Origin of the sequence: Ruegeria sp. HKCCD4315, assembly GCF_013112245.1 — a bacterium.
GTDB lineage: Bacteria > Pseudomonadota > Alphaproteobacteria > Rhodobacterales > Rhodobacteraceae > Ruegeria.
Genome location: NZ_WVRN01000001.1, coordinates 1,808,036 through 1,923,001, shown reverse-complemented (window position 1 = coordinate 1,923,001; position 114,966 = coordinate 1,808,036). Strand labels below are relative to the sequence as shown.

Sequence of the window (114,966 nt, the reverse complement as noted above, 5' to 3'; positions counted from 1 at the left end):
CGTTTGGCCAGTTTTTCATGCGCGCGCGTATGGCCTTGCGGTCGACGATTTGTTCATGGCTGCCAAGGAAGGTCAGGCCAGGTGTGTCAGGTGCGGGCTGCTCCATCAGCCAGACACATTCGTCCAGCGATTCGCGCAACCAAAGATTCGAGGGTGCCCCAAGCGCCAATTCAGGATGGGCTTTCAATTGATCCTGCATCATCCGAAACATCGCCGGATCGCGGGTCAGCATATTGCCCTCGAAGGGTTGCGACAGAACATAGCTTTCCAGCGTTGTGGTTGGTGGCGTTTTTTCGCCAAGACCAAGCGCTGTGCCCCAATAGGCCGTTACGCGGCTGAGGGGTTTCATAACCGGGTTAAAGAAAATGCCCCACATCGGACCGGTGAAGGCGCAGGCTGCAAAGCACTTCTGCTCAATCACGGCGCGCAACCCAATGGCACCCCCCATCGAGTGTCCGATTACGAACCAGGGCTTCGGCAGATCAAGCGTTCGGGCAAGGTCAAGCGTGGCCTGAACGTCGCGCTGATAGTCTGTAAACTGATCGACATGTCCGACACGAGGGTCGTCCAGCAAGCGATCTGCCAGTCCCTGACCACGCCAATCAACAGCAAGCATGGCAAAACCGCATTGGATGAACTCGGCAGCGGTGCTTCCGTATTTTTCGATGTATTCGGTTCGACCGGGAAACATCAGCACGGTGCCCTGTGCTTCGCCTTCAGGCAGCCAATGGCCAACGCGGATTCGAATCTGGTCCGAGGTCATCACCCAATGGGCATTCCCACCGGCGGGACCGCCGGCCACGTCTTCAAAGAAAGGGGCCGGCGTCAATTCCATCAGGCCAACACCGACGCAAGCTTCATCGCAACGCCCATGTCGCCGTCAATGGTCAATTTACCGGACATGAACGCACCGGTGGGGTTCAGTTCACCGCTGAGGATTTGTTCGAACGTGTCGGCGTCGGCGCTCATGGTGACATCAGCGTCATCGTCGCTGACACGGGCACCGTCAGAATCCAGAACGATTGCGCCCAGATCGGCGATTGCAAACTTGGCCGAAGCATCAAACGCGCCGCCTTCCAGTTTTTCATTCAGCGCGGCTGCTGCCTTTTCAAGAATCTCGCTCATGCTTTTCCTCATTTTGTTAGTGCGCCGTGAATGGACATCCCCGGTCGCAACGCTACACTGACTATTGTTATGAGCATTGCAATCCACAATCTCAAAGGTACCGTTGCGGCACTTGCCTTTCTAGTCACGTTTTCCACCAGTTGCTTCGCGCAGCAGGCGGATTTGCGCGATGAAGACGCGCTGTTGCAGCAACTTGCCCAATCGACACCCGAACAAGCAATGGCCCTGGACCGGCAGCTGCAAGCCTTGTGGGCGCAATCCGGCTCGGCCTCCGCGGATCTACTGCTGGAGCGCGGTCGAGAAGCGCTTGAAGACGGGGACATAGATGCCGCGCTGGATCACCTGACGGCATTGACAGATCATGCGCCCGAGTTCGCCGAAGGCTGGCATGTACGCGCTTCGGCGTTTTTCGGGATCGAACGGTTTGGCATGGCAGCCGCCGATCTTGAACATGTACTGACCCTCAACCCCAACCACTACGAAGCGATTTATGGGCTTGGTTTGATCTTTGAAATCGTAGGAGAGCCTGAGAAAGCGTATGATGCTTATTCGCGGGCCTTGGCTATACATCCCCACCACGAAGAAGTAACCAATGCGGTGAATCGACTGAAGCCTCAAGTTGAAGGCGCAGCGCTGTAAGGTCCGGGGCAGGGGGCAATGGTGAACGGGTCATCCCGAGTAGTGGCCGTATTGGGCCCGACAAACACAGGCAAAACCCATTACGCAATCGAACGGATGCTGGGGTACCGAACCGGCGTGATTGGCCTGCCGCTGCGGCTGTTGGCACGCGAGGTCTATGACAAGATTGTCGCTATTCGCGGACCGTCGGTTGTGGCTTTGGTCACGGGCGAAGAGCGCATCGTGCCGCCGCGCACGCAATATTGGGTCTGCACAGTCGAAGCCATGCCCGAAGGCATGGGAGCAGATTTTGTAGCAATCGACGAAATCCAGCTTTGTGCCGATCCCGAACGTGGTCATGTTTTTACCGATCGTCTGCTGCGGTCCCGTGGCACGAACGAGACGCTTTTCCTGGGTTCGGATACCATGCGCGGCCCCATCGCGGCGCTGGTTCCCGAAGTGCAGTTCGTCCGACGTGAACGGATGTCGCAGCTTGTCTATACAGGGTCCAAAAAGATCAGCCGGATGCCCGCGCGCAGCGCCATCGTCGGATTTTCGGTCGACAATGTTTATGCCATCGCGGAATTGCTGCGCCGTCAAAAAGGGGGGGCGGCGGTTGTCATGGGCGCGCTCAGCCCGCGAACGCGCAACGCTCAGGTTGACCTCTATCAGAATGGCGAGGTCGACTATCTGGTTGCCACCGACGCCATCGGGATGGGGCTGAACCTGGATGTGAACCACGTCGCGTTTTCATCCCTCACCAAATTTGACGGCCGCCGGATGCGCCCGCTGGCCCCGAACGAACTGGCGCAGATTGCGGGCCGGGCTGGTCGTGGGATGTCTGATGGCACCTTTGGCGTGACGGGCGAGGCTCCGCCGTTAGATGAAGGCGTGGCGCAGGCCATCATGGACAGCCGCTTTACGCCGATGAAAAAGCTGAACTGGCGGAATGCCGCCTTGCGGTTTGGCTCCATCGACGCGCTGATCACTTCGCTTGAGGCCAACCCAAATGACGAGCATCTGATCAAAGCACGCCCTGCGGACGACCTGAATGCGCTGAAATCCCTATCACAAGTGACCGAGATCGTTGCCCGCGCCAGCGACCCGCAATCGATCCGTTTATTGTGGGACGTGTGCCGAATCCCCGATTTTCGCGGCATCAGCCACGCAGAACACGCCAGCTTGCTTGAAGTGATCTATGGTCACCTGCACGAGCGCGGATCGATCCCGGATGATTTTATGGCGCGGCAGATTCGTCGTATCGACCAGACCCAGGGTGACATAGATGCGCTGTCCAAAAGGTTGGCATATATTCGCACTTGGACATATGTTGCGCAACGAAACGGCTGGGTCCGTGACGAATCGCATTGGCGTGACGAAACGCGCACTGTAGAAGACAGACTGTCAGACGCCTTACATGAGCGTTTGACTCAGAGATTTGTGGACCGGCGTACATCTGTTTTGCTGCGCCGGCTCAAACAGAAGGAGGCCCTTTTGGCCGAAGTAAATGACAAGGGTGAAGTGACCGTCGAAGGCGAATTCGTCGGTCGTCTGGAAGGGTTCCGGTTTACACCGGACAAAAGCGCGCAAGGGACCGAGGCGAAAGCTTTGAAATCGGCTTCTTTGCAAGCACTCGCGCCGCAATTCCATCTGCGCGCCGATCGCTTCTATAATGCGCCCGATACCGAAATTGATTTCACGGATCAGGGTGGCCTGATGTGGGGCGAATATGCCGTCGGCAAACTGGTTGCCGGGGCGGAACCTCTCAAGCCAATGGTCGAAGTTTTTGTGGACGAGGCCGCAGGGCCGGATGTCGAACAGAAAGTGCAGCGCCGGTTGCAGCATTTCATCGACCGTAAGGTGGCGGCTCTGTTTGAACCGCTCTTGAACCTGTCTCGCGATGAAGAACTGACCGGTCTGGCAAAAGGGTTCGCGTTCCGCATGGTCGAAGCGCTGGGCGTTCTGCCGCGTGCGCAGGTCGCGCAAGAGGTCAAGGATCTGGATCAGGATGCCCGTGGCGCGCTGCGCAAGCATGGCATCCGCTTTGGCCAGTTCACGATCTTCATGCCTCTGCTGCTGAAACCCGCACCCACGCGCTTGCGTCTGGTGCTGTGGGCGTTGTCCAGCGGTTTGCAGGAATTCCCCGAAGCGCCACCTCCGGGTCTGGTCACTGTACCAGTCGCCAAGGATGCGCCGCAGGGCTATGACACCATGTGTGGCTACCGTGATGCGGGCGAGCGTTCGATCCGGATCGATATGCTGGAACGTCTGGCCGATATGCTGCGCGCCGAAGACAGCCGGGGCGGGTTCGAAGCCAAGCCGGACATGCTGTCGATCACCGGCATGACGTTGGAACAATTCGCAGACCTGATGCAGGGCCTGGGCTACAAGGCCGAGCGTGGCGAGCGTGAAAAGGTGAAAGCGGTCGCCGCTGAGCAACCTGCGGCGGAAGCGGCGGAACAGCCTGCCGCCGAAGATTCTGCGGCACCTGAGGCTACGTCGGAAGAGGCCGCCGCAACCGCCGAGGCGTCAGCCGAGGCCACGACAAGCACCGAGGCGGCAGCCGAGGCACCAGCACCTGACGCCGCACCGGATGAGCCTGAGGCCGAGGTTTTCTATACCTTCACCTGGGGCCGTCAACGCCAGCAAAACCGTGGCCCGCGCCGCGAGCAGGGGCAGGGCAAAGGCAAACCGCGTGGTAAACCGCAGGACGGTCGTGGCAAGCCGCATGGTAAGAAGGGCGGCAAACCACAGGGCGCGAAATCGTTCTCGGCACGGCCTCCGAAGAAGGAAAAAGCCATTGATCCCGATAACCCGTTCGCTGCGGCGCTGATGGGTTTGAAGGACGGCAACTGATCCGTCATGGATCAGGCCAAACTGCGGATCGACAAATGGTTGTGGCAGGCGCGGTTCTTCAAGACCCGCAGCCTGGCCGCCAAACAGGTCAGCAGCGGCCATGTCAGATTGAACGGAATCCGGGTGTTGAAACCGGCACAGGCTGTAGGTCCGGGTGACGTTCTGACCTTTCCGCAAGGGCGAATAGTGCGTGTTGTGCGTATCGAAAAACTCGGGGACCGCCGTGGTCCGGCCCCCGAGGCGCAAACGCTGTATTTCGATATGACCGAAAAGCAGGACGTACCGCCTAAGAATCCGGGTTTTGAGGGAAAAGGTCGTCCAACCAAGAAGGATCGGCGCGCTCTTGATCTTTCTCGCACAGAAGATCGCTGATCCCATCTTGAAGAGCGGGCCAGACTGAATTAGCTAGTCGAACAAACCGCAAACGGGAATCCGCTCATGACCTATGTTGTCACCGAAAACTGTATCGCCTGCAAATACACCGACTGTGTCGAAGTGTGCCCGGTGGACTGTTTCTATGAAGGTGAGAATACATTGGTTATTCACCCGGATGAATGCATCGATTGTGGCGTTTGTGAACCTGAATGCCCGGCAGACGCAATCCGCCCGGATACTGAGCCGGGAATGGAGCAATGGGTCGAGTTCAATCGCAAGTTCTCGGAACAGTGGCCGGTGATTGTGACTAAGAAAGATCCGCTTCCCGACGCTGAAGAGCGCGACGGTGAAGAGGGCAAAATGGAGAAGTATTTCTCTGAAGCGCCCGGCGAAGGCGGCTAAGCGATTCGCGGCTGCAGCCTGACGTCTAGCACGAAGTTCACGAAGTAACTTGTTGAAGGTGCGTGTAATTCGAAAAATTCCCGTAGGGTAAACTTTCGGGTGTCACATTTTTGTGGTATACTCCTGACCTGTATGATGACCGAGATTGGGATGCACTCCGAAAGTATGCTCACTTTGGAGTTCTGAATTTGTGACAGAAACGCCGCCTGACGGGGCTGAGACAGTCCCCGCATGTGGTGCTTTTGTTGTCTGTGTCCCGGTCCGCAAGCAAGGAAAAAACTGAATGACAAAGTCGAAAAAGCTTGAGTTCCGCCCCAACGACTATGTTGTCTACCCCGCCCATGGCGTGGGGCAGATCATCTCGATCGAGGAGCAGGAAGTTGCGGGCTTTTCGCTCGAACTGTTTGTCATCTCATTTGAGAAAGACAAAATGACATTGCGCGTGCCGACCAACAAAGCAACCGAATCCGGCTTGCGGTCGCTAAGCTCGCCCGATGTTATCAGTCAGGCGATGAAGACACTGAAGGGCAAGGCTAAGGTCAAACGCGCTATGTGGTCCCGCCGTGCCCAGGAATATGAACAGAAAATCAACTCGGGCGATCTGATCTCGATTGCTGAAGTTGTCCGCGATTTGCATCGCACCGACGATCAGCGCGAGCAGAGCTATTCCGAGCGTCAGCTTTATGAAGCCGCGCTAGAGCGTCTGACCCGAGAGGTCGCAGCCGTGTCCGGTGCTGGCGAAGTTTCGGCCGCGAAGCAGGTGGACGAAGTCCTGACCTCGCGCGCAGCTTGATCGTGCCAAAGAACTGCCTGAGGCCGCTCCTAACGGGGCGGCCTTTATCGTGGCTTGGTGATTTGTGCAACTGCCGTTAATTTCACTTTAGATGCAGCACGATACAGGGCGGATATGAAGCAAACGGTGAAATACCTGTATATCGGGCATGACCCGATTTCGGTCTGGTTTCGCTACGGCCTAATCCTGTTCGACATTGTGTCGATCATCTTCTTCGTCGCCACCGCTCATTTTCCTCACGGGCCGGGCGTCACGGTCGCAAGCCTGCTGATTGGTTTTCTGATTTTGCTGGATTTCTCAGCGCGGCTTTGGATCGCCAAGGACCGTTGGAAGTTGTTGCGCCAGATTTACACGCTGGCGGATATCGTTGTTATCGTATCCCTGGTGCTTGATCCGTTCCTGACTGGCAATCTTGCGTTTTTACGGATCTTGCGCGCCTTGCGGTTGATCCATTCCTACCACTTGCTGCGGGACTTACGACGCGACAGCAATTTCTTCCGCACCCACGAAGACGCGGTGATCGCCGCCATTAACCTCATGGTTTTTGTCTTTGCAACTTCGACCGCCGTTCTGGTGTTCTTTATTCCCGCAGATTCGAAAACGCCGTATATCGACGCGCTCTATTTCACCATGGCGACCCTGACGACCACCGGGTTTGGCGATATCACCTTGCCCACTCCAGGCGGCAAACTGTTTTCGGTCTTCATCATGGTGGTCGGCGTAGCTCTCTTTGTCCGGCTGGCGCAGGCTATCTTCATGCCTCAGAAAGTCCGTCACAAATGCCCAAGCTGCGGTTTGTTCCGGCATGATCCTGATGCCGTGCATTGCAAACACTGCGGTGCCACTTTGCGGATCGAAACCGGAGGTGCGTCTTAAATCAAAGCGACGCAGGTCAGCAGAAAGGTAATTTCGGAGACCAATTGAGTGGCCCCCAGAATGTCACCGGTCTGACCACCAATTTTTGCCTTGGCGATAAGGGCAATGACTGCTGTACTGGCTGCTGCAAATACCACAGCAATGACAGCGCCTGCGCCCAGAAAGAGAAGGGCGAGTGCTGCGGCCAACCCCAGTGCTGCTATAACGGAGGCCACTTGGGGCGTACCGACAGAACGGCTCAGGCCCGACGTACGCGCTAGTGGTAATCCGGTCATCACTACAGGCATCAAGCCCCTTGAAACGATGCATGCGGACAGGATCGCCCCCACCGCTCCGGCGGTCAGCAAAGCAGAGATGGCCGAGATCCGAACCAGTTGAGACAGGATCAGGGCAAGTACGCCGTAAGTCCCGATATGGCTGTCCTTCATGATCTCCAAGCGCCGTTCGCGGGTAAATCCACCCCAGAGGCCATCGAACATGTCGGCAAGGCCGTCCTCGTGCATAGCGCCGGTTGTGGCGATCAGTGCGGCCATGAGCAGACCGGCAGACGCCATGACAGGCAGCCCCAATGCAAGCGCGCTCCACCCCACAAGGCAGGCAAGCCCTCCGACGATCAGACCCACAAAGGGAAAAGCCCAGACCGACTGAGCTTGCCGTGAGAAAACCGGATCAGGCAAACGCGGCACGGGCAGGCGGGTGAGAAGCACCAGCGCCAGCGGAATATCCATCAGAGAAAAGAGTTTCGTGTCGTTTTTATGCACGCCCGTGCCTTTCGGGGTCTTGTTGGATTCAGTGCTTCGGTTAAACACACAGGACCACTCTGATGCAATGAGGCTTTCATGCTGCCTGAACTGAATGATTTGAATGCGTTCCGCGCTGCACTGTCGGCGGCTCCGGGCCCGGATGCCGCTGCGGTGCAAGGCGCGAGCGAGCGTAACGGACAACTGACCAAACCCCCCGGTGCACTTGGCCGGCTTGAGGACTTGGCGATCTGGTATGCGGGATGGCGCGGGGATGCGCGTCCGCAGATCTCAGCCCCTCAGGTCATCGTCTTTGCCGGAAACCACGGTGTCACCGCGCAGGGCGTATCGGCCTTCCCGCCGGAAGTCACCGTGCAGATGGTTATGAACTTTGAACATGGCGGTGCGGCGATCAATCAGTTGGCCAAGGCGGCGGGCGCAACAATGAATGTGCACGGGTTGGATCTGGACAAGCCGACAGCGGATTTCACGCAGGCTCCGGCCATGAGTGAAGATGAATTGCTGAGCGCCTTGCGCACCGGCTGGCAGGCCGTTGATCCGCAGGCCGATCTGCTGGTTGTGGGTGAGATGGGTATCGGCAACACAACCCCGGCTGCGGCCATCGCCTGCGCGCTGTTTGGCGGGGATGCAGAGGATTGGACCGGTCGCGGGACCGGCGTGGATGACGCGGGTCTTGCCAACAAAACCCGCGTTGTGGCTGAGGGTGTGGCGAAACATTCCTCAGAGGACGGCCTTGAGGTTCTGCGCTGCCTGGGAGGGCGCGAGATCGCCGCGATGGCCGGGGCGATTGCCGCCGCGCGCGTGCTGCGCATTCCGGTTATTCTGGACGGTTTCATTTGTACTGCCGCCGCAGCTTGCCTTTGGAAACTGTCAGACAGCGCGCTGGATCATGCGATTGCAGGGCACCAAAGCGCGGAAGCGGCGCATGGGGCCGTATTGTCAAAGCTTGGCAAGGACCCGTTGCTGAGCCTTGGTCTGCGTCTGGGCGAAGGCTCTGGCGGGGCGCTGGCGATCAACATTCTCAAAAGCGCAGTGGCGTGCCATTCTGGTATGGCAACATTCGCCGAAGCGGGCGTATCTGACGGCTAAGGTTTTGCCTGACCCAGGGTTTGATCTGGGTCAGGCAGATTTCTTTGCGTGTTCTTCCGCCAATTCAAGCAATGCGGTTTCCAGATCCTTTTCCAGCTTCTGAGCGCGCTCGATGTATTTCTTGTTCTCGGCTGTTGGCATTCCGGGAACCCAGAGCTCGGCCAGATCACGGACTGACGTCCGGTCGTGGTGATAAAAGGTCTGTTCGGCCTGCGCGGCCTCGTATTCACTCAGTCCAATGTTCTCCAGAACATAACGCCCTGCGCGAAGCGAGCTGTCGAACAGTTCGCGGACAATGTCGTTGGCCCCCGCCTGATACAGCTCGTACACGTGGGTCCGGTCGCGGGCTCGGGCGATAATGTGCAGGTCGGGGCGCTGCCGTCTGGCATACCCAACCAGCCGCGTCACCTGCTTGTGGTCGTCCATTGCCGCCACAAGAACCGACGCTTTTTCCAACCCTGCAGCGCGTAGCAATTCGGGGCGCGTTGGGTCGCCCAAAAAGCCTTTAACCCCAAACCTGCGCATCAATTGAACGGTTTCAATGTCGTGGTCCAGAACCACTGTTTTGAAGCCGCTGGCGCGTACCAGCCGGTTCACGATCTGACCAAACCGTCCGATGCCAGCAATGATCACAGGGCCTTTTTCGTCAATCTCGTCGGGTTCGGGATCTTTGGCGGTGTCGCCTATTTTCCGAGACAGAAGATCATAGATGATGAACAGAAGGGGGGTGATCAGCATGGTCAGGGCAATGATCATCAGCAGTTTCTGTGACAGATCAGGTGGGATAACGTTCTGCTGCGTGGAAAAGGCCAGCAGCACAAATCCAAATTCACCGGCCTGCGCCAACCCAAGCGTGAATAGCCAATGGTCGCGCCCGCGTAGTTTAAAGGCTTTGCCGACTAGAAACAGGATGATCCCTTTTGCAAGGATCACAAGCAGTGCCAAGCCGATCAGGTCCAGCGGGTCATCGAAGAAATAGGCAACGTCGATCCCGGCCCCAACCGTGATAAAGAACAGCCCAAGAAACAGCCCTTTGAACGGTTCAAGGTCGCTTTCCATTTCATGGCGAAATTCTGAACTGGCCAGCACGACGCCCGCCAGAAACGCGCCCAATGCGGGCGACAGTCCAACAAGCGTCATCAGGAAAGAAATACCGACCACAATCATAAGCGCCAAAGCGGTATACATCTCGCGCAGGCGCGTCGCGTGGATAAACCGAAAGAGAGGGCGGGTAAGATAGACGCCCGCCAGAATAACAAAAGCAATTGCGCCAAGCGTGACCAGAGTGACGGCCCAACCCGGCAAACCTTCGACCAGCGAAAGGCTGTGATGGCCCGCTGCGTGCAGATCACCAGCCCCCCGATCAATCGATCCATCTGCTTCGATATGAGGCATCGCGGGTAAAGCCAGCAGCGGCAATAGCGCCAGGATCGGAATAACTGCAATGTCTTGTGTCAGAAGTACCGAAAACGTGGCTCGCCCACCATTTGTCTGCATAAGACCCTTTTCTGACAGGGTCTGCAGGACGATTGCAGTCGATGACAGTGACAGGGTCAATCCGACCGCCAACGCGACAGACCATGGGTGGTTTGCGTACATGGCTACTGCAGCAATCGCGGCAGTCGACAGCACAACCTGAAGGCCGCCCAGGCCCAATAACCGATCTCGCATGTCCCAAAGGGCACGAGGTTCAAGCTCCAGCCCGATCAGGAACAGCATCATCACAACACCGAATTCGGCGACATGTTGAAGGTTTTCCGTTTCGGCCCCAACCAGCCCCAACACTGGCCCGATGATGATCCCGGCGGCCAAATAGCCCAGTACCGACCCCAGCCCCAGCCTTGCGGACAGAGGCACCGCGATCACAGCCGCAGCCAGATAGATCGAAGCCTGATATAGAAAATCGTCCATTTGTCTCCTCGTGAGCCCGGTCAGGTGGGCAGGGGGGCGTCGCGTTTCAGTTGGTCCATGACTATCTGGCTTTGGACTCGGGCAACAGCAGGATGCGGCAGGATGACCTGATGGAGCAAGCTGTTGAGCGCGGAAAGATCGTCGCAATAGACATGTAACAGGTAATCTGCCTCTCCTGTCATCGTCCAGGCGCTGGTAATTTCGGGGCGGGTATCGACCATGCGGGCAAAGCTTTGGGATTGTTCGGGGCCATGTGTACCCAAATGAACCTGAACAAATCCTTGCACCTGCAAACCAAGCTTCAGCGGATCGAGCCGGGCGGCATAGCCCGTGATGTAGCCTTCGGCCTCAAGCCGTTGTCGGCGTCGACCTGCCTGGCTGGGGGAGAGGTTCAGCATCTCACCCAGTTGATGCGCGGTCAGATGCGCGTCCTTTTGCAGGGCAGATAGAAGACGTTTGTCAGTAGCATCCAACACGTGCGGAAGAATCCCGGTTTCTTTGAAATTCATGCGCGTTTTGCGCGTATACTATGAGTTTACACGAAAACAATGCGCAGAAACAGCGTCTGGAAAGTCATATTTTTGAATCAGCAATAAATTTCCTGTCTTCAAAGGAGACGCGCCATGGGTCCTTTCCCGCATAACGCCCCGAAATCTGTGATCAGTGAAGAAAACCCCGCCGGGACCGACGGGTTTGAGTTTGTTGAGTTTGCTCATCCCGAACCGCAGGAACTGCGCGATCTGTTCGCCAAGATGGGCTTCGATCGGGTGGCCCGTCACAAGGACAAGCCGCTGGTCGAACTTTGGCAGCAAGGGGATGTCACCTATATCCTGAATGCCGATCCGGACAGCTTCGCGGATAAATTTGTGGCCGAGCACGGTCCATGTGCCCCGTCGATGGGGTGGCGTGTTGTCGACGCACAGAAGGCGTATGATCACGCTGTATCGAAGGGCGCCGAACCTTATGATGCAGCAGACAAAACGCTGGATGTTCCAGCGATCAAGGGTATCGGCGGGTCGCTGATCTATTTCATCGATCAGTATTACGATACGTCGCCCTACAATCAGGAATTCGAGTGGATCAAGGAATCCAAGCCGCGTGGTGAGGGATTCTATTACCTCGATCACCTGACCCACAATGTCTACAAGGGCAACATGGACAAATGGTTCAAGTTCTACGGTGACTTGTTCAACTTCCGCGAAATTCGTTTTTTCGACATTCAGGGCAAGTTCACAGGGCTGTTCAGCCGCGCCTTGACGTCACCTTGTGGCCGTATCCGAATTCCGATCAACGAAGACCGCGGCGAGACCGGGCAGATTGTGTCGTACCTCAAGAAGTACAAGGGTGAAGGGATTCAACACATCGCTGTGGGCAGCGAAGACATCTATGCCTCAACCGACGCGATTGCCGAGAATGGTTTGAAGTTCATGCCCGGCCCGAACCGCGCCTATTACGAGATGTCGAAAGATCGCGTAACGGATCATGACGAGCCGTTGGATCACATGATGAAGCACGGCATCCTGATCGACGGTGAGGGTGTCGTGGATGGCGGCGAAACCCGCATTCTGCTTCAGATCTTCTCAAAGACCGTGATCGGCCCGATCTTCTTTGAGTTTATCCAGCGCAAAGGGGATGACGGTTTTGGCGAGGGCAATTTCCAGGCCCTGTTCGAATCCATCGAACGTGAGCAGATCGAAAGCGGCGAAATCTCTGCCGCCTGACATTTTCGCGAAACGCCGGGGTAATCTCCGGCGTTTTTCTCCCTACTAGCGATCAGCTGCGGGGCATCGAAAGCGTCACGTTGCGGCCCTTTTTCTGATAGCGCAGTTCGCTGTCACTGATGGCGATGACCTTGCCGCCGTCAATGCGATCCCCGACTTTCAATTTCTTGTAACGACCGCTGGGCAAGCGCACCAAGGCGCGACGATTGGCAGGCGTGCCATAGACCCCGATCAGGTTCAGCTTGCGCAGGTTGATGGCGTTGTCGATTGTCGCCTGTCGGGCCACTGACGCGGTTGACGGGATCTTGGGCGCAACGGCTTTGGGCTGAAATGATCCCGCGTCGTCAGAGTTTTCTACCAATGCCGCAGTTGATGCCAAAGTGGACGGCTTCGCAACGGTCGGTCTGGCAGCAACCAGTCCTGCCGGTCGCGCCTTGGGGCGGGGGACGCGCATAATGTCCAGCTCGGCGACAGGTACTTCGACCTCTTCTGGGGCTTCCAGGCCCGCAGGGCGCGCTTTGGGTCGTTTTCCAGCAAGTTCCTCCAGCGACTGGCCGCCAAGCTGCTGACGTTCAAACGTCTCTTCAAGGTTTTCTGGGCGCGGTCTAGGGCGTAGCCCCGCCAGCCTTTCGTCGACCTCTTCAACAACAGGTTCTTCCTCGAACCGCAGCGGAGCTTGCGGTGGCACCTTGGATGGACGACCCAAATAGACTGTGATGCCTTCCGGGTTCAAAGCACCTTCAGGCGTGGCGACAACAAGCCCCCGATCATCCAGATCGAACCGCGTGCCTGCAGCACTGGGCAATCCCTCTTGGCTGAACGGCGCGTCCGTGTCGAAGCTTGATGCAGGCGGCAATGCCACAGCATCATTGGACAGATCAGATTTGTCGATTGACGTCAGATAAAGGTCTTCCGGCTCAACGGCTTCAGGCTCTTGCAGGGGTGCGGGAGGCGTTACGTCAACTCCTGTTTCCGCAAGGACCTCCTTTGGAGCTTCCGGGTCTTGAGCAATCGGCTCGACCGGTGTTGGCGCGACTTTGAGCGCCTCAAGGATCGCTGCATCCGTAGGAGATAGCTCGGGCTGCTCGCGGGCCTCGTCAACTTGTGGCTCCGGGGACGCGCTTTGCTGGGGATCGACGGCTGCTATTTCGGGCGTCGAATCAACGACGGGCTCCGGCTCCGATACAGCCGACTCAAATGGGTTTGGCTGAGCTTGTTCGGTCTGTTCCTCGGCCTGTTCTAAAGCCGGTTCGGCGAGGGGGCTCTGCTCGGGCTCGACTGTCGCAACCTCGGGCAACGGATCAGCGGGGGCCTCGGGCTGCGGCTCTGATACGTCCGGAGCAATCGGGGTCAGCGCGGCTTGCTCTGGCGGCTCAGAGGGGCCCGAGGCCAGCCACGCGCCAAATACGCCGCCAAGCAAAACCACGGCGGCAAAGGCGGGAATGGCAAAGCGCCTTGAGGCAGGTTGAGCTGTGGCACGTGCGGCCGGGGATACGTCCGGCGCGCGGAACGTATCCGGTGCCGCTTTGCCCGCAATGGGATGAGCTGGCAGATCGGAAGCGTCATCTTCTTGTGGCGGATCCGTTTCTATAGTTTCCGAGCGCTGCGTCTTAAGGGACGGCTCAGGTTGATCGGGCTGCTCTGTAAACACAGGCTCTCGCGGGAAAGTGCTTGCACTTTCTTCCGTGGTAAACACTGTCGGCACAAAACCATGACCCACGGCGAAGGTCCGCGCTTCGGCCAATGTCTCTTTGGCTACGGCGGCGACATGGGTTGTGCCGCCGGTGGTCTGGCCGTCATAGCTGAGGTCGGACAGAGCGTAAGGGGTCGCATCGGCCAGCGCCGCTTCAATCCGAGCCGTCCGGTCCGCGTCAGGCAAATCATCTGTTTCGACGTCCAGAAAGCGCACCTGATCAGGTGGCAATACGATCTTGCAGCTCAGGTCATTTTCCAGCGCAAATGCTTTTTCCCGCAACGCCTGCATTTGCTCGGGCAAATCCTGCGCGTCCAATGGAATCGAGCCAATGACGTACCAATCCCCCTCCGATTGGTGGTGCAGAAAGATTCCGGTTGTTGAAAAAGACAGCGCAAAGGCAGGTTTCATAATCCGGAGGAACCATAATTATCAGCGTCAATGCAAACGACTTTGTGTTCGCAGACCGACAATAAAGCAGGAACCCGCCGAGGGAAAGAAAAAGGCTGGGTCTGCTCTTGCATGACAATGGGGCGGCAACCCATTTTGAGACGGAGTAAATTGGAGTGATAACCTTGAAGACATTCGCTTTTCTGGCTGCGATGATGGCAGCAACAGCCGCAGGCGCAGCCCATGCGGAAGAACGTCGCATCACCGTGGATGCCACCGGAACGGTGCAAGCTGCGCCCGACATGGCGACGATCACGCTGGGTGTGACCAACGAAAACGCTGAGGCCAGAGCGGCCATGCAGGCAACGTCGGATGCGGTTGCTAAAGTCCTGGCGCGGTTGGCCGATATGGGCATCGAAGACCGCGATGTTCAGACCCGTGATTTGTCATTGTCACCGGTTTGGTCGGGGCGGCATGGGCAGAATGGGGAAAAGCCCGAGATCACAGGGTTTACCGCGTCGAACCGAGTGTTTGTGCGGGTTCGCGATCTGACACAGTTGGGAACGATCATGGATGCAGTCATTCAGGATGGTGCCAATGATTTCGGCGGGCTGAGCTTTGGTGTGCAGGATCCCAAACCGCTTGAGGCGCAGGCCCGTGCGCAAGCTGTTGGAGAAGCCACTGCGAAGGCCGAGCAGTTGGCGCAGGCGGCGGGTGTCACGCTTGGCCCGGTCCAGACAATCTCGGAACGTGTGGCCGGTGTCCGCCCGATGGCCGAGATGCGCGCCATGAGCATGGCGGATGCAGGCGGGGTTCCTGTTGCAGGCGGAGAGGTCTCAGTCTCGGTCAGTGTCTCGATGGAATTCGAGATTTCGGACTAAGATCAAGCTTTTACACGGGCCATCAGCGGTTTGCGTTGTTGGCCCGCAGCGTCGAAATTGTCCGGTGAAAGCCAGGCTTCGAACGCATCCCGAATGCGCGGCCATTCGCTGTCGATGATTGAATACCACGCAGTATCCCGGTTGCGCCCTTTGTAATGGGTCGCTTGCCTGAAAATCCCCTCAAAGGTAAAGCCCAGCCGCTCTGCCGCGCTGCACGATGGCGCATTCAGAGAATCACATTTCCATTCATAGCGGCGATAGCCCAACTCATCGAACACGCGTCTCATCATCAAATACATGACTTCGGTCGATTGCGGTTTGCGCTGCAACAGGGGCGAGAAGTGGATATGCCCCACCTCTATTGCGCCTGCAGCGGGCTCGATCCTCAGGTATGAGGCCATACCTATCGGTACGTCATTGCCGTCCAGTACGGTGTGAAACATCGGGTCCGCATCCATGCAGGTGGCGCGGGCCCAATCTTCGAACGCAGGCTCGTTGTCGAAAGGGCCGTAGGGCAGATACGTCCAGTTGCGACCATCCCTGTCATTGGCAAACGCCCGGAAAAGTCCGGGCGCGTGCCTGTTCACGTCCAAAGGCACGACAGAACAGTACCGTCCTTCCATCGGAGTATACGGCGGGCTCGGGCGTGGAAACTCGCCCGAAACCGGCAGGCCGATGGGCTGGCCAAGGTCGTTAGTGTCGTGCTCGGCCATCGTCAGGCGCTGGCCTTGGCCAGAGCTTGATCCAGATCGGCGATCAGGTCGTTCACATCCTCGATCCCGATGGACATGCGCACAACACCCGGACCTGCACCTGCAGCTTCTTGTTGTTCCGGCGTCAGCTGACGGTGGGTGGTCGAGGCCGAGTGGATAATCAACGAGCGCGCATCGCCCAGGTTGGCCACATGGCTGAAGATTTCCAGCGCGTTGACCAGCTTGATGCAAGCGTCATAGCCACCTTTAACGGCAAAGGTGAACAGCGCACCGGCACCGCGTTTGTATTGCGACTTGACCCGGTCGTGATAGGGCGACGAGGGCAGACCCGCATAGGTGACGTATTCCACGCGATCATCCGCTTCCAGCCAGGCCGCGATCTTCTGGGCGTTCTCAACGTGGCGTTCCATCCGCAGTGAAAGGGTTTCGATCCCCATCAGCGTATAATGCGCGGCTTGCGGGTTCATGGTCATACCCAGATCACGCAGACCGATGGCGACGCCGTGGAAGGTGAAGGCCAGCGGGCCAAATGTTTCGTGGAACTTCAGGCCGTGATAGGCGGGCTCGGGTTCGCTGAGCGAGGGGAACTTGTGATTTGCTGACCAGTCAAACTTGCCCGAATCCACGATGCAGCCGCCGGTCACGGTACCGTTGCCGGTCAGATATTTGGTGGTCGAGTGCACAACCAGCGTCGCACCGTGTTCAATGGGTCGGCACAGATAGGGAGTGGCCGAGGTGTTGTCGACGATCAGCGGAATGCCCGCCGCATCAGCAACGTCCGCTAAGGCGCGGATATCAGTGACATACCCCCCGGGGTTGGCGATGGATTCACAGAACACAGCACGGGTGTTTTCGTCGATGGCGTCCTTCACCGCGTCCAGATCGTCGGTGTCGACAAACTTGGCCGACCAGCCAAAGCGTTTGATCGTCTGGCTGAATTGCGTGACCGTTCCACCGTACAGTCGGGTCGAGGCAACAACGTTGCAGCCCGGTCCCATCAAAGGGAACAGCGCCATGATCTGCGCTGCGTGACCGGACGAGCAGCACACGGCCCCAACGCCGCCTTCAAGCGTCGCCACACGTTCCTGCAAAACGGCGACGGTTGGGTTGGTCAGGCGGGAATAGATGAAGCCCACTTCTTGCAGGTTGAACAGGGCCGCCGCGTGATCGGCATCGCGAAACACATAAGCTGTGGTCTGATAGATAGGTGTCTGGCGCGCTCCGGTCGCCGGGTCGGGGCGGGCGCCCGCGTGAATCTGCAGCGTGTCGAAACCGTAGGTGGGGCCGTCAGACATCTTGAAAATCTCCTGTTGGAATTTGTGCTGCTGAATCTTTAGGTGAATGCGCGCTTGCGCACAACGATCCTGTCAGCGCAGCCAAAGCCCTTTGCTTTTGATCGTGTTGCGAATGGCCTGTTCGCGCCGCGGCAGGTTGTCCTGATCAAACAGGGCGCGAATTTTCGCGCCTTTCCCCTGCAGGACCAGCTTTTTCAGCGGATCATATTGCTTGAGCACCTTCTTGACCTTGTTCGGTGCCACAACGGTTTCCAAAACGTCGATCACATGATCGCTTTCACGGGCGTAGAGCAGGGGGAACAGGCGGTAGTGACAACTGACAGAGCCGTCGAGCAAACCGTCGGGCAGCGCATCCCGACCTCCTCCCAACGAATGTACCACAAGGGGCAGAGCGGCCTGATCCAGCCATGGATCCAGGTTCTGGCCCGTCAGTTCGGGAATGTGCGCGTCTCGGATCGTTCTAGCATAGTCCAGATATCGTTCGCCAAAAACCCTGGGGCAATTGAAAAAGAAATAGCCCGCGTTGAAATACAGATATCGCCGCCAGTAATCATGCGGTTGGCTAGTATCCAATGAGCTTTCGAAATCCAGCCCGAACCGCTGGTACAGCGCGCGCCAGATGCCATCGAAGCCAGGGCCGTAGAGTGTTGGCTTTGGCCATGTTCCTTCAACCTTCAGCGACGCGCCGGGGCGGTCGAAATCAAAAGGTACGCGTGCGATGTCTCCGGTGATCAATGTATCGGTGTCAAAGAACACAAACGGCTCGCCCTCTGGCAAGGCCAACAGAGCCTCGATCTTGTTGCCGTAAGGATAGCTTTCACCAAAGACATGCGAGTCGAATGGCAGAACTTCGGCGTCCAACTGTTTCAGCGCCTTTAGAACTTCTTCGTCCTGAATGCTGGGGTTTTGACTCCAACGCGGCCCCGGGTTGGGCGTGGCCACAAACAGCTTGCCTTCAAATTGCGGTGAGCTGTGACGCAACGATGCGGCAAACAACAGGGCCTCGTACTGCAGGCGGTTGTTTTGCCCGACAACAGCGATGTTAAATTTCTGTGGATTTGCCTGCATCTGCGCCCGTTCCCGATAGGTGCGCGACCCTGCACCCTTCGTCCCGGAGTACAACACCTGACCCGAGCCGTCAAAAGCCGAAAATTTGCAATTCCAGCATAAGATCCCATTTCTATCACGGTCGTTAGATGAAAGGGGCGAACATGCGGATCAACGCGGATTTCACGAAACGGGTTGCGGTTCATTTTGACCAAACCGAATGGGTTGCGTCCCCGGCCGCAGGGGTCGAGCGGAAAATGCTGGATCGCATCGGCGAAGAGGTCGCCCGCGCTACGACTATTGTCCGCTTTGCACCCGGCAGCGCGTTTTCTGCACATACGCATGATGGTGGAGAGGAGTATCTGGTTCTTGACGGTGTTTTTCAGGATGAAACCGGGGACTTTCCTGTTGGAAGTTATGTGCGCAACCCGCCAACGTCGTCTCATACCCCATCTGCCGCTCAAGGGGCGACCATTCTGGTCAAGCTCCACCAGTTCGATCCGCAAGATCGGACCGAGGTGCACAAGTCTGTGAACGGTGAGGCTGATCTGCATTTGTTCAAAGACGATCATGAAGATGTTCACGTGCAAAGTTGGGCTGCTTGGGAAAAGATCGAATTGGACGCAGGCGAGGGGATGGAGGCTTTTGTCATCGCCGGTGGCTTTTCCGAGGGCGGCGAACACTTTGCCAAATGGGACTGGTTGCGCCTGCCGCCGGGTACGCGAACACAGGCGATTGCAGGGCCGGATGGCGCACGGGTTTGGACCAAATCCGGCCATCTAAGCAAAATGATCTGAGGGTTTTCGCCTCAAAATTATGCAAAACCATAGGAAACCGGGTCTTTTGGCCCGGTTTTTCAATTTTTTGACCATTTGATAAATTTTACCAATTGATAAAATATTTTTTTGTGGCAAGCTGAGGTCATAACAAACATATCTACAGGGAGTAGAGTGATGGCACAGGGCCAGATGGCACCCGGCATCGTTGCTGGGCGGCTTTCCAGCGATGAGCTGACCTCGAATTTCACCGATCTGCATCCGCCACTGGCCCCGCATGAGGCCGCCGTTGCCGCTGATCGATGCTATTTCTGCTACGACGCACCATGCGTGACCGCGTGTCCGACGGATATCGATATTCCGCTGTTCATTCGCCAGATACAGGCGGGACAGCCACAATCGGCAGGGCGGACTATCCTGGAACAGAATATTCTGGGCGGTATGTGCGCTCGGGTCTGTCCAACCGAAACCCTTTGCGAAGAAGCCTGTGTGCGCGAAGCTGCAGAAGGCAAGCCGGTTGAGATCGGACGCCTGCAACGTTTTGCGACCGATGACATCATGGCCTCTGGCGCGCATCCGTTCGAAAGGGCGGCGCCTACGGGCAAGACTGTTGCTGTTGTTGGGGCAGGACCTGCCGGTTTGGCCTGCGCGCACCGTCTGGCCATGTTAGGCCATGACGTCGTGATCCACGAAAGCAAGCCCAAGCCGGGCGGCCTGAACGAATATGGGATCGCCGCTTACAAATCGACCAACGATTTTGCACAGGCCGAGGTGGACTGGCTGCTGAAAATCGGCGGGATTGCGATCGAGACCGGATCGGTGCTGGGTGACAGTATCTCGCTGGATGGTCTGCTTGAGAATTATGACGCCGTATTCCTGTCCATCGGCCTGGCTGGGGTGAACGCCCTGCGCGCAGGGGGTGTCGACAAGGATGGCGTGCGTGCCGCTGTTGATTTCATCTCGGACGTGCGGCAAGCCAGCGATCTTTCGCATCTACCTGTTGGGCGGAATGTCGTTGTCATCGGCGGCGGCATGACGGCTGTGGATGCTGCTGTGAAATCCAAGTTGCTGGGCGCGGAACACGTTACAATTGCCTACCGCCGCGGCCGCGACGCCATGGGGGCAAGCCGCTATGAGCAGGACCTTGCGGCCTCGCACGGCGTTCGGATTCTGACCAATGTGCAGCCGGTGGCCGTGCATGGAAACGGAACTGCTGCCGAGATCGAACTGGAATACACCTCCAGCCAGAACGGTCAGCTTACGGGCACCGGAGAGACGATTCGTTTGTCAGCAGATCAGGTGCTCAAAGCCATCGGTCAGACGCTGGATGGCGCACCCGAAGGGCTTTCGCTTGACGGCAATAAGATTGCTGTCACCGGGGCCGGGCGCACCTCAATGTCGGGTGTCTGGGCTGGTGGGGACTGTGCGGCAGGGGGCGAAGACCTGACCGTAACCGCAGTTGCCGAAGGCCGGGATGCGGCGATGGACATCCACGCGACGCTCGTTTCGTGATAGGGTGGGGTATTCACCCCATTCCTTTCGCTGTTGAGGTATTCCCATGTCCCAGATCGAACAAGCTGTTGCTCAACACTATACCACCGGTGCCCTGACCGAACGCGTCCGCGCGGCGCTTGAGGCCAGCGGTATTGACCCGGACGCGGCCACCGTTGCTGATCTAAAAGCAGGGGACGAGTTCCACACGGGCGGCGTTGTGGCAACCGACAACCTGTTTGCGCAACTGTCGCCGACCCATGCGACGCGTGTTCTGGATGTGGGATGCGGGATCGGGGGCACTTCGCGTTACATCGTGGATCGTTATGACTCGATGGTAACCGGGGTCGATCTGACACCCGAATTTGTGGAAACGGCCACCGCGTTGAGCGATCTGGTCGGGCATTCGGAAAAGGCCACTTTTCATGTGGGCAGTGCCTTGGACATGCCTGTGCCAGATGCGGGGTTTGACCTGGCTGTCATGATGCATGTGGGCATGAACATCGAAGACAAGGCCGGACTGTTTGCGGAAGTGTCGCGGGCGCTGGCCACGGGCGGAACCTTTGCCCTGTTCGATGTCATGGGCGGAGACGTCGATGAACCCCTGGCTTTCCCGCTTCCCTGGTCCACGTTGCCAGAGACGTCCTTCGTTCACGCACCGGATGTTTACAAAGACGCAGCAGAAGCGGCGGCGCTGGAACTTGAGACTGAAACCGACCGCACCGATTTCGCGATACAGTTCTTCGAAGATGTCTTTGCCAAGATCGCCGAGAGCGGCCCCGCGCCGCTGGGGATTCATCTGATGATGGGCGAGACGGCGCCCGAGAAATTCCAAAACTACGTCACAAACCTCAAGGCCGGGCGCATTCGCCCGACCGAAATGATATTCAAGAAATCCGGCTGAGCCGGGAAGGGAGAAGCCATGGCCGATCTGACGACAAACTTTCTGGGCATTTCCAGCCCTAATCCCTACTGGCTGGCCTCTGCGCCGCCGACCGACAAGGAATACAACGTTCGCCGCGCCTTCGAGGCCGGATGGGGCGGTGTGGTTTGGAAAACGTTAGGGTCTGAGGGCCCTCCGGTCGTGAACGTGAACGGCCCGCGCTATGGCGCGATATACGGCGCGGATCGGCGGTTGCTTGGCCTGAACAACATCGAGTTGATCACAGACCGGCCACTGGAAGTGAACCTTGAAGAAATGGCGCGGGTCAAGGCCGATTACCCGGATCGCGCGCTGATCGCTTCGATCATGGTGCCGTGCGAGGAAGCGGCCTGGAAGGCCATCCTGCCACGCGTTGCCGAAACCGGCGCGGATGGGATCGAACTGAACTTTGGCTGCCCGCACGGTATGAGCGAGCGCGGCATGGGCTCGGCCGTTGGGCAGGTGCCGGAATACATCGAAATGGTGACGCGGTGGTGTAAGCAGTACTACGACCGCCCGGTCATCGTGAAGCTGACGCCCAACATCACCGATATCCGTAAACCTGCAGCTGCGGCAAGGAACGGTGGCGCGGACGCCGTGTCGCTGATCAACACGATCAACTCGATCACCAGCGTCAACCTGGATACGTTCAGCCCCGAACCCTCAATCGACGGCAAGGGCAGCCATGGTGGTTATTGTGGTCCCGCAGTGAAACCGATTGCCCTGTCGATGGTGTCCGAGATCGCACGGGCCGAGGCAACGCATGGTCTGCCGATTTCCGGTATTGGCGGCGTCACCACATGGCGCGACGCGGCCGAGTTCATCTCATTGGGTTGTGGCACGGTGCAGGTTTGTACCGCTGCGATGACCTATGGCTTCAAGATCATCGACGAATTGACCGCCGGTCTGTCCGAATGGATGGATGAAAAAGGATACAGCAGCATCGACGAAGTAATCGGTCGTGCCGTGCCCAACGTCACCGACTGGCAGTATCTGAACCTGAACTACATCGCCAAGGCTAAGATCGATCAGGACCAGTGCATCAAATGTGGTCGCTGTTATGCGGCGTGTGAAGACACCAGCCACCAGGCGATTTCGATGTCGGAGGACCGCGTTTTCGAGGTGATCGACGAGGAATGCGTGGCGTGCAACCTGTGCGTCGACGTGTGCCCGGTTGAAGACTGTATCTCGATGGTGCCGATGGCACCGGGTGAGGTGGATCCGCGCACAGGTAAAGAGGTGCAGCCGACCTATGCGAACTGGACGACGCATCCGAACAATCCGATGGCCAAGGCGGCCGAATGAACCGATTTGGAAAGATCATCAAGGGGCCGTTCTTGCGGCCCCTTTTTTCAAGGGGTCAAAAGCTTTCGGTACAGGGTGTCCACAAAAGGGTCGGCACCTTCAAACGGATCCTCTTCCCCCAAGATCGCACGCACCTGAACTTCGAAATCTGCGTAGTGCTGGGTTAGCGCCCAAATCGAAAACATCAGGTGATAGGGGTGCACCCGCGCGATTTTGCCCTGATCCATCCAGCGCGTCAGGATCACGGTTTTTTCGTCAACCAGTTCCTTGAGATCCTTGGACAAAGCCTCGTGGATACGCGGCGCGCCCTGCACCAGTTCATTGGCAAAAAGGCGGCTTTCGCGTGGTAACTCCTGACTCATTTGCAGCTTGCGCCGAATATAGGCCAGGATTTCCTCCATCGGATCGCCATCCTGGTCCAGATCGTGCAAGGGGGCCAGCCAGGTTTCCAGAAGGCCGGACAGCAGCTCGGTGTGGATCGCCTCTTTCGACGGGAAGTAATACAATAGGTTTGGTTTGCTCAGTCCTGCCTCTGCGGCAATCTGATCCACGGTCGATCCACGAAACCCGTGGGCTGAAAACACGTTCAGGGCGGCCTCGAGGATCGCAGCACGGTTCTTTTTCTGAATGCGAGTCGGTGCGCGGTCTTTCGGCATGTTTTCAGCGTGTCTCTTTTTTCGACTATAGGCGCGGAATTCAGTGAAAATTCAAGCTGTGCCGCGCAATTTCTTGACTGATCTCGAACCCGTGATAGCGTGAGTTTGACCAGATGGTCAAATCAAGACACCAAAAGCGAGCCAAATCGCAAGCAAACAGGGAAGATGAACATGGCAGCTCCGGCGCAGAATCTCAGGATCAATGGCGACAGGTTGTGGGACAGCCTGATGGAGATGGCCAAGATTGGGCCTGGCGTTGCCGGTGGCAACAACCGCCAAACCCTGACGGATGAGGACGCAGAAGGCCGCGCCCTGTTCCAGAAATGGTGCGAAGAAGCGGGCTGTTCCATGGGCTTGGACCAGATGGGTAACATGTTCGCCCACCGCGAAGGGGCGGACCCTGACGCGTTGCCGGTTTATGTCGGATCGCATCTGGATACGCAGCCAACGGGCGGGAAGTACGATGGTGTCTTGGGCGTTTTGGGGGGGCTGGAAATCATCCGGACCCTCAATGATCTTGGGATCAAAACAAAGCACCCGATCGTGGCGACCAATTGGACCAATGAAGAGGGCACGCGATATGCGCCCGCCATGCTGTCTTCGGGGGTGTTCGCGGGAATGCACACTCAGGATTGGGCGTATGAACGCGAGGATGCCGAGGGCAAGAAGTTCGGAGATGAGCTGAACCGCATCGGCTGGCGTGGCGATGAAGAAGTTGGCGCACGGAAAATGCACGCGTTCTTTGAGCTGCATATCGAACAAGGCCCGATATTGGAGGCTGAAGGTAAGGATATTGGTGTTGTCACGCACGGCCAGGGGCTGAGCTGGACTCAGATCACGGTGACCGGCAAGGATGCCCATACCGGGTCAACCCCGATGCCGATGCGAAAAAATGCCGGTCTGGCAATGGCGCGCATTCTGGAGAAAGTGGACGAGATCGCCTGGTCTCATGCGCCTCATGCGGTGGGTGCGGCTGGTCATATCGATGTCTATCCGAACTCACGCAACGTGATCCCGGGCAAGGTGGTATTCACGGTCGATTTCCGCTCGCCCGAACTGGACGTCATCACTGATATGGAAAACCGCCTGAAGGTGGCGGCTGAGGATATCGTTGAAGACATGGGCCTGCAGATCGAATTCGAAAAAGTCGGTGGGTTCGATCCGGTGAAATTCGATGATGACTGTGTGTCCGCCGTACGCAACGCGGCTGAGCGGTTGGGCTATTCGCATACGGACATCATCTCGGGTGCGGGGCATGACGCCTGTTGGATCAACCGCGTGGCGCCAACCGCGATGATCATGTGCCCATGCGTGGATGGTTTGAGCCACAATGAGGCTGAAGAGATCAGTAAGGACTGGGCGGCAGCCGGGGCGGATGTTCTGTTGCACGCGGTCGTCGAGACGGCTGAGATCGTGGAATAGGGGGCTCTGCCCCCGTCGCCCGATGGGCGACTCCCCCGAGGTATTTTTAGCCAGATGAAGCAAGCGGCGCAGACCGCATCAGGGAGTTTGAAATGAGCACAGTTATCAAGAACGGAACCGTCGTAACTGCGGATTTGTCGTACAAAGCGGACGTCCTGATCGAAGGTGGCGTGATCACCGAGATTGGGATGGATCTGAAGGGTGACAAAGAGTTGGACGCCACCGGTTGTTATGTGATGCCGGGCGGGATCGATCCTCATACACACTTGGAGATGCCCTTTATGGGCACGTACTCCAGCGACGATTTCGAAAGCGGCACGCGCGCGGCTTTGGCTGGTGGCACGACAATGGTTGTGGACTTTGCGCTGCCCAACCCGGGGGAAAGCTTGCTTGATGCGTTGAAACGCTGGGACAACAAATCGACGCGGGCGAATTGTGATTATTCGTTCCATATGGCGGTTACGTGGTGGGGCGAGCAGGTGTTCAACGACATCAAGACCGTGATTGAGACGCGGGGCATCAACACCTTTAAGCACTTCATGGCCTATAAAGGCGCACTGATGGTGAATGATGATGAGCTGTTTGCGTCGTTCAAACGGCTAGCTGAGTTGGGTGGAACCGCAATGGTCCATGCCGAAAACGGCGATGTCGTGGCCGAGTTGAGCGCCAAGCTTTTGGCTGAAGGCAATACCGGGCCAGAGGCGCACGCCTATTCCCGTCCGCCGCAGGTAGAAGGCGAGGCGACGAACCGGGCCATCATGATTGCGGATATGGCAGGCGTTCCTCTTTATGTGGTGCATACGTCTTGCGAAGAGGCGCATGAAGCCATTCGTCGCGCCAAGATGCAGGGCAAGCGGGTATGGGGCGAGCCCCTGATCCAGCATCTGACTCTGGATGAGAGCGAGTATTTCCATCACGACTGGGAACACGCTGCGCGGCGGGTCATGAGCCCTCCGTTCCGCAACAAGCAACATCAGGACAGCCTGTGGAACGGTTTGCAATCTGGAACGCTGAGCGTTGTGGCGACGGACCATTGTGCGTTTACGACTGAGCAAAAGCGCTATGGCGTTGGGGATTTCACCAAGATTCCGAACGGGACCGGAGGGTTGGAAGACCGAATGCCCATGCTGTGGACCTATGGTGTGAATACGGGGCGACTGACGCCGAACGAATTTGTCGCTGTTACATCAACAAACATCGCCAAGATATTGAACTGCTATCCTAAAAAAGGATCCGTCCTGGTCGGCGCTGATGCCGATCTGGTGGTTTGGGATCCAAACAAGGCCAAGGTGATTTCGGCTGAGACGCAGCAGTCATCGATCGACTACAACGTCTTTGAGGGCAAAGAAGTGCGCGGGTTGCCGCGGTTCACGCTGACCCGTGGCGTGGTCGCGGTGCATGATGGTGAGGTCAAAACTCAGGAGGGTCACGGGAAGTTTGTGGCGCGTGAGGCGAACACGCATGTACACAAGGCGCTGAGCACCTGGAAAGAACTCACTGCGCCAAGACCGGTCGAACGGACGGGTATCCCGGCAACCGGGGTTTGATCAGTGTGGGCTGCTGTGCGGGCAGCCCTGACACCACTCTTTTCAAGGCACTAGAATGAATACTGAAAGCACGACCCAGCCCGTCATCGAGGCAAGGCAGTTGGACCTGACGTTCCAGACCAACGATGGGCCCGTTCACGCACTGAAGGACGTGAACCTGACAATTGACAAGGGCGATTTTGTCAGCTTCATCGGACCTTCTGGTTGCGGCAAAACTACATTTCTGCGCTGTATCGCTGCGTTGGAAACCCCGACAGGTGGAACGCTGACGGTGAATGGAATGACCCCAGATGAGGCGCGACGGAACCGGGCCTATGGGTATGTGTTTCAGGCGGCGGGTCTGTACCCCTGGCGGACCATTGCAAAGAACATCAAGCTGCCGCTTGAGATCATGGGCTATTCGGCTGCTGAGCAGGAAGAGCAGGTTAAGAACGTTCTGAAACTTGTTGATCTTGAAGGGTTTGGTGGCAAGTTCCCTTGGCAACTTTCAGGTGGTATGCAACAGCGGGCCAGCATTGCACGGGCTCTTGCCTTTGATGCCGATATCCTGCTGATGGATGAACCCTTTGGCGCTTTGGATGAAATCGTACGCGATCACCTGAACGAACAGCTTCTGGCGCTTTGGGCGCGGACCGAGAAGACGATTGGGTTCGTGACGCACTCGATCCCTGAAGCCGTATACCTGAGCACCAAAATCGTGGTGATGAGCCCAAGGCCCGGCCGGATCACCGATGTGATTGACAGCCCGCTGCCCAAGGAACGGCCATTGGACATTCGGGACACGCCGGAGTTCATCGAAGTGGCCCACCGCGTGCGCGATGGCTTGAGGGCAGGGCATTCTTATGACGATTGAACTGAACGCAGAAAAGATCCGGCGTGCTGTGCCAGATGACGTGAAGGCCTGTGCCACGGTCGTGCACAATTGGGCCAGGCAAACGGATTGGATGCCCGAGGAACTGCCGGTGGAAGAACTCTCGACCATGATCGGTGATGCGTTCAACCGCCGTGAAATCTGGGTCGCTGGTGATCCGGTTGATTGTTATATGTCAGTAGATCCCGCGCTCAATAAAATCGGAGCGTTGTATTGTGGTCGGACGGGACAAGGCATTGGCAAGCGCTTTGTCGACAAGGCAAAAGAGGGCAGAAATTTTCTCTGGCTGACAACGCACAGACCCAACACCGCAGCGCAACGCTTTTATCGCCGCGAAGGGTTTGAGGTGACCGCGGAAGAACCTCCTGTACCTCCTGACACCGTGCCTGTCTTTCGGATGGAGTGGCACGCATGAAGCAGTTCTTATCTGTCATGACTGTGTTGCTTGCCATCGCCGTGCTTTGGTACCTGGCGGTGGCACCAATGAACATCCGTGTCTCTCTGGATCAGGCAGAACGTGCCGGAGAAACGGTAACTCCCGAAGCCTCTCGGGATCGTCAGCAGGTCTCGGTCTGGGTTCTGATGGCGCAAAACCCGTCGCAAATCCAACGCGGCTATGATCTGGATCGCCCACGCTTGCCGACGCCGGTGCAGGTGGGGCAGGAGTTGTGGAAGACAACCGGCGAGATGGTGATGAAAGGCCGGGCGATGTCGAAACGGTCCTTGATCTACCACGGCTGGATTACACTTCAATCCACGCTTTGGGGTTTTGTTCTGGGAACAGCTGTTGGCATTCTGGGGGCCGTGGCTATCGTTTACTCTCGCGTAGTGGATATGAGCTTGATGCCCTGGGCGATCATCAGCCAGACCGTGCCAATCGTGGCGCTGGCCCCCATGATCATTGTACTAAGCTCGCAGTTGGGGATCGAAGGGCGTGGGGTGCCGAAGGCGATTATCTCGGCTTATCTGTGCTACTTCCCAGTGCTGGTTGGGATGGTCAAAGGCCTGAGGTCTCCGGCTGTATCGCAGCTCGATCTGCTCAAGACCTACAACGCGACCGGGTTGCAGGCGTTTCTGAAGCTGCGCCTGCCATCTTCGGTGCCGTATCTCTTTACCTCGCTGAAGGTCGGCATAGCAGCAGCACTGGTTGGAACAATTGTGGGTGAGCTGCCAACAGGTGCGATCTCGGGGCTGGGAGCCCGGATACTGATTGGGGATCAGTTTGGCACACCACTGGCCATTTGGGCGGCGTTGTTTGCGGCGGCCATTCTGGCGGGCATCTTGGTGACTTTGCTGGATGTTCTTCAAAGGGTCACCCTTAAACGCATGGGGATGAGCGCATGAGCTGGCTTGTCTTTGCACTGATTTTCTGGGCCGGCGCATGGGCGTTGAATGCTTGGTTAGCGCGTTCGATCTATCGCGACTCCAAAGGTGTGCGCGTCTTTGTGCCCGTATTGTTTGGTGTAACGCTGCTGATCTTGTGGGAAGGGGCAGTACGTGGCCTGAATGTCTCGCCTGTCATCCTTCCGCCGCCTTCGATGGTCGCGCAAACCTTTGCGAATTCGACGGATATTCTGTGGCAGGACTTCAAGCAGACCGTGTTCAAAGGTGCCTTTACCGGTTTTGCCATCGGCAGTGTTGCCGCGTTCCTGACTGCCGTCTTGATTGACCGATCCGTCTTCTTGACCCGGGGGTTGTTGCCCATCGGCAATTTTGTGGCTGCATTGCCCATCGTGGGCATCGCCCCCATTTTGGTCAGCTGGTTCGGGTTCGATTGGCAATCCAAGGCGGCAGTTGTCGTTGTGATGGTATTCTTCCCGATCCTTGTGAACACCGTGCAGGGCCTGCGCGAAGCAGATGCCATGCAGCGCGACCTGATGCGCACCTATGCGGCCAGCTACACTCAAACACTTATCAAACTGCGCCTGCCAGCAGCGATGCCTTTTATATTCAACGGCCTCAAGATCGCCACGACGCTGGCGCTCATCGGGGCTATCGTGGCCGAGTATTTCGGATCGCCTACACGCGGTATGGGGTTCAGAATCTCGACCGGCGTGGGCAGCTTGTCGATTGACCTCGTCTGGGCAGAAATCGCGGTGGCGGCATTGGCCGGAACCGTGTTCTATTCCCTCGTGGCAGGGCTCGAAAAGGTGGTAACCTTCTGGCACCCTTCCCAACGCGGATAACAAAATTCAACAGACCCCGAAAACGGGGCAAACACGCAACTAGGAGACTTGAAGATGAAAAAGCTACTCAGCGGGGCGGTTGCCGCCTTTAGCCTGACCGCCAGCGCAGCACTGGCCGCCGATGAGGTGACCTTGCAGCTCAAATGGGTCACGCAGGCGCAGTTCGCAGGCTACTATGTGGCGAAGGACAAGGGGTTTTATGAGGAAGAGGGTCTGGACGTGACCATCCTTCCGGGTGGTCCTGACATCGCGCCTACTCAGGTGATAGCCGGCGGTGGGGCCGATGTCACAGTCGAGTGGATGCCTGCCGCGCTGGCAGCGCGCGAAAAGGGCCTGCCACTGGTCAATATTGCCCAACCTTTCAAAAGCTCGGGGATGATGCTGACCTGTTGGAAAGATGCCGGGATTGCCTCGCCCGAGGACCTGAAGAACCGTACTCTGGGTGTTTGGTTCTTTGGCAATGAATTCCCGTTCATGAGCTGGATGAGCAGCTTGGGCATCGATACCGGCGGCAAAAGCGAGAACGGTGTCGAGGTCCTGAAACAGGGCTTCAACGTCGACCCGCTGCTACAGCGTCAGGCCGATTGCATCAGCACCATGACCTATAATGAATATTGGCAGGTGATTGACGCAGGCGTCAGCCCGGATGAGTTGGTGACGTTCAAATACGAAGATCAGGGCGTCGCGACACTGGAAGACGGCCTGTATGTTCTGGAAGAAAACCTGGGCGATGCAGCTTTTGTGGACAAGATGGAACGGTTTGTTCGCGCTTCGATGAAGGGTTGGAAATACGCCGAGGAAAACCCGGATGAAGCGGCCGATATTGTTTTGGAAAACGATGCCACCGGCGCGCAGACCGAAGAACATCAGCAGCGTATGATGGGTGAAATCGCGAAACTGACGGCCGGATCGAATGGCGCGCTGGACCCGGCGGATTTCGAACGCACCGTAAATACACTGCTGGCGGGCGGATCGGATCCGGTCATCACCAAACAGCCTGACGGTGCCTGGACGCATCAGATTACCGACGCAGCGCTTAACTAACGCAAGCCGTCAGTTCAAGGCTTTCAGCGCGGCCCCAATTGGGGCCGCGTTTCTCATTTCAGATGCCGGATTTGTGTCTGTACTCGATGGAAAAACAGAGTAGTATTTACCTGTAAATGAACGCATTTCATACGAAATGCAATCTTTCAGGAATAAAATGCAGGGATTTGCATCAGAATTCAGCTCAGCCATCGCTCTGATCTTTCAAGGAGACTCAGAACTTTGGGCAATTGTGCTTCTGTCCCTGAAAGTTTCCATGTTTGCGGTGCTGATTTCAGCGCTGATTGGTATGCCGGTTGGGGCTGCTTTAGCCGTGGCCCGGTTTCCCGGACGCCGGGTTCTGATCGTTTTGATGAATGCTCTGATGGGGTTTCCGCCGGTGGTCGTGGGGTTGCTGGTTTACCTTATGCTGTCGCGTTCAGGGCCTCTGGGCGTTCTGGAACTTCTGTATACACCAACTGCGATGATCATCGCTCAGGTGGTTCTGGTTACCCCGATCGTTGCGGCATTGACGCGGCAGGTGATCGAGATGCTGGCCGAAGAGTATTCCGAGCAGCTTCGATCCCTTGGTGTGTCACGGCTGGCATCCGTTCCGGTTTTACTGTGGGATGCGCGGTTGGCTTTGGTCACAGCTTTGCTGGCTGGGTTTGGACGCGCCATTGCCGAAGTGGGGGCGGTGATCATCGTCGGTGGCAACATCAATCATGTGACACGCGTGATGACAACAACCATCGCGCTGGAAACCTCGAAAGGAAATCTGGCGCTTGCGTTGGCGTTGGGCGCAATTCTGATCGGGATTGCCGTGGCCGTGAATGCAATGGTCAGCGCCGTAAGCCTGAGGGCCGAGCAGGAGGGGTTACGCCATGCGTGATGTCATCTGCGATATGGTGAACCGCATTGAGGTTGAAGACCTTCAAATCCGCAACAAGGGCCGTGCGTTGCTGGATGTGCCTTCATTGGTTCTGGATGGTCCGGGCCCAACCCTTATTCTTGGCCCAAACGGTGCGGGCAAAAGCCTTTTGCTGCGCTGCCTGCATGGTTTGATCGCACCTGACCACGGCCGTGTGGTGCAGGATGGACAGCCGCTGAGCGCTGCGCAAAAGGCGCGTCAGGCTATGGTATTCCAACACCCGGTTTTGCTGCGCCGCTCTGTGTCCGGCAATCTGGACTTTGTTCTAAAACGCCAGGGGCTGGGGCGGGCGGTCCGAAAGACCCGTATCGCTGAATTGCTGGTCGAAGGTGGGCTTGACGGCAAGGCGCGTCAGCCTGCGCGGTCGTTGTCGGGTGGCGAGGCACAAAGGCTTGCGGTCCTGCGTGCGCTGGCGTTGGAGCCCGACACGTTGTTTCTGGACGAGCCCACCAGCGCGCTTGATCCGGCTGCAACGCAGATGATCGAGCGGATGGTGCTGCGCGCCTCGGCGCGTGGGGTGCGGATCGTGATGGTGACGCATGACATCGGGCAGGCGCGACGGTTGGCATCGGATGTGGTCATGATGCAAGGCGGGCATGTGGTAGAGCATGGCGCTGCAAAACAGGTGTTGGACGCACCGGAAAGCGACGCATCGCGTCGCTATCTGGCAGGCGGGTTGGTTACTTAAAAAGAAAATCGGAGAAAATGATGTTCCGGGCAGTTATTCGGGCAGCAGCAGTGGCATTTGGCTTAACGGCGGGGGCGGTTTCGGCGGAAACACCGTTCATAGTGGTGCAATCGACGACCTCGACACAAAACTCTGGACTGCTGGAGCATATTTTACCGTGGTTCGAAGCCGAATCCGGCATAGACGTGCGTGTCGTCGCGGTGGGAACAGGTCAGGCTATTCGCAATGCGATCAACGGGGACGGTGACGTGCTGCTGGTCCATTCCAAGCCGGCGGAAGAGAAGTTTGTTGCCGATGGCTGGGGCGTTGAACGCAAAGACTTGATGTATAACGATTTTGTTCTGGTTGGCCCGAATTCTGATCCGGCCGGAATTCGTGGTGGTACGGATATTCTGGCTGCTCTGACTGAGATCGCAGAGGTTGAAGCGCCCTTCGTATCGCGTGGAGACGACAGTGGGACGCACAAGGCTGAGATGGGCCATTGGTCGGATGCTGGCGTTGATTCTACGGGCGCCTCGGGAACGTGGTATCGCGAAACCGGCTCGGGCATGGGCGCAACCTTAAGCGTGGCCAGCGGAATGGACGCCTATACGCTGACAGACCGGGCCACGTGGTTGTCCTTTGGGAACCGAGGCAATCTTGAAGTATTGGTCGAGGGCGATCCGCGCCTGTTCAATCAGTACGGTGTCATTCTTGTTAACCCTGAAAAGCACCAACATGTGCGGGAGGCATCCGGTCAACGCTTTATCGACTGGTTGACGGGTCCGGACGGGCAGGAGGCGATCGCGTCCTTCAGGCTAGAAGGACAGCAGGTGTTTTTTCCCAATGCCCAGTAAATTGGCCTGCGGCCAACCCTTGCGGGGCGAGTATTTTTGAAAAGATGAAGCGGTGGGCGGGGGATCAGCCGCTGACACCATTGTGGTGGATCGTACCGAGGCCCGACAGGTCATAACCGCCGAATTCTCGGGCCCGTTGTGTGAAATGATCCGAGCGTAGCAGTGTCATCAGCTTTTGCATTGGCGGATCGAAAAAAGATCTGCGCCAGATCGCCAGATCCAGCCGCTCGGAATGGGTGGGGACAAAGCCAAGGTTGTACAGCCCGGCCAAGGCACCCAGTCCAAAGCCAGCCTCGGCCTTTTGATCGTGCAGCGCTATGGCCAGTTCTTCTTCGGTGCGGGCGCAACCGTGGAAAACGTCCAAGTCTTCACGATTTAGCCCATGTACCTCAAGTTGCGCCTCAAACAGGCGCTGGCTGGCTGCACTGTCCTGACGCAGGATGACGCGTCTGGATCTGAGGTCTTGGAACGATTTGATGTCCGATATGCCCGGAGCAAGCAGTAATCCCCGTTCCCGTCGGGCGATTTCACAGAGAACGACCGGGGCTTCTCCCAAGGCGTCGCGCAGGGAATTGGTGTTGAACCCTCCGTCTTCGTGGATGTGCAATACCGCGGCCTGCGCAGTGCGGTCGCTCAGCCGCGTCAATCCATCGAAAGAGCCATCATAGTAGGTGGCAAGCCCTGATCCGCTTTCGCGCAGCGCCCAGTCCAGCAGCGGGTCGTGACTGCCAGCAACAATCGGGGGCAGGGGCGGTTCAGCCACCTGCGGACCGGACCGTGAGGCGTTGAGCCAGGCGATGATTTCGGTTCTTGGGAACAGCAGCTTGCCCATGGCGCGCACGCAGGGCACCTCGCCCGAAGAGGCAAGATCATAGGCTTTCCGCTCGCCAATGCGCAGCAGATCGGCCAGTTCTCGGGTGGTCAGGTATTGAGACATTCAGTCGAGGCGCACCGCTGGACCCGACGTGGTATCAGCAGCACTGAACCCGAACCGATCCAGTGTGGATGGGGCTGCGACTGTAATCACGACCATCGCGGCAACTGCGGCAAAAAAGGCTTTCATAGTCTCCTCCGGTTCAGTTCTGGTCGTCCGTCGCGCGGCGCAGGAAGGCGATCAGGTCGTCCCGATCCTGCTGTTCTGTAATTCGTTGCATCGGCATCTTCGACCCCGGAATGTAATGATCCGGCCCCTCATCGAAAAGGGCATTTATTGTCTGTTCATTCCAAACAATATCAGAGTCTTGCAGCGTATCCGAGTATAAATATCCGGGCAGGGTTCCGGCAGGTCGTCCAAAGATACCGTGCAGCGTCGGCCCAGCTCGGCGTTCGCTGTCGGGTGTCAGGCTGTGGCAGATCGAGCATTTGCGGGCGAATTGGCGCTCTCCGTTTTCCATTTCGTCGGGATCTTTTAGAAAACTGGGCTCGGAAGAGGCCATTTGCTGTTGATCCGACAGGTCACCCACGGGCCAGCTGTACATGGCCGCGTCTATGCCACCGGCGTGGATGTTCTGACCATCATCCGAGAATGACAGCGCCCAGACCGGTCCGCGCAGCGTTGCGCGAAAATCCTGCGTGATGCGCCATTCGGTAGTGTCGATCATCATGATATAGCCTTCACCGTCGCCGACGGCCAAAAGGCTTCGGTCCGGGCTGAGTGCAAGGGCCAGGATCGGGCGGCGACCCAGAGTGAAGTCGCGTTCTTCACCGGTTGTCAGATCGAGGATTCGCGTCACCCCGTCCACCGCACCATAGGCGATCCAGTTGTTCTGCGCATTAAAGATCAATTCGTTGATGCCAAAGCCGTGCTCAACCAGCCGGTCCGTTTCTTCGCCGGTTGCGACATCCCACACGCGTAAGGACCCATCGACGCCAGCGGAAAAAAGCTTTGATCCATCCGGTGAAAAAGTGACTGCATTTACGCCGCTGCCCGTAGGGCCGAACAGGTCGGGGGCGGTGCCATCAATGGGCCAAATACCGATTGTGCCGTCCCAACTGGCCGTCGCGACATGCGTTTTTGACGCGGCCACAGAAACGATCTTGCCTTTGTGCTGACCGACAATCTCTCCGCCCGGCCAACGACGCAGAGTAAAATCATCTCCGGCGGAATAGATGGCTGTACCGTTGAAAACGACCGCGTTCACGGCGGCTTCGTGTCCTTCTAGCCATTGGGGTGTCTGGTCCGACCATAGCCCGACAGAATTGTCGAAACTGGCTGTTGCGATCCGACCGTCTGGCGCGGTGGCAATTCCCATGATCGGCCCGCCATGGCCTTTGAGCGTGAAGAACTCCGCCCATGCGGGCAGTGGGGTCAACGCACAGGCAAGGATCAGCCAGCGCATCTATTCGGCGGGTGAGGCCGCTGCCTTGCCAGCCTCTTTTTCCTGCACCTCTTCCAGCCACAACGAGTGGTGTTCGCGCGCCCATTGTTCTTCGACTTCGCCCGAACCCATGGCGTCAAACGCGCCCTCCATCCCGACCGAGCCGAGGTAGATATGCGCGATAATGATGGCGATGAAGACATAAGCGACCATCACGTGCCAGATCTGGGCATATTGCATCTCTTCCTGAGGCGACATTTGCACGGGCAGGTTCAGACCAAGCGCTTGTGGAATGCCGGTGGCATTGGCAACCGAGAAGGTCTTGGCGAACATCGGCAATTCAAACGGAAACAACAGCGACAGACCGGACAGGCTGATCGAGACGCCCAGCAATATGCAGGCCCAGAAGATGATCTTTTGCCCTGCGTTGAATTTCTTGGCGGGTGGGTGGCTGTTTTTGCTGAACAAGCCTCCTCCGGCTGCCAGCCATTTCAGGTCGGTGCGGTTGGGGATGTTATGGGCAATCCAGTTCACCGTGATGATGATCAGCCCCAACATGAAGGCCCATGCCAGATTGTTGTGCAGCCATTTGCAGCCTTGCGCGATGGTTGCGAAACCTTCCTTGCCGAAGATCGGGATCAAGAAGTCGCGGCCATAGAGCGTTAGCAGGCCGGTGATCGCAAGCACGACGAATGATCCTGCAAACAGCCAATGACCGAAGCGTTCAAAACTGGTGAAGCGCAGGACGGTACGGCCGGTCTTTTCTCCGTCGATGCGAATCTTGCCTCGGATCAGGAAAAACAGAACGATGATGGCCAGCATTCCTGCGATGATGTAACCGCCATATTCGCGTAACGGCCCTGTGCGGAATTCCCACCACCACATGCCGCCATCTTGGATCAGTACACTGTCAGCAGGTCCGCGCGAGGATACGGTCACGTCGGCCGAGCCAAAGCGCAGCGCGCGGTACACGTCACTGTCCGAGGATACGCCGCTGGGTCCAAACTGGCCCAACAGACCTTCGACATTGCCCTGGCCAGTGTTTTCTGAGCGAAAACTGTTATCGACTTTCTCTCCACGCTGACGCGCGAGAATATCCTCAAGCGTGGTCGCACCACCGGTCGAGGCGCGCTCATTCGTGGTGGCGGGTGCCTCAGCCTCGTTGGTTTGCGCAACGGTGGCCTGTGCCAGCCCAATGGTGAACAGCAATGCGATGAGTAAGCGGAACATCTGAACCTCGGTCAAAATCCCTGATCAGGCGACCCACGGATGCGGGTCGCCTGTTTGGTTCATGGAAAAGCGGTCTTAGCCGTCTTTCTGGTCGTAGGCGGTGCCCCAACCCCACGCGCCCGAGCCGAACCCGCGCGCAACGACGCGCTCGCGGTAGATGGCCGAGACCACGTCGCCGTCACCGGCGAGCAGGGCCTTGGTGGAACACATCTCGGCGCAGATGGGCAATTTGCCCTCGGCGATCCGGTTGCGACCATATTTTGCGAACTCTGCGGTCGAGTGCGTTTCCTCGGGGCCACCGGCGCAGAAGGTACATTTGTCCATCTTGCCGCGCGATCCGAAGTTGCCTGCCTGCGGGTATTGCGGTGCGCCGAAGGGGCACGCGTAGAAGCAATAACCACAACCAATGCACAGGTCCTTGGAGTGCAGGACGACCCCTTCTTCGTTCTGATAGAAGCAGTCGACCGGGCACACCGCCATGCAGGGCGCATCCGAACAATGCATACAGGCCACCGAAATCGAGCGTTCGCCCGGGTCACCGTCATTGATCGTCACCACCCTGCGGCGGTTCACGCCCCACGGCACCTCGTGTTCGTTCTTACACGCGGTGACGCAGGCATTGCACTCGATGCAGCGTTCGGCGTCGCAGAGAAACTTTGCTCTTGCTGCCATGTTCTCTTCTCCTCCCTTACGCTGACCAGATTTTGCAGAGAGTCGCTTTGGTCTCTTGCATCTGGGTCACGGAATCATAGCCATAGGTCTGGGCGGTGTTGGTACTTTCACCCAGCACATAGGGATCGGCGCCTTTCGGGTATTTCTCCCTCAGGTCTTCACCCTGGAAATGGCCACCAAAGTGGAACGGCATGAAGGCCACGCCGGCACCGACCCTGTTGGTCAGCATCGCCATCACCTTGACCTTGCCACCCTCAGGACCTTCGACCCAGACCTGCGATCCGTCACGAATACCAAGGTTGTTGGCATCGCGCGGATTGATCTCTACGAACATGTCCTGTTGGAGCTCGGCCAGCCACGGGTTCGACCGTGTCTCATCCCCGCCGCCTTCATATTCGACCAGACGACCTGACGTGAGGATTATCGGGTAATCCTTTGAAAAGTCGTTCTTTTGGATCGAAGCATAAAGGGTAGGTAGGCGATATGCTTGCCGGTCTTCGTAGGTCGGATAGTCCTCCACCAGATCGCGCCGGTTGGTATAGAGCGGCTCGCGATGCAGTGGGATCGGATCCGGGAAGGTCCAGACAACCGCGCGGGCTTTGGCGTTCCCGAAGGGCGCGCAGCCATGCTCGATCGCGACCCGCTGGATACCGCCGGACAGGTCGGTTTTCCAGTTGGTCTCTGGTCCCGCAACGGCGTCGATAGCTGCGCGTTCCTCAGCCGTCAGATCACCGTCCCAGCCAAGGTCCATCAGCATTTGCATCGTGAATTCAGGGTATCCATCCTGAATTTCCGATCCGACGCTATAGACCCCTTCGGCCAGCAGGTTGTCGCCATCGCGTTCCACGCCAAAGCGCGCGCGGAAGGTCAGGCCACCTTCGGCCACCGGTTTGGACATGTCATAGAGGTTTGGTGTTCCCGTATGACCCATCTCCGGTGTTCCCCAGCAGGGCCAGGGCAGACCGTAGTATTCGCCATCGTTGGGTCCACCAATGGCTTGCAGCGTGGTTCTGTCGAACGTGTGCTGGTTGGCCATATGGCTTTTCAAACGCTCTGGCGACTGACCGGTATATCCGATGGTCCAGAGACCCGCGTTGAACTCACGTGTGATGCTTTCAACATTGGGGGTTTCCGGATCGTCCATCTCGATATTGCGGAACAATCGATCCGCCCAGCCGAACTTGTTGGCGAACTTGGCCATGATGACCTCGTCCGGCAGGCTTTCGAACAGCGGTTCTACCACCTTGTCGCGCCATTGCAGCGACCGGTTCGACGCCGTGACCGAGCCACGGGTTTCGAACTGTGTACAGGCGGGCAGCAGGTAGACGCCATCGGTGCGGTCATGCAGCACGGCCGAGACGGTGGGATACGGGTCGATCACGACCAGCATGTCCAGCTTCTCCATCGCCGTCTTCATTTCCGTCATCCGGGTCTGCGAGTTGGGCGCATGGCCCCACAGAACCATGGCACGGACATTATTGTCCTGATCCATGTTGGCCGGGTCTTCCAGAACACCATCAATCCAGCGAGAGACCGGGATGCCGCGTTCGTTCTGAAGCGGTTTATCCTTGCCTTCCTTGTCCTTGATCGTGGCGAACTGGCCTGCCAGCCATTCGGGATCTTCACCCCAGACACGGGCCCAGTGACCCCATGCACCCTTCGACAGGCCGTAATAGCCGGGCAGGGTGTGGGACAGAACACCAAGGTCCGTCGCGCCCTGCACGTTGTCATGGCCGCGGAAGATGTTGGTGCCGCCGCCCGAAGTGCCCATGTTGCCCAAGGCAAGCTGGAGCACGCAGTAAGCGCGGGTGTTGTTGTTGCCGTTGGTGTGCTGCGTACCACCCATACACCAGATCACAGTGCCGGGGCGGTTGTTGACCATGGTACGGGCAACACGCTTGAGCTGTGAGCCGGGAACACCGGTTACACGCTCGGTCTCTTCCGGGTTCCAGTTGGCAACTTCGGTGCGGATTTGGTCCATACCCCAGACACGGGTGCGGATGAACTCTTTGTCCTCCCAACCGTTGTCGAAGATGTGCCACAGGATACCCCAGATCAACGCAACGTCTGTGCCGGGACGGAACCGCACATATTCATCCGCATGCGCCGCGGTGCGCGTAAAGCGCGGGTCGCAGACGATCAGCGGAGCGTTGTTCTGCTCTTTCGCGCGCAGAACGTGCAGCAGCGAGACGGGATGCGCCTCGGCCGGGTTGCCGCCGATGATGAAGATGGCCCGTGAGTTGTGGATGTCATTGTACGAATTGGTCATGGCGCCGTAGCCCCATGTATTCGCAACACCCGCAACAGTGGTCGAGTGGCAGATACGGGCCTGGTGGTCCACATTGTTCGTGCCCCAGTAGGCGGCGAACTTGCGGAACAGATAGGCCTGTTCGTTATTGTGCTTGGCCGAGCCCAGCCAGTACACGCTGTCCGGCCCGGATTCCTGACGGATGCTCATCATGCCGTCGCCGATCTCGTTGATCGCCTCTTCCCAGCTGATGCGCTTCCACTCGCCGCCTTCCTTTTTCATCGGATACTTGAGGCGACGCTCGCCATGGGCATGCTCGCGGACCGAGGCCCCCTTGGCACAATGTGCACCCAGGTTGAACGGGCTGTCCCAGCCGGGTTCTTGCCCGACCCAGACACCGTTCTGAACTTCGGCGACGACCGTACAGCCGACCGAACAGTGGGTGCATACGGATTTGATGTTTTCAACGGCGGTGTTTGCCGCTGTTTGGGCGCTGGCAGGCGTCACGGTTCCACCCGTGGCGCTGATCGCGGCAAGGCCGCCGATCGTCAGGCCCGAGCCACGCAGGAATGCGCGGCGATCGACGGTTTTCTCGCCGACCTGGGACAGGATACTTGTCCGCTGGGGGCGTCTCGCAACCCCGTTGGTCTTTTTCCTAAGCATTTCTTTCCTCCCTTGCTGGCCATGAGGATCACGGCTGGCTTGGTAACTGCGAAACCGACGTCAGGGCCAATCGCAACCGTCAGTCGGGTAAGTGACATCGTCCGGCTGGTGCGCCGGGCGCAGTCGAGGCGGCTTAGAAGCGCGCGCTTTCCAGATAGGCGCGGGTATGCGCTGTATCTTGCATGCGGGTCTCGTCCGTCGGCAGCTCGGCTGCTTCGGCTTGACCGCTCAGGCTGGCGGCGGCGACGGCAGCAGGCGCTGCGGTTCCGGCCAGTTTCAGGAAGTCGCGGCGGGTTGCGCCTTCTTCCTTGGTCTTGCTCATGGGCTTCTCCTCTCCCATTTGCGATCTAGCGCCAATTCAGGCGCTGGCGAGTGGCGGGTTATGCCGCCGTCATTCGGAAGGCCTCGCGTTCGATTTCCATGAACACCCGACCGGCGGTGCCGACCGAGGCATAGAGAACCGACGCTTCGGCGGCTTCCAAATCCGAATAGAAATGTGCGGCCCAGGGGCCGATATGTTTGTTCCAGAACGTTTTCTGGTCTTCCAACGTCGCCGGCGATCCGAAACGGCCAACGATCATGCCCGCCATCATCTCCATCAGTGAGGCAACGTTGTCTTCGGGTTCAAAAACGTTCTGCGCACGGGTGATCCCGCGTACCGCCATGTCATTGCGCAATTGCGCCAATGGTTTTTCGTTCAGGAACCCGGTCAGATAAAAACTGGCGTAAGGCAGCAACTCACCACGTCCCAAGCCAATGAACAGCGCGTTGAACTCGCGCTCGGCAGCAGCAGGTTTGGTGACCTTGGCGACGCGTGCCATAGCCTGAATGGCTTGACCCAGATCGGTGTCATCTCCGCTTAGACCCGCCATCTGGTCCAAAAGCAACTGATCTGGCGGGCCAGCCAGAAGCAGGCCCAGAAAGTTGTAGAAATCCGCGCGCAGCCGATCCTCGGCTGAGATATCCATATTTTGCGCGTTGCTTGCGGTCATTCTTTATCCTTCGAATTCAAATCTCATGCGGCGCGGGGCCGGGGGCATTTCGATTTCGTCCTCAACCTCGGTTTCTGCTTCTGTCTCTGCCAGGACCGCCTCTTGAACAGGGGGAGTATCACTCGGGGGCTCTGCATTTGTCACCGGATCAGGTGTAGGCTCATCTTCAAGGGCGAACTCATCCTCAGGAGGGTCTTCAGCCGCCGCCAGGGCTTCGACATGGGCCAGCATACCCTTGCCAACCTGATACGCTGTTTGGAGGTTCTCAATCACACAGGCCGCGTCTGTGTAGTCCTCACCATAGTCGACCAGCCCGTCGACGTTGGCCAAAACGGGGTTCAGTCGCCACAAGCGCCGCAAGGCACGGCGGCGCAGCCGGTCGGGTACAGCTTTGGCCATAAAACCCGATACATCATCTCCGGGCTGCAATGTCTCCGGGTCCGGCAGATCAAACTCGGCCAATAGCTCAGCATCGCTTTTTTCCTCAAGTTCAGCGTGCTGTGCAGCGATCGCCTGTTCTTCAGCCGCAACAACCTCAGCCTCGGCTTCAGCCTTCACGGCTGCCTTGCGTCGGGACCAGAAGTCGCGGACCTGGGTCATTGCACAACCCTCCGCGGCGCGCGGTAGACATCCGAGGTTTGCCTGATCCGTGGGTCGCCTTTGCCGTCCTCTACCAGATCGGTACGCTTTTTGTCCCGCCGACGCTTGATGAACACCTCGTCTTTATGATGCTGAAGGGTGAAATCCCGCACCCAGGCAATCAAGCCTTCGGTCATGGGGATTTTCTCGACAATTTCCTCGCCGGTGTCCGCATAGTCCTGCCCTTCAAACGGTGAGGCAGTGATGAGAACCGCGTTCAACGGAACGTCGCCCTGCAATTCGTCGCGCAACACCAGATAGAGAGAAGGCAGGCCGTCTGACAGATTGACCATGTAGGCTTCGGTCTCATCCGCCCAAAGTGTCAGGGGCAGGGTGGCTGCGTGGTATTCAACCGCATCGCCCTCACGACGCAATTCCTGCCAATCAGCGGGGCCGGCGCCGGGCAATACGGCGACTGCACGCCAGTTCCAACGGGCCCAACGCGTGACCCCGGGCGTTTTGCGTACGATGACGCCAACCGGCATTTCGATCTGGCTTGCGGCCTTGGCCACTGGCTCCTCCCCGAAAGGCTCTCCCCTGCCTTTGCATGAACACTATGGTACACATTTCGCGCTTGTGCCAAGCCTGCGCTTTAGTACTTTGGTCGTAGGTTTGGGTCGCAACTGCGTGATTGAGGTCAAAAACACTTTTGTTTCCTTAGATTTTAGGTCCGAATGCAGGCTGGCAAACGGTTCGCGACAGGGGGTTGAAGTTGCCGGGCCCTGCGTACAGCCTAAGCTTCATGGGATCAGGAGAGCGTCCTGCGGGAGGGAAAATGGGCACCAAAATACTGCTATGCGATTGCGCTGGAACTCAGGTTTTGGATCCCGACAGGATCGAAAGCGCCTGTGGCGTCAGCTGTTCCAATGTGCACACGGCGCTGTGCACAACCCAACTGCAATCCGCGGTCGAGCTGATGCAGGAGGGAGCAACCACAATTGCCTGCCTGCAGGAACAAGAGGTGTTCCAGTCTCTGGCAGAAGATCTGAATATTGAAATGCCCGGCTTCTTTGATTTGCGCGACCGTGCGGGTTGGTCCGATCAGGGTGCAGATGCAACGCCTAAAATGGCGGCGCTGGCGGCTGAGGCGCAGTTACCGCAACCCGTGACGCCCAGCGTGGATGTCATAAGCGAGGGAACCTGTTTCATCATTGGTCCTGGCGCTGTGAGTTTTGATGTTGCTGAGAGGTTGGCCGGAACCTTGGCAGTGACCGTTCTGGCGACCGATCAGGCAGAGCCAATCTCGCGCGCGTTTGACGTGATACGTGGGCAGGTGAAATCAGTGTCTGGGGCGTTGGGCGGGTTTTCACTTCGTCTGGACGCATTGCAACAGGTTCTACCGGGTGGGCGCGGTGCCTTCGCATGGACTGACCCGAAAGACGGGGCGCAATCCACATGTGACATTATCCTGGACCTTGCAGGTGGCACGCCGTTTGTACAGGCCCCGACCAAGCGTGAAGGGTATCTGCGCGCTGATCCAAAAGACGCGGTGGCTGTCGAACGTTTGGCTTTTGAGGCCGCACAGCTTGTTGGGACATTCGAAAAACCCTTGTACGTGCGGTTGGAAGAAACCCTCTGCGCCCATTCACGGGCGGAACAGGTGGGCTGTTCAAACTGTCTGGATGTCTGCCCGACCGGCGCAATAACCCCAGCGGGTGAACATGTGAGCATCGACCCGATGGTGTGTGCCGGTTGTGGCGCATGCGCCGCCTTGTGCCCTTCAACTGCGATTACCTACGAGGACCCGACCGTGTCGGCACTGCTGTCTCGGATGCACATCCTGGCACGAACCTATCGCCGATCGGGTGGGGTCGCGCCCCGATTGCTTGTCCATGACGCGCATGGCGCCGAGATGATCCGACTGGCAGCGCGTTTTGGTCGCGGTTTACCTTCGGACGTTATCCCGCTGGAACTAAATGTAATATCAGGTTTCGGTCACGCCGAGATGTTGGCTGCTTTGGCGCATGGATTTGCCCGGGTCGACGTGTTGCTTGCACCCACGACGGAACGTGACGCGCTGGATCGTGAGGTAGCGTTGGCACAAGCGATTGCCGGATCAAATGTTATTGGGCTAATTGATGAGGCTGATCCGGATGTCATGGCTGATATGCTCTATGGTCAAGACGAGCCGCTGCCGCTGGCCGATCCTGTTCTTCCGCTGGGCAACCGGCGGCAGATCACACGATTGGCCGCGCAGGCGCTAAATCCGCAGGCCGAGGCTCCACTGGCTCTGCCCGAAAACGCGCCTTACGGGGCGGTGGCGGTGAACACCGACAGTTGCACCCTGTGCCTCAGCTGTGTGTCACTGTGCCCGTCGGGGGCTTTGATCGACAACCCGGACAAACCGCAACTCAACTTCCAGCAGGATGCCTGCCTGCAATGCGGAATGTGCAAGACGATCTGCCCAGAAGACGCGATTACTCTGGTACCGCAACTGGATCTGAGCGATGCTGCGCTGTCTCAACAGGTGCTCAACGAAGAAGAACCCTTTGCCTGTGTCGAATGCGGCGCATTGTTTGGGGTGAAATCTACGGTCGAGCGGATCATGGAGAAGCTTTCCGGCACGCATCCGATGTTTGCCAACTCGGATCAGGCGCGGATGATCCAGATGTGTGACAATTGCCGGGTGAAAGTGCAGTTCGAACAGCAGGATAACCCGTTCCAGTCAAAGCCCAAGCCGCGGGTTGTCACGACCGACGACTATTATTCGGACAGAAAGGATCATTGAAGCTGCAGCGGAGCCCCCAAATCTGCGGCTTTCATCCGCGACACAAAGGCGAGTATTGCGTCCAGATCGCCCAAGGTCATTTCAACAGGATGAATCGGAGAGGGGCGCTCGGGGTCAAAAGGCGGCGTCAGCCCGTCGATCTGTGTAAATGCGGGGTGGGGGTTGAGCGCAAAAAACGCCTCGAACCGTTCGGACCAATCCGGCATGGCGCGCAAGACGGCAAAGGAAGGGGTCGAACCCAGCCCGTTCATTCGGTTCTTGGGCCCGATCACATGACACCGTCCGCAATGGGTCATCGACAGTTCTTCGCCCAGCACGGTGTCGCCGTCGACAGCCTCGTCTGCCTGAACGACATTCAGATCGAAGCTGACGGTGAAGGCTCCTCCCTGAGAAGGTGTAAAACTCTCGACGGTGCGTTTGCCGATATCCGAGAGCAGCCAGTCGCGAAATCGGGCCTGACGCTTTTCGTCTTCAATGCTCAGGTGATACACCACCCCCTCACGGGCAAAGACAGGATCACCGGGCGGCGCGGAATTAAGCACCATAACACCCGCATCGTCCGCAATAACGCGTATCCCGGTCTTGAGAGAGAAGCGAGGAAGAATATGTTGCAACAGACCCGAGTCTTTCACCTCGGCCGGGGCCGCAAGGCCAATCGCCTCCTGAGACAAGGAGGGGGTGGCAGAGAACGTCAGGCTCAGGCACAAGAGGACAAAGCGCATGGCTCAGCCTAACGGGGCAGGGCGCGGTGCGTCAAATAAACTGAAAGAGACGGAGACACATGCAATGAGCGGCGACCAGACAATGGTGATGCGCACGCCCCTGTCAGCAGGGCACATCGAAGGAAACAAGGCATGAGTGTTCGTGACGCGGTTCTGGCGAACCTGAAAAAGATCACCGACCCGGTATCCGGGCAGGATATTGTGAGCGCGGGCATCGTGCGTGCGCTGAACGTTGAAGGCGACACAGTACGCTTTGTGCTTGAGATCGACCCAAAGCACGCGGAAAAGATGGAGCCCGTGCGCGCGACGGCCGAAAAAGCCGCGCAGATGGTTGACGGTGTGGCCAATGTGTCGGCGATGATGACCGCGCATTCCGATAAAGCGCCGCCGGATCTGAAACCGAAACCCAAACCGTCTCAGACCGGGCCGCAGGCCGTTCCCGGTGTAGACAGGATCATTGCCGTTGCTTCGGGCAAAGGCGGCGTCGGCAAGTCTACTGTCTCGGCTAACCTCGCCTGTGCGTTGGCGGCTGAAGGACGGCGCGTAGGTCTGCTGGACGCGGATGTCTACGGTCCCTCTCAGCCCCGGATGCTGGGTGTATCCGGTCGCCCGGCCAGCCCTGATGGCAAGACCATCCTGCCTTTGCGCAATCACGGCGTGACCATGATGTCCATGGGGCTGATGACCAACGAAGGTCAGGCTGTAGTCTGGCGTGGACCCATGTTGATGGGTGCGCTGCAACAGATGATGGGGCAGGTGCAGTGGGGCGCGTTGGACGTTCTGATCGTCGACCTTCCGCCCGGCACCGGGGATGTGCAGTTGACGCTGAGCCAGAAGTTCCAGGTGGACGGTGCCATCGTGGTTTCAACCCCGCAGGACGTGGCCTTAATCGACGCCCGCAAGGGGATCGATATGTTCAATCAGCTCAAAACTCCAATCGTGGGCATGATCGAAAACATGTCGACCCATATCTGCTCCAACTGCGGGCACGAAGAACATGTGTTTGGTCATGGCGGTGTCGCGTCCGAGGCGGAATCGCTGGGTGTACCGCTGCTGGGTGAAATCCCACTGCATCTGGACATCCGCGTGGCCGCTGACGGAGGTGCGCCTATCGTGGTCAGCAAACCCGATAGTCCGCAGGCCGAGTCGTTCCGCAAGATCGCACGCGACCTGATCTCAAACGGTTTCGCATGACCCTTCCGGTCTTCCCTCCTTTATTAACGGGTCACCCGGTTCAGGGTGGGGAAGACCCGTTCGACCGTGCGCAGGCTATGGCCGCGCTGGGGTGCGATGCGGGAACCGTCGTTTACAACATTCAGGCCGACCGCCTGCGTGTTGCCATCGTCTTTGCGCCTGAAGTGCCGCTTCAGGACGCAATGGCGATGTTGCCGCTGTGTGCTGTGGGATTTCAGAATGCGCTAGGCGCTCTGGCTCCGCCAGAGGTTGCTGTGCATCTGGGCTGGGATGGATTGATTTGTGTGAACGGTGCAAAATGCGGGATGTTCCGGGTTGCTGCGTCGAGTACATCGCCCGATCAGGAACCTGACTGGCTAATTGTTGGATGGGAATTGGCGCTGTTGCAAACCAGCGAGGCCCCAGGCGCAACACCGGATGTTACCGCGCTTTATGAAGAGGGGTGTGCGGATGTTTCCGCAACCCAGTTGGTAGAAAGCTGGTCGCGTCATACGTTGACTTGGCTGAACCGCTGGCAGGAAGATGGCAACGCACCGCTGCATGCCGAATGGATGGGCTTGCTGCGTGGTGTCGGTGATCCACTTGACGGTGGCGGAGTTTTTCTGGGCACTGACGAGCGGTTTGGAATGCTGATCCGGGACGGCTCTGATACACGCCTGCGTCCCCTGACCGACGTTTTGGAGAACGGATGATGAAACTGGCCCGCGCAATCCATTTCGACGAAAGCGATATGAACGTGTTTCATTCTCCGGCGCGAACCGGGGAGTGGTGTGTGTCTGGCGGGTTCGAGTTTTCGAACTGGAGCGACGCCGATCTTGAGGGCAAGGCACGGCAAGCTTTCGCAAATGGCTGGTTGGGTCTGGAAACCTTTGGTCGTGTGACGTTTGTAGCGGTGACGCAGATCGAACCGGCAGAGAAAGATCAGATCACGCGCAATTTGGCCGAACATTTTGTGCAATTCTATGGCGCGCCTTCGGTCGAGGCGGCAATGGGCGTCGCACAATCCGAAGTCGATCACATGTCTGACCTGTGCGAAGACCATGCCGCCAATACGCTACTGACCGTGGCCCGTGAGTTGAGTGAGGCGGGCGTGCACGAAAGCTATCGTGTCATTACGCCCCAGGATGCTCAGCTTGAGGCGCTGGCCGTGCATGGATCGCTGGATGACTAGATCAGGTCGACAAATCCGCCGAACTGGCCGCGTTTGAAGATCAAGCCTTTGCCGGTGCGGTACATCACCTGTTCCACTTGACCGACAATAATCAGGTGATCACCAGCGTCGTGCCGTGCGTGCAGACGACAATCGAACCGCGCCAGACATTGGTTCAATTGCGGGCGACCGGTCTCGTCCTCGGTCCAATCTGCATGAGAGAAATCCGTACCGTCACGCGCAAATCGCAGCGCCTGCTCTTGTTGATCCTGTGCCATCACATGAATCGAATAGTGTTCGCAGCCGCTGAAAGCGTCGAAACGGAACGATTCCTTAGCCAGACACCACAATACCAGTGGCGGGTCCAATGAGACCGAGGCAAAAGAATTCACGGTGATCGCGCGCGGTCCACCTTCGGTTTGCGTGGTGATCACGGTGACGCCGGTGCCAAAGCATCCCAATGCCTCGCGAAAGGCAGGACTTTGATCCGGGGTTGGTGTGAAGGTCTTTTCCGTCATTACGCGCGTCTTCCTTGGCCGCGCATCAGGTGCCACGCGTGGCTCGGTTTGTCTATGAAAAGCTGACTGTTGCTTGCAATTTAAACTGTCAGTTCAGGTCTTCCAGCAAACGCCCGTGTTTTCGGGTTTCCATTATGACTTCGCCAAAGGTGGTAAAACCACGCGCCTGTAGGATCGGCAACATCTTGATCAGCGCTTCTGCCGTGGCAACCGCATCGCCGAGCGCCGTATGGCGCAGCGCCTCGGGGATCGTGATTTCCAGCCGTTCGCACAGCGCGTCCAGCGTATGCGTGTCGCTGGCTCCGAACAGAACGGCAGACAGCAAAACGGTGTCGAGGATCGGGTGATCCCACTCGACTTCCATGCGCTGAGCGTGACGACGCAGGAACGCCATGTCGAAGGGCGCGTTATGCGCCACGATCACGGCATCGCGTGCAAATTGGTGAAATACGCGTCCGGCCTCGGTGATGTCGGGTGCTCCCTGAACCATACGGTCACTGACCTTGTGCACTTTGGTCGACGCAGGTGGTATCGGAATGCCCGGATCCACCAGCATGTCCAGATGCTCGCCCTGAACGATCCTGCCGTTAAGTACGCGCACCGCGCCGATCTGTACGATTTCATCTTTGTGCGGCAACAGCCCGGTTGTTTCCGTATCGAAGACCACGAAACACAGGTCGGACAAGGTGCGATTCTCGAACGCGTCGTCGCCCGGTGTGTCGAGAAGTTCGAAATCGTAAACCAGCGGGCGTGCTTCGTCCGGGGAAATCTGGGCGGCGCTGTCTTCGAAGACCAACATATAACCGGGCGCGTCCCCAAGCGGTTTCATCCGGGCGGAATAGGTCTGTCGGCCATCCACACTGGATAGGGTGCAATAAACGTCCTTGCCGGTTTTGCAAAGTTTGGCATAGGCGTCCGTGAGGCCCGTGGTTTCGAGGTATTCAAAAAGTGACGCATTCAGGCGGGGATGTGCGATCTGGGCCAACACCTCGGCGGCCTGACCGTCGTACAACACGATCTGATGCTTGGGGCTGGCCAGCAGCATGGCGACCGGGATTTCCGTCAACAGAGCGGTGAGGCGTTGTTTTTCAGCCGCCAAATGAGCGGTTTCTGTAGCCACAGCTTCGGCAGTCCGCATCGCATTTGACGCCACCTGTTCCGCCAGCCCGGCTGCAGCCGGGGCTAGATCGCCGAGATAACGCGCCGCTTGCATGTCCAGATCCGTGCTGACCCCGGCATGTGCGCGTGCGCGCAATTGGGCCGAAAGGCGTTCGATTGGCTTGGCAACATTGTCGTCAAACAACAGCCATACGCCGGCAATCAGAGCCAGCAAGCCGAACGTGATCAGGATTTCGGCAAAAATGAAAGCGTCCAGAAGTTCGGGGTTCTCGGCGCGGGCATAGGTGATCCAAAGGGCGATTGCGCTGATCGCAATTCCCCCCAACGCCAGCAAACAGAAGAACAGAAAAATCCTGAGCCTCAGGCTCAATTTGGTGAGCATGATCAGACCCCGCAGGTGGTCTCGATAATCGGATCGGTGCCCTCAGCCCGGTACCAGCTTGCGTTGATCAGGCGACCGTCGTCGGCAAATTCCGCCCCGTCTACGAGGTTGGCGCGACTGTTTTCGGCACAATTGACGGCCACAGGCAAATGCGTGACAGGGGCCCAACGCCCGAACAGATACAGGTCGACCAGCCGTTGATCGGGAACTTGATCATTGGTTCGGACCGATTGTGTGTCGATGGCCGAGAAACGGTCAACAAAAGGCACTGCGTAGGTCCAGGGACGATAGAAGGCGCGGCTTTCGATCTCGTGCACAATGGCCATTTCGTCAGGCAGTTGATCGCGGGTGCGGTCATACCATGAATACTCGCTTGCAATGGTCATGCCGATCATGCCCAGACCTGCCGCAACCGGAGTGGTCCATTTTGGCAAGCGCCCACCGGTCAGCTTGTTCAGCACAAGCACGACGCCCGCAAACGCGAAGCCCGCAAAGATAGTGCCGATCAATTCCAGAAACATGGGGTCTCTCCGTACTTGGGGGTCTTAGCCCAGCATACCTTTGCCGTGGCCAACCGCCGATTGCATCGTTTTTACCACAACAAACGCATCGCGTAGATGACTTCGCTCAAAGTCCGAAAGATCGGACGGGGGCAGATAATTGTCGGGTTTTTCACCTGATTTGACCAGCCGAACCTGATGCTCCAGCCGGGTTTCAGCGATCAGGTCATATGCGTCCAGCAGATCCCGCGCGCCAGACGGGCTAAGGACACCGCTGGCCTCGGCCGCTTTCAGGCGGGCCCGCGTGTTGGCCTCGGGTAACTCACCTTGCAGTGCGTAGATCCGTGCCAGATCAACGATTGGGACGACCCCATTGTGCTTGAGGTCCAGCGTGTTGCGATGTTCGCCCGAGCGGATCGTTGCAAATCCGCGCAGCAGACCCAGAGGGGGCGTGTGTTTCAACGAGTTCGAAATCATGTGCGCCACAAAGATCGAGTTTGCTCTGGCCGCTGCCAGAGTGTCGGCCTGCAGGTCGGCAAACAACTCAAACGTGCCGCCGATAGGGCGCAGGTCGAACATGACCGACGCCAGCATTTGCGCTTCGGGGCTTGGCTTGGCGATCCAGCCCTTGAAATAGTCGCGCCAGACGCGCGCCGGCTGGCACCAGCGCGGATTGGTCGCCATCATATCACCGGGACAGTAGAAATACCCGCAAACGTCTAACCCGTCCGAGACGAATTTGGCCAGTTGCGTGAAATAGGCCATGTCTGCGTCGGTTACGCTGTCATCCAGCATCAGACAATTGTCCTGATCCGATACGCCCGTTTGTTCCTGCCGTCCCTGAGACCCACATGCAAGCCACAGATAGGGCACCGGAGCTGGGCCCAGTTCCGCTTCGCCGAGTGCCAGCAGGCGGCGCGTGACCGTATCCGCGATATCAGTGATCAGACGCGTGACAATTTCGTGCCGGTTTCCGCCAGCAACCAGTTGTACAAGAAGCTGCGGGATTTCTTCGGTCACGCGTGCCATTTCTTCGGCGGTATCAGCCTGCGCGATACGGCGTACCAGCTCTGCCGAGTTGACCGCCTGATAATGTGTCAGATCGGTCTGGGTCACGATCCCGACGAGCCGACCACCTTCGGAAATCGGGATGTGGCCGATGCCACGCTCCATCATGATGTGCAGCACATCCGATCCGATATCGCTGGGCGACAATGTAACCGGGTTTGCGGTCATGATTTCAGAAATGGGCGTAGAGGCGGGCAGGCCGTCTGCAACGTATTTGCCCGAGATGTCCCGCAGGGTCGCAATGCCCTGCAAACTTTCACCGTCCGTGATGCAGAGCGACGAGATATGCTTGTCGCGCATGATCCGCGCTGCATCCTGAACTGACGTGTCAGCGGGGCAGGTGGCCGGGTTATGCGCCATTAATACGTCGATCGAACTAGTGGCCAGGCTTTGCGGACCACTTCGGTCGCCACGTGTGCGGTCAAAGAACTTTGCCACCACATCATGGTTATCGATCAAACTCCGCACAAGATCCGGTGGCAGAACCATTAGGACCGAGGGCGTGTGCGCGCGGGCTTTGGTGGCGGCTTTGCCGTCTTTCAGCAAGCCCCTTTCGCCAAAGGAATTGCGCAGACCCAGATGAGAGACGATGGCACCGTTCTCATCGGTAATTTCGACCTGTCCTTCATAGATCACGAACACCCCGGGTAACTTGTGGCCAAGCTCGTAGACTGAGGCGTCTTCCTCAACTTCCCAGACCTCGATCTGTTTGACGATCTGATCCAGGGCGTCGGCAGGCAACGCGTCATAGGGGTGAACGGATTTCAGAAACCGGGCTATTTCGTCATGGGACAGGGGCATGTGTTGTCTCCGGTGTTCTGGTTAAAAAATCCCGCCCAGTGATGTGCTGGGCGGGAACAGTGGATCGAAAGACGCGGTCGAAGGCAAGAACCAACGACCGCATCAAGCTCATTTGTTCTGAGCTGCGCCCGCACCACGGGGAATGCGCACGCTTTCGACCAGATCCTTGATCTCCTGCGGAGTCTCTTTGGTCATGCCTGCAACAACGTAGGCAGTCGCAAAGTTGATCATCGCACCGATTGCACCGAACGAGGTCGACTTGATCGGACCCAGCAGCGGGTCAGCATCGGTGAACGAGTTGGTGCCCGGAATGAACAACCAGCCCTTGTGCAGGAAGATGTAGACCAGGGTCACAACCAGACCAGCCAACATACCTGCAACCGCGCCGGTGTTGTTGATGCGGGTCGAGAAGATCCCCATCATCAGCGCCGGGAAGATCGAGGCTGCCGCCAGACCGAACGCCAGGGCCACGGTTTGCGCCGCAAATCCGGGTGGGTTCAGACCCAAGTAGGTTGCAACAACGATGGCTACGGCCATTGCGATACGTGCAGCCAGCAGTTCACCCTTTTCAGAGATTTGCGGGTTGATCGCACCTTTGACAAGGTCGTGGGACACAGCCGACGAGATCGCCAGCAACAGGCCCGCAGCGGTTGACAGAGCAGCAGCAAGACCACCTGCCGCGACCAGACCGATCACCCAACCCGGCAGGTTGGCGATTTCGGGGTTGGCCAGAACCAGGATGTCACGGTTGAACTTGGTCAGTTCGTTTCCAACCCAGCCTTTTTCTTCCGCGATTGCGGTCATGGCTTCGGACTTGTCGTTGTAGTACTGGATCTTGCCGTCACCGTTCTTGTCTTCCCAATCCAGAAGACCGGTTTTCTGCCAGGTTTTCATCCAGTCATAGCGCGGATCGGTGTCGATTTCCTCGACCGAAACAGCGCCACCGTCGATGCCACCATTGGGCCACATCATGTCGGTGATGTTCAGACGCGCCATTGCGCCAACCGCAGGGGCGGTCAGGTATAGCAGGGCGATGAAGACCAGAGTCCAGCCAGCCGACCAACGTGCGTCAGACACTTTCGGCACGGTGAAGAAGCGCATGATCACGTGCGGCAGACCGGCGGTACCGATCATCAGCGACAGCGTGAACAGAACCATGTTCAGCGTGTTCGAATGGTGTGCTGTGTACTCGTTGAAGCCCAGCTCGGTCACGATCGCGTCCAGCTTGGTCAGCAGGGGCTCACCGCTGGCGGTGTCACCAAACAGACCCAGAGCAGGGATCGGCGTGCCGGTCAGCTGCAGCGAGATGAAGATCGCCGGGATGGTGTAGGCTGTGATCAGCACGCAGTACTGAGCAACCTGGGTGTAGGTCACACCTTTCATCCCGCCAAACACCGCATATGCAAAGACCACACAAGCACCGATCAGCAGACCGGAGGTGTTGGATACCTCAAGGAAGCGGCCAAAAGCCACGCCCACACCGGTCATCTGACCGATCACGTAGGTCACCGAAGCAACGATCAGACAGATCACCGCAACGACGCGTGCGGTTTGGCTGTAGAAACGATCACCGATGAATTCCGAGACGGTGTATTTGCCGAACTTACGCAGGTAAGGCGCAAGCAGCAGAGCCAGCAGCACGTAGCCACCGGTCCAACCCATCAGGAAGGTCGAGTTGTCATAGCCGGTAAAGGCAATCAGGCCCGCCATCGAAATGAACGAGGCCGCAGACATCCAGTCCGCCGCTGTCGCCATACCGTTGGTGACCGGGTGAACGCCGCGACCGGCGGCGTAGAATTCTGATGTGGAACCCGCGCGGGCCCAGATCGCGATGCCGATGTATAGCGCAAAGGACGCGCCAACAAACAGCAGGTTGATGGTAAACTGATCCATTGTCCCCGCTCTCCCTTATTCTTCGTCTACGCCGAATTCGGCGTCCAGCTTGTTCATGCGCCAGGCGTAGTTGAAGATCAGCACCAGAAAGACCAGGATCGATCCCTGTTGTGCGAACCAAAAGCCCAGATCGGTTCCGCCGACGGCGATCCCCGACAGCAACGGACGCAGCAGAATGCCGAATCCAAACGACACCAGCGCCCAGATAGCGAGGCTGATGTAAATGAGGCGCAGGTTTGCTTGCCAATAGCCCTTATCGGCTTCGGACGCCTGCGCGGAGTTTGTTGAATGATCCGCCATTGCGGGTTCCTCCTTCGCTTCCTCGTTGGGCGGCCCGTGCCTAATTCCTCCAGTGACGCGGACCGCTTCTCGATGTTACCAAACGCCCCGTGACGCCCGGCAAAACTTCTCTGTTCCGCCAAGGCGGTTCATTGAAGTATTCCTTTAAGGATCAAGGCCTTGCGGCCGATCTCCTCCCCTTACTTCATCGCGCCGCTGACGATCTCCTCCAGGTCGCGGGCGATGTCTTCAATCTTGCCCATGGCATTGGTGCGTTGCAGCACGCCATGGCTTTCGTAATAGGTGATCAGCGGCGCGGTCTGCGCGTGATAAGCTGCCAACCGTGACGCCACGGTTTCGGCATTGTCATCGGCGCGGCGCTTGAATTCAGTGTGACCACACTTGTCGCATTTGCCGTCTTCGGCAGGCTTCTTGAACGTGTCGTGGTAACCTTCGCCACAACCGGCGCAGGTGTAGCGACCCGAGATGCGGATCACCATTTCGGCGTCTTCGACTTCAAGGCTGATCGCGGCGTTGATCTTCTGATTGTTCGACGCGAGCAGTTCGTCCAGTGCTTCGGCCTGAACCGTTGTGCGCGGAAAGCCGTCCAGAATGACACCCTTGGCGCAATCTGGTTGCGCCATGCGGTCACGCAGGATGGCGATGACGATGTCGTCACTGACCAGATCGCCCGCTTCCATGACGGCTTTGGCGGCAAGGCCAGCTTCTGTGCCGGCCGCAACGGCCTCGCGCAGCAGGTCGCCGGTGCTAAGTTGAACCAGCCCGAACTTTTCTTCCAGCATTCGCGCCTGTGTGCCCTTCCCGGCGCCCGGAGGGCCAAGAAGGATCAGAACGGCGGGAGTGGTGAGCGTGGCAGCGTCCATCACATCCTCACTTGTTCGCACGGTTTTCGATCAGGTCTTCGACCACCGACGGATCGGCGAGCGTCGACGTGTCACCCAGGCTGCCAAAGTCGTTCTCGGCAATCTTGCGCAGGATACGGCGCATGATCTTGCCCGAACGTGTTTTGGGCAGGCCAGGGGCCCACTGGATCACGTCTGGCGAGGCAATCGGGCCGATTTCCGTGCGGACCCAGGTGCGCAGCTCTTTCAACAGCTCATCCGAAGGCTCGCGGTCATTCATCAAAGTGACATAGCAATAGATGCCTTGTCCTTTGATTTCATGAGGATAGCCCACAACAGCAGCTTCAGCGACTGCGGCATGAGCCACCAGCGCACTTTCGACTTCGGCCGTGCCCATGCGGTGACCGGACACGTTGATCACGTCATCTACGCGCCCTGTGATCCAGTAATCGCCGTCTTCATCGCGACGGCAGCCGTCACCTGTGAAGTAGTAGCCTTTGTAATCCGAGAAATAGGTCTTCTCGAACCGTTCATGATCGCCCCAGACGGTGCGCATCTGACCGGGCCAGCTGTCTTTGATGCACAGAACACCTTCGACGCCGTTGCCTTCGATCTCAACGCCCGACTGCGGGTCCAGAACTACGGGCTCAATGCCAAAGAACGGCTTCATGGCTGAGCCGGGCTTCATTGCATGGGCACCGGGCAGGGGGGTCATCAAGTGACCGCCGGTTTCCGTTTGCCACCATGTGTCAACGATCGGGCATTTGCCCTTGCCGACGACGTCATTGTACCAGTTCCAGGCTTCGGGGTTGATCGGCTCACCCACGGTGCCCAGTGTGCGCAGATCGCTGAGGTCGCATTTCTCAACGAACTCATTGCCTTGACCCATCAGAGCACGGATCGCAGTTGGTGCGGTGTAGAACTGGTTCACCTTGTGTTTTTCACAGACCTGCCAAAAGCGCGAGGCATCGGGGAAGGTCGGAACGCCTTCGAACATCAGCGTGGTCGCACCGTTGGCCAGCGGGCCATAGACGATATAGCTGTGTCCGGTGACCCAGCCGACGTCTGCGGTGCACCAGTACACGTCGCCTTCGTGGTAATCGAAGGTGATCTCATGCGTCATCGAGGCATAAACCAGATAGCCGCCGGTGGTGTGCACAACGCCCTTGGGCTGTCCGGTCGAACCGGATGTATAAAGAATGAACAGCGGATCTTCGGCGCTCATCTCGGCGGGTGCGCAGTAGTCATCTGCCTCAAGGGCCATTTCGTTGTAGTCAAAGTCGCGCCCGTCGATCCAGGTGGTTTGACCACCGGTGCGCTTGACTACCAGACATTTCACACTGTCTTTGCAGTGCAGCAGGGCCGCATCCGCGTTGGATTTCAGCGGTGTCTTGCGACCTCCGCGGGGCGCTTCATCAGCAGTGATGACAACCTTGGCGTCACAGCCATTAACCCGCGCCGCCAGTGCGTCGGGCGAGAAGCCTGCGAAAACAATCGAATGGATGGCACCGATCCGGGCGCAGGCCAGCATCGCATAGGCGGCCTCGGGGATCATCGGCAGATAGATGACAACGCGGTCACCCTTCCGAACCCCCAGCGATTCCAAGATATTGGCCATCCGGCAGGTGCGGCGGTGTAGTTCGGCATATGAAATATGCTGCGCCGGATCATTTGGATCGTCCGGCTCCCAGATGATCGCGGTTTGATCGCCACGGGTCTTCAGGTGACGGTCAAGGCAGTTGGCCGAGACGTTTAGTGTGCCATCGGCATACCAGTTGATCTTGACTGAACCGAAGTCGTAGTTGACATCCTTTACCGTTGAGAAGGGCTTGATCCAGTCGACGCGCTTGCCTTGCTCACCCCAGAATGTGTCTGGGTCACTAATCGAGGCTGCGTACATGTCGGTATATTTTGCAGCATCGACATGCGCACGGGCGACGGTTTCTGCGGATGGCGGATATGTCTTGGCATCTGCCTGGGCAGCGGTAGTCATCGTTGAGGCTCCTCCCTCTGGACTGGATTACGTTGGGTCGTTTTTGCCCGATAGTTCAGCAAAGCCGATCCCGTTCCTCCCCAATCGAAGTATTACCGGCTTTGGAAAATAAATAAATAAATTGCCGTAATCTTTGAATTTGTTTGTAAAGAAATTTTAATCCGTATTTCATATTTGTAAATTTTGCGGCCAATGTTTGTAAAAAAGTATGTGAAACAGGGTGTTAATTGTAACAGCTACTTTCGGTTGCTTTATGCTGACACAGGGACGTCCGACCTGGCTTCAACTTATTCTCGATGTCTGCACAGTGCATCAGCGCGACCGTCAGGGTTGGCACATCCCAATGTTGGCGCTAGCTTCTTTTGCAAGCGCTTCGGGAAGAGGCGCGCCAAAGGGAGAGAAAATCATGAATAAGATGTTGAGCGGTGCCGCCGTTGCCGCCATTAGCTTTGCGTTCGTTGGCGAAGCTGCCGCGACCGAGTGGAATGCATCCGTTTGGGGCAAGCGCCGCGCGTTCACCGAACATGTCGAAAAGCTCGCTGAGCTGGTAAGTGAAAAGACCGGCGGGGACTTTACGATCAATGTCAGCTACGGTGGCCTATCCAAGCCGCGCGAAAATCTGGACGGCATCGAAATCGGGGCTTTCGAGATGGCTCAGTTCTGCGCTGGCTATCATCGCGACAAAAACCGCGCGATCACTGTGCTGGAACTGCCGTTTCTTGGTGTGAACAACCTTGAAGAAGAGGTCGCTGTCAGCCACGCGGTGTACGACCATCCAGCAGTCAAGGATGAGATGGCGCAGTGGAATGCCCGCATCATCATGACCTCACCTATGCCCCAGTATAATATCGTGGGCACGGGCGAACCCCGTGATCAGTTGGCGGAATTCGATGGAATGCGGGTTCGTGCAACTGGTGGGTTGGGCCAGGCCTTTGAGGCAGTGGGCGGTGTGCCGACTTCGGTCCCCGCGACCGAAGCCTTCAACGCGATGGAATCGGGTGTTGTGGACACAGTGGCCTTCGCCCAGCACGCGCATCTGTCTTTTGGCACGATCAATGAGGCCGATTGGTGGACGGCCAACCTAAACCCCGGCACGGTGAACTGTCCTGTGGTTGTGAATATCGACGCCTACGAAGCGCTGCCTGCCGAGCATCGCGAAGCGCTGGATAGCTCAATTGACGAGGCGATTGATCACTATCTGGCAAACTACGGCGGCCTACTGGAACAGTGGGACAGCGTCCTTGAAGAAAAAGGCGTGCAGAAGGTCATGATTGACGACGCCGTGATCGAGGAATTCCGCACCAAGGCCGCAGATCCGATCCGGGAAAAGTGGATTGCGGATATGTCGGATCAGGGGCTGCCGGCTCAAGATCTGTATGATCTGGTTCAATCCACGCTGCAGCAACAGCGCGGCGGTAACTGATCCTTTAAGCCGGGTGCCCCGTTGGGTGCCCGGTTCTCTCTCAAATAACAAGGAACGACCGGAATGGCAGGACAGGCCACGGTGCTGGAAGACGGAAGCCGTCTGAGCCAGCTGGACCGGCATTTGTTAAAGCTTGAACGTTTTCTTGCATTAATCAGCGGCCTGGCGGTTTTTGGTCTGATGGTATTGGCCGTGGTCTCCGTCAGCGGGCGCAACGCTTTGAATGCGCCGTTGCCCGGTTATGTCGACTGGATCGAACAGGCGATGCCTTTGATTGCCTTTCTGGGCATCTCATTCGTGCAGCGTGATGGTGGGCATATCCGCATGGACATCGTCATCTCGCGGCTTCACGGTCGGGCTTTGTGGCTGTTCGAGCTGATCTCGGTCCTTCTGATCCTGGTGTTGATGCTTGCACTGGTTTGGGGCAGCTGGTCCCACTTCGACCGATCTTTCGATTTTGGTGCGCCGCTCTGGAGCAGGGACAGTTCCATCGACATCGGTATTCCTCTGTGGCCTGCCAAGCTGTTGGCACCCGTCGCCTTTTCAGTGCTGTGCGCACGGCTGGTGCTTCAGGTGTGGGGCTATGGGCGTGCATTTGTGCTGGGGCTCGAGACCCCTGTTGCGGTGCCGCTCCTTCAGGATGCTGCGGCCCAAGCGGCGGCTGAGGCCGAGCAGTTCGAAGGGCAGGACTAGAACATGGACACGATTGATATTGGCCTCTGGGTCACAGGCGGTCTGCTGGTTCTGGTTGTTGCCGGTATGCGGGTGGCTTTCGCAGCAGGGCTTGCGGGTTTGGTTGGGCTTGTTTGGATATTCTGGGCCAAGTTTGGCTATGACCCGGACCGGTTTGGCAAAGCCTTGACGGTTGCGGTCAAGACCGCGGGGCAGGTTCCGCATTCCAAGGTTGCAGCGCATACGCTCAGCCTGATCCCAACCTTCATCCTGATTGGCTACCTGGCCTACTACGCGGGCCTGACGCGCGCCTTGTTCGAAGCCGCCAAACGTTGGGTGGCCTGGGTTCCGGGCGGGCTTGCCGTGTCTACGATTTTCGCAACGGCTGGTTTTGCCGCCGTATCCGGGGCGTCGGTTGCCACTTCTGCCGTCTTTGCCCGCATCGCGATTCCAGAGATGCTGAAAGTGGGCTATAACAAACGCTTTGCAGCGGGTGTTGTCGCTGCGGGGGGCACGCTGGCCTCGCTCATCCCGCCCTCGGCCATTCTGGTGATCTACGCCATCATCGTCGAGCAGGACGTGGGCAAGCTGCTGTTGGCCGGGTTCATACCGGGTGCGTTTTCTGCAATCATCTATGGCCTGCTGATTGTCGGGATTGCAGTGATCTTCAAAACCGTTGGCCCACCTGTCACAGGCTTTACCTGGAAAGAGCGTTTCTCCGCTTTGCCTGGTGCGATACCAATTGTGGCCGTGATCCTGATCATCATTTGCTTTGTCTACAACCCGTTCGGAGACAAAGCCTGGGGCACCCCTACGGAAGGCGGCGCAATCGGGGCCTTCATTGTGTTCTGTTTCGCCCTGTTTCACGGAATGCGCTGGAAGGAATTCAAATCCGCGCTTTTGGAAACTGCCAAACTGACGGCGATGATCTTTTCGATCATCTGGGGTGTTTTGATCTACGTGCGGTTTCTGGGCTTCGCAGACCTCCCCGGCGCATTTTCCGACTGGATTACCGGGCTTGAGATGTCCCCGATGATGATCCTGATCTGCATCCTTCTGGCCTACGCAGTGCTGGGCATGTTCATGGACGCAATTGGGATGCTGCTGCTGACATTGCCTGTTGTCTATCCAGCGGTCATGGCCCTGAACGGAGGTGAGACCGTCAGCGCAGCCGACAGCGCCTTTGGCATGTCTGGCCCAATGTGCGCCATCTGGTTTGGTATTTTGGTGGTCAAGATGGCCGAGTTCTGTCTGATCACGCCGCCCATTGGGCTGAATTGCTTTGTCGTGGCCGGGGTGCGCCCGGACCTGAGCGTTCAGGACGTGTTCAAAGGCGTGACACCGTTTTTCATCGCCGATGCGATGACGATTGCAATGCTTGTGGCATTCCCGGGGATAGTGCTCTACCTGCCGTCGCTTGCGGGTTAGCAGGGAAGCGAGGCTCTGCCTCGCGCTCCAAGGTATTTATGGCCAGATGAAGCAAGGGATCCGATCTTCATCTGGCTGAAAATACCTCGGGGGAGGCGCGCGCAGCGCGGCGGGGGCAGAGCTCCCATGACAACGCCTTACCCGGCCCGCATCAGCATTCCGAATAGATCGCGCGGATCATCGGGATCGGCCAGCATGTCCAAAGGCTCAAAGAAACCTGTGCCTTCGATCGCTTGCGTTACATAGCGCAGGGCCGAGAAATCTTCGATTGCGAAACCTACGCTGTCGAACAGCGTAATCTGACGATCATCGACACGCCCTTTGGCCGCGCCAGTGATGACCTGCCACATCTCAGTTACCGGATGATCTGCCTCCAGGGCCTGAATTTCACCCTCGATTCTGGTCTGCTCGGGATATTCGACAAAAATATCTGAGCGAAGCAGAATATCTCGATGAAGTTCCGTTTTGCCCGGACAGTCGCCACCGATGGCATTGATGTGAACACCGGGGCCGACCATGTTATCGGTCAGGATCGTGGCGTATTTCTTGTCCGCGGTGCAGGTGGTGATGATCTGGGCACCTTCGATGGCCTCCTCTGGCGTGGTGCAGGGAACAACAGTCAAATCCTTACCCTGCAGGTTCTTCGCACATTTTGCCGTTGCGTTCGGGTCAGTATCGTAGAGCCGGACGGTACTGATGCCGCACATTGCCTTAAAGGCCATACACTGGAATTCAGACTGCGCGCCATTGCCGATCATCGCCATCGTGGTGGCGTTTGTTGGGGCGAGATAACGCCCAACCAATGCCGAGGTTGCCGCTGTGCGCAGGGCGGTCAACAGCGTCATCTCGGTTAGCAGGGTTGGATAGCCAGTATAAACATCTGCCAACAGACCAAATGCCGTGACCGTTTGCAAACCTTCTGAGGTATTCTTGGGATGGCCATTCACGTATTTGAAGCCATAAGCCTCACCATCGGAGGTCGGCATCAATTCGATCACACCGTGCGGTGAATGCGCCGGAATACGCGGGGTTTTGTCAAAACTCTCCCACCGTTTGAAATCAGCTTCGATCTGTGCGGCGATTTGCGTGATCATTTGCTCGACGCCGATGTGATGAACCAATCGCATCATGTTGTCGACGGATACAAACGGCACCAGGGCCTTGTCGGATGGTTGCATAGTGCTTTCTCCTATCGGCGGGAAAGGTGGACGCCTGCGATCATGCAGCGAACCGAACCACCGGCTGTTTCGATTGTTGGAACGGAAAGTGGCAAGGGTGTTGCGCTTTCCCGAATTGTAACGACTTGATCCGGGGTAAGGGCAGCAAGCGCTCTGCTCGACAACGCGAGCACCAATCCGTCGCGCCCTGTCAACTCAATCGCGTTGCCTGCAAACTCAGCAATTTGTTTGTGTGTCAGGTCAATCACGGTTCGCCCAGATTCCTCTAACCGGTCACGAACAGTTGCGCGCCGATCAGGGTCAGGAATCATGTCGAGGCAGATCAAAGCATACTGGGTCCCGATGCCCATCAATACATTGGTGTGATAAACGTCTCGGCCTGTGGCGTCGCGGGCTTCGAATGCAATCGGCTCATAGTTAAAATGTGTGCAAAACCGTTCCAACAAGACTGGGTCAGCGCGGTTGGACGTAACCGTGTAGGCGATACGCCCAACGTGATCCAACACCATCGCACCTGTCCCTTCCAGCGCAAGGTTGTCTTGCTCCAGTCCGGAATAATCTATGACGTCCTGAACGCGGTACTTTTGTTTGAGCAGTTCAATGACACCGGTTCGGCGTTCGCGGCGGCGAGAAGGAACAAACATTGGGTATATCGCGATATGACCGCCGGGATGCGTTGAAAACCAGTTATTTGGAAATACGCTGTCGGGTGTGTTCAGGTCGCCGAAATCGTCAAATACATGTACGGTAATGCCTGCGTCCCGTAACTGCCGTACGGCCTGATCATGCTCATCCCTGGCCGCTGCAGAGGTAGCGTTGGCAGAGGTGCCGCTAAGTGTTTGAAACGCATTGTCATCGCGTGTTTCCGGGTTGGACGCAAAAGCATGGGGCCGGATCATGACAGCAGCAGAGGGTGCTTGCAGCGACAGCATCAGAAACTCCGGGTGGGGCGGTCAAAGATGCGGCGGCCCATAAGTGAGGCGGCCAGATCGACCATAAGTTTGGCGGTGCGACCCCGTTCATCCAGAAACGGGTTCAATTCAACAAGATCCAACGAACTGACCAGCCCGCTTTCGTGCAGCAATTCCATCACAAGATGGGCTTCGCGCTCGGTCGCCCCGCCAGGAACCGTAGTGCCAACGGCGGGCGCTATGGCGGGATCGAGGAAGTCAACATCCAGCGACACATGCAGCAAGGCATTTTCGGCGCGCACCCGGTCCAGAAAGGCCAGCAGAGGTGCCTTTATCCCATGCTCATCAATACTGCGCATGTCGGCCAGCATGGCGTGGTCTTGCTCGAGTGCCGAACGTTCAGCTGGATCGACGGAGCGCAGGCCAATCATTCCAACGCGGTCCGTTGGAACCTTGGCAGACAGGGGGGGAAAGGCATCAAAACCGGGTCTGCCCGTAAAATAGGCCACCGGTGTTCCGTGCAAGTTGCCGCTGCCTGTGCTGTCTGGTGTGTGAAAGTCGCTATGGGCGTCTAACCAGAGCACAAACAGCGGCCTTTCGACCTGTGCCGCATATGCGGCCATCCCGGCGACGGTGCCCATGGACAATGCATGATCGCCGCCCATGAAAATAGGTACGCCCTGACGCGCGGCCGCCTGCGCCGTCGTGCTGAGAGCGCGGGTCCAGCCCACACATTCGGGCAAGGAAAAGAGGTGAGGGTGGTCGACTAGGCCGGTCTCGTCCGGGATCACGTCACCCTGGTCCTGAACGGAATGGCCAAGATCGGTCAAAGCCTCTTGCAGCCCGGCCACACGATAAGCGTCTGGGCCCATCCGGCATCCCTGACGACGTTTTCCGGCGTCCATGGGGACGCCCACCAATATGATAGTTTTCATGTCCATATGCTCATTTAGGCTGGCAGAGTGTCTTGCGTGAAGGCAGCAAAATGCTCAAAATGGGTCAAGAAAGTCCTTAATGAGAAAAAGATATGGACGATTTGGACAATCGATTGCTCAATGCGTTGCAACGTGATGCGCGCGCCAGCCTGTCTGAGCTGTCAGAAACGCTCGGCGTGACGCGCACCACGGTGCGTAGCAGGTTGCAGCGGCTGAAACAGTCCGGAGAAATTGTCGGCTTCACCGTTCTCACCCGACGGGATCTGGCGCAAAGTCCGGTGCGTGGTTTGATGATGCTGGAGATTGAAGGGCGCGGGACAGAACGTGTCATGGCGCGTATAGCGGCCTTGCGGCAGGTGACAGCAGTGCATTCGACCAATGGCAGTTGGGATCTGATAGCCGAGATCTCTGCCGAAACCCTGGCCGAGCTGGATGAGGTTCTGTTTCAGATCCGCCGCTTTGACGGTATCACACGATCCGAGACGAATCTGTTGTTGTCCACGCGAAAGGGGCGGCTCTAGTGCTTTGAGATGAAAACAATTTGTGCCAGTGTTTCTGGGCAAAATATGACAAAGCAATCGCTGGATCGATTGGATTTGCAGACAGGCAGGGACGTGCAGCATGACCACTTCGCAGAAATCTGACGAACCGCTCGCCTTGCAATGGGCAGAACGTATTACGGCAATTCTGGAGAAGCCCTGGCTGCGCATCGCTATACCCATTGTCGTAACGGGCATTGCACTGACGGTTTTGCACGAGTTGTCGGCCCATGTGAAATGGTCGGATGTGCAGAACGACATTTCGGCGACGTCTTGGAAACTGATGTTCATTGCGCTGTGCTGGACGGCGTTCAGTTTCTTTTCCTTGTCACTTTACGACGTGTTCGCTGTGCAGAGCGTGGCTGATGGCAAAGTACCCTTGCCGGTGGCCGGAATGGCAGGAGCCAGCGGTTATGCTGTATCAAATTGCCTCGGTTTCTCTTACATCACCGGAACCGCGATCCGGTATCGGATCTATGCATCGCTTGGTCTGGATCTGGGGCGCGTGGCCGGGGTGATTGCGACCTCTTGGGTGGCGTTCTGGATGGGTCTGGTTCTGATAGTGGGTCTGTTGTTGACCTTTCATCCCGACGGCATCTCGAAGGTGGTACCGGTCAGCGCAACAGTGGAAACCGCCATCGGGCTGTGTCTGCTGGGTGGGCTGCTTGTCCTCTTCATCTGGTTGTCCACCGGTGGACGGCGGTTTTCATTGGCCGGTGTGGGGTTCAACCTGCCGGGCGGAAAACTTGCTAGCCTTCTGACGCTGGCCGCGATTGGCGATCTGTTCGGCGCATCCATGGTGTTGTATGTCCTGATGCCGGACGATCTGGGCGTTGGCTACCCGTATTTCTTCACGATTTTTATTGCCGCTATCGCTGTAGGTATCCTCAGCCACGCACCGGGTGGGATTGGCGTGTTCGAAGCGACACTGATTGCCGGGCTAGGGGCATCGGGACGATCCGACGTTATTGCCGCGCTGTTGTTGTATCGTGTGGTTTATACTTTTCTGCCATTCACAATTGCCAGCCTGTCGATTGCTGTGGCGTCGGCACTGACACAACGCCGCCGGATCAGCGGGGCTGCAACCTGGGTGTACCGCGCGATCCGGCCAATGGTGCCGATTGTTGCGGCCGGTGTGGCAGCGGTGGCCGGGGTGATCCTGCTGGTGTCAGGGGCGCTGCCTGCTGGGTCACAGAACCTTGGCGTTTTGAAGGATGTTTTGCCGCTGTCCTTTGTTGAAGCCTCGCATCTGGTAGGCAGCGCCATTGGTGTTCTGCTTTTACTGGTTTCGCGCGGCTTGTTCCGCAAGCTTTACCGCGCTTGGGTGGTGGCGATGTTGTTGATGGCGGCAGGCTTCTTCGCGTCTCTCGCCAAGGGTTTGGACACGCACGAAGCGGTGTCGATGTTGGGGACGATAGGTGTTTTGGGCCTGTTCCGTGGAGCGTTTTACAGGGTCAGCGGCGCTTCGATTTTCCGTCTGAACATCCCATGGCTGATAAGCGTTGTTGTGTTGCTGGCGGTCATTTTCTGGATTGGGCTATTTGCTTATTCCCACGTCGAATACCAAAACGCTTTGTGGTGGGAGTTTGCCTGGAATGGCGACGCTTCGAGGTTTTTACGCTCGAGCCTTGTTGTGGCTGTGATCGTCGGCGTTGTGGCCGTGAACTCTCTGTTCGGGCGCGAAATTCCAACACCACAACGCACCGAAATCCCCGAGGTTGTCGAACGGTTGGTGATGGAGAGCGAGGATACCGAGTCCCAGATCTCGCTGACCGGCGACAAGCAGTTTCTGATTTCACCGGATAAAACGGCCTTCATTGCTTATGCCGATACGGGCAACGCGGTGATCTCAAAAGGGGAGCCAGTAGGGGACGAGGTCGCAGGCCGCCAATTGATCTGGCAGCTTCGGGAAATGGCGGATCGTGAAGGAAAGCTGTGTGCGTTCTACAGTGTATCGACCAAATATCTGCCAACCTTTCTGGACCTGGGTCTGTCGATCCTGAAAATAGGTGAGGTCGCGCGCGTGCCGTTGCAAGATTTTTCGCTGGACGGAAAGTCGCGCAAGCGGTTCCGGCAGGCCAAGAACAGGGCCGAGCGGGAAGGCTATGTGTTTGAGATTATCCCAAAGGAAAAACTGGCACCGGTATTGCCAGAATTGCGCGAGATTTCAGATCATTGGCTCGAGCAAAAGGCCGGTGCCGAAAAAGGATTTGCGCTTGGGGGCTTTGACGATCAGTACCTTTCTTATTTCGACCATGCGGTATTGCGCGACGGAAACACAGGTAAGATCAAGGCGTTCGCCAACCTGTTCCAAGGCGGCAACAAATCCGAACTGTCGCTGGACCTGATGCGCTATGAGCCTGACAGCCCCAGCTTTGTCATGGACGCTTTGTTTGCAGAGATGATGGTGTGGGGCTCGGAACAGGGCTTTCACTGGTTCTCGCTGGGGGCTGCGCCGTTTTCAGGCATAGAAAACCGGCAACATGCCTCGCTCTGGAACCGGATCGGAGGGTTCGTTTATGAGCACGGCGAACAGTTTTATCATTTCGAAGGCTTGCGCAGCTTCAAGCAGAAATTTGACCCGGAATGGAGCCCGAATTATCTGGCCAGCCCCGGCGGGTTGGCCGCGCCGCGTATCCTTTATGAGGTCAATATCCTGATCTCAGGCGGGCTGCGCGGTCTGACAAAGTAGGATCAGTTCAGGCTGGCACCGGTTGGGGTTTTCTGCAGCAGATCCCCCCAATCGGTGCGATAGGCCATCTCGGCCAACACGGTCTCGGGCAGAAACTCCTGATTTTGACGGATCTGCCAACCGCCGCCTAAACCTTTGTACACCGCGACCAGATTGCTGGACACTTGCTGGCGCGCTTCGATCAGATTGGCTTGCGAGCGCAGAAGGGCGGTTTGCGTGTTCAGAATACGCGAATAGCTGGCAATGCCGTCCGTGTACTGGCTGACCGCAATCTCAGCCGCCTTGCGCGAGGCGTCGACGCTTTGCTGATAGAATCCAACCTGTTTACGTGCCTGAGTATAAGCGACCATGGCGCTTTCAACCTCGGAATACGCGGTTAAAACGGTGTTCTGGTAATTGGCGATCAGCGCTTGATAGGCGGCATCCTGTGCGCGGACATTGTTCTTGATGCGGCCATAGTTCAGCACGTTCCAGACCACGCCAGCGCTGGCCAGACCGGTGGTGCTGTTGCCGCTGAACAGGTCGCGTCCGCCCGAAGCCTGTAGGCCAATCGAGCCGGACAGCACGAATTGTGGATACAGATCCGCCATCGCGATGCCCACCTGCGCCGATTGCGTCGCAGCAGCCAGTTCCGCGGCCCGCACATCCGGGCGGCGGCGCAGAAGTTCGGCGGGTACACCCACAGCCACATTTGTCCGCGCGGACGGGATGCGGCCCGAGTTCCCCAACAAGCTGGTCATCCGGGACGGCGTGACACCCAGCAGCACGGCCAGGGCATTCTTGGTTTGTTGCAGGTCACTTTCCAGCTCGGGCACCAAAGCTTTGGTGTTGTTGAGAAGTGCGGTAGACTCCTGCACGTCCAACTCGGTGGTGACACCGTTGTTGAAACGCAATTGGGTCAGGTCCGCAGAGTCTTGCTGCAACTTGATGTTTTCGCGGGCGACCGCCAAAGATTCCTGTAACGCGCGGATATTGACGTACAAAGCAGCCACATCCCCGGTCAGTGTCACCAACGCGTCGTCGTAATTGGCCACCTGAAGTGCCAGATTAGACCGCGCGGCCTGCACCCCGCGCCGCTGTGCGCCCCAGACGTCCAGCTCCCACTGGGCATCGAAGCCGACTTGCGAGGTCGAGAATTCGGTATCCAGCGGAATGATGCGGTTGATATCGGCAATGGGTCCAAGATTGTCGCTGATCTGCCGTCGCTGCAACGACCCGCCAATGGCTTGGGATTGCGGGTAAAGCTCACCAAATGCGATGCCCAACTGTGCACGGGCCTGCAACACGCGTGCCCCCGCGACCTGAAGGGTCAGGTTTTGCGCGTAAGCTTCTGCAATCAGCCTGTTGAGGGTGGGGTCATTGAACGTCTCCCACCATTTCACCACGGGTGCGCTGCGCGATGTCAGGCCGCTTTGGCCGGTGCTGGGGTTGTTCACTTCGATCCATTGCTTCACGACCGGAGAGTTCGGGCGCACGAAATCCGGTCCCACTGGTGCGCAAGCCACCAGAGTAGCAGCGCAAAGGGCAGTTCCCAGAAACCGGCGGAGTGTCATAGCGCGCATCCTCAGATATCCAGCGGTCGGATGAAGTTGGCGAAGGAATAGAGGCGGATGTTGATGCGCCTCAGGAATTCAAAGCTTTTTCCCATGCCCGTGTAAATTGCCACGGCAGCGTGGCCACCTGCGGGGAAAGTATGCCCTTCGGGCAAATCGACCGAGATCTGTACAGCGATCCGACCGGGCAGTTTGGGCAATTCAAAACCGGGCAGGCGCCCAGACGGGATGTACTGTCCTTGCCTTGTCGCCCACCAGATCGCCTCGACCTTGCCGGTCAGGATTTCGCCGGGGTAAAGGTCAAGCGCTACTTCAACCTCTTGCCCCGGCTCAACAAACTTCAGATTCTGCTGGCGGAATGTGGCAAGGAGATAGGGGTTGTCCTCGGTTACGAAACTGGCAATCGCGCCCAAACGAATATCACCAACGACAAGCCCAGGACGGGCCTGCTGCGAGACGATCATACCGTTTTCAGGGGCATAAATCGTTGTGTTTTCGAGGAAGTACTCAGCTTCGGAGAGCTGCGCCTGCGCCTGAAGAATGCCGGTGTTCACACCGTCGATCTGCGATTCCAGCGCCAGCTGTGCTTTGTTCAGATTGGCCTCGGCCTGTTTCACGCCGGCTTGATCTTCGGCGACTTGCTCGTTCCAACGGTCCAGCTCGTCCTGTCGTGCGCCACCTGCCGGGACCAGGTTTTCGTACCGGGCCTGTTCCGTTATGGCATAGGCCAGTTGTGCATTCGCCCGCTCAACAGCTTCGGTTTTGGCGATGACATCCTGTTCCAGAATTTTCGCGTTCTGCTCGGCCGCGACCAGTTGCGCCTTGGCATTGTCCACCGCCAGCGAAAACACTGTGTCATCGAAACGATACAGCGGGTCGCCCTTGGTCACTTGAGTGTTCGGCTCAACCAGCACCTCGGTCAAAATTGTGGGCTGCGTCAGTTTAGGTACGATCTGTATAGTTGAACGCACCACATGGCTGTCTGCCGAAAAAGGCTGAAAGAAGCGCAAAGCCACAAGAAAGATCAGCAGCAGGTGCGCACCCACCCAGAACGAGACGATGCCCCAGGCAATGTTGAATTTCAGCAATTCCAGCTTGAAGAAAATGAGCCAGACAAAAATGATGTAGAAAAGAGTGATGCCAAGGGCGACGAACATAGGTCTTGCTTTCCTTAGGTCTTAGCCTTGCTGGGTATCGTCTGTGTCCAGACGATCCTGATATTCCGGCTTTACCTTGCCGCCCAGACGTTTGATTTCATCGCGAATGGCGTCTTTCTCTTCGTCCGGACCACGGCGCATGTCGACGGTGACACCATCGTGGAAAGCCCACATAAAGGCGTGAACCCAAGGCACAACGGCCAGAAATCCCATCCATCCCATGATCTTGACAGCTTCTGCGTGCGGGTGATTGCGTTTGATCGCGATCCGTCCTGGAAGCCCCATCAGGAACAAGAAAACTGCCATCACTGCTGCAAGCAGCAGGATCAATGCTACAAATGTCAGGTAATCGTAATAGCCCAAAGGCTGGCCCAATAGTCCCATGTTGCCTCCTGCCGGGGTGCGGGTCCCGCTGGTTGTTTTCTGGGGATCGGTCGGCGTGTTTTGTAACCGGGCTTGGCAGAAAAACCTGACTCGGGTGCATCACCGCCCAGGCTCCCCATCCCTGCAATGATCACTTTGTGGCGATACTGTCAGGCCATTACCCGTCTGGCAAGAACAGGTCGGGAAAAGACACGGATAAATTACGTCAATCGGCAATGTGCAGCGCCGTATTCCAGTCTACGCATTTTTGACCAAGTTCGTGGGGCAGGTGCTTATCGGTATAGAAACTGTCGATCTCGCTGAGCGAGGCGATCCGAGCCGGAGCAGAGCGTTGGAATTTTGATTGATCAGCGACCAAACAGGTACGACGCGCCTGTGCGATAATGGTTTGGCTGACCTGAACCTCCTGAAAATCGAAATCCAAAAGATCACCGTCGCTATCAAGGGCCGAGCACCCGATAACGGCCAGATCGAACTTGAATTGCCGGATTGTCGATACAGTCAAATTTCCGATCAACCCGCCATCAGCCCGCCGAAGCACGCCACCGGCCATCACGATTTCGCAGTGCGGGTTTTCAATCAAGATGTTGGCGACATTCATATTGTTCGTCACGACCATCAGGTTCTTGTGGTTCAGCAATTGCCGTGCCACGGCCTCGGTCGATGTGCCGATATTCATGAAGATCGACGCCCCATCCGGAACGTCCTGGGCGCAGGCTTTGGCGATGCTGGTTTTGGCATCCGCATTCAGGGCACGGCGGTCTTCATAATCGATATTTGAGACGCCAGACCGCAAAACTGCGCCGCCGTGGACCCGGTCAAGCTTGCCCGCATCCGCAAGCTCCGTCAGATCGCGTCGGATCGTCTGAACAGTAACGCCAAATCGTTCGGCTAGCCCCTCAACGGTGACGCGCCCCTCAGAGCTGGCAATTTCCAGAATGTCGGATTGGCGAAAGGAAAGAGACATAGGGCGGGTCCAAGGTAATGCGTTCTTTCGTTTTTGTTCTTTTGGGTGAAATTGGCAAGAAGCGCTGCGTATTTTTCATATCAGCGTTGCAAAAAGAAAATAAACGAACATAAACATTGACCATACGAAGAACATTCTGGCTAATGCGCCTGATCATGCCTGGCGGGGAATCATTGGACATGCAGTCGACAGAAGACCAGATCACAGACCTTTTCATCATCGGCGGCGGCATCAATGGCTGCGGTATTGCCCGAGACGCCGCTGGACGGGGCCTTTCAGTGGCGCTGGCGGAAATGAACGATCTGGCATCGGCTACGTCTTCGGCCTCGACCAAGCTGTTTCACGGCGGGTTGCGGTATCTGGAATATTTTGAAATCCGTCTGGTGCGCGAAGCGCTGATCGAACGTGAAACCCTGCTGCGGGCCATGCCGCACATCAGCTGGCCGATGCGATTTGTGTTGCCATATCACAAAGATATGCGGTTCGATTCCGAGACACCGACATCGCGTTTGCTCAGCACGGTGATGCCGTGGATGCGGGGGCGGCGTCCCGCATGGCTGATCCGGTTGGGGTTGTTCTTGTACGATAATCTGGGTGGGCGCAAAATTTTGCCCGGAACCACGTCACTGAACCTGCGTACGGCCCCTGAAGGAAACCCTCTGCAGGACAAGTTCGAAACGGCCTATGAATATTCCGACTGTTGGATCGAAGATTCCCGTCTGGTGGTCCTGAATGCGCGGGATGCTGAGGCGCGCGGCGCACAGATCATGGTGCGGACCGAGGTGATCTCGGCCGAGCGTGTGGGAGATCTGTGGGAAGTGACCGTGCGGGACCGCGACAGCGATGAGACCCGTGTGATCAAGGCGAAAATGCTGATCAACGCGGGCGGTCCGTGGGTTGGCGACATCATCCAGACCAAGATCCGTGTGAACTCGCGCGAGGGTGTTCGGTTGGTACGCGGCAGCCATATCGTGACGCCCAAATTGTACGATCACGACAAGTGCTATTTCTTTCAGGGTGAAGATGGCCGCATCATCTTTGCCATTCCATATGAGCAGGATTTTACCCTGATTGGAACAACCGATCAGGATCATCCGGACCCTTCCACCAAGCCGGTTTGTACCGAGGCCGAGCAGGAGTATCTCTGCGCCTTCGCGTCGAAGTATTTCAAACGCGCCGTGACCCGCGATGATGTTGTTTGGACCTATTCCGGTGTGCGTCCTCTGTATGACGATGGGGCCAACAGCGCCACTGCAGCGACGCGTGATTATACGTTGAAGGTCGATGCGCAGGGTGGGGCACCCGTTTTGAACGTGTTTGGCGGTAAAATCACCACCTACCGCAGGCTTGCTGAAAGCGCGCTGGAGAAGGTGGCCGAGTTCTTTCCTAATCTGCCTGGTCCCTGGACAGCAGGTGTCGCTTTGCCCGGTGGAGACTTTCCAGTTGATGCCGTTGACACTCTAAAAAGCGACCTTCTTGCAAAGTATCCGTTCCTCACCGCCGCTTGGGCCGCACGCTTGATCCGCGCATACGGCACTGAGGCGCGTGATGTTCTAGCTGGTGCAAAACAGGCCACCGATCTGGGCGAAGACTTTGGCGCAACCTTGACTGCGCAAGAGGTCGCTTGGCTGATGGACAAGGAATATGCGCGCACCGCCGATGACATTGTATGGCGGCGCAACAAGCTGGGTCTTCGTCTGAACAAGGATCAGATAGCGCGGATCGATGAATGGATGGCTGAGCGTCGCGCCGCGTGACAGGGGTCGTAAGACCCTTGGCGGTGGACTCCTGTTGTGTTAGCCCTTGGAGACGGTCGGCAGACACCGAGGCGCCGCTGCTCTGGTTCAGAGTGCTAAACCTGCCTGTGAGACATAATTGACATCGCAACACTCAGGGCGTTGCTTCGTCAGGTCAGCGGCCAACGAATGCGCAGAACGCCCGATGTGGATGTGTGATGAGCAAAACGCCAGTCCCTTTACATATTGATGATCTGACCCCCTTCGTTCGGACCTTGTCCAACCAGCTAGGAGCCGCCAGCCCATCGCACCTGACGCTGATGAACATGGTCGCGCGTGCAGCCGGGTTTCAGAATGTGCAACATATGCGGGCCGATAGTGCCGCCAACCGCAGGCTGCAGAACCGGTCCGATCCACCAGCGCCGAATGCCCGGTTGGTTGAACGCACGCTTCATCTGTTCGACACAGAGGGCAGGTTGAGGCAGTGGCCTTCGAAGCGTTCGGTGCAAACCCTTTCGCTTTGGGCGCTCTGGGCTGCTGTACCGACAGGCAAGACTTTGCATGAGGCCAAGGTTAACGCGTGTCTCAATGCCGAGCATTGTTTTGACGATCCGGCAACTTTGCGCCGCACGATGATTTCCTGCGGGCTGCTGACGCGGCGCAAGGACGGATCAGAGTATCGCAGGGTCGAACAAGAACCACCCGTCGACGCAAAACAGGTGATCCACGACATCGCCAGACGACGGCGCGAAAGATCGCAATAAGAAAAAAGCCCCGCTGAACTGCGGGGCTTTTTTGGATCATGCGGCGGTTTCGGACGGGCCGGGATCGTTTTTACTGCCTTTCAACCACTCTCGCATGCTTTGCATCAACGCGTAGAGAACTGGCACCACGATGACACCCACCACGGTTGCAGCCAGCATGCCGCCAAAAACGGCAACACCAATCGCCTTTTGGCTGGCGGCACCCGCGCCGTTTGCAGCCAAAAGGGGAACAACACCCAGCAGGAATGACAAGGCTGTCATCATCACAGCCCGGAACCGCTGGAAAGCGGCCTCTGCCGCAGCATCTTTGATCGACAAGCCATTGGCACGTTGCTCCATCGCAAATTCAACGATCAGAATACCGTTTTTCGACGCAAGCCCCACAAGCATGATCATCCCGATCTGCGTGTAGAGGTTGATGTCGCTGCCAACGATCGCCACGGCTGCCACGGCCCCGAACAGGGCCACAACAACGGAAAGAAGGATCGAAACAGGCATCGTCCAGCTTTCGTATTGTCCGACCAGGAACAGGTATCCAAACAGGATCGCAAGCCCGAGGATGATGATCACCAAACTGCCCGAGGCCAGCTGTTGCTGCGCCGTGCCGGTCCATTCGAACGCATAGCCGGGGGGCAGGGCGGTTGCAGATTCTTCCGTCATCACCGTGATGGCGTCGCCACTGGACAGACCCGGTGCGGGCACTGCCGTTACCGTCGCCGAGCGGAACAGATTGTGGCGTTTCAGAAGAACCGGGCCAAGCACGTTTTCCACATCAATCAGCGTACCCAGCGGAACCATGTCGCCTTTTTGAGACCGGACATACAGGTTGGCAATGTCTTCGACATTGTCCCGATAAGTGCCGTCCGCCTGAATCATCACACGGTAAACGCGACCAAACAGGTTGAAGTCGTTGACATAGTAGGACCCCAACTGCGCCTGCATCGTCTGGAAAACCTCGGCCACTGAAACGTCCAGCGTCTTGGCTTTTTCTCGATCAAGATCGACAAAAAGCTGCGGAACGTTGGCGCGGAACGTGGTGTAGGCTTGCCCAATCTCGGGCCTCTGGTTCGCAGCGTATACGAATGACCCTACGGCCGAGGCCAGATCCTGCGGTGAGCCACCACCGGTCTGCTGTACCTCCATCTCGACACCCGCCGACATGCCCAGACCTTGAATGGGCGGCGGGTTGAAGGCCACGATTGAGGCGGCAGATTCGGCGTTGGCGATGGCAAGGACCTTGGCCAGGATTGCATCCGCGCTCAGGTCTTCTTCCTGCCGGTCCGCCCAGTTGTCGAGGTTCACAAAGATCGCGGCACCGTTGGTGATTGTGCCGTTCAAAAGCGAGAACCCGTTGACCAGAACTGTGCTGGCCACTCCGGGGATTTCTCGTATCTGATCGTCCAGACGCGCCGTCACGGTTTCCGTCCGTTCCAAAGTGGCGGCGTCCGGCAGCTGTACGTCAACAAAGAGATAGCCGTTATCTTCAAGTGGGATAAACCCGGCCGATGTGTTCGACATGATCGTCCCGGTGCCCAGACCAAGACCAACGACGACGGCCAGTGCGATGGCAGGGAAGACCAGCAGTTTGCGTACAATCGCGACATAGCCGTTTCGAACCGTGCCGATAAAGCCTTCGAACACAGCCAGCAGCCCCTTGGGCGGGCCCGAACGTTCCCGCAGAACCAGACCACACAGGGCAGGCGAAAGCGTCAGCGCGTTGATGGACGAAATCACAACTGCGGTCGAAATGGTGACGGCGAACTGCGAATACAGTCGTCCAGAGATGCCGGGCATAAAGGTCACCGGCACAAACACAGCCAACAAAACCAGCGTGGTTGCAATGACCGGGCCGGTGATTTGGCCCATCGCCTTGCGGGTTGCTTCGGCAGGAGGCAGCCCTTCGTCTGCGATGATACGCTCAACGTTTTCGACCACCACGATGGCGTCATCCACCACAATGCCTATGGCCAGCACCAGCGCAAACAGCGAAATCGTGTTCAGTGACATGCCAAAGGCCAGTAGGAACGCAAACGTCCCGATCAGTGACACCGGGATGGCGACCGCAGGGATGACCGTTGCGCGCCAACTGCCCAGAAATACAAACACAACCGAGATCACAAGGATGAAGGTCAGGATCAGGGTCGATACAACGTCGTTCAGAGATGCCTCGACAAAGTCGGTGGTGTTGAACGGCACTTCATATTCCACGTCTGTCGGGAACGCACGGGACAGGCGTTCCAACTCTGCCTGCACACGCTCGGACACCGCCAGCGCGTTTGCACCAGGCGCTTGGTAGATGCCGATCACCGTGGCCGGAACAGCCTGGAAATAGCCTGAGGCCGAATAGAATTGCGCCCCAAGTTCCGTCCGGGCGATGTCTTTGACGCGCACGATAGCGCCGTCAGCCCCGGTACGGATGACAATGTCCGCGAACTCATCCGCTGACGTCAGGCGACCCTTGGATTTGATTGTATATTGAAACGTTTGCCCTTCAGGCACCGGAGGAGAACCGATGGATCCCGCAGACACTTCGATGTTTTGCTCGCGGATCGCGTTGATGACGTCGCCGGGAGTGATGGACAGTGCTGCCATCTTGTCCGGGTCCATCCAGATCCGCATTGCGTATTCCAGGTTGGTCAGGACGTCCGCCTTACCCACGCCCTGCACACGCGCCAGCGCGTCACGCAGGTTGATTGAGGCATAGTTTGACAAAAACACGCTGTCATAGGTGCCGTTGGGCGAGGTCAGCGTGACCAGCATCAGCATGTTGGTCGACGATTTCTGCGTGACCACACCCGAAGACGTCACCTCGGTCGGCAACGACGACATCGCCTGCGCAACGCGGTTCTGAACGTTTACCGACGCGATATCAGGGTCGGTGCCGACCTCGAATGTGACGTTTAGCGAGTAAGATCCGTTGTCCGAAGACGTGGACGTCATATAGATCATGTCGTCCACACCGTTGACCTGCGCTTCGATTGGTGCGGCGACGGTGTTTTCAACAGTTTCGGCGTTGGCGCCGGTATAGGTGGTTGTAACGCTGACCACCGGTGGCGTGATGTCTGGGAACTGCGCGACGGGCAGAACCATATAGCCGATGCCGCCCATGATGGTCAGCACCAACGAAATGACAAGCGCCAGCTTTGGCCGGCTGATGAACAGGGCTGAGAACATCAGTTATTCTCCCGGCTGCTCAGAGGCTACGACCGCGTCTACGGCCACGCCGGGGCGGACCCGCTGCAGGCCCTCGACAATCACACTTTCGCCTTCACGCAGCCCGTCGGTCACGATGATCGCAGTGCCAACCGTGTCACCGGTGGTGATATAGCGTTGCTCGACCATCTGTTGGTCATTGACCACCAGAACAAACTCACCCCGCTGATCGCGTTGCAACGCGGCCTGAGGCACCAGTACCTGCAAGGTGGGTTCCAGCGCTTCGATCTGAACGTTCACAAAGGCACCATCCAGGATCAGACGGGCGGTATTGTCGAATTGCGCCCGGACGGTGATAGCGCCAGTTAACGGATCGATGCGGTTGTCGACGAACACAATCCGGCCAACCTCATCCAACTCGGTACCATTGGGCAGAATGACATGCACATTGGGGCTCTGCGAGCTTTCCGCCAATGAGGCGGAACTTTCGCCGTAGGTTTGCAAAACCGACGTAAACAGCTTTTCGTTCAGTGAAAAGTTCACGTAGATCGGCGTTTCACTCACGATATTGACCAGCGGAGGGTTTGTCGGCCCCACAACGTCACCCACGCTGGTGGTGATGCTGCCGATACGCCCATCGAACGGTGCATGGATTTGCGTATAGCTCAGGTCCAGTTCAGCCTGCTGGATCGCTGCGTTTGCGGCTTTGACTTCGGCCTCAGCCACCAGTTCGTTGGCGCGGGCAATGTCGCGTTCCGATTCCGGTGTGGCGTCGCGCTTATACAGCTCTTCCTTCCGGGCCAGATCGACCTTGGCCAATTCAAGATTTGCTTCAGCCCGGTTCAGATCGGCCTTGCGGGCTTCAAGCGTGGCCTCATAGAGGTCGGGCTCAATCGTGAACAGAAGATCACCTTCCTTGACGGTTGCGCCATCCTCGACCTCGCGGCTGTTAAGAAACCCGTTCACTCGCGCAACAATATCGACGTTGTTGATCGCCTCGGCGCGTCCGATAAAGGTGGCTTCGTCGGTAATCTCTTCAGTGTAAGCTGCCGAAATCGACACTTTCGGAGGCGCGCTTTCTTCCTGGCCGGCGAGTGGAGACGCCAATCCCACAGACAACAGCACAATCGCTGCGGCCAATGGCCTGCTGGTCCGGGTGGAAGAAAAAAGTGCTGGGGACATGGCGAAAGCCTCGTGCGTGACGGTAAGAAATAATGCCGGGCACACCGCATTGGAGGCCCGAGTCGGAAGAACTTGGTATCAGGATGACTTTTTTAACTTGGTTTCTCAAGCGCGATGAATCCTGAACCGGCTGGAGTCAGCGCAGAATATTTCAGCGCTTTGGCTGGTTTAGAAGTTTGCTTCGCCCTCGCCCGCAAGCAAAACGGGGGCCAAACAGGCCCCCGAAGATTAATTGCACTGAAAGAGGGTCAGTTGCGCGTACCTGCAAATTTTTCCTGCCAGTCTTCGCGTTGCTCGTCGGTGATTTTCGCGAATAGAACATCTGGCACAGTAAATGCGTGACCGGCGGGTAGGGCGTCCAATGCCGCGGCCACATCTTCGGGCCAGCCTGTGTCCAGTGTGTTCATCGCGCTGAGCATACGGGCTGAGGTGTCCGGTATGAACGGCGCACTGAGCACAGCGTAAAGACGGATCAGGTTCAGGCCCAGTCGCACCTGAGCGGCGGCCTGTTCAGGGTTTTCCTTGAAGGTTGACCATGGGGCCGCAGCTTGAAGGTATTCATTTCCCGCAACCCAAATCGCCCGCAATTCTTGCGCGGATTTGCGAACTTCCATCGCTTCCATATGGCCTTCATAGGCGCGGACGCGGCGGGTCAACTCGTCGATCAGGGCGTGTTCGCGTTCACCATAGCTGCCGCCTTCCGGCACAGCTTCGCCAAACTTCGAGCGGCAGAACTTGGTGATGCGACTGACAAAGTTACCCAAAACATCGGCAAGGTCCTTGTTCACCGATTGCTGGAAGTTTTCCCAAGTAAACTCACTATCGCTGCTTTCGGGTGCATGGCTCAGCAGCCACCAGCGCCAATAGTCAGCGGGCAGAATCTCCAGCGCCTGATCCATGAACACGCCACGCCCCTGGCTGGTCGAGAACTGGCCGCCATCATAGTTCAAGTAGTTGAACGACTTGATGTAATCGACCAGCTTCCAGCGTTCGGACGATCCGGTGTCTTCGTTGTGCGCGTTTGTGCCCAGGATGGTGGCTGGGAAAGACAAGGTGTGGAAGGGCACGTTGTCTTTGCCCATGAATTGCACATATCGCACGTCATCCGCGCCCTTGTCGGTGCGCCACCAGCGCTCCCAGTCGGCATCGGTTCGGCCGCTGGCATCCGCCCATTCCTTGGCGCAGGCGATGTATTCGATGGGGGCGTCGAACCAGACATAAAAGACCTTGCCTTCCATGCCGGGCCAGTCCTGATCTCCTTTTTTAACCGGAACGCCCCAGTCCAAGTCGCGGGTGATGCCCCGGTCTTGCAGGCCGTCGCCATCATGCAGCCATTTCTTGGCGATTGATGTGGTAAGGACCGGCCAATCGGTCTTGCTGTCGATCCACGCGTCCAACTGGTCTTTCATCGCCGACTGGCGCAGATACAGATGTTTCGTCTCGCGCACTTCCAGATCGGTCGAGCCGGAAATGGCCGAGCGTGGCTCAATCAGATCGGTCGGATCCAATTGCTTGGTGCAGTTCTCGCACTGATCGCCGCGTGCGCGGTCGTACCCGCAATTGGGGCAGGTGCCTTCGATATAGCGGTCGGGCAGGAAACGGCCATCTGCGTTGGAATAGACCTGTTTCTCACTGACCTCACGGATCAGGCCCGCTTCATCCAGTTTGCCGGCGAAATGCTGAGTCAGGCGTTTGTTTTGTTCGCTGGATGAGCGGCCAAAGTGATCGAAGCTGAGGCCGAACCGGTTGGCGATATCCGCCTGAACCGCGTACATATCTGCGCAATATTCGGCCACGGGCTTACCGGCTTTGGCGGCCGCGAGTTCCGCAGGCGTACCATGTTCGTCGGTGGCGCACAGGAACATGACCTCATTCCCCCGGCCACGCTGGTAGCGTGCGTACAGGTCGGCTGGCAATTGCGAGCCGATCAGATTGCCGAGGTGCTTGATCCCGTTGATGTAAGGGATCGCCGAGGTGATGAGAATCCGAGCCATTTTGCGTGTCCACGTAACTGTCTGCGCGCTCGTCTACCTTATGTAACCCGCCAGCAAAAGGCCGGGTTTTGCGTGGATGCCCTGAAATGCCACGATCCAGTCAAAAAACGCTTTATCAATTGAATAGCGATTGCAGGTCAACAGATGTCCACACTACCCATAGGTTGAAAACAGAATCACGATCTCTTGTATTTTTTTTACGACTACCCATATTGAGTGTATACAAAAGTATACAAAAACGAGGGCATATTGCTAATGTTCGACTTCCTGCTTGAGGGTGCATTCGTGCCCTTTACCATGGCGCTTGCGCTGCTGTTTGGCCTGCTGGCCCTAGAGCTGATCGCTCTGGTGCTGGGTGGAAGCATGCTGGCAGGCGAGGGCGAGGTCGATCTGGATGCTGTGGACGTCCCGGATCTGGATGTCGCAGACTTCGATCTCGACATAGATGCCGACATTGATTTGGGCGAGTTTGAACTGGCCGAGATTGAGACGGACGTGCCTGATGCCGCCGCTGCCGGGCCGATGGCTTGGTTGGGGATTGGCAAAGTGCCCTTCATGATCTGGCTTGTTGTGTTGCTGGCGGGTTTTGGTCTGTCGGGCATCGGCCTGCAATTGGCGCTGCGTGATTTGTTGGGCTTTGACCTGCCAAGCTGGATGGCCGCAATCCCGGCAGGTGCGTTTGGTCTGTGGTTCGCACGTGGCTTTGGAGCCGTGTTCGCCCGCCTGTTGCCGAAGACCGAGACTGAGGCGATGTCCGAACGGATGCTGGCCCGCCGTCGCGGAGTGATCTCACAAGGAACGGCGTCTCGTGGCCGCCCTGCCGAGGTGCGCGTGATGGACCGGTTCGGAAACACCCATCACCTTCGCGCCGAGCCGCTGCAAGACAAAGACATCCTTGAGCAAGGCACCGACGTGTTGGTGCTGCGCGACAGACGGCGCGACCGGTTCGTTCTGGTCGGCTTGTCGGACTAACCAAATTACCAACTCTTAAATCGGAGGATTTTGTATGGAAGTTTCATTCCTGGCGATTACGGTCGTCACCATTCTGGCCGTCCTGTTATTCATCGGCCTTGTCCTTGGCCGCCTGTATAAACGCGCGACCCGCGAAGTGAGCCTGGTGAAAACCGGGGCAGGAGGCAAAAAAGTTATCATGGATGGCGGTGTGGTCATTGTGCCGTTGCTGCATGAGGTCAGCCCTGTGAACATGAAAACCCTGCGCCTTGAAGTGCAGCGCAGCGGTGAAGCCGCGCTGATCACTCAGGACCGCATGCGCGTGGATGTGGGTGTCGAATTCTACGTCTCTGTCATGGCGACTGAAGAGGGCATCGCGCGCGCCGCGCAGACACTGGGCTCGCGCACCTTTGACGTCGAACAGCTGCGCGAGATGATCGAAGGTAAACTGATCGACGGTTTGCGCGCCGTGGCCGCGCAGATGACCATGGACGGGCTGCACGAGAACCGCGCTGACTTTGTGCAAGAGGTGCAGAATGCTGTGTCCGAAGACCTGTTGAAGAACGGCCTGTCGCTGGAATCCGTGTCGCTGACTGCGCTTGACCAGACACCGTTCGAAGCACTGGACGAGAATAACGCCTTTAACGCTGTGGGTATGCGCAAACTGGCCGAGGTGATTGCAGCCTCGAAAAAAGAGCGCGCGCAGATTGATGCGGATGCCGAGGTTGAAGTACGCCGGGCCGCGATGGAGGCCGAGCGTCAGAAACTGCTGATCGAGCAGGACGAGGCACAGGCGCGGATCGAGCAGACTCAGAAGGTTGAAACCCTGCGCGTGGCTCAAGAGGCCGAGATTGCGGCGCGGACCGAAGACTCGGTGCGCGAAACCGAACGTGCCCGGATCGCCCGTGAAGAAGCCATCCGCGGGGCCGAGATCGAGCGCGAGCGCAAGATCCGCGATGCTGAGATTGCCAAAGAGCGAGAGATCGAAGTGGCCGAGCAGGAACGCCAGATCATCATCGCGCAGAAATCCGAAGAGGAAAGCCGTGCTCGTGCTTCTGCTGACCTCGCCCGGGCCGAGGCGACAAAGGCGACCGAGGCCGTCGTGACCGCCCGTGAAGTGGCCGAAGCTGAACGCCAGAAGCAGATCGTATTGATCGAAGCGACGCGCGAAGCGGAACGTCAGGCGACTGCGATCCGTCTGGCCGCGCAGGCCGAGAAAGAGGCCGCCGCAGACCGTGCCGAAGCGCGTCGTGAAGAAGCACAGGCCGAAGCGGATGCGTTGAACATTCGAGCCGAAGCCAAGAAGAACGACATGCTGGCCGAAGCGGAAGGTAAGCGCGCCATTGTTGAAGCCGACAACGCTCTGTCTGCTGCGCAGATTCGTATGAAAGTCGATATGGCGCGGATCGAGACGATGCCGTCGATCATCTCGGAAATGGTGAAACCGGCCGAGAAGATCGACTCGATCAAAATCCATCAGGTTGGTGGGATCGGTGCCGGTGCTTCAGGCGGTGGAGCGGCCAACAGCGACAAGCCGGTGGTCAATCAGGCGCTGGATTCGATCATGGGCATGGCTGTGCAGATGCCCGCGCTCAAGAAACTGGGCGAGGAGCTGGGCCTATCGATGGAAAACGGTGTCGGCGGTGTGGTGAACGGTGCGCTAGAGGCGACGCCTGAACCAGCAGACGCGGTCGAGATTGTCGAGGAAGAGACGTCGCCGACTCAGTAAAAAACGAACAAAGAACAAATGGGCCGGGAATTTCCCGGCCCTTTTTTATTCTTCCCGAGAGCGTTTCAAAAGGCGCCCGACGGTAAAGGATGTACGCGGAGCGTAGACGTAGTTTGTCCGCTCTTCCGGCGTCGGGCGAGTGCGCATCCGTGCAAGACCAAAGATGATCAACCCCAGATGTCCGACGGCCACAAAGGCAAACAAAGCGCCGGGACCAAACTGCTCGATCAGTGTCGAGGAAATATAGGGCGATGCAATTGCGCCCAAGGCGTACCAGAACATCAGGGCCGCAGACAGTTCGACCCGTTCTTCACTGGTGGCAAAGTCATTTGCGTGGGCCGAAGACAGCGAAAAGATCGGAAAGGTCGTCAGGCCAAAGAACCCGGCGGCCAGCATCACCCCAAGTGTCCCGGTCCCGCTTGCAGCCATCGTGAACCCGCAACTCAATACAGCGGCGGCAGACAACCAGATCAGAACCCAGCGTCGGTCATATTTGTCGGCCAGCCAGCCCAGTGGATACTGTGCCAGCGCCCCGCCCAAAACAAACGAGGCAAGGAAGAACGCGATCTGGTCCACGCCCAGCCCGACTTCTTGCCCGTAGACCGGACCTACCATGCGGAAGGACGCAGAGCTGAGCGCCGAGACGATCACGCCGGCCACAGCCAGTGGGGAACATGCCCATGCAAGCTTGGGCCGCAGCCGCTGCGTGTTCGGTGTTTGCGGTTGGCTGGCACGTGTCAGGGTCAGGGGCAGCAGCGAGGCACAGCACAGGATCGCCAACAGGTTGTAGGACACGTAAGAGGCAGGCGGCAGCACCGCGATCATCAACTGTGCGCCCAGCGAGGCACCCAGATCTACAAGCCGATAGGTCCCCATGGCCCGCCCGCGCGTTTCATTTGTGACCTTGGCGTTCAGCCATGCTTCGATCACGGTGTAGCATCCCGCAATACAGGTGCCCGACGCGATCCTGAGAACCGCCCAGATGTAGGGATTGTCTGTCAGGGTGTGACCGATCAATCCCATCGCGCCCAAGGCGGTGCAGACTGCGAAAGCACGAGAATGGCCGACACTGCCCATCAGGCGCGGTGCCCACCAGCACCCTACAAAAAAGCCAATAAAATGGGCTGAACCCAGCAGACCGATCTGCTCGGTCGTGAATTCCAGCGTGATTCCGGAAATAGCATCGAGCGGACCAACCCCGCCCGTCGACAGCTGCAACAGAATGGCCGAAAGAAAAAGGGCGGCAAAGGAAATGATCGTGCGCATAGTGATCTCAGATTGGCGTCGTTGCCGCACAATGCGCGCATCTATTCGACTTTATCGAGTCGTTTTTTGCGCTTTGTTAGTTAACGCGCACGGCTGATCTCGGCATGGATGTCCAGACCGACGTTGTCGCGAACCAGATCAGGATAGCCTGACGCGCCAAAGTCATGCCGGTTGAGGGCTCCGGTCAGGCCGATGGACAACGTGTTCAGATCGTCTGCCGCTGTGCCTGCCTGCCGATATAGATTGGCGTTCAGCGTGATTGGCCGCGTTACGCCTCGTACGGTCAGGTCCCCCGTAATGCGGGCCCCGTCCGAGATGCGCCCCTGTGCGCCAAGCTCAATTTTCGTTGAGACAAACCGGATCGTTGGGTGCTGTTTGGCATCTAGTACACTGGGGCTGAGCATGGGCATTCGGGCAAAAGGCAACCGCGTTCTGGCCTTGCTGACGTCCAGCACAACCGAGACTTGACTGTTCTGCAGTTGGCGCGTGTCGATGTTAACATCGGCGGATCGGATTGGCATGGATCCCGACTGCATTACGCCCGACAGATTGAAGCTGAAGCCGACCCTGGTGTCTGTTGTCGACAGAACGTAGGGGCTGAGCGTCGCGTGCGACGGTCGGGCAATGGGCAGGGACGCCAGCCCGGCAAGGAAAATGCGTCGGTTCAATACTGTCATGCCCGAAGGCTAGGGCGTGCACTGTGACCGGCCAATCAAACATTGCGTGATCGCGGCTTTTTCAGGCCGGGGCTTCGTTGGTCGCGATGCGCTTGAGGTGCAGGCCGGACCGGGCGGCGGTCATGGTGGCCTGCCATGTGACCGGGGGCAGGGCACGGGCGCGGCGGCGGGTCAGGGTCCAGCGCCGGGCCTCGCCCTGATGGGCCGCAGCCATGTGCCAGCGCGTTTCGACCCCCTGCGCGCCACCGTCACCAGGTGTCAGCAGCAGGCCAAGCGGAGCCCGCCCCATCGTGCCGCCCTGTTCGGCGGCCAGATGCATCCGGCGCACCGGTGTCAGACCCGGCGCGCCCGGCAGGTCGCCGATGATCAACGGGATCGCCCCGCTGCGCAGCGCCTCTTCCATGCACCACAACAGATCTTCGGCGCGGGTGGGGCGGACAAAGATGAACCGGGCCGGATCGGCAAAGGGCATCATCCCGTCCGGGTTCAGCTGACCAGGCTCCCACGCGGGCGAGATCCACAGCACGGGCCCCTGCGCCTGACTGGCCAGCCACATGGCAAAGCTGCGCCGGGCAGGGCCACATGCCTCGTGCACGCGGCCCAGTTGCAGGGTGATTTGACTATGTAGGTTCAACCCCGGAGCAGCGCTCGTGGGTTTTTGATCAAGAAGATGAGCCGCCATATAGGCAGGCTAACATGTTCTTATTTTGTTCTCAATGATCGAATGCAACCCTGAAAGGGTCAGCGCGACAGGATCATGCGCCCATTTGCGAATTGGATGTTGGAAAATCGATGAAGGTAATCCATCCCCAGCAAGGACTTGTGCAGCTCGCCCTCATTAACCCAGGCAGATACGTTTTGATCGGTGATGGGGCCGACGGTCAGAGTTTCAAGCCGGACCGGGGCGGTGCGCACCTCACCGTTGGCGGTCAGGGCGCGTCCAAAGTAATTCAGTTGATCCGGGTCGATACCTGCACGTTTCGCGTCCTGTGCGCTCAGGACAATTTGGCTGGCACCGGTGTCGACAAGAAAGTTGATCGGCTCGCCATTCACCAGAACGGGCAGATAATAGTGGCCATCATATGCGCGGGGTACCTCAATCGTTTCGCCAGTAACCGTCATCTGCGGAGCAGGGCTAACCGTTGAACGGATATCTTCCCAAAGACCAATAATCGCGATGACGCCGACGAAAATGAACACCCAGGCCATCACCTGTTGCAACGTCTTGTTCAGGGACTGTCGATTGTACGAGATGAACCAGAACACCAGCACTGTGCCAAGTATGACCAGATACACCAGTTGTCCAAAGCTGCCGCCATCCATGTGGTTCACCCCACCAAAGTTACGTGCTGTTTATATGGGGGTTTAAGATGCAAAACCAAAGGCCTTTAGGCCATCCAGAATGAACTGCACCGACAAAGCCGCCAGCAGCATCCCCAGCAACCGGGTCAGCACATTCAACCCGGTTTTGCCCAGAATACGTGCGATCAGACCGCCTGACAGGAAGAAGATCAAAACGACGGCCATAACGGCCAGCATCACCAAGATTGCCTCGGCGATGCCCAGAAACCCCGGGTGCTGACCGGCCAGAAGGATGATCGTCGCAATCGACCCGGGCCCAGCCACCAAAGGAATGGCCAAAGGAAAAACAGACGGATCGGGGTGTTCTTCTTCTTCGGCCCGATCCTCGCGCCGTTTGGTGCGCCGTTCGAACAGCATGTCCAGCGCGGTCAGGAACAGCAGCGCGCCGCCTGCAACTTTGAACGCCTCCATCGAGATGCCGACAAAGCCCAGAACCGCCTCACCAAAGGCTGCAAAGGCGATCAGGATGCCCGAGGCCACAGCACAGGTGCGATAGGCCGTCATGCGACGCGTGCGGGCATCCATACCCTGCGTCATCGCGACAAAAATCGGAGTTGTGCCAAACGGATCAATCACTACGAACAAGGTCGTGAACGCGGTGATGAAAAAGGCAAGGTCGATCATCGGTTAGCCCCTTGCTGAAGTTCTTTCAAAACAGCCAAAGCCTTTTCAGCCAAGGTGCTGGGAACGTACACGTGGTCATGGTGATACCCGGCAACCATGTTTGCAGGAATGTTGTTTTCCGCAAGGGCGGTCGAAACGGCAGCGGTCAGGCCCACCCCCTCAAGCGACGAATGAACCTGCAGAGTGATGCAGCGCATGGGCACCGCGTCTTCCGGTGCGGCGCCAACGGGGATGATCAGCGACAGACCTTCGGCTTCGATGCAGCTTGCCCGTGTACCCACGGGCCAGGCTTCCTCTTGTGGCCAGACAACAAACGCAAATTCGCCCGGCTGAAGCGCGGGGCGCATGCCTGCAATCATGGCCTTGGTTTCAACGACGGGCTTCATCATGCAACGTTTTCTGCCTGTTCCAGCCGTTCTGCCGCAGCAACCCATAGTGCTTCGGCCTTTTGCATCGCCTCGGTCACTTCCGCGAATTTGCGGTTCCAGGTTTCCAGATCGTTGATCTTGTCGTCTTCATACAAAGCCGGGTCCGACAGTTTGGCCGAAAGCTTGTCATGCATATCCGTCAGCTTTTCGATCCGATCCTCGCATTTGCGCAAATCGGCCCGCAAGGCCAGCATAGCCTCGCGCGAGGGGCGTTTGGGCTTGCTGACTTGCGGCTTTTCTTTGACCGGCTTGTCCCGCGCCAATAACATAGATCGGTACGCTTCAAGGTCGCCGTCGAAGGGCTTGACTGTCCCGTCCGAGACCAACCAAAGCCGGTCCGCGACAAGGCTTAGAAGGTGCATGTCGTGGCTGACTAACACGACTGCACCGGAATAGGCGGTCAGTGCTTCGACCAGAGCCTCGCGGCTTTCGATATCAAGGTGGTTGGTCGGTTCATCCAGGATCAGCATATGCGGCGCATCAATCGTGGCGATCAGCAGCGACAGGCGCGCTTTTTGGCCACCTGACAGACGACCGACCTCGGTTTCGGCCTGATCCGCGTTCAGTCCAAATCCAGCCAGCCGAGAGCGCCACTTGCCCGGCGCTTCGTCAGGACGCAGACGGCGCAGGTGGTCCAATGGCGTTTCGTCCACGTAAAGCTCATCCACTTGATGCTGTGCGAAATAGCCGATGCGCAGCTTGTTGGAACGGCTCATCTTGCCCGCCATCAGGGGCAGGCGGTCGGACAAAAGCTTGGACAAGGTTGATTTGCCCTGACCGTTCTTGCCCAACAGGGCAATCCGGTCATCCTGGTCAATCCGCAGGTTCAGGCGGCGCAGAACCTCAGTCTCGCCATAGCCGGTCACACCACCTTCGATCTGGATGATCGGCGGCGACAGTTCTTCTGGCTCGGGGAAGGAAAACGCGCGCAGGGCGGCCTCTTGCGGGGTTGAGACCAGTTGAATGCGCTCGATCATCTTCAGGCGGGATTGGGCCTGAACGGCCTTGGACGCCTTATAGCGGAAGCGATCGACGAAGCTTTGCAAATGCGCGATGCGTGCCTTCGCCTTGGCGTTCTCGGATTCCGCCTGCGCCAGACGTTCAGCGCGCCGTTCGGCGAATTTGTCATAAGGCACCGCGTAATAGGTCAGCTTGCGGTCTTCCAAATGCAGGATCGAGCCGACGGCACGGTTCAACAACCCTCGGTCGTGGCTGATTATGATCACCGTGTGCGGATATTTGGCCAAATAGCTTTCCAGCCACAACGCGCCTTCAAGGTCCAGATAGTTGGTTGGTTCGTCCAGCAACAGCAGATCAGGCTGCGAGAACAACACCGCTGCCAAAGCGACACGCATCCGCCAGCCGCCCGAAAAATCCGAACAGGGCTTTAGCTGGTCTTCATCGTCAAAACCCAAGCCTTTGAGGATCGAGGCAGCGCGCGCCTCGGCGGACCAGGCGTCGATATCGGCCAACCGGGTCTGGATCTCGGCAATGCGGGCGGGGTCTTCGGCGCAGTCGGCTTCGGCCATTAAAGCGCTGCGTTCCGTGTCAGCGGCAAGAACCGTGTTGATCAGCGAGACATCGGACGAGGGCACTTCTTGCGCGACACCGCCGATCCGCGCGCGTTTGGGGACCAAGATATTGCCCGATTCCAGCGCCAGTTCCCCTCGGATCAGGCGGAACAGGGTGGTCTTTCCGGTGCCATTACGGCCCACAAGGCCAACCTTGTGCCCGTCTGGAATGGTTGCGCTTGCGCCGTCAAATAAAGGGCGGCCTTCAACGGCATAGGTGATGTCTTCGATCCGTAGCATGGGCCGCTCTTAGCAGAGGCGTGATGCCGCCGCCAGCGGCTTGGCATGTTCAAGTCTCATGCAATGTGTTAGCGCTGTGTCGTTTGCTTTTCTGAACGGTTTTTCCCATGCGCGCGGCCCAAACGCCCCCTCATCTGATCACGCTGATCTTTGCCACTGCGTTGTCGGTGCTGTCGCTGAACATGTTCCTGCCGTCGCTGGCCCACATGAGCGAAGATTTCGGCGTGGATTACGGCCTGATGAACCTATCGGTTGCCGGTTATCTGGCGGTTTCAGCCGTGCTGCAACTGATCATGGGGCCGCTGTCTGATCGCTTCGGACGCAGGCCGATCCTGTTGATGAGCATGACGATCTTCGTCGTCGCCTCAATCGGTTGCACACTGGCCGAGTCGATCTGGGGGTTCTTGGGTTTCCGGCTTTTGCAGGCTGCGGTGGTGGCCGGGTCGGTTCTGTCCAGCGCATCGATCAGAGACCGGTATCCACCGAACGAGGCGGCCAGCAAACTGGGGTATGTGGCGATGGCCATGGCTTTGGCACCGATGCTTGGGCCGATGCTGGGCGGCGGGCTGGATATGCTCTTTGGCTGGCGCTCGGGGTTTGTGCTTTACACTATGCTGGGGGCAGGGCTGTTGGTTTTGCTGTGGTTTGACATGGGCGAGACCAACATGAACCGCTCGTCCACCTTTACAGCCCAACTGCGCGAATACCCGGATCTATTTCGCGCCCGCAGGTTCTGGGGTTACGCCTTGTGCGCGTCGTTTTCGATTGGCGGGTTCTACAGCTTCATAACCGGCGCGCCTCTGGTCGCCGCCGCTTGGTTCGATCTGAGCCCTGCGATGTTGGGCCTTGGCATAGGGATTATTACCGGCGGGTTCATGGTGGGTAACTTCGTCACTGGCCGGATCGCCGCGCGGACACGTCTGACCACGATGATCCTGATCGGACGGATTGTAGCTTCGACCGGGCCGTTCTGTGGATTGCTGCTGTTTCTTGCTGGCCTTGGGTCGGTCTGGGTGTTCTTCGGCTCGGCCATATGCGTGGGATTCGGCAACGGGCTGACCAACGCCAATGCCGCGGCAGGAGTCATGTCCGTGCGCCCCAGGCTGGCAGGCAGCGCAGCAGGGTTGTCTGGTGCGATGGTGGTGGCGCTGGGTGCAATCCTTACCTCGATGACAGGTGCATTTGTCAGCCCCGAAAACGGACCTTTTCTGGTGCTGGGCATGATGTGGGCATGCAGTTTTGCCGGGTTGCTTGCAGTGCTGTATGTCCGTCGTCTCGACCGGATCGACCCGTTGCCGGATACATTCTGAACGCCAAAGCGGCGAATGGGCTATCATAACACTTTTCATAAGCCAAAGACCGTGATACGCGGCGCGCGATGGATTTCGGCGCGGGCCCCGCGCCACATTGTAAGGAGAGGCCGACATGGCACTGGAACGCACATTCTCGATCATCAAACCCGATGCAACCCGCCGCAACCTGACTGGCAAAATCAACGCCAAGTTCGAAGAGGCCGGCCTGCGCATCGTCGCGCAAAAGCGCATCCACATGACCAAAGAGCAAGCCGGCAAGTTCTACGAAGTGCACGCCGAGCGTCCGTTCTATGACGAACTGTGCGAATTCATGTCGTCGGCTCCGGTTGTTGTTCAGGTTCTGGAAGGCGAAGGCGCCATTGCAAAGAACCGCGAAGTCATGGGTGCAACCAACCCTGCAGACGCGGCAGCTGGCACCATCCGCGCCGAGTTTGCCGAGTCGGTTGGCGAAAACTCGGTCCACGGTTCGGACGCACCAGAAACCGCAGCAGTTGAGATCGCGTACTTCTTCTCGGGCATCGAACTGGTCGGCTAAGCCACCGCTTTTGCCAACGTATTGGGCCGCTCCGCTTGGGGCGGCCTTTTTTGTTCAGACTTGCTTTAGATCTTGTGGTGCAACGCGCACGCCAATGGCATCCAGATCGGCGATCATCTTATTTTCCGGCGCGGCACTGTTGCCTGCCTTTATCGCGTCAAAGCGCAGCCGTAGGGCTTTCTTTTCTTCGCCTTTGCAGTCGTTCCACGGACGGCCCTGCAACCCCATCACCAGAACGTAGTAGCCGATAAAATGGGCCTTGGTTCCGGCGCGTAAAAGACGGGCATAAGCCTCGTCTGGCCCCAGCTGTCGCAATTCTTCCGCCGAATGAATACCTGCACGGGCGCAGGCTTGTTCGAAAGCCGGGCCAAGGTTTCGGATCGATGAAACAGGGTCGCTCATTCGTTCGTTTTACGTTGATCCCGCAGCCCTGTCACCCGAGGATTACGTTTGGTCAAAACGGAATGTCTTGATGTTTTCTCAAGCTTGCGTTTGCATGAGGCGAGGCTTTCGCGGAGGGTCGAGTGTTTGAACACAAAAAGACCAAGGAAGGATCGGCAGAAGGGGGAATGACTGTGCCGCCTGAAGCTCTGTTCTTTCTGTCCTCGCTGATGGACACGAAAGCTCTTGAAGCTTCTTTGACGGGTTTAACTTTGGTGATTGAGCCAAAAGGCACAAGCAAGCCTTTTTCGCTGTTGGATTGCCATGATCAGACCCAGCGCGCAGCGGGTCGAGTGCTGATCGAAAGCGGTGCGGCATTGCACTTGCTACAAAAAGGCCAACGCCCGTTGTCCCAGAACGGCATGGGTAATGGGCGATTTGTTCAGAACCTGCCTGACGGTGAAGTTCGGGCAGCGTTGCAGGATTTTCCAACGCTCCGGGCCCTGATGCAGATCGGGGTTGGTAAGCTGAAAGAGAAGTCTTTTGTCGTGCTGGATGAGCTGCAAAAGACCCAGGTCAGAGGGGTGATCTGGTCTATGACGTCAACCTCGGGGCGGGCTACGGTTGTTCGATTGCATGGATTGCGCGGTTACGAGCGTGCCTATCAAAAGGTCTGTTCTTCAATCGTTGAACTGCCGGGCTGCGCACAGGACGTTGAAGCGTTGTATGCGGGGCTGTTTCCGGGCTTGGTGACCTACCGGGCAAAGCCCGAGATCGCGCTTGGGAAAACGGAACCTTCGCTTGAAGTGGCGACAGATATTATCCACACCTATCTGAAGGTTGCCCGCCAAAACGAAGAGGGCATGGTCGCCGATATTGATACAGAGTTTCTGCACGATTACCGTGTGTCTTTGCGTAAAATCCGGTCTGTGGTCAGCCTGTTCAAAGGGGTGTTTTCCGAAGATCAGACCGCCGATCTGAAACGCGTTTTTTCGGACCTTATGGCACCAACCGGGCGGCTGCGCGATCTGGATGTGTATCTTTTGGAAAAAGATATGTATTTCAGCCTGATACCGGCCAATCTTCATTTGGGATTGCGGGCGATGTTTGACCAGTTTCAGAAAGAGCGCAAACAGGAATTGTCGCGCTTGTCTCGCAGATTGCGCAGCCGTGACTACGACGCCTCGATGAACCGGCTGATCGAAAAGTTTGACGGCACCGCCCATTTGCAACCCGGGCCAAATTCGGACCGGGGCGCTTATGATTATGCCTGTGCGCTGATCTGGAAACGCTATCGCAAGGTATGCAAAATCGCGCGTAGTATCACCGATGACACTCCGGATGAGACGGTCCACGACCTGCGTATCGACTGTAAGAAACTGCGCTATTTGATGGAGTTCTTTGCCCCGCTCTTTGACGCAAAGGCATTCAAAAAAATCCTCAAGCCTCTGAAAAAGCTGCAAGATAACCTGGGCCTGTTCAATGATTATTCCGTGCAACAAGAGGCGTTGCTGACATTTGTCTCGCAGCAAAGCAACGCGCAGGGTCGCGTGGATGCACAGATCGGTTTAGCCGCGGGAGGGTTGATTTCTGTGCTGGATCAACGCCAAAAATTCGAGCGCAGCCGTGTCATCACCAGTTTCCGGCATTTTGACAGCCCTGAAACCCAGCATCTGTTCCGCAGTTTGTTTCACCATAATGAGGAGTAAGGGATGAAGATCATTGCCTGCTACAGCAACAAGGGCGGTGTCGGCAAAACCGCAACCTCGGTGAATCTGGCATATGCCTATGCGCAGGCGGGGAAGCAGGTTTTGCTGTGTGATCTCGACCCTCAAGGCGCGTCGGGTTTTTATTTTCGCGTGAAACCCTCAAAGAAGCTGACGGACGCGCGGTTTTTCGAGGACGTGGATCGGTTCATCAAAGCAATCCGGGCCAGCGATTTCGAAGGTTTGGACGTGCTGCCTGCAAACCTGACTTTCCGTGATTTCGATGTCTTCCTGTCCCGGATGCGGAACAAACGCTCGCGCCTGAAAAAGGCACTGGTTTCGGCCGGCAGCGATTATGACGTGATCATTCTGGATTGCCCGCCAAACTTTTCAACCCTGTCCGAAAACATCTTCAAGGCGGCGGACGAAATCGTCGTGCCGGTTATTCCCACAACGCTGTCTGAACGCACATTCGACCAGTTGGTAAGCTTTTTTGATGAACACAAGCTGCGAAAGAAAAAGCTGAGGGCGTTCTTTTCGATGGTCCAGCAGCGGAAGGTTCTGCATCAGGAAACGATGCTGTCGATGCGCAAGCTGTATCCTAAACGGTTTTTGCAAACGACGGTGCCATTTGCGGCGGACATCGAAAAGATGGGTCAACACCGCGCCCCGGTCAGCACTTATGCCGGGCGCAGCGTGGCCTGTGCATCCTACCGAGCGTTGTTCGAAGAATTGGAAAACGGAGCGGTTTCAACCCAATGAGCAAGGAAATCGAACGCAAGTTTCTGGTGGCTACCTTGCCGGACCTGAGTAGTGCGCAGAAAGCCGTTGTGCGACAGGGATACTTGACGGCGCCTGATGACTCGACCGAATTGCGGTTGAGGCAAAAGAACGATGCGTTTTTTCTGACTTTGAAAGGTGGCGGTGGTTTGGTCCGTGTTGAGCGTGAGGCACAGATTACGGAAGAACAGTTTGAAACGTTCTGGCCCGAAACCGAAGGTCGCCGTGTCGAGAAAGAGCGGTACACCGGACAATTGCCGGATGGGCTCATGTTCGAGCTGGATATCTTTTCGGGCGATCTGGCGTCTTTGCGTCTGGTTGAAGTGGAATTCGACTCGGAAGAAGATGCCGCGGCTTTTTTCCCACCGGATTGGTTCGGGGCGGATGTGACAGAAGACAAACGCTATAAAAACAAGACGATGGCGACAGAAGGTATCCCTGTTTAAGGGTTCTGGGCCAGATAGATCGTCGCCTGTAGCCCAGGATCACAGTTTTGGGCTGCAAACCTGCCGCCATGCATATGCGAAATCGCCGCGACCAATGCCAGTCCCAGCCCGGCGTTGCGCTCCGTCCGCGCAGGGTCAAGTGTAACGAATGGAAGTTGCAGGCGGTCTAGTTCTTCGGGTGGGACGCCCGGACCTTGGTCGCGCACGTGCAGACATGCAAATCCGTTTTCGGCATCCAGCGAAATCGTGATGGTCGAATCCGCAGGCGCATATCGCATCGCGTTTTCAAGCAGGTTGGACAAGGCCTGTGACAGAAGCGGGCGGTGCCCTTCGATCGGGGGGGCAGAGCCAGTGACGTCGAGTGAAATACCCTGATCAGCGGCAACTGGGTCGTATAGTTCAACCACATCACCGACCAATTGCTGCAAGTCGATGGTTTCAAACTGTTCGCGCCCAAGCCCGGCTTCGGCGCGTGAAATCTCGGTCAGTTGTGCCAGCACGCGCAGCACGTGGTCTATTTCAGCCGTTGCACGGGCGACATCGACTTCACGGTCCAGATCGGTTTTTCCCGGCTCTGACAGAGCCTCGACACGCTGGCGCAGGCGAGAGAGCGGAGATCGCAGGTCATGTGCTATGGAATTCGACGTGGTGCGCAGGTTGCTGATCAATTCTTCAATCCGGTCCAGCATGTTGTTTAACGTGCCCGAGACCTGGTCAAATTCGTCGCCGGTTCCGCGCAGAGGCATTCTTTTGGATAGATCGCCAGACACGATGTTTTCGGCCGTACTGGCTATGTCCGAAAGGCGTGCAAAGACCAGACGCGTGAACAGCCAGCCGGTGATCACGCTCAGCACAAAGGCGATCCCCAGTGCCAATGCGACCGACCTGAACAGGACGCGATCAAACTGCTGACGTGTGGCGGCATCGCGCCCAACCAGCAGACGTTCGCCACCCGGCAGGCGGATTGAGGCGGCAGAAACCGGGACAAGCTGGTCATTGTCGGCGCGGCGAAGCTCCAGATCGACCCAACCGCTACCTGCTGCCACATTTACGGGCCAGGATTTCAGGTTGCCGACCAGCTTGACGCCCATCCGATCCGTCAAAAGGTAAAGCGCGTCACGTTCAGAAGCGCTTGGCAGGCGACGCTCAATTGCGGTGATCAGCCCAAGCAGACCTCGCCGTTCATATTCATCCGCCAATCCCGTCAACTCGGCAGAGACGACCGAGCGTGTCTCGGATTCAATGCTTCGGTTTGCGGTGACGTACACCACAGCCAGCACCGAAGCAGTCAAAAAGGTGCTGAGAAACATGCTGGTCGCGACTAGCCTTGTTCTGGAATTGTTCAGGGAAAGCCGCAGGTTATCCATCAGACATCATGTAACCCGCACCGCGGACGGTTTCAATCAACGGGGTATCGCCGCCTTCATCCAATTGTCGACGCAGCTTTGAAATATGGACGTCGACAACATTGGTGTTTGGATCGAAATGATAGTCCCAAACGCCTTCCAGCAGCATAGTGCGCGACACCACTCGGTTCTTGCGACGCAGAAAAAACTCTAGGATCTGGAACTCGCGCGGGGTGAGCGTAATCTCGTGCCCGTCGCGGGTGACTTTTCGGGTCAACAGATCCATCTCAAGGTCTTTGCAGGTGAGCGTTGGCGTTTCTTCGGATTCCTGCGGACGTCTCAGCAGAGCTTCGATTCGGGCATGCAATTCCTGAAAGGAGAACGGCTTGACCAGATAGTCGTCCGCGCCCGAGCGCAGACCCTTAACCCGTTCGTCCACCGCGCTCATGGCGGTCAGCATTAGGACGGGTGTTTTCAAACCGGCTGCGCGAAGAGATTTGATCAATGACAGCCCATCCAAGCCTGGCAGCATCCGGTCCAGTACAATGGCGTCGAACCCTCCATCTGTGGCGTGATACAACCCTTCGCGACCATCTTCTGCGGTTTCAACCACATAGCCTTCTTCGCCGAAGCCTTTGGCGATGAAGTCCCTGGTGTCAGCGTCATCTTCCACGATCAACAGACGGCGGCTCATGGTCGGGCTCCTTTCTATCGGGATTTAAACACAATTTTCAGGTGATGCACATTGAATTCGGGGGATCTTGCCGGGTGCTGGGCATGCACCCGGCAAGCCCGGCGGATAGTGGACAACTCTGTTCCGCCGGGTGAGGCGCGCGCCGAAAATCCCCATCAAGCGGCGCGCGCGTGTTCAAGGCTAGGCCAGTTCGACCGCGACGAAGATCTGGCTGCCACCGCGATTGATCAGCACCAGCGCCGGATCGGTTTTTTCGCTGTCCAGTGCAGCCTTCAAGGCGTCAGGTGTGAACGTGTCCTGGTTGCCAAGTTTGACGATGACGTCACCACGCTGCAGACCGGCCTTTGCGGCTGGGCTGTCCGGTTTCAGGTCTGTGACCACAACGCCTTCGACCGTCTCGGCCACACCGGTCTCGGCGCGTACCGTCTCGGTCAGCGGGGCGACTGTGACGCCCAGCGTCGTGCCTGCAACTTCGGCTTCGACCGGCGCATCGGCCTGAGCAGACGCCGTCTGGTGTTGGCCAACGGTCAAAGTCAGCGTTTCCTCTTTACCGTCACGCAAGACTTTCAAAGTACTGTCAGTACCAACTTTGGTTGTGCCGACCAGAATGGGCAAATCACTGCTGGAATCGACGGCTTCGTCATTGAAGGACAGGATCACATCACCCTGTTTCAGAACGCCATCCGCCGGGCTGTCGGTTACCACGTCGGAAACCAATGCACCGGATGACGCATCGATCCCCAGGGCTGCCGCGAGTTGCGGGCTGACGTTTTGGATCGAAACACCCAGCCAGCCGCGGCTGACCTGGCCATCGTCACGCAAATCGGCGGTGATATGTTCTACGATGTTCGACGTCACGGCAAAGCCCAGGCCCACCGACCCACCGCTGGGTGAATAAATGGCTGAATTCACGCCAATAACCTCACCATCCATGTTGAACAGGGGTCCACCTGAATTGCCCTTGTTGATGGCCGCGTCCGTCTGAATGAACTCTGCGTAGGGGCCTTCTGAAATGTTGCGACCCTTTGCCGAGACGATACCGGTGGTTACGGTTGAACTCAGACCAAACGGGTTACCGATGGCCACAACATCTTCGCCGACGCGGATGACATCGCTGTCGCCCATCTCAACGGCCTGAAGTGCGGTGTCTGCATCGATTTTCAAAACGGCGATGTCGGTCAGTGGGTCTGTTCCGATCACTTCGGCCTCAAAGGTGCGGTCATCGTTCAGCCGCACGGTCACGGTTGAAGCGTTTTCCACGACATGGTGATTGGTGACAATGTATCCCGCTTCATCCAGAACAAAGCCCGAGCCCAAACCCTGTGCTGGGCCTTGCTGGGGGGCGTTGAAGCCTTCGGGCGCGCCGAAGCGTTTGAAGAATTCGCCAAACGGATGCCCGTCGAAGTCAAAGTTTTGCCCGGGTGTCGCACCGGGTACGATTTCTTGTTCCGCTATGATGGTCACGACCGAAGGTGAAACGGTTTCGACCAGATCTGCCAATGCCTCGTCCGCCATGGATGGAATGGCAGTTGTTGCCAGCATGGCTGCGCCCAAGGCACTGATGCCCATCCAGTTGGAGGTCCGGGGAAGTAATAGCGATGATTTGCGGATGCTCATTTCTGTCTCCTGTATGTGTCGCGCAGGTGCGACTGCGCGTTGAAACAAGAGATGGACCGGCAGGATTGGTCTTTCCTTAGGGATATGTGAAGAAATCTTAATTTTGCCACAAACCCAGTGTTCTGTGGCGGCCGACGTCAGTACGGGATTCGCTAAAATTACCGGGTTGTCGGCGTGCGAATCGGAGGATTGTTGCTGAAATCGACGTCAAACTTTCAAAAGCATTGAATTATTTTTGTTTTGTTGACAATGATCCTTCGACAGGATGGGGAAAAATACAGCTCCCTCAATGGTTGTGCTCAGGTTGGCGTTTAGCTGGACTTGATGTGAAAACTTTGACGTGAGCGAGGCGTAAGCACGAATAAGTTTGTGCATAACCTCGAATCGTTATCGTGTGTACAATCGTTCAATCCCCTATAGGTTGATTGACGTGTGGAGCGTTGTTGCTCAAAAACCATTCAAAGTTGAGCTAAGTTAACCATACCTTCCAATTTTACGTTGTTTCGCGTGTTCAGATCAGTGAGGATGAACATGCCCAAGTGAGGGGGAGCCAAAAGCGCTAGGGGGCGCTGCTGGTTCACTCAGTCACCGAGAGTTTTAGCGGCGTGTTAACGAGGGGGTCTTGTTTAGGTTTGGCTGCTATGTAGTCGGGTTGTCGTGAAGGCAAGCTGACCAGGCTTTTGGGATTGAGAAAAGTGGTAGTCCTGTTTTGGGCACCGGCCCGGTCTTCAAGACCGGGCCGTGTTTATTTTAGGCGCCGCTTTTTGAGCCAAGCGTTCCAGTCATCGGGCGTATCCAGGTCAAGCAGAGCATTTCGGTCTGGCAAGCGGTGCAGATGTACTTTGCCTTGATGAGCCCGCACCACTTGTTGAGCACCGTCATCGCCCTGCAAATCTGAGAGTTGGCCAAAAAGGCTTCGGTCAAAGATCACCGGATGACCGGGTTTGCCCTGCGCAGTGGCACCGCGCCAGACAAGCTTGTCGGGGTGGGTTTTGCGTGCGTTCAAGACCGCAGCCAGATTGGCACTGGAAAGATCCGGCAGATCCGCCAACAAGACCATCACTGCTGGAGCGTCGGACGAAACCCGTCGCATCGCAGCGCGCAGGCTTGCGTTCATGCCTTCTTCGGCGTCGGGAACAGGTACTGCCTGAACATCCAAACCATTCAGCGCGTCATATCTGGGGTGTGGTTTAGGGGGCAGGGCAGCAAGCACGGGGCCGACAGCCTGCGCGCTGCGCGCCGATCGCGTCAACAAGGGGACCCCGTCAATCATTTGCAACAACTTGTCCACGCCGCCCATGCGGCTGGATTGTCCGGCGGCCAGCAGGATGATGGGAATATCAGTCATGCCGTCACAATGCCGCCGGTAGAACGCAGTGTCATCCCCTCATGCGTGCACCGTCCGGGTCAAACAAAGGCTTTGAGAGTACTTTTGCCTTGCACATCTGCCCAAGGATTTCGATTTCGACCTCTAATCCATCGGAGACGCGGTCAGAAGGTAAGAAACCCATTGCAATGGATTTTTGCGCGAAGTGAGAGTACCCGCCCGATGTACAGAAACCGACCACAGTACCGTCCAGCCAGATTGGTTCATAGGCGTTCACATCTGCGTCGTCTGCATCGACTTCGAAGGCGACCAAGTTGCGGTTGGTTCCGTCAGCACGTTCTGCCTCGGCAACGGCGCGGCCGATAAAGTCGCTGTTCTTACGGAATGAGATAAAGCGGTCCAGCCCGGTTTCCGCAGCGGTGTAGTCGGGCGAGAATTCTCGCATCCACGAGCCGAAAAACTTGTCCAGCCTCAGGCTCATCATTGCGCGCATCCCAAAAGGAACCATGCCATGCGCTTGGCCGGCTTCCCACAAAGCCCACCAGAGTTGCCGCTGGGCCATAGGATCGCAGTAGATCTCGTACCCCAAATCGCCGGTATAGCTGACCCGCTGAACGATGCATTCGGTCATGCCAACGGTCATGCGGCGAACATCAAGAAACTGGAATTCACTGAGGTCATCTCGGGTGCAGGCGGCCAGAACCTGCGTTGCCTTGGGACCAGCGATCTGAAACCCGTTCAAGCGGTCGCTGATGTTCTCGATGGAAACGCCATCCTGCGCATTTTGCAGGAACCAGCGCATGTGGAACGCTTGACTGCCATAGGAGGCTGTCAACTGAAACTCGGTTTCGCTCAGGCACGACGCGGTGAAATCGCCAATCAGTTTGCCTTTAGGCGACAGCATCGGTGTCAGGGACAGGCGTCCGGGTTTTGGCATACGTCCTGCCATTATCCGGTCCAACCAATCCCGCGCCGCTGGTCCGGTGATCCGGTATTTGCCGAAGTTATGGACCTCGTTTATGCCAACGTTCTCGCGCACGGCACGCACTTCGCGTCCCGTCGCCTCGAAGGCGTCTGAACGACGGAACGAAGGCGTTTCGTAGCCCGGCTCATCCCCTTGGGCAAAGTAGTTGGCGACTTCGAGCCCAAATTGCTGGCCCCAGACTGCGCCCAGATCGCTGAAGATGTCGTACATCGGCGTCGTGCGGTTCGGGCGCGCAGCTGGCAGTTCCTCGTTCGGGTAGGCGACGCTGAAGCGTTTCTGGTAATTCTCGATCACTTTGGGGCGCGTATAACCGGGGCTGATCCAGTCGCCGAACCGGGCCACGTCCATGGCAAAGACATCGCGCTCTGGCTCGCCCTCAATCATCCATTGCGCCAGTGTCAGGCCAACCCCGCCGCCCTGGCTGAATCCGGCCATCACGCCACAAGCCGACCAGTAATTGCGCATTCCAGGCACCGGCCCGACCAGCGGGTTGCCGTCGGGCGCAAAGGTGAACGGCCCGTGGATTACAGACTTCACACCAGCTTCGGCGAGAACCGGGAAACGTTTGTAGGCGAACTCGATGCTGTCGGTGATTTTGTCATAGTCATCAGGCAGCAGTTCGTGACCAAACTCCCACGGCGTGCCATCCACAGCCCAGGGTTTGCAAGGCTGCTCGTAGAACCCTATGCAAAGCCCACGTCCTTCTTGCCGAAGATAACTTTCGCCAGCCGGGTCCATCACATGTGGATGCTCGCCACCCGCATCAATGATCGCTTCGATCTGCGGGATCGAATCCGTGACCAGATACTGGTGCTCCATCGGGTGCAGAGGGAAGTAGACACCGGCCATCGCGCCCACTTCACGCGCCCATAGGCCGCCTGCGTTGACTACATGCTCGGCGTGAATGGTGCCCTTGTCCGTCACGACTTCCCAAGTGCCATCGGGGCGTTGATTGGTTTCGCGTACCATGCAATGGGTTTCGATTGTTGCCCCGCCCATGCGTGCGGCCTTGGCATAGGCATGAGTGGTGCCCGACGGATCCAGATGCCCGTCCAGAGGATCAAACAGCGCGCCGATGATGCCATCGGTATTGGTGATAGGTGCGATCTTTTTGATCTCGTCTGGCCCGACGATTTCCGTCTCAAGCCCCATGAAACGGTGCTTGGCGCGTTCTGCCAACAGCATGTCGAAGCGGTCCTGATTGTCGGCCAGCGTCACGCCACCCACATGATGCAGACCGCAGGACATGCCTGTGATCTCTTCCAGTTCTTTATACAGCCGGATGGTATAGCCCTGAAGCGCGGCCATGTTGGTGTCGCCGTTCAGCGTGTGAAACCCACCCGCCGCGTGCCAGGTCGAGCCCGAGGTCAGTTCAGAGCGTTCCAGCAGCATGACATCTGACCAACCCAGTTTGGTCAGGTGATACAGAACGGAACAGCCGACGACACCGCCGCCGATGACCACCACGCGGGTTTGCAATTTCATAGGGACCTCCGATTGATTTCCGCCAGTGTGCGCAGCGCGCCCTTAGGCGCAATGCCAAATGCGACAAAACTTGTCGTGGAAGTCATTTGCAGTGCGGGATAGACGCGCCAGAGGTCGGTCACGCGCCTGTTACAGAATCAATCTATGCGCCGCGCGACTGCACCTTCATGAGACACTCAGATAGGAAAAGAAATGAGTAAATTCGATCTCAACCCCCAAGCGCTGAGCCGCCGGGAATTCATGGCGAAATCCGCGGCCCTGGGCCTGAGCGCAGCTGTGGCCAGCACGATCTGGGCCGAAGCGGGTCTTGCGGACACGCCCAAGAAAGGGGGACATTTTGTTCTGGGATTGAAAGGGGGCGAAAGCACCAACACGCTGGATCCTGCCCTGTCGGCGTCGCATGTGACCGCCAAGGCGTTGCGAGCGTTTGGCAACACGCTGACCGTTGTCACCGCAGAGGGCGGCATTGCCCCAAGCATCGCAGAAAGCTGGGAAGCAACAGAGGATGGCAAGGTCTGGACCTTCCGTATCCGCAAAGGCGTAGAGTTCCACAACGGCAAAACCCTGACGCCAGAGGATGTTCAACTGACGTTGGCACGCCACTCGAACGACGACGCTCAATCCGGTGCGCTGGGGATCATGCGCGGGATCGAGGATATTCGGGTCGATGGCGACAACCTGGTCATCACCCTGACCACTCCGAATGCTGACCTGCCTTATCTGATGTCGGATTATCACCTGATCATGCAGCCGGGCGGCGGCATGGACAACCCGGCAGACGGGATTTCGACCGGGGCCTATAAGGTGGTCGCGGATGAACCGGGTGTGCGTTACGCATTTGAAAAGTTTGCCAACCACTGGGATGACAGCGTTGGTCACTATGACAGCCACGAGATTTTGGTTCTGAACGATGACACCGCCCGCTCTGCTGCTCTGCAGGCGGGGCAGGCGCACGCGATCAACGTCGTTCCGCCACGCACCGCCAAACTGTTTGGTCGCGCACCAGGCGTAACGCTCAACGCATCGTCGGGCCGTGGGCACTACATCTTTGTCATGCATTGCGACACCGCGCCTTTCGACAACAAGGACCTGCGTTTGGCGCTGAAATACGCCATCAACCGCGAGGAACTGGTGGACAAAGTGCTGCGCGGCTATGGCTCGGTTGGCAATGATATTCCGATCAACGAAGCCTATCCTCTGTTCGACGATTCGATGGAGCAGCGTGCGTTTGATCTGGCCAAAGCTGCCGAGCATTACAAGGCATCCGGGCATGACGGATCACCCATCGTTCTTTATGTCTCAGACGCGGCATTTGCTGGTGCGATCGACGCGGCGCAGCTGTTTCAGCTGTCAGCGCAAGAGGCGGGCATCCCGCTGGAGATCCAGCGTGAACCGGCAGATGGCTATTGGTCCGAGGTGTGGAACAACAAGCCGTTCTGCGCGTCTTATTGGGGCGGGCGCCCGGTGCAGGACCAGATGTGGTCCGTCGGTTACCTGTCCGCCGCAGACTGGAACGATACCCGCTTCAAGAACGAACAGTTCGACGCCCTGCTGCTGAAGGCGCGCGCCGAGTTGGACGAGAGCAAGCGTAAGGATATCTACGGTCAGATGGCCCGGATCGTCTGGGAAGAGGGCGGTCTGATCAACCCGATGTTCAACCAGTTCATTGATGGGTATTCGGACAAGGTGACAGGTTGGTCCGCGCATGCAAACGGCGACCTGATGGATGGTTATGTCGCCAGCCGGACCTGGTTCGCCTAAGGCTTTGACACCGACCGGTGCCCGGATTTGGGGCACCGGTTTCAGCTAAGGCTTAAAGCGGGCGTACTTTCAGTGCAGTGATGCGATTGCCTTCGCGAGCGGTGACCTCGAACCGGAATCCGTGGAACGAAAACACCTGACCCACGACCGGAATCATCTGTGCTTCGTGTATGACCAAACCCGCAAGGGTGTTGGCTTCTTCATCCGGCAAGGACCAGTCCAGCGCACGGTTGGCGTCGCGGATGGTCATAGCACCTTCCACAACGAACTGACCATCATCTGTACGGGTGACCGGCACCTCTTCTTCGATGTCAAATTCGTCTGCGATTTCGCCTACGATCTCTTCCAGAATATCTTCCAGCGTAATCAGGCCGCGCAAAGATCCGTATTCGTCAACCACCAGTGCAAAATGGCTGTGCATCCGCAGGAATTCACGCATCTGGTCGTCCAGAGTGGTGGTTTCCGGCACGAAATAGGGGTCATTGGCAACTTTACCGATATCAAAGCTGGCCAGACGGTCAGTGCCGCCATCGCTGCCACCGGCTTGCGCATACATGGCGCGGAACAAGTCTTTGGCGTGCACAACACCCACAATGTTCTCCGGTTCGTCCCGAAAGACGGGCAGGCGCGTATGTGGGCTTTCCAGACATTGCTTCAGGATCGCTTCGGGTGCGGCGTCGGCATCAATCATCTCGATGTTCGAGCGGTGCAACATGATCTCTTCCACCGCGCGGTCACCCAGATCCAGCGCGCCCAGAATTCGGTCGCGGTCTTCCTTTTCGACCACGCCTTCGGAATGGCCAAGTTGTAGGGCTCCGGCGATTTCCTCGCGCACGGCCAGAATGTTGCTATCGGGGTCGATCTGCACCCCAAACAGGCGCAAGACACCGCGCACCAGCAATCGCACAGCGGCAACGATAGGCGAAAACACCGTTACAACCACGCTGATGATTGGTGCAACCGCAGATGCAGCTTTTTCAGAATTGGTGATGGCGTAGGTCTTCGGCAGCACTTCGGCAAAGATCAAAACCAGCAAGGTCATCACCAACGTTGCCAAGGCCACGCCGCTTTCACCAAACAGTCGTGTGAAAAGTGCAGTCGCCAGAGACGCCGCCAGAATGTTGACCAGGTTATTGCCCAGTAGAACCGATCCGATCAGACGCTCGTTGTCATCGGTGATCTCGAGCGCCTTTTTTGCCCCGCGTGATCCTTTGTCGGCCTGCGCCCTGAGTTTTCCGCGAGAAGAGGCCGTAAGCGCTGTTTCCGAGCCAGAAAAGAAGCCGGACAAGACGAGCAAAAGGAGGATAGCACCAGAGGTAAACCAGAAAGTGCTGTCGATCAGAGAAGGTGAGGGTTCCATTGGTCCTTGAGAGTTAGAGTTCTGCATCCGTTATGGGGATGCCACCCCGCCGGATCAAGGGCTTAGCCTTCGTCTTTCTTGGGGTCTTTGCTCAGCGGGTGATGCTGCAACACCAGTTCCGCCAGACGTTCGTCCAGAACATGGGTGTAAATCTCGGTTGTTGCGACGTCGGCGTGACCCAACAGGGTCTGGATCGAACGCAGATCAGCGCCATTGGCCAGAAGATGCGTGGCAAAGGCATGTCGCAATGTGTGTGGCGTGACTTTTTCGGGTGAAACACCGCCGTGTACGGCCAGTTCCTTGACCAGCAGAAAGAACCTGTGTCGCGTCAGATGGCCCGATTTTCCGCGCGAAGGGAACAAAAAGCGGGACCGTTGGCCACCTTTCTCCACGGTCTGCTCTTCGGCGTCGTCGCGCACGGTCAGCCAAGCGGCCAATGCATCCCGCGCGGGTGGGGACAGGGGCACCATCCGTTCCTTGCCGCCTTTGCCCAGCACCAGCAGCATACGCGGATCGCCGCGCGCCGAAGAGACGGGCAGGGACACAAGCTCGGTCACGCGCATGCCGGTCGCATAAAGCAATTCCATCAAACATGTGTTGCGTACGCGGTCCGCCTGGGTGCGTCCGGTTTGCCGTGCGGCGTCCAGCAGCCGGTCCACCTCGGGCACATCCAAAGTTTTTGGAAGACGTTTCTGCCGCCCCGGACCTTTGATCTGAATGGCGGGGTTCACGTCGCGCCAACCTTCCTCAAAAGCAAACCGATAGAGTTGCTTGATGGCCGACAAGCGCCGTGCACGTGTTGATCGGGACAATCCCTGGGCATCGCAGTCGATCAGGTAGGCTTCGATCTGATCACGGTCGGCCTGTTCAAACCCGGTCGCTCTGTGCTCCAGCCAAGCAGCAAGATCTTTTAAATCACGACCATAAGCCAGCAACGTGTTTGTCGCCGCGCCAAGTTCAGCCGCCTGTGCTTGCAGGAAGGTTGAGATCCAAAGCTCGTTAGATGCCGGACCGTTCATGGTCACTGCTCTTGCAGGATCAATAGTGTCAGGGCGGCGCGGCGGGCTGTATCCTCTAACCCCACCTTTCTAAAGGTCGCGATTGCTCCGGTTAGATCCACCAGATTACCGCGCGCGCCATGGGCAAACAGTTGCATTGCTTCCAAAATGGCCTCGCCCAACTGACCGTTGGACAGCAGTGTGTCGATATCACTGGGTACGGGTGCCGACCATTCAAACCCTTGTGCGATGGCATCTGCCTTGGGTGAAGGCGATACGGCGCGGCCAGGATCGCCCTGGGCAAGCGCAGCCAGAAACAAAGTGTCGGTCGAACTGTCCGGTGTCGCAAGGGCGGCGCGTTCGTACATGTCCGATAACATCAGGATGCGCCATCGCAGGTTTTCAGTCGCGGGCACTGGTAAGGAAACCTGCGACAAGCGTTCTGCGAAAAGCTCTGCAAAGGGAACCTCAAGGCCCACACTGCGCATTTGTTGCCAAACAGCAGGCAGTGTTTTTCCGATGGCGTCCGCGTTGCCCGTGTCCAACGCGCTTTCAAACCGTTGTACTGCCGAAACTCGGTCCCAGACAGCGCCAGATGCGGCGGGATCCCGTTCGGTATAGAGGCCCAAAAGCTGATTTGGGGTCAAAGCGCCAATCCGCGTCAGCCGTTCGGCGGCTTCGATCTGGGCTTTCCAGCCTGCAACGTCACGCAGATCTGCATTTGCAAATGCACGAGGTAAAGGTGCCGATGGCAGGCGTTCTCCGATAGCCTCGAACAGGCGGAAATTCAGCGGGTCGGGGGCCTCGGGTTGCGGCAGATATGCCGCGTCTTCGTACAACTCGGGGCTGAGAAACCGATCAAGAACCGCCAATTCTTCTGGTGGAAGAAGTTCAAGCGCATGTGCGGCTTCCAGAGTCAGCGCTGCGGACACCCAATCCCCGCGTCGGGCTTTGCAAAAGATCTGCGCCGCATAGTCCCGCGACAGATGCGGTTCAGCAATAAGCGCAGTGCAACTGCGGTCTTCATCGCCGGTCAGCAATGTCGCGTCAAACCAGCGTTGAAACCGCTCTTGCGTGTCCGTCGGCCCAGCCAATTGCACAAGCGACTGCGCCGGATCTGCAGCACCCAGTTGCATCAGCCGATCCAGACGCGCCAACAGCAAAACCTCTTGCGCGTCTGACCCGGATGGGGCGCGTGTTTCTGACAAAAGCAACGTGAACAACAAGCGCTGCATGGCGGGGTTGTGACGGACCGGGGTCTTGGCAATCAGGTCAGCCAGACGCTTGGGATCACTGCTTTGCCAAAGATCAATCGGAAGGCCGGTCACAGATGATGACACAAGACCGAGCGGACGCGACAAGGCTTCCAATGAAGTGACTTCGATATCCGGCAACGCGCCGTTCTGCGTCACGGGCGGTTCCAACAAAACAGTTCCAGGCAGGTTTTCAGGAGGATTTGTCAGCCATTCGATGGCCGACAAAGGGTCCTGTGCCTGCGCCGATCCTGCCAGAAAGACGGCGAAAAGCGCCAGTTTAGTTGACATCCAGTTCGACCGGTTCGCGGATTTCACTTTGAGGCGCCGAAAAATCCGCGCCGAAGAACGGCCCGACATAGGCATAAGCCACCAGCCCAATGAAACCCAGGCAAAGAACATATATCACGAATTTGATCAGACGGCCCATGGCCCCACGCTGCCTCAATTTTTGATTTTGGCCAAGTTATAACTGGCATTTTTCCCAAGATCACGTCATTCACGGTGAAATGAGCGAAATTAAGCATAACACGCACATCTCGGACACACAGGGCAGATTTCATCTGCACAAAACCGTGGTTCTGGTGGGGATGATGGGGGCAGGTAAGACCGCTGTGGGCCGCGCCTTGGCCGCGCGCCTTGGCGTTCCGTTTCTAGACAGCGACGCTGAGATCGAATCAGCCGCCAACATGACCATTCCGGAAATCTTCGAACGGGATGGCGAACCCTTTTTCCGTGCGAAAGAAACGCAGGTTATCGGACGTCTTCTGGACGAGAAAAAGGGCATCCTGTCCACCGGAGGAGGGGCGTTTCTACAACCTCAAAATCGCCTTGCAATCAGCCAGAAGGGCGCTTCGGTCTGGCTGCGGGCCGATCTGAACGTTTTGTGGAACCGGGTACGCCACAAAGACACGCGCCCGCTGCTGCGAACGGCTGATCCTTATGCGACACTAAAGGCTCTCTACGAGGCGCGCGTGCCCGTTTATGCCGAGGCGGATTTGATCGCAGAGTCGGATGGCGAAACCTCGATCGAAAATATGGTGGACAGGGTTGTCGACGCTTTGCTGGCGCGCCCCGATGTTTTGGAACAGAAGTAATGCATCAAACAGTACATGTGGACCTGGGCGACCGTTCGTATGATGTTGAAATCGGGCCGGATCTGCTGGCGCGGGCTGGCGAGTGGATTTCCCCACTATTGCCGCGCCCCAAAGTCGCTGTCTTAACCGATGAAAACGTGGCTGACCTGCATTTGGACGCGTTGCGCGCGGGGCTCAGCGCTGCGGGGATCGAGATGACCGCGCTGGCTTTGCCCGCTGGCGAGGCCACAAAAAGCTGGCCACATTTCGAACGCGCCGTTGAATGGCTCTTGTCCGAGAAAGTCGAACGCCGTGACGTGGTTGTGGCTTTGGGTGGTGGTGTCATTGGCGACCTTGCAGGTTTTGCTGCGGCTGTTCTGCGCCGCGGGGTCAGGTTTGTGCAGATCCCCACCTCGCTGCTGGCACAGGTCGACAGCTCGGTTGGGGGCAAAACCGGGATCAATGCGCCTCAGGGTAAAAACCTGATTGGGGCGTTCCATCAACCTTCACTCGTTCTGGCGGATACATCGGTTCTGGGGACCATGACCCAGAGGGATTTTCTGTCGGGGTATGGTGAGGTCGTGAAATACGGTCTGCTGGGTGACGCGGAATTCTTTGACTGGCTCGAACAAAACGGACCAAGTGTGTCCGCCGGAGACATGGCGGCACGCGTGCGGGCTGTCACGCGTTCTGTGCAGATGAAAGCCGATATCGTTGCGCGGGATGAAACCGAACAGGGTGATCGTGCTTTACTGAATTTGGGGCATACATTCTGCCACGCGCTTGAGGCGGCAACAGGGTATTCCGACCGGTTGCTGCATGGCGAAGGCGTCGCCATCGGCTGTGCGCTTGCGTTTGAACTGTCCTCGCGTCTTGGCCTGTGTTCGCAGGAAGACCCAAGCCGGGTGCGGGCGCATCTGCGTGCGATGGGGATGAAAACCGATCTTGCCGATATTCCGGGTGATCTACCAAGTGCCGACGCGCTGGTGGAACTGATGGGGCAGGACAAGAAGGTTGTGGACGGGCAATTGCGCTTCATCCTCGCGCGCGGCATCGGGCAGGCTTTTGTTACGTCTGATGTTCCGAAAGACGCTGTTCTGTCAGTCCTGTCAGACGCTTTGGCGACGGTGTGAAACAGGGCCCTAGCGGCCCTGAATCACCATGAGTTCACCGATATTCTCACGGGTGATATAGCCCACCATGCGCCCGTCCTGCGTGACAACTGCGATGGCCGGAGCGCCTTTGTGAAGATGCTCCAGCACCTCTTCGAGCCCAGTGGTCAGGGCGACTGAGGGAATATCGGCATCCATCACCGAAAGCGCAGAGGTTGATCGGGGCTGATCGCTGGCCAGGGCGGCGAACAAGCGATTCCGAGTTACGAAACCCAGCAGGCCACTATCATCCTCCAGGACAGGAAATTCGTGCTGTGTTGTATGAATGACGGCTTGCGCCGCCGTGCTGAGCGTGTCGCTGGGGGATAAGGCGTGAAACTCGGTGATCATCGCATCCCGGGCCAAGACGCGGCGGGCGGCGGACCGCAATGCAACATCCTGGCTTTCTGCGTTGGCTGCGATGAAAACGAACACCGCAATCAGGACAAGGATGGGGTTTGCGGTGCTAAGACCAAGAAAGCCAAGGCCGATGGCGACGATCTGGCCACCTATTGCGGCCAAACGCGTTGCCTTGACCCGGTCCATGCGCAGGCACAGCAGAGCCCTGAACACCCGCCCCCCGTCCATGGGAAAGGCGGGTATCATATTGAAAGCAGCCAGCAGCAGGTTGATATAGGCCAGCCTGTCCAACAACCCTGTGCCGGGCGCGTCTATTTGCGAAAAAGTTTCAAAGGGCGTCCCCGCGCCAAGGGCAACAAGCACGATCCAGATGACGATATTCACGGCAGGGCCCGCAAGCGCCACATAGACCTCTTGCATCGGTTTTTCCGGCATGCGTTCAAGCCGGGCCAACCCACCGATGGGCAGCAGAGTAATGTCAGGGGTTTTGATACCATAGCGCCGGGCCATGAGAGCATGGCCAAATTCATGCGCAACCACACAAGCAAATAGCGCAAGCACAAAAACAAGGTTGTCGATGGCCGCTGGAAGACCGCCCACGGAATAGGCTGCAAAGCCGACCCAGGCCAACAGCAGAAAGAAGGTGACATGGACCCTCAGTTCGGACCCGAGCAACCGGCCGAGAGAGAAGGACCATGTCATGTTGTATCTCCGTTTCGTTTAGAACGGAATCTCGTCGTCGTCGATTCCACCCGATGCAGGCGCTGGTGAGCTGGACGGGCCACCGTAAGGGTCGCCGTAGCCACCGCCAGCTTGGCCGCCGCCATAACCACCGCCACTGCCGCCGCCACCTTCGCCACGGCTGTCCAGAAGGGTCAGTTCACCGCGATAGGGGCGCAGAACCACTTCGGTCGAATACCGGTCCTGACCGGACTGATCCTGCCACTTGCGGGTTTCCAGCTGACCTTCGATGTAGACCTTGCTGCCCTTGCGCAAATATTGCTCGGCAATGCGGGCCAAAGGCTCTGAGAAGATGGCGACCGAATGCCATTCCGTACGTTCGCGACGCTCGCCTGTGTTGCGGTCTTTCCAGTTTTCCGAGGTTGCAATGCGCAGATTGCACACTTTGCCGCCGTTCTGAAACGACCGAACCTCGGGGTCGCGGCCAAGATTACCTACCAGAATGACCTTGTTGACTGAACCCGCCATGTAATTCCTCGTTCTGTTTCGCGTATATGCGCCGAATCCGGCGCGGCTTGTTTCGTGAGACCCTATACGGCCTGCATCGTGGTTGGAACACAGTTGATACAACAGTGTTCAACAAGAGTCTTACTTTGATGTTTACCAAGCTTTCATTTTTGTCGGGAATACCTATACTCCCACTGGTTTCTGATCGAGCAGGATTGGCATTGATGCGTTCTTGGGTTGCTGGGTTTTCTGTTGTCTGCCTTGTGCTGGCTGTTGCGCCTGTGCAGGCGCAAACGCTGTCTACCAAAAGCCGAAAGGATATTTTCCTGAAGCAATCCAAAGTGTTGGATTCGCGCGCAGCCACGCAGTATCGGGATTCTGAGCGTCTCAAGCCCAAAACCTCGCGTGCGCAAAGCAGCAAGCGTTATACCGGCAAGTATCGCGGCCAATATCTGGATCTGGCGCGTCAGGCAGCCCGGTTGCACAACATCCCCGAAGATCTGTTTCTGCGGCTCGTGCAGCAGGAAAGCGGTTGGAACCCGCAGGCGAAATCTCACAAAGGCGCGCTGGGACTGGCGCAGCTGATGCCTCAGACCGCCGAGCTTTTGGGGGTCAACCCACACGACCCAAAGCAAAACCTTGAGGGTGGGGCGCGTTATTTGTCGTGGCAGTATCGCAAGTTCAAATCGTGGCCGCTGGCCCTGGCCGCTTATAACGCGGGTCCAAAGGCGGTCGAAAAGCATGGTGGCATACCGCCATACAAAGAAACCCAGAACTACGTGAAGGTCATCTGGGGCGGATAGGCATGATGCTGCGGCGCAGAGGGCGCGTTTCTTGATTCTCTGCATTCGGACCAACTAACCTGATCGGGTATCGCCCAGTCACAACTGAGGTCCGCCGTGCCCACTGATCATCCACAGATTCCAAAGGAAACGCTGGCCAACTGGCAACAATTGGTTGATCTGGTGGCCGAGTTGGCAGACGTGCCTGCAAGCCTGATCATGAAGACCGATGCGCCGGATCATGCGGTTCTGATTACATCGGACCATCCGGAAAACCCCTATCCGGTTGGGATGAGTTTTCAGTTGAATCCCAAGCTTTATTGTCAGGGTGTGCTTCAACGGGACGGAGAGCTGGTGGTCGAGGATGCCTCCTGTGACCCGGTTTGGTCCGATAACGAAGACCTGGAACACGGGATGACGTTCTACATTGGGCTGCCGTTGAAGTGGCCCGATGGATCGGTGTTTGGCACAATCTGCGTTCTTGATCGCAAACAAAACCGCAGGGCGTTGTTGTTTCGCGAAGGGTTGACCCAGTTTGCGCGCATGGTCGAGTCAGATTTGGCTTTGTTGCAAGAGGTTTACCTGCGTCGCGCGCTGGAAGAAAAGCTGAACGAAACGCTGGCGCAACTTGAAACCCGTGTCTCGGACCGCACCCGCGAGTTGCAGGAAACAAACACCGCATTGCGGGTATTGCTGTCCAGTCTGGAGGATGATCGAAAAAGCCGCGATCTCGAGATCGTTGAACAGGTCCGTGGCCGGGTTTTGCCGTATCTTGAGAAAGTGCGCGCGCAACTTGCCGATGACGAGGCACAGAATGTCTATCTCGATCTGGCTGAAAAAAACCTGAGCGAGATTACGTCGTCTCTGTCCGACAAACTAACGGACGCCTTTGCAGTAATGACCCCGACCGAGATTGAGATTGCGCAGATGGTCATGTTTGGAAAAACAACCAAAGACATTGCCAAGGCCCTGTCCCGAGAGACGTCGACAATCGATTTCCACCGCAATAACATCCGCCGAAAGCTGGGTCTTGAAGGGCGCGACCAGAACCTGCGAAGCCATCTGCTCTCGATTTCGTGAACATCGAATATGGGGAACGCCCCCATATTTCACCCCTATTTTTTCAGTCTGAGCCAATATGCCTTGGCTTGTTACGCTCTGTCATGAGGTGCGGACGAACTGCACACATCCAACAGAGAGGAACATCCCATGGATCGCAAAGATCTGAAGCCGACCATCATGAAAGGGGACAAGGATCACCTGGCACCGGGGCTTTCACGACGGTCGTTCTTCATGGCGGCAGGCGCTGCTGGTGTTGGCGCGACAGCTTCTGTTCTGAGGGCGAACCCAGCCCAAGCGCAATCACAGGCGTGGTTGCAGCCGGGGAACAACAACCATGTGATCGACCTGCAGGGGACAACCGGGCAGGCCAGCACCGGTGCGGTAGGTATCGATTATTATGGTCATTGCGCTATCAAGATCACATCCCCCAATGGGGCGACGGCTCTGTTCGATCCCTGGCGTGACGATCCGTCGGGTGCGTGGGGTTTGTGGTTCCGAAACGAGTTTCCTCAGATCCCTGTGGATATCACTCTGTCGACGCACGCGCATTTTGACCATGACGCAATTGAACGGCCAAGTTCGACCATGGTGCTGGACCGGATGGTAGGCAATTTTGAATTCGCCGATCTCAAGATCACCGGCTTTGCAGACAAGCACGCCTGCGTTGCGCCCGGGTGGTACGATTGGACCAATGCGCTGGCCGAGTTCGGGGCAGAAGCCTGTCCGCCGAACAATGTGGGCCACATGGATATGGTGGTCTATCTGGTTGAAACCGGCGGAATTCGAACGCTGATATGGGGCGACAACCGTCACAACCCGCCGCAGGAGTTCTGGGATGCCATCGGACAGGTGGATGTTCTGACGCTGCCAGTGGACGGATCTGAACATATCCTCAGCTTTGAGCAGGGCAATGATATTGTGTCTAAGCTCAAGCCTAAGGTTATCATTCCTACCCATTACCTGAACGAGGTCACCTCTTACACACTGACCACGCTGCAATCGGCGGACGATTGGGTGAAAGGGCAGCAAAGCTATAAAATGCTCGAAAGTGCCAGCTTGCAGCTTGAGGCCGGTGACGTTGCCGGAATGAACCAAGAGTTCATGCACTTCGGAAACAATGTCATGACAGGCTGAGGACACACCGGGAACCGCCACTCACGCATATTCCTATGCGCCGCCTGTCTCCCCGCAAAACGCGGCGCCAACAGAAAGGGCCGGTCATTGACCGGCCCTTTCTAAGTCTGATTTGCAAGGTTACTCTGCGGCGACTTTGATCACCGGCTCCATCTTCGCCAGAATGTCTTCGGTTAGATGGCATTTCACCTGATGCCCATCCGCGAGGGTCTGCACCGGTGGCACATGAGATTCGCAGCGTCCATCCGGCACTTCGGACTTCCAGCGGCATCGTGTCTGGAACGGGCAACCCGGGGGTGGGTTCATGGCAGAAGGGATATCGCCTTCCAGAACGATATGCTGTTTCTCGATCGAGGTATCCGCAATGGGAACCGCACTCAGCAGCGCCTCGGTATAGGGATGATAAGGTGGGGCAAAAACCTGATCGGTGGTGCCCAGCTCGACCACATGGCCCAGATACATCACCATCACCCTGTCGCTGAGGTAACGCACAATGGACAAGTCGTGGCTGATGAACAGCAAGGTGGTTTTGTGCTCGCGCTGGATTTCCATTAGCAGGTCGGTCACGGCCGCCTGCACCGACACATCCAGGGCCGAGACCGGCTCGTCCGCTACCACGATGCGTGCATCACCGGCAAACGCGCGCGCGATACCCACGCGCTGCTTCTGACCACCCGACAACTGACGCGGCATCCGGTCTGCAAAGGCACGTGGCAGTTTCACAAGATCCAACAGCTCCAGCATCCGCTTCTTGCGCTCTGCCTCAGAGTTTCCGACGCCAAAAATCTCTAGCGCGCGAATAATCTGACGCCCCACGGTCATCGATGGGTTCAGCGTGTCGAATGGGTTCTGGAACACCATCTGAACTTCGCCAACGGTCTTGGCATCCCGTTCCTCAATGGGCACCTGTTCGATATTGCGGTTGTCCAGAAGGATTTGACCGTCCGTAGCTGTTTCAAGCCCCATCAGTACTTTGGCGAAGGTAGACTTGCCGCAGCCGGACTCGCCAACAATCGCAAGCGTTTCGGACTCGTGGGCCTCAAAACTCAGCGTCTCGTTTGCCTTAACAACCTTCGTTTCGCCGCCACCAAACAGAGCATTTGCCGCAACCTCGTAGTATTTCTTGAGGTTGTCCATTTTCAGGACGGTCCGACCGATCTCACCTTTCTCTTTCTGCTCACCCACGGTGATGGGGGCGTTCCAGTCGATTTCCTGGAATTTCAGACAGCGCGTATGGTGCCTGTCGTTTCCGGGCACGGCCTCCATCAGAATGTCTTTTGCGTCGCAGCGTCCTTCTTCGAAATAGTCGCAGCGCGGCCCAAAGTTACAGCCTGGAGGCCGCTCATGGGGCAGAGGGAAGTTGCCCGGAATGGCCACCAGCGGACGAGAGTTCTTGTCGGCGCCCGGCAGCGGGATCGAGCGGAACAGCGCCTGCGTGTAGGGGTGCTGCATCTCGTCAAAGACGTCCTTGATCGAGCCGCGCTCGACCGCTTCACCCGAATACATCACGCACAGACGGTCGCACGTTTCCAGCACCA

Annotated in this window: 107 protein-coding genes (2 of these 107 only partly in view); 48 read left to right on the top strand and 59 right to left on the bottom strand. The window is 57.6% G+C overall.

All coding sequences use genetic code 11. The features are described from left to right. Window positions 1-835, bottom strand: partial view of an alpha/beta fold hydrolase gene (locus tag GS646_RS09620; protein WP_171646811.1) — the 5' portion only. 116 nt of this gene lie to the left of the window's left edge; only the first 835 of its 951 coding nucleotides appear in the window; the start codon lies at window positions 833-835; the stop codon falls past the left edge of the window. Next, entirely contained in the window at window positions 835-1,125 is a 291-nt protein-coding gene (locus GS646_RS09615; RefSeq protein ID WP_171089449.1) for an SCP2 sterol-binding domain-containing protein, read from the bottom strand. Before GS646_RS09615 ends, GS646_RS09620 begins: the two co-directional genes overlap by 1 nt. 30 nt (window positions 1,126-1,155) lie before the next feature. Between GS646_RS09615 and GS646_RS09610 the strand changes: the two genes are divergently transcribed. From GS646_RS09610 to GS646_RS09585, 6 genes are all read left to right on the top strand, one after another. After that, complete coding sequence (locus GS646_RS09610; protein ID WP_171646813.1) at window positions 1,156-1,764, top strand: tetratricopeptide repeat protein; 609 nt, start codon at window positions 1,156-1,158, stop codon at window positions 1,762-1,764. Between the two features lie 18 nt (window positions 1,765-1,782). After that, a complete protein-coding gene (locus GS646_RS09605; RefSeq protein ID WP_216600391.1) occupies window positions 1,783-4,599 on the top strand; it encodes a DEAD/DEAH box helicase in 2,817 nt (938 codons plus the stop codon). 6 nt (window positions 4,600-4,605) lie between these two features. Further along, window positions 4,606-4,971, top strand: coding sequence for an RNA-binding S4 domain-containing protein (locus tag GS646_RS09600; protein ID WP_171182774.1), 366 nt, complete (start codon window positions 4,606-4,608; stop codon window positions 4,969-4,971). Between the two features lie 66 nt (window positions 4,972-5,037). Further along, window positions 5,038-5,376 carry a ferredoxin FdxA gene (gene fdxA, locus GS646_RS09595; protein ID WP_074735041.1) on the top strand — a complete coding sequence of 113 codons (339 nt, stop codon included), beginning with the start codon at window positions 5,038-5,040 and terminating at the stop codon, window positions 5,374-5,376. A gap of 283 nt (window positions 5,377-5,659) precedes the next feature. Beyond that, window positions 5,660-6,169, top strand: a complete 510-nt coding sequence (locus tag GS646_RS09590; protein WP_171089457.1) for a CarD family transcriptional regulator — start codon at window positions 5,660-5,662, stop codon at window positions 6,167-6,169. Between the two features lie 114 nt (window positions 6,170-6,283). Further along, on the top strand, window positions 6,284-7,045 hold the full coding sequence (locus tag GS646_RS09585) for an ion channel (protein ID WP_171182776.1): 762 nt from the start codon (window positions 6,284-6,286) through the stop codon (window positions 7,043-7,045). On the opposite strand, the gene cobS is transcribed toward GS646_RS09585, so the two are convergent. Continuing rightward, a complete protein-coding gene (cobS, locus tag GS646_RS09580) occupies window positions 7,042-7,806 on the bottom strand; it encodes an adenosylcobinamide-GDP ribazoletransferase (RefSeq protein WP_371732065.1) in 765 nt (254 codons plus the stop codon). The two genes, GS646_RS09585 and cobS, sit on opposite strands and share 4 nt — an antisense overlap. Window positions 7,807-7,884: 78 nt before the next feature. Here cobS and cobT point away from each other — a divergent pair, with 78 nt between their 5' ends. Next, window positions 7,885-8,895, top strand: coding sequence for a nicotinate-nucleotide--dimethylbenzimidazole phosphoribosyltransferase (gene cobT / locus GS646_RS09575; protein WP_171182777.1), 1,011 nt, complete (start codon window positions 7,885-7,887; stop codon window positions 8,893-8,895). A 30-nt stretch (window positions 8,896-8,925) separates the two neighbouring features. On the opposite strand, the gene GS646_RS09570 is transcribed toward cobT, so the two are convergent. Both GS646_RS09570 and GS646_RS09565 read right to left on the bottom strand, forming a co-directional pair. Next, window positions 8,926-10,806, bottom strand: a complete 1,881-nt coding sequence (locus tag GS646_RS09570) for a monovalent cation:proton antiporter-2 (CPA2) family protein (protein ID WP_171089464.1) — start codon at window positions 10,804-10,806, stop codon at window positions 8,926-8,928. A gap of 20 nt (window positions 10,807-10,826) precedes the next feature. Further along, a complete protein-coding gene (locus GS646_RS09565) occupies window positions 10,827-11,282 on the bottom strand; it encodes an Lrp/AsnC family transcriptional regulator (RefSeq protein WP_171091132.1) in 456 nt (151 codons plus the stop codon). Window positions 11,283-11,429: 147 nt separating this feature from the next. Between GS646_RS09565 and hppD the strand changes: the two genes are divergently transcribed. After that, window positions 11,430-12,527, top strand: a complete 1,098-nt coding sequence (hppD, locus tag GS646_RS09560; RefSeq protein WP_171646819.1) for a 4-hydroxyphenylpyruvate dioxygenase — start codon at window positions 11,430-11,432, stop codon at window positions 12,525-12,527. Between the two features lie 52 nt (window positions 12,528-12,579). On the opposite strand, the gene GS646_RS09555 is transcribed toward hppD, so the two are convergent. Beyond that, window positions 12,580-14,631, bottom strand: coding sequence for a hypothetical protein (locus GS646_RS09555; protein ID WP_171646821.1), 2,052 nt, complete (start codon window positions 14,629-14,631; stop codon window positions 12,580-12,582). 155 nt (window positions 14,632-14,786) lie between these two features. Between GS646_RS09555 and GS646_RS09550 the strand changes: the two genes are divergently transcribed. Next, the gene (locus GS646_RS09550; protein WP_371732064.1) at window positions 14,787-15,491 is read left to right on the top strand and encodes an SIMPL domain-containing protein; all 705 of its coding nucleotides are present in this window, start codon (window positions 14,787-14,789) and stop codon (window positions 15,489-15,491) included. A 2-nt stretch (window positions 15,492-15,493) separates the two neighbouring features. Here the strand turns inward: GS646_RS09550 and GS646_RS09545 are convergent, their stop codons facing one another. The 3 genes from GS646_RS09545 to GS646_RS09535 form a co-directional block, all read right to left on the bottom strand. Next, window positions 15,494-16,204 carry a GNAT family N-acetyltransferase gene (locus tag GS646_RS09545; protein WP_171646825.1) on the bottom strand — a complete coding sequence of 237 codons (711 nt, stop codon included), beginning with the start codon at window positions 16,202-16,204 and terminating at the stop codon, window positions 15,494-15,496. A gap of 2 nt (window positions 16,205-16,206) precedes the next feature. After that, window positions 16,207-17,499 carry an O-acetylhomoserine aminocarboxypropyltransferase/cysteine synthase family protein gene (locus GS646_RS09540; protein ID WP_171646827.1) on the bottom strand — a complete coding sequence of 431 codons (1,293 nt, stop codon included), beginning with the start codon at window positions 17,497-17,499 and terminating at the stop codon, window positions 16,207-16,209. A gap of 72 nt (window positions 17,500-17,571) precedes the next feature. Continuing rightward, entirely contained in the window at window positions 17,572-18,567 is a 996-nt protein-coding gene (locus tag GS646_RS09535) for a hypothetical protein (protein WP_171646829.1), read from the bottom strand. Window positions 18,568-18,710: 143 nt separating this feature from the next. Here GS646_RS09535 and GS646_RS09530 point away from each other — a divergent pair, with 143 nt between their 5' ends. The 4 genes from GS646_RS09530 to preA all read left to right on the top strand — a co-directional run bounded on the left by GS646_RS09530 (window position 18,711) and on the right by preA (window position 23,040). Next, window positions 18,711-19,343, top strand: coding sequence for a cupin domain-containing protein (locus tag GS646_RS09530; protein ID WP_171182783.1), 633 nt, complete (start codon window positions 18,711-18,713; stop codon window positions 19,341-19,343). A gap of 156 nt (window positions 19,344-19,499) precedes the next feature. Then, a complete protein-coding gene (locus GS646_RS09525) occupies window positions 19,500-20,834 on the top strand; it encodes an NAD(P)-dependent oxidoreductase (protein ID WP_171182784.1) in 1,335 nt (444 codons plus the stop codon). Window positions 20,835-20,880: 46 nt separating this feature from the next. Then, on the top strand, window positions 20,881-21,717 hold the full coding sequence (locus GS646_RS09520) for a methyltransferase domain-containing protein (RefSeq protein ID WP_171646831.1): 837 nt from the start codon (window positions 20,881-20,883) through the stop codon (window positions 21,715-21,717). Window positions 21,718-21,735: 18 nt separating this feature from the next. Beyond that, on the top strand, window positions 21,736-23,040 hold the full coding sequence (preA, locus tag GS646_RS09515) for an NAD-dependent dihydropyrimidine dehydrogenase subunit PreA (RefSeq protein ID WP_171182787.1): 1,305 nt from the start codon (window positions 21,736-21,738) through the stop codon (window positions 23,038-23,040). Window positions 23,041-23,087: 47 nt separating this feature from the next. On the opposite strand, the gene GS646_RS09510 is transcribed toward preA, so the two are convergent. Then, entirely contained in the window at window positions 23,088-23,696 is a 609-nt protein-coding gene (locus GS646_RS09510; RefSeq protein ID WP_171089482.1) for a TetR family transcriptional regulator C-terminal domain-containing protein, read from the bottom strand. A 171-nt stretch (window positions 23,697-23,867) separates the two neighbouring features. Here GS646_RS09510 and GS646_RS09505 point away from each other — a divergent pair, with 171 nt between their 5' ends. The 10 genes from GS646_RS09505 (at window position 23,868) to GS646_RS09460 (ending at window position 33,200) form a co-directional block, all read left to right on the top strand. Then, window positions 23,868-25,118 carry a Zn-dependent hydrolase gene (locus GS646_RS09505; RefSeq protein WP_171182789.1) on the top strand — a complete coding sequence of 417 codons (1,251 nt, stop codon included), beginning with the start codon at window positions 23,868-23,870 and terminating at the stop codon, window positions 25,116-25,118. A 92-nt stretch (window positions 25,119-25,210) separates the two neighbouring features. Then, on the top strand, window positions 25,211-26,665 hold the full coding sequence (hydA, locus tag GS646_RS09500; RefSeq protein ID WP_171646833.1) for a dihydropyrimidinase: 1,455 nt from the start codon (window positions 25,211-25,213) through the stop codon (window positions 26,663-26,665). Window positions 26,666-26,720: 55 nt separating this feature from the next. Further along, window positions 26,721-27,518, top strand: coding sequence for an ABC transporter ATP-binding protein (locus GS646_RS09495; RefSeq protein WP_171182793.1), 798 nt, complete (start codon window positions 26,721-26,723; stop codon window positions 27,516-27,518). Further along, the gene (locus GS646_RS09490) at window positions 27,508-27,951 is read left to right on the top strand and encodes a GNAT family N-acetyltransferase (protein ID WP_253746380.1); all 444 of its coding nucleotides are present in this window, start codon (window positions 27,508-27,510) and stop codon (window positions 27,949-27,951) included. The genes GS646_RS09495 and GS646_RS09490 overlap by 11 nt, the downstream gene beginning before the upstream one ends. Next, the gene (locus GS646_RS09485) at window positions 27,948-28,880 is read left to right on the top strand and encodes an ABC transporter permease (protein WP_171182795.1); all 933 of its coding nucleotides are present in this window, start codon (window positions 27,948-27,950) and stop codon (window positions 28,878-28,880) included. Before GS646_RS09490 ends, GS646_RS09485 begins: the two co-directional genes overlap by 4 nt. Beyond that, window positions 28,877-29,722 carry an ABC transporter permease gene (locus GS646_RS09480; protein WP_171182797.1) on the top strand — a complete coding sequence of 282 codons (846 nt, stop codon included), beginning with the start codon at window positions 28,877-28,879 and terminating at the stop codon, window positions 29,720-29,722. Before GS646_RS09485 ends, GS646_RS09480 begins: the two co-directional genes overlap by 4 nt. A gap of 54 nt (window positions 29,723-29,776) precedes the next feature. Further along, window positions 29,777-30,766 carry an ABC transporter substrate-binding protein gene (locus GS646_RS09475; protein ID WP_171182799.1) on the top strand — a complete coding sequence of 330 codons (990 nt, stop codon included), beginning with the start codon at window positions 29,777-29,779 and terminating at the stop codon, window positions 30,764-30,766. 157 nt (window positions 30,767-30,923) lie between these two features. Then, window positions 30,924-31,637, top strand: coding sequence for an ABC transporter permease (locus GS646_RS09470; RefSeq protein WP_171182801.1), 714 nt, complete (start codon window positions 30,924-30,926; stop codon window positions 31,635-31,637). Then, window positions 31,630-32,364 carry an ATP-binding cassette domain-containing protein gene (locus GS646_RS09465; protein ID WP_171089498.1) on the top strand — a complete coding sequence of 245 codons (735 nt, stop codon included), beginning with the start codon at window positions 31,630-31,632 and terminating at the stop codon, window positions 32,362-32,364. Before GS646_RS09470 ends, GS646_RS09465 begins: the two co-directional genes overlap by 8 nt. Window positions 32,365-32,384: 20 nt before the next feature. Beyond that, window positions 32,385-33,200, top strand: coding sequence for a substrate-binding domain-containing protein (locus GS646_RS09460; RefSeq protein WP_171646835.1), 816 nt, complete (start codon window positions 32,385-32,387; stop codon window positions 33,198-33,200). A gap of 64 nt (window positions 33,201-33,264) precedes the next feature. On the opposite strand, the gene GS646_RS09455 is transcribed toward GS646_RS09460, so the two are convergent. The 10 genes from GS646_RS09455 to GS646_RS09415 all read right to left on the bottom strand — a co-directional run bounded on the left by GS646_RS09455 (window position 33,265) and on the right by GS646_RS09415 (window position 42,474). Next, complete coding sequence (locus tag GS646_RS09455) at window positions 33,265-34,137, bottom strand: helix-turn-helix transcriptional regulator (protein ID WP_171182805.1); 873 nt, start codon at window positions 34,135-34,137, stop codon at window positions 33,265-33,267. Continuing rightward, window positions 34,138-34,263, bottom strand: a complete 126-nt coding sequence (locus tag GS646_RS23120; protein WP_256367925.1) for a hypothetical protein — start codon at window positions 34,261-34,263, stop codon at window positions 34,138-34,140. It abuts the gene before it with no gap. 13 nt (window positions 34,264-34,276) lie between these two features. Next, on the bottom strand, window positions 34,277-35,539 hold the full coding sequence (locus GS646_RS09450) for a c-type cytochrome (protein ID WP_171182807.1): 1,263 nt from the start codon (window positions 35,537-35,539) through the stop codon (window positions 34,277-34,279). Then, window positions 35,540-36,748, bottom strand: coding sequence for a formate dehydrogenase subunit gamma (locus GS646_RS09445; RefSeq protein WP_171182810.1), 1,209 nt, complete (start codon window positions 36,746-36,748; stop codon window positions 35,540-35,542). Between the two features lie 75 nt (window positions 36,749-36,823). Beyond that, window positions 36,824-37,420: a formate dehydrogenase FDH3 subunit beta gene (fdh3B, locus tag GS646_RS09440; protein ID WP_039530246.1), complete on the bottom strand. Its 597-nt coding sequence runs from the start codon at window positions 37,418-37,420 to the stop codon at window positions 36,824-36,826. A 16-nt stretch (window positions 37,421-37,436) separates the two neighbouring features. After that, window positions 37,437-40,331, bottom strand: a complete 2,895-nt coding sequence (locus tag GS646_RS09435) for a formate dehydrogenase subunit alpha (RefSeq protein ID WP_171646837.1) — start codon at window positions 40,329-40,331, stop codon at window positions 37,437-37,439. A gap of 133 nt (window positions 40,332-40,464) precedes the next feature. Further along, on the bottom strand, window positions 40,465-40,653 hold the full coding sequence (locus GS646_RS09430; protein WP_170376587.1) for a ubiquinol-cytochrome c reductase iron-sulfur subunit N-terminal domain-containing protein: 189 nt from the start codon (window positions 40,651-40,653) through the stop codon (window positions 40,465-40,467). A 58-nt stretch (window positions 40,654-40,711) separates the two neighbouring features. After that, the gene (locus tag GS646_RS09425; protein ID WP_171182814.1) at window positions 40,712-41,323 is read right to left on the bottom strand and encodes a molecular chaperone; all 612 of its coding nucleotides are present in this window, start codon (window positions 41,321-41,323) and stop codon (window positions 40,712-40,714) included. 3 nt (window positions 41,324-41,326) lie between these two features. Continuing rightward, entirely contained in the window at window positions 41,327-41,923 is a 597-nt protein-coding gene (locus GS646_RS09420) for a DUF3306 domain-containing protein (protein WP_171182816.1), read from the bottom strand. Continuing rightward, a complete protein-coding gene (locus GS646_RS09415) occupies window positions 41,920-42,474 on the bottom strand; it encodes a DUF3305 domain-containing protein (RefSeq protein ID WP_171089515.1) in 555 nt (184 codons plus the stop codon). Before GS646_RS09415 ends, GS646_RS09420 begins: the two co-directional genes overlap by 4 nt. Before the next feature lie 263 nt (window positions 42,475-42,737). Here GS646_RS09415 and GS646_RS09410 point away from each other — a divergent pair, with 263 nt between their 5' ends. Then, window positions 42,738-44,690, top strand: a complete 1,953-nt coding sequence (locus tag GS646_RS09410; protein ID WP_171182818.1) for a 4Fe-4S binding protein — start codon at window positions 42,738-42,740, stop codon at window positions 44,688-44,690. On the opposite strand, the gene GS646_RS09405 is transcribed toward GS646_RS09410, so the two are convergent. After that, on the bottom strand, window positions 44,684-45,412 hold the full coding sequence (locus tag GS646_RS09405; RefSeq protein WP_171089519.1) for a hypothetical protein: 729 nt from the start codon (window positions 45,410-45,412) through the stop codon (window positions 44,684-44,686). The two genes, GS646_RS09410 and GS646_RS09405, sit on opposite strands and share 7 nt — an antisense overlap. Here GS646_RS09405 and GS646_RS09400 point away from each other — a divergent pair. From GS646_RS09400 to GS646_RS09385, 4 genes are read left to right on the top strand one after another with little or no spacing between them, the layout of a single operon-like run. Continuing rightward, window positions 45,411-45,548 (top strand): hypothetical protein, encoded by a 138-nt coding sequence (locus tag GS646_RS09400; RefSeq protein WP_171182819.1) that lies wholly within the window; start codon window positions 45,411-45,413, stop codon window positions 45,546-45,548. The two genes, GS646_RS09405 and GS646_RS09400, sit on opposite strands and share 2 nt — an antisense overlap. Next, the gene (locus tag GS646_RS09395) at window positions 45,545-46,606 is read left to right on the top strand and encodes an Mrp/NBP35 family ATP-binding protein (protein WP_171089523.1); all 1,062 of its coding nucleotides are present in this window, start codon (window positions 45,545-45,547) and stop codon (window positions 46,604-46,606) included. The genes GS646_RS09400 and GS646_RS09395 overlap by 4 nt, the downstream gene beginning before the upstream one ends. Then, window positions 46,603-47,298: a biotin/lipoate--protein ligase family protein gene (locus GS646_RS09390; RefSeq protein WP_171646839.1), complete on the top strand. Its 696-nt coding sequence runs from the start codon at window positions 46,603-46,605 to the stop codon at window positions 47,296-47,298. The genes GS646_RS09395 and GS646_RS09390 overlap by 4 nt, the downstream gene beginning before the upstream one ends. Next, complete coding sequence (locus GS646_RS09385) at window positions 47,298-47,777, top strand: DUF6505 family protein (RefSeq protein ID WP_171646841.1); 480 nt, start codon at window positions 47,298-47,300, stop codon at window positions 47,775-47,777. The genes GS646_RS09390 and GS646_RS09385 overlap by 1 nt, the downstream gene beginning before the upstream one ends. Here the strand turns inward: GS646_RS09385 and GS646_RS09380 are convergent. The 8 genes from GS646_RS09380 to acs form a co-directional block, all read right to left on the bottom strand. Further along, a complete protein-coding gene (locus tag GS646_RS09380) occupies window positions 47,774-48,274 on the bottom strand; it encodes a flavin reductase family protein (protein ID WP_171646843.1) in 501 nt (166 codons plus the stop codon). The genes GS646_RS09385 and GS646_RS09380 overlap by 4 nt on opposite strands. Before the next feature lie 88 nt (window positions 48,275-48,362). Beyond that, window positions 48,363-49,775, bottom strand: a complete 1,413-nt coding sequence (locus tag GS646_RS09375; protein ID WP_171646845.1) for a 3'-5' exonuclease — start codon at window positions 49,773-49,775, stop codon at window positions 48,363-48,365. Window positions 49,776-49,777: 2 nt separating this feature from the next. Next, the gene (locus GS646_RS09370) at window positions 49,778-50,296 is read right to left on the bottom strand and encodes a hypothetical protein (RefSeq protein WP_171089533.1); all 519 of its coding nucleotides are present in this window, start codon (window positions 50,294-50,296) and stop codon (window positions 49,778-49,780) included. Window positions 50,297-50,320: 24 nt separating this feature from the next. Then, window positions 50,321-52,144, bottom strand: a complete 1,824-nt coding sequence (locus GS646_RS09365) for a putative nucleotidyltransferase substrate binding domain-containing protein (protein ID WP_171182828.1) — start codon at window positions 52,142-52,144, stop codon at window positions 50,321-50,323. Between the two features lie 108 nt (window positions 52,145-52,252). After that, window positions 52,253-54,037: a sodium:solute symporter family protein gene (locus GS646_RS09360; protein ID WP_171089537.1), complete on the bottom strand. Its 1,785-nt coding sequence runs from the start codon at window positions 54,035-54,037 to the stop codon at window positions 52,253-52,255. A 15-nt stretch (window positions 54,038-54,052) separates the two neighbouring features. Further along, window positions 54,053-54,337: a DUF4212 domain-containing protein gene (locus tag GS646_RS09355; RefSeq protein WP_171174533.1), complete on the bottom strand. Its 285-nt coding sequence runs from the start codon at window positions 54,335-54,337 to the stop codon at window positions 54,053-54,055. 179 nt (window positions 54,338-54,516) lie between these two features. Continuing rightward, window positions 54,517-55,200, bottom strand: coding sequence for an adenylate kinase (locus GS646_RS09350; protein WP_171091139.1), 684 nt, complete (start codon window positions 55,198-55,200; stop codon window positions 54,517-54,519). 7 nt (window positions 55,201-55,207) lie between these two features. After that, window positions 55,208-57,172: an acetate--CoA ligase gene (acs, locus tag GS646_RS09345; RefSeq protein WP_171646847.1), complete on the bottom strand. Its 1,965-nt coding sequence runs from the start codon at window positions 57,170-57,172 to the stop codon at window positions 55,208-55,210. 406 nt (window positions 57,173-57,578) lie between these two features. On the opposite strand from acs, the gene dctP reads away from it, so the two are divergent. From dctP to GS646_RS09330, 3 genes are all read left to right on the top strand, one after another. Beyond that, window positions 57,579-58,595, top strand: coding sequence for a TRAP transporter substrate-binding protein DctP (gene dctP, locus GS646_RS09340; protein WP_171182833.1), 1,017 nt, complete (start codon window positions 57,579-57,581; stop codon window positions 58,593-58,595). Window positions 58,596-58,658: 63 nt separating this feature from the next. Continuing rightward, window positions 58,659-59,288 carry a TRAP transporter small permease gene (locus GS646_RS09335; protein WP_171089546.1) on the top strand — a complete coding sequence of 210 codons (630 nt, stop codon included), beginning with the start codon at window positions 58,659-58,661 and terminating at the stop codon, window positions 59,286-59,288. 3 nt (window positions 59,289-59,291) lie between these two features. Continuing rightward, window positions 59,292-60,695 carry a TRAP transporter large permease gene (locus GS646_RS09330; protein WP_171182835.1) on the top strand — a complete coding sequence of 468 codons (1,404 nt, stop codon included), beginning with the start codon at window positions 59,292-59,294 and terminating at the stop codon, window positions 60,693-60,695. 137 nt (window positions 60,696-60,832) lie between these two features. Here GS646_RS09330 and GS646_RS09325 read toward each other — a convergent pair whose 3' ends face one another. Genes GS646_RS09325 through rocF form a run of 3 tightly spaced genes read right to left on the bottom strand, consistent with a single transcriptional unit; the run spans window position 60,833 to window position 63,725 of the window. After that, window positions 60,833-61,873: an ornithine cyclodeaminase gene (locus GS646_RS09325; RefSeq protein WP_171182836.1), complete on the bottom strand. Its 1,041-nt coding sequence runs from the start codon at window positions 61,871-61,873 to the stop codon at window positions 60,833-60,835. 11 nt (window positions 61,874-61,884) lie between these two features. Further along, window positions 61,885-62,805, bottom strand: a complete 921-nt coding sequence (ctlX, locus tag GS646_RS09320; RefSeq protein WP_171646848.1) for a citrulline utilization hydrolase CtlX — start codon at window positions 62,803-62,805, stop codon at window positions 61,885-61,887. Further along, complete coding sequence (gene rocF, locus GS646_RS09315; protein ID WP_171182840.1) at window positions 62,805-63,725, bottom strand: arginase; 921 nt, start codon at window positions 63,723-63,725, stop codon at window positions 62,805-62,807. Before rocF ends, ctlX begins: the two co-directional genes overlap by 1 nt. Window positions 63,726-63,811: 86 nt before the next feature. Here rocF and GS646_RS09310 point away from each other — a divergent pair, with 86 nt between their 5' ends. Beyond that, complete coding sequence (locus GS646_RS09310) at window positions 63,812-64,240, top strand: Lrp/AsnC family transcriptional regulator (RefSeq protein ID WP_171089554.1); 429 nt, start codon at window positions 63,812-63,814, stop codon at window positions 64,238-64,240. A 100-nt stretch (window positions 64,241-64,340) separates the two neighbouring features. Next, window positions 64,341-66,950, top strand: coding sequence for a bifunctional lysylphosphatidylglycerol flippase/synthetase MprF (mprF, locus tag GS646_RS09305; RefSeq protein ID WP_171182842.1), 2,610 nt, complete (start codon window positions 64,341-64,343; stop codon window positions 66,948-66,950). A gap of 2 nt (window positions 66,951-66,952) precedes the next feature. On the opposite strand, the gene GS646_RS09300 is transcribed toward mprF, so the two are convergent. The 4 genes from GS646_RS09300 to GS646_RS09285 form a co-directional block, all read right to left on the bottom strand. Further along, window positions 66,953-68,503 (bottom strand): efflux transporter outer membrane subunit, encoded by a 1,551-nt coding sequence (locus tag GS646_RS09300; RefSeq protein WP_253746386.1) that lies wholly within the window; start codon window positions 68,501-68,503, stop codon window positions 66,953-66,955. Between the two features lie 11 nt (window positions 68,504-68,514). Continuing rightward, window positions 68,515-69,660, bottom strand: coding sequence for an HlyD family secretion protein (locus GS646_RS09295; protein ID WP_171182846.1), 1,146 nt, complete (start codon window positions 69,658-69,660; stop codon window positions 68,515-68,517). A gap of 21 nt (window positions 69,661-69,681) precedes the next feature. Beyond that, window positions 69,682-70,044: a DUF3302 domain-containing protein gene (locus GS646_RS09290; protein ID WP_171182848.1), complete on the bottom strand. Its 363-nt coding sequence runs from the start codon at window positions 70,042-70,044 to the stop codon at window positions 69,682-69,684. Window positions 70,045-70,249: 205 nt separating this feature from the next. Then, entirely contained in the window at window positions 70,250-71,011 is a 762-nt protein-coding gene (locus GS646_RS09285) for a DeoR/GlpR family DNA-binding transcription regulator (RefSeq protein WP_171182849.1), read from the bottom strand. Window positions 71,012-71,190: 179 nt separating this feature from the next. On the opposite strand from GS646_RS09285, the gene glpD reads away from it, so the two are divergent. Both glpD and GS646_RS09275 read left to right on the top strand, forming a co-directional pair. After that, a complete protein-coding gene (gene glpD / locus GS646_RS09280) occupies window positions 71,191-72,768 on the top strand; it encodes a glycerol-3-phosphate dehydrogenase (RefSeq protein ID WP_171646849.1) in 1,578 nt (525 codons plus the stop codon). Window positions 72,769-72,965: 197 nt separating this feature from the next. Continuing rightward, window positions 72,966-73,511 (top strand): DUF2087 domain-containing protein, encoded by a 546-nt coding sequence (locus GS646_RS09275; protein WP_171182852.1) that lies wholly within the window; start codon window positions 72,966-72,968, stop codon window positions 73,509-73,511. 36 nt (window positions 73,512-73,547) lie between these two features. Here the strand turns inward: GS646_RS09275 and GS646_RS09270 are convergent, their stop codons facing one another. From GS646_RS09270 to metG, 3 genes are all read right to left on the bottom strand, one after another. Further along, window positions 73,548-76,685 carry an efflux RND transporter permease subunit gene (locus GS646_RS09270; RefSeq protein WP_171089568.1) on the bottom strand — a complete coding sequence of 1,046 codons (3,138 nt, stop codon included), beginning with the start codon at window positions 76,683-76,685 and terminating at the stop codon, window positions 73,548-73,550. A 3-nt stretch (window positions 76,686-76,688) separates the two neighbouring features. Continuing rightward, window positions 76,689-77,846, bottom strand: coding sequence for an efflux RND transporter periplasmic adaptor subunit (locus GS646_RS09265; RefSeq protein ID WP_171182854.1), 1,158 nt, complete (start codon window positions 77,844-77,846; stop codon window positions 76,689-76,691). 248 nt (window positions 77,847-78,094) lie between these two features. Beyond that, entirely contained in the window at window positions 78,095-79,840 is a 1,746-nt protein-coding gene (gene metG, locus GS646_RS09260) for a methionine--tRNA ligase (protein ID WP_171182856.1), read from the bottom strand. Window positions 79,841-80,095: 255 nt separating this feature from the next. Between metG and GS646_RS09255 the strand changes: the two genes are divergently transcribed. Beyond that, on the top strand, window positions 80,096-80,812 hold the full coding sequence (locus GS646_RS09255; protein WP_171647053.1) for an OB-fold-containig protein: 717 nt from the start codon (window positions 80,096-80,098) through the stop codon (window positions 80,810-80,812). Window positions 80,813-80,846: 34 nt separating this feature from the next. Next, window positions 80,847-82,520 carry a flotillin family protein gene (locus GS646_RS09250; protein ID WP_171182860.1) on the top strand — a complete coding sequence of 558 codons (1,674 nt, stop codon included), beginning with the start codon at window positions 80,847-80,849 and terminating at the stop codon, window positions 82,518-82,520. Between the two features lie 45 nt (window positions 82,521-82,565). Here the strand turns inward: GS646_RS09250 and GS646_RS09245 are convergent, their stop codons facing one another. The 7 genes from GS646_RS09245 to GS646_RS09215 form a co-directional block, all read right to left on the bottom strand. Then, entirely contained in the window at window positions 82,566-83,786 is a 1,221-nt protein-coding gene (locus GS646_RS09245; RefSeq protein ID WP_171089579.1) for an MFS transporter, read from the bottom strand. An 80-nt stretch (window positions 83,787-83,866) separates the two neighbouring features. After that, window positions 83,867-84,463: a YceI family protein gene (locus GS646_RS09240; protein ID WP_171646850.1), complete on the bottom strand. Its 597-nt coding sequence runs from the start codon at window positions 84,461-84,463 to the stop codon at window positions 83,867-83,869. A 61-nt stretch (window positions 84,464-84,524) separates the two neighbouring features. After that, window positions 84,525-85,145 carry an ImuA family protein gene (locus GS646_RS09235; RefSeq protein ID WP_171646851.1) on the bottom strand — a complete coding sequence of 207 codons (621 nt, stop codon included), beginning with the start codon at window positions 85,143-85,145 and terminating at the stop codon, window positions 84,525-84,527. A gap of 59 nt (window positions 85,146-85,204) precedes the next feature. Further along, window positions 85,205-85,786 carry a TIGR02281 family clan AA aspartic protease gene (locus tag GS646_RS09230; protein ID WP_171182865.1) on the bottom strand — a complete coding sequence of 194 codons (582 nt, stop codon included), beginning with the start codon at window positions 85,784-85,786 and terminating at the stop codon, window positions 85,205-85,207. A gap of 42 nt (window positions 85,787-85,828) precedes the next feature. Further along, window positions 85,829-86,449 carry a MarC family protein gene (locus GS646_RS09225; RefSeq protein WP_171089588.1) on the bottom strand — a complete coding sequence of 207 codons (621 nt, stop codon included), beginning with the start codon at window positions 86,447-86,449 and terminating at the stop codon, window positions 85,829-85,831. After that, window positions 86,446-86,838: an ACT domain-containing protein gene (locus GS646_RS09220; RefSeq protein WP_171182867.1), complete on the bottom strand. Its 393-nt coding sequence runs from the start codon at window positions 86,836-86,838 to the stop codon at window positions 86,446-86,448. The genes GS646_RS09225 and GS646_RS09220 overlap by 4 nt, the downstream gene beginning before the upstream one ends. Then, window positions 86,835-88,688, bottom strand: a complete 1,854-nt coding sequence (locus GS646_RS09215; RefSeq protein ID WP_171182868.1) for an ABC-F family ATP-binding cassette domain-containing protein — start codon at window positions 88,686-88,688, stop codon at window positions 86,835-86,837. Before GS646_RS09215 ends, GS646_RS09220 begins: the two co-directional genes overlap by 4 nt. Before the next feature lie 107 nt (window positions 88,689-88,795). Between GS646_RS09215 and GS646_RS09210 the strand changes: the two genes are divergently transcribed. Together GS646_RS09210 and ndk are read left to right on the top strand one after the other, a co-directional pair. After that, on the top strand, window positions 88,796-89,998 hold the full coding sequence (locus tag GS646_RS09210) for a multidrug effflux MFS transporter (protein ID WP_171182871.1): 1,203 nt from the start codon (window positions 88,796-88,798) through the stop codon (window positions 89,996-89,998). Between the two features lie 115 nt (window positions 89,999-90,113). After that, window positions 90,114-90,536 carry a nucleoside-diphosphate kinase gene (ndk, locus tag GS646_RS09205; protein WP_155143779.1) on the top strand — a complete coding sequence of 141 codons (423 nt, stop codon included), beginning with the start codon at window positions 90,114-90,116 and terminating at the stop codon, window positions 90,534-90,536. Between the two features lie 54 nt (window positions 90,537-90,590). On the opposite strand, the gene GS646_RS09200 is transcribed toward ndk, so the two are convergent. Then, window positions 90,591-90,938, bottom strand: a complete 348-nt coding sequence (locus tag GS646_RS09200; protein WP_171182873.1) for a TfoX/Sxy family protein — start codon at window positions 90,936-90,938, stop codon at window positions 90,591-90,593. Between the two features lie 122 nt (window positions 90,939-91,060). Between GS646_RS09200 and GS646_RS22880 the strand changes: the two genes are divergently transcribed. The 3 genes from GS646_RS22880 to GS646_RS09185 are packed head-to-tail and all read left to right on the top strand — an operon-like array spanning window position 91,061 to window position 93,849. Beyond that, entirely contained in the window at window positions 91,061-92,626 is a 1,566-nt protein-coding gene (locus tag GS646_RS22880; RefSeq protein WP_171182874.1) for a CHAD domain-containing protein, read from the top strand. Between the two features lie 3 nt (window positions 92,627-92,629). Beyond that, the gene (locus GS646_RS09190) at window positions 92,630-93,385 is read left to right on the top strand and encodes a ParA family protein (protein ID WP_171182876.1); all 756 of its coding nucleotides are present in this window, start codon (window positions 92,630-92,632) and stop codon (window positions 93,383-93,385) included. Continuing rightward, window positions 93,382-93,849 carry a CYTH domain-containing protein gene (locus GS646_RS09185; RefSeq protein ID WP_171089601.1) on the top strand — a complete coding sequence of 156 codons (468 nt, stop codon included), beginning with the start codon at window positions 93,382-93,384 and terminating at the stop codon, window positions 93,847-93,849. Before GS646_RS09190 ends, GS646_RS09185 begins: the two co-directional genes overlap by 4 nt. On the opposite strand, the gene GS646_RS09180 is transcribed toward GS646_RS09185, so the two are convergent. From GS646_RS09180 to GS646_RS09160, 5 genes are all read right to left on the bottom strand, one after another. After that, the gene (locus GS646_RS09180; protein ID WP_253746387.1) at window positions 93,846-95,159 is read right to left on the bottom strand and encodes a HAMP domain-containing sensor histidine kinase; all 1,314 of its coding nucleotides are present in this window, start codon (window positions 95,157-95,159) and stop codon (window positions 93,846-93,848) included. The two genes, GS646_RS09185 and GS646_RS09180, sit on opposite strands and share 4 nt — an antisense overlap. A 49-nt stretch (window positions 95,160-95,208) precedes the next feature. Next, window positions 95,209-95,889 (bottom strand): response regulator transcription factor, encoded by a 681-nt coding sequence (locus GS646_RS09175; RefSeq protein WP_171089605.1) that lies wholly within the window; start codon window positions 95,887-95,889, stop codon window positions 95,209-95,211. A 180-nt stretch (window positions 95,890-96,069) separates the two neighbouring features. Next, the gene (locus GS646_RS09170; protein WP_171089607.1) at window positions 96,070-97,506 is read right to left on the bottom strand and encodes a DegQ family serine endoprotease; all 1,437 of its coding nucleotides are present in this window, start codon (window positions 97,504-97,506) and stop codon (window positions 96,070-96,072) included. A gap of 745 nt (window positions 97,507-98,251) precedes the next feature. Continuing rightward, window positions 98,252-98,854 (bottom strand): NTP transferase domain-containing protein, encoded by a 603-nt coding sequence (locus GS646_RS09165; protein WP_171646852.1) that lies wholly within the window; start codon window positions 98,852-98,854, stop codon window positions 98,252-98,254. 31 nt (window positions 98,855-98,885) lie between these two features. Then, complete coding sequence (locus GS646_RS09160; protein ID WP_171646853.1) at window positions 98,886-101,303, bottom strand: FAD-dependent oxidoreductase; 2,418 nt, start codon at window positions 101,301-101,303, stop codon at window positions 98,886-98,888. Between the two features lie 192 nt (window positions 101,304-101,495). On the opposite strand from GS646_RS09160, the gene GS646_RS09155 reads away from it, so the two are divergent. After that, window positions 101,496-103,064: an ABC transporter substrate-binding protein gene (locus GS646_RS09155; protein ID WP_171182884.1), complete on the top strand. Its 1,569-nt coding sequence runs from the start codon at window positions 101,496-101,498 to the stop codon at window positions 103,062-103,064. A 52-nt stretch (window positions 103,065-103,116) separates the two neighbouring features. Here GS646_RS09155 and GS646_RS09150 read toward each other — a convergent pair whose 3' ends face one another. The 4 genes from GS646_RS09150 to GS646_RS09135 all read right to left on the bottom strand — a co-directional run bounded on the left by GS646_RS09150 (window position 103,117) and on the right by GS646_RS09135 (window position 107,105). Then, complete coding sequence (locus GS646_RS09150) at window positions 103,117-104,424, bottom strand: HlyC/CorC family transporter (RefSeq protein ID WP_171182885.1); 1,308 nt, start codon at window positions 104,422-104,424, stop codon at window positions 103,117-103,119. A 62-nt stretch (window positions 104,425-104,486) separates the two neighbouring features. Next, on the bottom strand, window positions 104,487-105,443 hold the full coding sequence (locus GS646_RS09145) for a site-specific tyrosine recombinase XerD (protein WP_171182887.1): 957 nt from the start codon (window positions 105,441-105,443) through the stop codon (window positions 104,487-104,489). A 2-nt stretch (window positions 105,444-105,445) separates the two neighbouring features. Next, entirely contained in the window at window positions 105,446-106,966 is a 1,521-nt protein-coding gene (locus GS646_RS09140) for a hypothetical protein (protein ID WP_171182889.1), read from the bottom strand. Further along, on the bottom strand, window positions 106,956-107,105 hold the full coding sequence (locus GS646_RS09135; protein ID WP_171089619.1) for a hypothetical protein: 150 nt from the start codon (window positions 107,103-107,105) through the stop codon (window positions 106,956-106,958). Before GS646_RS09135 ends, GS646_RS09140 begins: the two co-directional genes overlap by 11 nt. Before the next feature lie 79 nt (window positions 107,106-107,184). On the opposite strand from GS646_RS09135, the gene GS646_RS09130 reads away from it, so the two are divergent. After that, window positions 107,185-107,772, top strand: coding sequence for a shikimate kinase (locus tag GS646_RS09130; protein ID WP_171182892.1), 588 nt, complete (start codon window positions 107,185-107,187; stop codon window positions 107,770-107,772). After that, a complete protein-coding gene (aroB, locus tag GS646_RS09125) occupies window positions 107,772-108,884 on the top strand; it encodes a 3-dehydroquinate synthase (protein WP_171182894.1) in 1,113 nt (370 codons plus the stop codon). The genes GS646_RS09130 and aroB overlap by 1 nt, the downstream gene beginning before the upstream one ends. A 9-nt stretch (window positions 108,885-108,893) precedes the next feature. On the opposite strand, the gene GS646_RS09120 is transcribed toward aroB, so the two are convergent. Together GS646_RS09120 and ssb are read right to left on the bottom strand one after the other, a co-directional pair. Further along, window positions 108,894-109,964 (bottom strand): site-2 protease family protein, encoded by a 1,071-nt coding sequence (locus GS646_RS09120; RefSeq protein WP_171182896.1) that lies wholly within the window; start codon window positions 109,962-109,964, stop codon window positions 108,894-108,896. Window positions 109,965-109,982: 18 nt separating this feature from the next. Beyond that, window positions 109,983-110,471 carry a single-stranded DNA-binding protein gene (gene ssb / locus GS646_RS09115; protein WP_171174437.1) on the bottom strand — a complete coding sequence of 163 codons (489 nt, stop codon included), beginning with the start codon at window positions 110,469-110,471 and terminating at the stop codon, window positions 109,983-109,985. A gap of 203 nt (window positions 110,472-110,674) precedes the next feature. Here ssb and GS646_RS09110 point away from each other — a divergent pair, with 203 nt between their 5' ends. The 3 genes from GS646_RS09110 to GS646_RS09100 all read left to right on the top strand — a co-directional run bounded on the left by GS646_RS09110 (window position 110,675) and on the right by GS646_RS09100 (window position 113,428). Then, window positions 110,675-111,253, top strand: coding sequence for a lytic transglycosylase domain-containing protein (locus GS646_RS09110; protein ID WP_171182898.1), 579 nt, complete (start codon window positions 110,675-110,677; stop codon window positions 111,251-111,253). Window positions 111,254-111,349: 96 nt separating this feature from the next. Further along, the gene (locus GS646_RS09105) at window positions 111,350-112,312 is read left to right on the top strand and encodes a LuxR C-terminal-related transcriptional regulator (RefSeq protein ID WP_171182900.1); all 963 of its coding nucleotides are present in this window, start codon (window positions 111,350-111,352) and stop codon (window positions 112,310-112,312) included. 129 nt (window positions 112,313-112,441) lie between these two features. Then, window positions 112,442-113,428: an MBL fold metallo-hydrolase gene (locus GS646_RS09100; RefSeq protein WP_171182902.1), complete on the top strand. Its 987-nt coding sequence runs from the start codon at window positions 112,442-112,444 to the stop codon at window positions 113,426-113,428. Between the two features lie 120 nt (window positions 113,429-113,548). Here GS646_RS09100 and GS646_RS09095 read toward each other — a convergent pair whose 3' ends face one another. Next, window positions 113,549-114,966: the 3' portion of an ABC transporter ATP-binding protein gene (locus tag GS646_RS09095; RefSeq protein WP_171089636.1), read on the bottom strand. Its footprint extends 670 nt past the window's final position; the window shows 1,418 of its 2,088 coding nt (coding positions 671-2,088); its start codon lies off the right edge, out of view; the stop codon is at window positions 113,549-113,551.

Coding starts and splice junctions, on each gene's coding strand:
- GS646_RS09615 (WP_171089449.1), bottom strand. CDS start 1,125: ATGAGCGAGATTCTTGAAAAGGCAGCAGCCGCGCTGAATGAAAAACTG.
- GS646_RS09610 (WP_171646813.1), top strand. CDS start 1,156: ATGGACATCCCCGGTCGCAACGCTACACTGACTATTGTTATGAGCATT.
- GS646_RS09605 (WP_216600391.1), top strand. CDS start 1,783: ATGGTGAACGGGTCATCCCGAGTAGTGGCCGTATTGGGCCCGACAAAC.
- GS646_RS09600 (WP_171182774.1), top strand. CDS start 4,606: ATGGATCAGGCCAAACTGCGGATCGACAAATGGTTGTGGCAGGCGCGG.
- fdxA (WP_074735041.1), top strand. CDS start 5,038: ATGACCTATGTTGTCACCGAAAACTGTATCGCCTGCAAATACACCGAC.
- GS646_RS09590 (WP_171089457.1), top strand. CDS start 5,660: ATGACAAAGTCGAAAAAGCTTGAGTTCCGCCCCAACGACTATGTTGTC.
- GS646_RS09585 (WP_171182776.1), top strand. CDS start 6,284: ATGAAGCAAACGGTGAAATACCTGTATATCGGGCATGACCCGATTTCG.
- cobT (WP_171182777.1), top strand. CDS start 7,885: ATGCTGCCTGAACTGAATGATTTGAATGCGTTCCGCGCTGCACTGTCG.
- GS646_RS09570 (WP_171089464.1), bottom strand. CDS start 10,806: ATGGACGATTTTCTATATCAGGCTTCGATCTATCTGGCTGCGGCTGTG.
- hppD (WP_171646819.1), top strand. CDS start 11,430: ATGGGTCCTTTCCCGCATAACGCCCCGAAATCTGTGATCAGTGAAGAA.
- GS646_RS09555 (WP_171646821.1), bottom strand. CDS start 14,631: ATGAAACCTGCCTTTGCGCTGTCTTTTTCAACAACCGGAATCTTTCTG.
- GS646_RS09545 (WP_171646825.1), bottom strand. CDS start 16,204: ATGGCCGAGCACGACACTAACGACCTTGGCCAGCCCATCGGCCTGCCG.
- GS646_RS09540 (WP_171646827.1), bottom strand. CDS start 17,499: ATGTCTGACGGCCCCACCTACGGTTTCGACACGCTGCAGATTCACGCG.
- GS646_RS09535 (WP_171646829.1), bottom strand. CDS start 18,567: ATGCAGGCAAATCCACAGAAATTTAACATCGCTGTTGTCGGGCAAAAC.
- GS646_RS09530 (WP_171182783.1), top strand. CDS start 18,711: ATGCGGATCAACGCGGATTTCACGAAACGGGTTGCGGTTCATTTTGAC.
- GS646_RS09525 (WP_171182784.1), top strand. CDS start 19,500: ATGGCACAGGGCCAGATGGCACCCGGCATCGTTGCTGGGCGGCTTTCC.
- GS646_RS09520 (WP_171646831.1), top strand. CDS start 20,881: ATGTCCCAGATCGAACAAGCTGTTGCTCAACACTATACCACCGGTGCC.
- preA (WP_171182787.1), top strand. CDS start 21,736: ATGGCCGATCTGACGACAAACTTTCTGGGCATTTCCAGCCCTAATCCC.
- GS646_RS09510 (WP_171089482.1), bottom strand. CDS start 23,696: ATGCCGAAAGACCGCGCACCGACTCGCATTCAGAAAAAGAACCGTGCT.
- GS646_RS09505 (WP_171182789.1), top strand. CDS start 23,868: ATGGCAGCTCCGGCGCAGAATCTCAGGATCAATGGCGACAGGTTGTGG.
- hydA (WP_171646833.1), top strand. CDS start 25,211: ATGAGCACAGTTATCAAGAACGGAACCGTCGTAACTGCGGATTTGTCG.
- GS646_RS09495 (WP_171182793.1), top strand. CDS start 26,721: ATGAATACTGAAAGCACGACCCAGCCCGTCATCGAGGCAAGGCAGTTG.
- GS646_RS09490 (WP_253746380.1), top strand. CDS start 27,508: ATGACGATTGAACTGAACGCAGAAAAGATCCGGCGTGCTGTGCCAGAT.
- GS646_RS09485 (WP_171182795.1), top strand. CDS start 27,948: ATGAAGCAGTTCTTATCTGTCATGACTGTGTTGCTTGCCATCGCCGTG.
- GS646_RS09480 (WP_171182797.1), top strand. CDS start 28,877: ATGAGCTGGCTTGTCTTTGCACTGATTTTCTGGGCCGGCGCATGGGCG.
- GS646_RS09475 (WP_171182799.1), top strand. CDS start 29,777: ATGAAAAAGCTACTCAGCGGGGCGGTTGCCGCCTTTAGCCTGACCGCC.
- GS646_RS09470 (WP_171182801.1), top strand. CDS start 30,924: ATGCAGGGATTTGCATCAGAATTCAGCTCAGCCATCGCTCTGATCTTT.
- GS646_RS09465 (WP_171089498.1), top strand. CDS start 31,630: ATGCGTGATGTCATCTGCGATATGGTGAACCGCATTGAGGTTGAAGAC.
- GS646_RS09460 (WP_171646835.1), top strand. CDS start 32,385: ATGTTCCGGGCAGTTATTCGGGCAGCAGCAGTGGCATTTGGCTTAACG.
- GS646_RS09455 (WP_171182805.1), bottom strand. CDS start 34,137: ATGTCTCAATACCTGACCACCCGAGAACTGGCCGATCTGCTGCGCATT.
- GS646_RS23120 (WP_256367925.1), bottom strand. CDS start 34,263: ATGAAAGCCTTTTTTGCCGCAGTTGCCGCGATGGTCGTGATTACAGTC.
- GS646_RS09450 (WP_171182807.1), bottom strand. CDS start 35,539: ATGCGCTGGCTGATCCTTGCCTGTGCGTTGACCCCACTGCCCGCATGG.
- GS646_RS09445 (WP_171182810.1), bottom strand. CDS start 36,748: ATGTTCCGCTTACTCATCGCATTGCTGTTCACCATTGGGCTGGCACAG.
- fdh3B (WP_039530246.1), bottom strand. CDS start 37,420: ATGGCAGCAAGAGCAAAGTTTCTCTGCGACGCCGAACGCTGCATCGAG.
- GS646_RS09435 (WP_171646837.1), bottom strand. CDS start 40,331: ATGCTTAGGAAAAAGACCAACGGGGTTGCGAGACGCCCCCAGCGGACA.
- GS646_RS09430 (WP_170376587.1), bottom strand. CDS start 40,653: ATGAGCAAGACCAAGGAAGAAGGCGCAACCCGCCGCGACTTCCTGAAA.
- GS646_RS09425 (WP_171182814.1), bottom strand. CDS start 41,323: ATGACCGCAAGCAACGCGCAAAATATGGATATCTCAGCCGAGGATCGG.
- GS646_RS09420 (WP_171182816.1), bottom strand. CDS start 41,923: ATGACCCAGGTCCGCGACTTCTGGTCCCGACGCAAGGCAGCCGTGAAG.
- GS646_RS09410 (WP_171182818.1), top strand. CDS start 42,738: ATGGGCACCAAAATACTGCTATGCGATTGCGCTGGAACTCAGGTTTTG.
- GS646_RS09400 (WP_171182819.1), top strand. CDS start 45,411: ATGGCTCAGCCTAACGGGGCAGGGCGCGGTGCGTCAAATAAACTGAAA.
- GS646_RS09405 (WP_171089519.1), bottom strand. CDS start 45,412: ATGCGCTTTGTCCTCTTGTGCCTGAGCCTGACGTTCTCTGCCACCCCC.
- GS646_RS09395 (WP_171089523.1), top strand. CDS start 45,545: ATGAGTGTTCGTGACGCGGTTCTGGCGAACCTGAAAAAGATCACCGAC.
- GS646_RS09390 (WP_171646839.1), top strand. CDS start 46,603: ATGACCCTTCCGGTCTTCCCTCCTTTATTAACGGGTCACCCGGTTCAG.
- GS646_RS09385 (WP_171646841.1), top strand. CDS start 47,298: ATGAAACTGGCCCGCGCAATCCATTTCGACGAAAGCGATATGAACGTG.
- GS646_RS09380 (WP_171646843.1), bottom strand. CDS start 48,274: ATGACGGAAAAGACCTTCACACCAACCCCGGATCAAAGTCCTGCCTTT.
- GS646_RS09375 (WP_171646845.1), bottom strand. CDS start 49,775: ATGCTCACCAAATTGAGCCTGAGGCTCAGGATTTTTCTGTTCTTCTGT.
- GS646_RS09370 (WP_171089533.1), bottom strand. CDS start 50,296: ATGTTTCTGGAATTGATCGGCACTATCTTTGCGGGCTTCGCGTTTGCG.
- GS646_RS09365 (WP_171182828.1), bottom strand. CDS start 52,144: ATGCCCCTGTCCCATGACGAAATAGCCCGGTTTCTGAAATCCGTTCAC.
- GS646_RS09360 (WP_171089537.1), bottom strand. CDS start 54,037: ATGGATCAGTTTACCATCAACCTGCTGTTTGTTGGCGCGTCCTTTGCG.
- GS646_RS09355 (WP_171174533.1), bottom strand. CDS start 54,337: ATGGCGGATCATTCAACAAACTCCGCGCAGGCGTCCGAAGCCGATAAG.
- GS646_RS09350 (WP_171091139.1), bottom strand. CDS start 55,200: ATGGACGCTGCCACGCTCACCACTCCCGCCGTTCTGATCCTTCTTGGC.
- acs (WP_171646847.1), bottom strand. CDS start 57,172: ATGACTACCGCTGCCCAGGCAGATGCCAAGACATATCCGCCATCCGCA.
- dctP (WP_171182833.1), top strand. CDS start 57,579: ATGAATAAGATGTTGAGCGGTGCCGCCGTTGCCGCCATTAGCTTTGCG.
- GS646_RS09335 (WP_171089546.1), top strand. CDS start 58,659: ATGGCAGGACAGGCCACGGTGCTGGAAGACGGAAGCCGTCTGAGCCAG.
- GS646_RS09330 (WP_171182835.1), top strand. CDS start 59,292: ATGGACACGATTGATATTGGCCTCTGGGTCACAGGCGGTCTGCTGGTT.
- GS646_RS09325 (WP_171182836.1), bottom strand. CDS start 61,873: ATGCAACCATCCGACAAGGCCCTGGTGCCGTTTGTATCCGTCGACAAC.
- ctlX (WP_171646848.1), bottom strand. CDS start 62,805: ATGCTGTCGCTGCAAGCACCCTCTGCTGCTGTCATGATCCGGCCCCAT.
- rocF (WP_171182840.1), bottom strand. CDS start 63,725: ATGGACATGAAAACTATCATATTGGTGGGCGTCCCCATGGACGCCGGA.
- GS646_RS09310 (WP_171089554.1), top strand. CDS start 63,812: ATGGACGATTTGGACAATCGATTGCTCAATGCGTTGCAACGTGATGCG.
- mprF (WP_171182842.1), top strand. CDS start 64,341: ATGACCACTTCGCAGAAATCTGACGAACCGCTCGCCTTGCAATGGGCA.
- GS646_RS09300 (WP_253746386.1), bottom strand. CDS start 68,503: ATGACACTCCGCCGGTTTCTGGGAACTGCCCTTTGCGCTGCTACTCTG.
- GS646_RS09295 (WP_171182846.1), bottom strand. CDS start 69,660: ATGTTCGTCGCCCTTGGCATCACTCTTTTCTACATCATTTTTGTCTGG.
- GS646_RS09290 (WP_171182848.1), bottom strand. CDS start 70,044: ATGGGACTATTGGGCCAGCCTTTGGGCTATTACGATTACCTGACATTT.
- GS646_RS09285 (WP_171182849.1), bottom strand. CDS start 71,011: ATGTCTCTTTCCTTTCGCCAATCCGACATTCTGGAAATTGCCAGCTCT.
- glpD (WP_171646849.1), top strand. CDS start 71,191: ATGCAGTCGACAGAAGACCAGATCACAGACCTTTTCATCATCGGCGGC.
- GS646_RS09275 (WP_171182852.1), top strand. CDS start 72,966: ATGAGCAAAACGCCAGTCCCTTTACATATTGATGATCTGACCCCCTTC.
- GS646_RS09270 (WP_171089568.1), bottom strand. CDS start 76,685: ATGTTCTCAGCCCTGTTCATCAGCCGGCCAAAGCTGGCGCTTGTCATT.
- GS646_RS09265 (WP_171182854.1), bottom strand. CDS start 77,846: ATGTCCCCAGCACTTTTTTCTTCCACCCGGACCAGCAGGCCATTGGCC.
- metG (WP_171182856.1), bottom strand. CDS start 79,840: ATGGCTCGGATTCTCATCACCTCGGCGATCCCTTACATCAACGGGATC.
- GS646_RS09255 (WP_171647053.1), top strand. CDS start 80,096: ATGTTCGACTTCCTGCTTGAGGGTGCATTCGTGCCCTTTACCATGGCG.
- GS646_RS09250 (WP_171182860.1), top strand. CDS start 80,847: ATGGAAGTTTCATTCCTGGCGATTACGGTCGTCACCATTCTGGCCGTC.
- GS646_RS09245 (WP_171089579.1), bottom strand. CDS start 83,786: ATGCGCACGATCATTTCCTTTGCCGCCCTTTTTCTTTCGGCCATTCTG.
- GS646_RS09240 (WP_171646850.1), bottom strand. CDS start 84,463: ATGACAGTATTGAACCGACGCATTTTCCTTGCCGGGCTGGCGTCCCTG.
- GS646_RS09235 (WP_171646851.1), bottom strand. CDS start 85,145: ATGGCGGCTCATCTTCTTGATCAAAAACCCACGAGCGCTGCTCCGGGG.
- GS646_RS09230 (WP_171182865.1), bottom strand. CDS start 85,786: ATGGATGGCGGCAGCTTTGGACAACTGGTGTATCTGGTCATACTTGGC.
- GS646_RS09225 (WP_171089588.1), bottom strand. CDS start 86,449: ATGATCGACCTTGCCTTTTTCATCACCGCGTTCACGACCTTGTTCGTA.
- GS646_RS09220 (WP_171182867.1), bottom strand. CDS start 86,838: ATGATGAAGCCCGTCGTTGAAACCAAGGCCATGATTGCAGGCATGCGC.
- GS646_RS09215 (WP_171182868.1), bottom strand. CDS start 88,688: ATGCTACGGATCGAAGACATCACCTATGCCGTTGAAGGCCGCCCTTTA.
- GS646_RS09210 (WP_171182871.1), top strand. CDS start 88,796: ATGCGCGCGGCCCAAACGCCCCCTCATCTGATCACGCTGATCTTTGCC.
- ndk (WP_155143779.1), top strand. CDS start 90,114: ATGGCACTGGAACGCACATTCTCGATCATCAAACCCGATGCAACCCGC.
- GS646_RS09200 (WP_171182873.1), bottom strand. CDS start 90,938: ATGAGCGACCCTGTTTCATCGATCCGAAACCTTGGCCCGGCTTTCGAA.
- GS646_RS09190 (WP_171182876.1), top strand. CDS start 92,630: ATGAAGATCATTGCCTGCTACAGCAACAAGGGCGGTGTCGGCAAAACC.
- GS646_RS09185 (WP_171089601.1), top strand. CDS start 93,382: ATGAGCAAGGAAATCGAACGCAAGTTTCTGGTGGCTACCTTGCCGGAC.
- GS646_RS09180 (WP_253746387.1), bottom strand. CDS start 95,159: ATGTTTCTCAGCACCTTTTTGACTGCTTCGGTGCTGGCTGTGGTGTAC.
- GS646_RS09175 (WP_171089605.1), bottom strand. CDS start 95,889: ATGAGCCGCCGTCTGTTGATCGTGGAAGATGACGCTGACACCAGGGAC.
- GS646_RS09170 (WP_171089607.1), bottom strand. CDS start 97,506: ATGAGCATCCGCAAATCATCGCTATTACTTCCCCGGACCTCCAACTGG.
- GS646_RS09165 (WP_171646852.1), bottom strand. CDS start 98,854: ATGACTGATATTCCCATCATCCTGCTGGCCGCCGGACAATCCAGCCGC.
- GS646_RS09160 (WP_171646853.1), bottom strand. CDS start 101,303: ATGAAATTGCAAACCCGCGTGGTGGTCATCGGCGGCGGTGTCGTCGGC.
- GS646_RS09155 (WP_171182884.1), top strand. CDS start 101,496: ATGAGTAAATTCGATCTCAACCCCCAAGCGCTGAGCCGCCGGGAATTC.
- GS646_RS09150 (WP_171182885.1), bottom strand. CDS start 104,424: ATGGAACCCTCACCTTCTCTGATCGACAGCACTTTCTGGTTTACCTCT.
- GS646_RS09145 (WP_171182887.1), bottom strand. CDS start 105,443: ATGAACGGTCCGGCATCTAACGAGCTTTGGATCTCAACCTTCCTGCAA.
- GS646_RS09140 (WP_171182889.1), bottom strand. CDS start 106,966: ATGTCAACTAAACTGGCGCTTTTCGCCGTCTTTCTGGCAGGATCGGCG.
- GS646_RS09135 (WP_171089619.1), bottom strand. CDS start 107,105: ATGGGCCGTCTGATCAAATTCGTGATATATGTTCTTTGCCTGGGTTTC.
- GS646_RS09130 (WP_171182892.1), top strand. CDS start 107,185: ATGAGCGAAATTAAGCATAACACGCACATCTCGGACACACAGGGCAGA.
- aroB (WP_171182894.1), top strand. CDS start 107,772: ATGCATCAAACAGTACATGTGGACCTGGGCGACCGTTCGTATGATGTT.
- GS646_RS09120 (WP_171182896.1), bottom strand. CDS start 109,964: ATGACATGGTCCTTCTCTCTCGGCCGGTTGCTCGGGTCCGAACTGAGG.
- ssb (WP_171174437.1), bottom strand. CDS start 110,471: ATGGCGGGTTCAGTCAACAAGGTCATTCTGGTAGGTAATCTTGGCCGC.
- GS646_RS09110 (WP_171182898.1), top strand. CDS start 110,675: ATGCGTTCTTGGGTTGCTGGGTTTTCTGTTGTCTGCCTTGTGCTGGCT.
- GS646_RS09100 (WP_171182902.1), top strand. CDS start 112,442: ATGGATCGCAAAGATCTGAAGCCGACCATCATGAAAGGGGACAAGGAT.